Raw genomic sequence first — 115,343 nt, forward strand, 5'->3', positions numbered from 1 at the left:
ATGTCCCGACTCAATCCCCGGCAGCAAGAAGCCGTGAACTACGTCGGCGGCCCTCTATTGGTGCTCGCCGGTGCTGGCTCCGGCAAGACCAGCGTGATCACCCGCAAGATCGCGCACCTGATCCAGAACTGCGGCATCCGCGCCCAGTACATCGTCGCCATGACCTTTACCAATAAGGCGGCGCGGGAAATGAAAGAGCGGGTCGGCACCCTGCTCAAGGGTGGCGAAGGCCGCGGCCTCACGGTGTGTACGTTCCACAACCTGGGGCTGAACATCATCCGCAAGGAGCATGCGCGGCTGGGCTACAAGCCGGGTTTCTCGATCTTCGACGAGACCGACGTCAAAGCCCTGATGACCGACATCATGCAGAAGGAATACGCGGGCGACGACGGCGTCGACGAGATCAAGAACATGATCGGCGCCTGGAAAAACGACCTGGTCCTGCCGCCCGAAGCCCTGGAAAACGCGCGCAACCCCAAGGAACAGACCGCCGCCATCGTCTACACCCACTACCAGCGCACGCTCAAGGCGTTCAACGCGGTGGACTTCGACGACCTGATCCTGCTGCCGGTGAAGCTGTTCCAGGAACACGCCGACATCCTCGAGAAGTGGCAGAACAAGGTACGTTACCTGCTGGTGGACGAATACCAGGACACCAACGCCAGCCAGTACCTGCTGGTGAAGTTGCTGATCGGCAAGCGCAACCAGTTCACCGTGGTGGGCGACGACGACCAGTCGATCTACGCCTGGCGCGGCGCCCGCCCGGAAAACCTGATGCTGCTCAAGGACGACTATCCGTCCCTGAAAGTGGTGATGCTGGAACAGAACTACCGCTCCACCAGCCGCATCCTGCGCTGCGCCAACGTGCTGATCTCGAACAACCCCCACGAGTTTGAAAAACAACTGTGGAGCGAGATGGGCCATGGCGACGAGATCCGCGTGATCCGCTGCCGCAACGAAGACGCCGAAGCCGAGCGCGTGGCCGTGGAAATCCTCAGCCTGCACCTGCGTACCGACCGGCCCTACAGCGACTTCGCGATCCTCTATCGCGGCAACTACCAGGCCAAGCTGATCGAGCTGAAACTGCAGCACCATCAGGTGCCGTATCGTCTGTCCGGCGGCAACAGCTTTTTCGGACGCCAGGAAGTCAAAGACCTGATGGCCTACTTCCGCCTGATCGTCAACCCGGACGACGACAACGCCTTCCTGCGCGTGATCAACGTACCGCGTCGGGAAATCGGCTCGACCACCCTGGAAAAACTCGGCAACTACGCCACCGAACGCAAGATCTCGATGTACGCCGCCACCGACGAAATCGGCCTGGGCGAACACCTGGACACGCGCTTCACCGATCGCCTGTCGCGCTTCAAGCGCTTCATGGACAAAGTGCGCGAGCAATGCGCCGGTGAAGACCCGATCAGCGCCCTGCGCAGCATGGTCATGGACATCGACTATGAAAACTGGCTGCGCACCAACAGTTCCAGCGACAAGGCCGCGGATTACCGCATGGGCAACGTCTGGTTCCTGATCGAAGCGTTGAAGAACACCCTGGAAAAAGACGAAGACGGCGAAATGACCGTCGAAGACGCCATCGGCAAGCTGGTGCTGCGCGACATGCTCGAGCGCCAGCAAGAAGAGGAAGACGGCGCCGAAGGTGTACAGATGATGACCTTGCATGCGTCCAAGGGCCTGGAATTTCCCTACGTGTTCATCATGGGCATGGAAGAGGAAATCCTCCCGCACCGCTCCAGCATCGAAGCCGACACCATCGAGGAAGAACGGCGCCTGGCCTACGTGGGCATTACCCGCGCACGCCAGACATTGGCCTTCACCTTTGCCGCCAAGCGCAAGCAATACGGCGAAATCATCGATTGCGCCCCCAGCCGGTTCCTCGACGAACTGCCGCCGGACGACCTGGCCTGGGAAGGCAACGACGACACCCCGACCGAGGTCAAGGCCGTTCGCGGCAACACCGCCCTGGCGGATATTCGCGCGATGTTAAAGCGCTAGAATCGACTATTTTTTAATCTACTTTCGGCGCACCGTGCGCCATTAGAGGAAGCGTTCCGTGGAAGCACTGCACAAGAAAATTCGCGAAGAAGGCGTCGTGCTTTCCGATCAGGTACTCAAAGTCGACGCCTTTCTGAACCATCAGATCGACCCGGCGCTGATGAAACTGATCGGCGACGAATTCGCCGCGCTGTTCAAGGATTCGGGGATCACCAAGATCGTCACCATCGAAGCCTCGGGGATCGCCCCGGCAATCATGACCGGGCTGAACCTCGGCGTGCCGGTGATCTTCGCCCGTAAGCAACAGTCCCTGACCCTGACCGAAAACCTGCTGTCGGCAACGGTGTATTCCTTCACCAAGAAAGTCGAAAGCACCGTAGCGATCTCGCCGCGCCACCTGACCAGCAGCGACCGCGTGCTGATCATCGATGACTTCCTGGCCAACGGGAAGGCGTCCCAGGCGCTGATCTCGATCATCAAGCAGGCCGGTGCCACCGTTGCCGGCCTGGGGATCGTGATCGAGAAGTCGTTCCAGGGCGGGCGTGCCGAGCTGGATGCGCAGGGTTATCGGGTTGAGTCGCTGGCGCGCGTGAAGTCGCTGAGCGGTGGTGTCGTCACCTTCATCGAGTAATCGCTGACGGAACCCGGTTAAAACTGTGGGAGGGGCGGTGCGACGATTCGACTTGCCCCCGATAGCAGTGGCTCAGCCAACACATTTGTGTGACTGATACACCGCTATCGGGGGCAAGCCCCCTCCTACATTTAGTGCGCGGTGGCCTGGAGGCCGGCGAGCAATAGCCGCTGATACACGTCCTCTTTGAGCCCTTCCGGCTGGTCCAATCCCATCCGCTTCAGATGCTCGGGAAACGCCTCCGGCTCCGGTGCATCCAGCGCCGCCTTGCCCAGGTCGAAAATCTCGCTCAGCTTGAATTTGCTCTTGAGCCAGTTCAACCCGCGCAACAAGTCCCGTTCGACATCCGTGAAGTCGGTGCCCAGCGGATACTCCGGAAACAACCGGCGATGCCGGGCCTGAAGGCTCTGGAGCCGCTGCGGAGTGTTGTCGGTAAAGCGCGGGTCCAGCTGGAAATCCCGGGGTAGCTTGCCGGCCTCTTGCGCCTGCTCGATCAAGTCGCCCTGGAACCTGGAGTCGGTGATGTTGAGCAACGCCTCAATTACCTTGGCATCGGTCTGACCGCGCAAGTCGGCAATTCCGTATTCGGTGATGACAATGTCCCGCAGGTGCCGTGGGATCGTGCAATGGCCGTACTCCCACACGATATTGGAACTGACCTCCCCCGCCGCTTCGCGCCAGCTGCGCAACATCAGGATCGCGCGCGCACCTTCCAGCGCGTGGGCCTGGGCAACAAAGTTGTACTGCCCGCCCACGCCACTGAGCACGCGGCCACCTTCCAGTTGGTCGGCAACCCCGGCGCCGAGCAAGGTCACCACGATCGCGCTGTTGATGAACCGCGCATCCAGACGCTGCAAACGCTTGAGTTCTTCCTGCCCGTACAGCTCGTTGATGTAGCTGATGCGCGTCATGTTGAACGCCTGACGCTTGGCGAGGGTCATGTCCTGCAAGCGTTGGTAAAAACTTCGCGGGCCAACGAAAAAACCGCCATGGATCGAAATGCCGTCGGGCTGGGCCGCATCATCGAGCAGGCCGGCGTTTGCCTGTTCCTGCGTCGCCACATCCGGGTAGACCTTGCGCCGCACAATCCCCGCATCCGCCAGCACCAGCAGGCCGTTGACGAACATTTCGCTGCAACCATAAAGGCCTTTGGCAAACGGCTCGACGCCCCCTTCACGGCTGATCAGCGCCGCCCAGCGGTACACATCGAGGTCGGTCAGCAGCAGCCGATAGGCTTCGTTATCGGCCTGGCGCGCAAGCAAGGCGGCGGTCAGCGCATCGCCCATCGAACCGATACCGATCTGCAAGGTGCCGCCATCGCGTACCAGGGTACTGGCATGCAGGCCGATAAAGTGGTCCTGGAAACCCACCGGCATATTCGGTGTGGAGAACAGCGTGCTGCTGTCCTTTTCATCGAGCAGGTAATCGAACGCATCCATGCCCAACTCCGAATCCCCAGGCATGTAGGGCAAATCGGTGTGGACCTGGCCGACCATCAGCACGGTTTCCCCGGCGGCGCGACGCTTGGCGATCATCGGCAGCAGGTCGAGGGTGACATCGGGGTTGCAGCTCAGGCTCAGCCGGTCGGGGTGCTCGGCGCTGCTGGCCACCAACTGCGCCACCAGGTTCAGGCCGGCGGCGTAGATATCGCGCGCGGCATGGCTGTAGTTGCTGCTGACGTAGTCCTGTTGCGCGGATTGGCTGTGAAGCAGGCTGCCGGGCTGCATGAAAAATTGCTGGACGTGGATATTCGCCGGCAGGCTGTCCTTGTGCAGATCGGCGAGATAATCCAGCTCGGGATAATCGCCAAACACCCGCTCGGTAAACGGTTCCAGGAAGCGCTTCTGCAAGCCATCGCCCAGCGCCGGGCGACCCAGGCTCAAGGCGGTGTAGATCGTCAGCGCCCGCTCCGGCAGCTTGGCGATACGTCGGTACAACGCGTTGACGAACAGATTGGGCTTGCCCAGGCCCAGGGGCAGGCCCATGTGGATATGCGCTGGCAAGCGCGCGAGTACGTCGTCAACGGCTTGCTCGATTGAACATAACTGCACCATCCGACCCTCCTGAACATTTCATGACTAGGGGTTGGATAGAGAGTGGCCCGTCTTGGTTGCAAAGAACAGCCTCAACCCTCGATCGCAGGCACAAAAAAGCCGCTCGTAAGCGGCATTTTTGACGAAGATCGCTGGATTACAACCCGGACATCTTCTTGATCGCGCCTTTCAGATCAGCATCCGTGCAATCAGCACAGGTGCCTTTTGGCGGCATGGCATTGATACCCGTGATCGCCTTGGCCAGGATGCCGTCGAGGCCGCCCTGGTGGTCGGCGCGGTCTTTCCAGGCGGCGGTGTCGCCGATTTTCGGAGCACCCAACAGGCCGGTTCCGTGGCATGCATTGCAGTGCTTGGCAATGATCTCATCCGGTGTTTTCGCACCGCCGCCGCCGCCCGCTGTTGCGGCGACTTCCATCCCCTTGCACTCCTGCCCCTGCACACACACTTGGCCAACAGGCTCCAAGCGCTTGGCAATGTCATCATTGGTCGCAGCTTGAGCGCTGACAGCCCATAGGGCCAGTACGGTTGCTGGTGCAGCCAGCATTTTCATAATTAGGTTCACGCGTTCACCCTCAATGGTGGCTATTCACGCCTGCGGCCACGGTTTCGCAGGCGGCGAAAGTATAACGGTTAGCCCGCCTGGCTGAAACAACCCTATTAAGCAAAGGGAGATTCAGTCTCACGGAATACGCTGCGGGAGTCTCTGCAATGCTGGCAGGACGCCTCTTCTGTCAAAAGTTCGCGGGCGTGGCTGCGCTGATTAGTCGCGCCGGCACCTCGAACGGATTACGAAAACGATGGGGCTTGGTGCTTTCAAAGTAGTAGCTATCGCCAGCTTCGAGCACAAAAGTTTCAAGACCGACGACCAATTCCAGGCGACCTTCCACCAGAATCCCGGTTTCTTCGCCTTCGTGGGTGAGCATTTCTTCGCCAGTATCGGCGCCAGGCGGGTAAATTTCGTTGAGAAACGTGATCGCCCGGCTCGGATGTGCGCGACCCACCAGTTTCATGGTGACGGCGCCGTCGGAGATATCAATCAGCTCGTTGGCTTTATAGACAACCTGGGTCGGTATTTCCTGGAGGATTTCCTCGGAAAAGAACTCGACCATCGACATGGGAATGCCGCCCAGCACCTTGCGCAAGGAACTGATGGAAGGGCTGACACTGTTTTTTTCGATCATCGAAATGGTGCTGTTGGTGACACCCGCACGCTTGGCGAGCTCGCGCTGGGAAAGACCCTTCAGTTTACGGATGGATTGCAGTCGTTCGCCGACGTCCAATGCGGGAGCCTCCTAGGATTCAGGCTTTGTTGTAATTGAGCGTTATCATGGCGACAGCGTTCAGTATTTACAACACTTGGGCCTAAATCCTCCCCAGCACCGTTCGTAGAGGCCGATCAAGCCCCGGAATAGAGCCTTGGCACGCGGCGCAGGTTGCAGAAGATCTGGTAGGGGATGGTCTCGGCGGCGGCCGCGACGTCACTGGCGAGGATGTTCTTGCCCCACAGCTCCACGGTGGAACCGAGGCCGGCCTGGGGCACGTCGGTGAGGTCGACGCACAGCATGTCCATGGACACGCGGCCGAGCAACTGGCTGCGCTGCCCCGCCACCAGCACCGGCGTGCCGGTGGGGGCGTGACGTGGATAACCGTCGGCATAGCCCATGGCAACCACGCCGACCCGCATCGGTTTCGGCGTGATGAATTTGGCACCGTAGCCCACCGGCTCGCCGGCCGGCAGTTCGCGCACGCAGATGACTTTCGATTCCAGGGTCATTACCGGCTGCAAGCGCGCGGCGATGGCCTGGTCTTCACCAAACGGCGTCGTGCCGTACAACATGATGCCGGGGCGTACCCAGTCGCTGGGCACCTTCGGCCAGCCCATCACCGCCGGCGAATTGCGCAGGCTGACCTCGGCCGACAGCCCCTGGCGCGCCGCTTCGAACACCGCCACTTGTTCATTGCTGCGCACGCAATCGAGCTCATCGGCGCGGGCGAAGTGGCTCATCAATACGATCTTCGCCACCTTACCGCTGGCGAGCAGGCGCTGGTACGCCTCGTGGTAGTCCTTGGGATGCAGGCCGACACGGTGCATGCCCGAGTCCAGTTTGAGCCACACGGTGAGGGGCTTGCGCAAGGCCGCCTGCTCGATGGCCTCCAGTTGCCACAGCGAATGCACCACGCACCAGAAATCATGCTCGACGATCAGCGGCAGCTCGTCGGCTTCGAAAAACCCTTCCAGCAGCAATACCGGCGCGCGGATACCGGCAGCCCGCAGCTCCAGTGCTTCCTCGATACAGGCCACGGCAAAACCATCGGCCTCGGCTTCCAGCGCCTGGGCCACGCGCACTGCGCCATGGCCGTAGGCATCGGCCTTGATCACAGCGAGGGCCTTGGCCCCCGTGACTTCACGGGCCAATTGGTAATTGTGGCGCAGGGCTTGGAGGTCGATCAGGGCACGGGCAGGACGCATGGCGGCAGGCTTCTAGGCGGCAGAGTGAAAAAAACCGGCACCGACCAACCACATCGGTACCGGGAGAGGGATCGTTGCTTCTTAAGGCAGGGCGGCCACGACGGACAGCTCCACCAGGATTTGTGGCTCGCACAGTTTCGCTTCAACCGTGGCGCGGGCCGGGGCGACGCCTTTGGGCAGCCATGCGTCCCACACCGCGTTCATGCCGGCGAAGTCGGCGTCGATGTCTTTGAGGTAGATCGTCACCGACAGCAGCTTGCTTTTGTCGGTGCCGGCCAAGTCCAGCAAGCGCTCGATATTGGCCAGGGTTTCACGGGTCTGCTGTTCAATCCCGGCACTCAGGTCGTCGCCGACTTGCCCTGCCAGGTACACGGTGCCGCCGTGGGCAACGATCTGGCTCATGCGCTCATTGGTGAGCTGGCGCTGGATTGACATGTTTTGCAGACTCCTGGTGGTTGCCATAACGGGAAATATCGAGGCCTTCGGCACTGATCTGCGGCGTTTTCTTGGCCATCAGGTCAGCCAGCAAACGACCGGAGCCGCACGCCATGGTCCAACCGAGGGTGCCGTGGCCGGTGTTCAGGAACAGGTTCTTGAACGGGGTGGCGCCGACAATCGGCGTACCGTCCGGTGTGGTCGGACGCAGGCCGGTCCAAAAGATCGCTTCGGTCAGATTGCCGCCCTGAGGATAAAGGTCGTTGACGATCATCTCCAGGGTTTCGCGCCGACGTGGGTTCAACGACAGGTCAAAACCGGCGATTTCAGCCATGCCGCCGACACGGATGCGGTTGTCGAAACGGGTGATCGCGACCTTGTAGGTCTCGTCGAGAATGGTCGACGTCGGCGCCATCGCCGGGTTGGTGATCGGCACGGTCAGCGAGTAGCCCTTGAGCGGGTACACCGGCGCCTTGATCCCCAGCGGCTTGAGCAACTGCGGCGAATAACTGCCGAGGGCCAGGACGTAGCGGTCGGCGGTTTCCAGCTTGCCGTCGATCCACACACCGTTGATGCGATCACCGGCGTGGTCGAGGCGCTGGATGTCCTGTTCGAAACGGAATTCCACGCCCAACTGCTTGCACATGTCGGCCAGGCGCGTGGTGAACATCTGGCAGTCGCCGGTCTGGTCGTTCGGCAGGCGCAGGGCACCGGCGAGGATGTCGGTGACGCTGGCCAGGGCCGGTTCGACGCGGGCGATGCCGGCACGGTCGAGCAATTCGAACGGCACGCCGGACTCTTTCAACACGGCGATATCTTTGGCAGCGCCATCGAGCTGGGCCTGGGTGCGGAACAGTTGAGTCGTACCGAGGCTGCGGCCTTCGTAGGCAATGCCGGTTTCAGCGCGCAGTTCGTCGAGGCAATCGCGGCTGTACTCGGACAGGCGGACCATGCGCTCCTTGTTCACCGCATACCGGCTGGCGGTGCAGTTGCGCAGCATCTGCGCCATCCACAGGTATTGGTTGATATCGGCGGTGGCCTTGATCGCCAGCGGCGCGTGGCGTTGCAGCAGCCACTTGATGGCCTTGAGCGGCACACCCGGCGCGGCCCATGGCGAGGCGTAGCCTGGAGAGACCTGGCCGGCGTTGGCGAAACTGGTTTCCATGGCCGCGGCTGGCTGGCGGTCGACCACGACCACCTCAAAACCGGCTCGCGCCAAATAGTAGGCACTGGTCACACCAATGACGCCGCTACCCAAGACCAGAACGCGCATTTTTATATCCTCATCGCGGCTTGACCGCCGACGTGTGTTGTTCGAGCAATGATGTGAGCAGTATAAAAAGCAATCACCAGTGCATTTCACTATATAAATGCCTATATTTGGCGACAATTCTTGGCAACAACCCTTTTCACAGAGGCGTATCCCCTATGCGTACCAACACCCAGACCAAACGGGAGCTGGACAAGATCGACCGGAACATCTTGCGCATCCTACAAGCCGACGGGCGCATTTCGTTCACGGAGCTGGGGGAAAAGGTCGGACTGTCGACCACCCCCTGCACCGAGCGCGTGCGCCGCCTTGAGCGTGAAGGGATCATCATGGGCTACAACGCACGCCTCAACCCCCAGCATTTGAAGGCGAGTTTGCTGGTATTTGTCGAGATCAGCCTCGACTACAAATCCGGCGACACCTTTGAAGAATTCCGCCGCGCCGTGCTGAAATTGCCCCATGTGCTGGAGTGCCACTTGGTCTCGGGGGACTTCGACTACCTGGTGAAAGCGCGGATCTCCGAGATGGCCTCGTACCGCAAACTGCTCGGCGACATCCTGCTCAAACTGCCCCATGTGCGGGAGTCCAAGAGCTATATCGTGATGGAAGAGGTGAAAGAGAGCCTCAATCTGCCCATCCCCGACTGACTGACACAACCGGGTCAATGTGGGCGGGGGCTTGCTTACTCCCACATTTAGACCAGCACCTGCCGGGTACTCGCCATGTATTCGTGGATCTGCTTCTCCACCCGCGGGTGAATCAGCTCCACCGGCCGCCGTCCATTGGGGCACGGCAAGGTCTTTGTGGTGCCGAAAAGCCTACAGATCAGCGGGCGCTCGTCATACACCGTGCAGCCATTGGGCCCCAGGTGTACGCAGTTCAACTCGTCCATGGCAGCTTCCTGTTCGGCAGCGGTCTTACGCGGCAGGCGCGACATTTCCTCGGGGGAAGTCGTCACCGGCCCACAGCAATCGTGGCAACCGGGGACGCACTCGAACGAGGGAATCTGTCGGCGCAATGCGCTGATTTTCTGACTGTTGCAACTCATCGAAACACGTACCGAACGGCGAATAGGCGTGGATTCTGCCGCAAAACCCCGCGGTGAGACAGCTTCGTCCGACCGCTGTATCCTGCGTCAAATTTTCCAAACGGGGATGTTCCCATGACTGCCAGCGCCCGGCACACCGCTTCCTACTACGCCGCCAGCAGCCTGCCGCAACCCGACTATCCGGCGTTGGCCGGCGAAACAGTGGCCGACGTGTGCGTGATCGGCGGCGGTTTTTCCGGGCTCAACACCGCGCTGGAACTGGCCGAACGCGGGTTCAGCGTGGTGCTGCTGGAAGCGCGCAAGATCGCCTGGGGCGCCAGCGGGCGCAATGGCGGCCAGTTGATCCGCGGCGTCGGCCATGGCCTGGAGCAATTCACCAACGTGATCGGCACCGACGGCGTGCGCCAGATGAAACTGATGGGCCTGGAGGCGGTAGAAATCGTGCGCGAGCGCGTCGAGCGTTTCCAGATCGCCTGCGACCTGACCTGGGGCTACTGCGACCTGGCCAACAAACCCCGCGACCTGCTCGGCCTCGCCGAAGACGCCGAAGAATTGCGCAGCCTAGGCTATCGCCACGAAGTACGCCTGCTGCAAGCCAGCGAAATGGGCAGCGTGATCGGTTCCGAGCGCTACGTGGGCGGCATGATCGACATGGGCTCGGGCCATCTGCACCCGCTGAACCTGGCCCTCGGCGAGGCAGCTGCCGCCCAAAAACTCGGCGTGCAACTGTTCGAACACTCCGAAGTGACGCGCATCGACTACGGCCCCGAGGTCAACGTACACACCGCCCGCGGCAATGTGCGCGCCAAGACCCTGGTACTGGCCTGCAACGCCTATCTGAAGGGGCTCAACCCACTGCTGAGCGGCAAAGTGCTGCCGGCCGGCAGCTATATCATCGCCACCGAGCCGTTAAGCGCCGCCCAGGCGGCCCAATTGCTACCGCAAAACATGGCGGTGTGTGATCAGCGGGTGACAGTGGACTACTTCCGACTGTCTGCCGACCGTCGTCTGCTGTTCGGCGGCGCCTGCCACTATTCCGGACGCGACCCCAAGGACATCGGCGCCTACATGCGGCCGAAGATGGTGCAGGTGTTCCCCCAACTGGCCGACGTGAAGATCGACTATCAATGGGGCGGCATGATCGGCATCGGTGCCAACCGCTTGCCGCAGATCGGCCGATTGGCGGATCAACCCAACGTGTATTACGCCCAGGCCTACGCCGGTCATGGCCTCAACGCGACACACCTGGCGGGCAAGCTGCTGGGCGAAGCCATCAGCGGCCAGCAGCAGGGACGTTTCGATCTGTTCGCCCAGGTGCCGCACATCACCTTCCCCGGCGGCAAGCACTTGCGCTCGCCGCTGTTGGCGCTGGGGATGCTCTGGCACCGGTTGAAAGAACTGGTGTGACTCAACTGCGCCAGAACGGCTTCAAGCCTTCCTGGCGCGCCTGCTCGGCGGTCAACCCGATATCCCGCAGTTGCTCGGCAGTCAGCTCCAGCAGCACCTTGCGCGTGTGGCGACGGTGCCAGAACAGGCTCCAGCGGTTGCGGGTCGGGGCCGACATCGCCCGCGCCTGCCCCGCTTCCAGTTCCTGGCCGTGTAACGTCAGCCGCACATCGCTCATGCCGTTCATTTTGTCGTCCTCATTTGCTGGTTGCCATGAGTGACTAGAATGAGCGGGCGGACAAAACCATTACAGATTCAACCAAATTTTATTAAATCCATACAGATACTGCCCTCGAGTGGCTGAATCCTGTATTTTCCCTGGATCTGTACTGGTCCCCTGGGAGTGATCACCGTGACCCTTTACGTCAACCTCGCCGAGTTGCTGGGCACCCGCATCGAACAGGGCTTCTACCGCCCCGGCGATCGGCTGCCTTCCGTAAGGGCCTTGAGTGTCGAGCACGGGGTCAGTTTGAGCACTGTGCAGCAAGCGTATCGCATGCTGGAAGACAACGGCCTGGCGATGCCGAAGCCCAAGTCCGGTTACTTCGTGCCCGTCGGCCGTGAGCTGCCGGCCTTGCCCGAAGTCGGCCGCCCGGCCCAGCGCCCGGTGGAAATTTCCCAGTGGGACCAAGTGCTCGAGTTGATCCGCGCGGTGCCGCGCAAAGATGTCGTACAGCTGGGCCGCGGCATGCCGGATGTGTTGTCGCCCACCCTCAAGCCGCTGCTGCGCAGCCTGGCCCGCGTCAGCCGGCGCCAGGACCTGCCGGGGCTGTATTACGACAATATCCTCGGCTGTATGGAGTTGCGCGAACAAATCGCCCGACTGTCATTGGATTCCGGCTGCCAGTTGACCGCCGAAGACATCGTGATCACCACCGGCTGCCATGAAGCGCTGTCTGCCAGCATCCGCTCCATCTGCGAGCCGGGGGATATCGTTGCGGTGGACTCGCCGAGCTTCCACGGCGCCATGCAGACCCTCAAGGGCCTGGGCATGAAAGCCCTGGAAATTCCCACGGACCCGCTCACCGGCATCAGCCTCGAAGCCCTGGAACTGGCGCTGGAACAGTGGCCGATCAAAGTCATTCAACTGACCCCCAACTGCAACAATCCCTTGGGCTACATCATGCCGGAGGCACGCAAGCGGGCGCTGTTGACCCTGGCCCAGCGCTTTGACGTGGCGATCATCGAAGACGATGTGTATGGCGAACTGGCCTACAGCTACCCGCGCCCGCGCACCATCAAATCCTTCGACGAAGATGGCCGCGTATTGCTCTGCAGCTCGTTCTCGAAAACCCTGGCGCCAGGCCTGCGGATTGGCTGGGTCGCGCCGGGCCGCTACCTGGAGCGGGTGTTGCACATGAAATACATCAGCACCGGCTCCACTGCGACCCAGCCGCAGATCGCCATCGCCGAATTTCTCAAGAGCGGCCATTTCGAACCGCATTTGCGGCGGATGCGTACTCAATACCAACGTAATCGCGACATGATGCTCGACTGGGTCAGCCGTTATTTCCCCGCCGGCACCCGCGCCAGCCGACCTCAAGGCAGCTTCATGCTGTGGATCGAACTGCCGGAAGGTTTCGACACCCTCAAGCTCAACCGGGTGTTGGTGGAACAAGGCGTACAAATCGCCGTGGGCAGTATCTTTTCCGCGTCCGGCAAGTACAGGAATTGCCTGCGCATGAACTACGCTGCCAAACCTACGCCGCAGATTGAAGAGGCGGTGCGCAAAGTCGGCGCCGTCGCGAGCAAGATGCTGGCCGAGGCCGCCGACTGACCTTTCCGGGAAAATAGCCGTCCTATGTCGACAACCGCCCTGATCTGGAAACGGTGCCCTTGATGACTCGACGGCTTTTAGCGTTTTTCCTGTTGGGCGCCCTGGCCCTGGGCGGCTGCGCCACGGTGAATGTGCCGCGCATCCCCAGCGATGCTCTGCCGGCGACGCAGTCGTCGTTCGGCCGTTCGATCCAGGCCCAGGCCGCGCCGCATCAGGGCCGCTCCGGCTTTCGCCTGCTGCCCAACAGCAGCGAGGCGTTCATGGCCCGCGCCGAACTGATCCGCAACGCCCAGACCAGCCTCGACCTGCAGTACTACATCGTCCACGACGGCATCAGCACCCGCCTGCTCGTGGATGAACTGCTCAAGGCCGCCGACCGTGGCGTGCGTGTGCGTATCCTGCTGGACGACACCACCAGCGACGGCCTCGATCAGGTCATCGCCACCCTCGCCGCCCACCCCAACATCCAGATTCGCCTGTTCAACCCGCTGCACCTGGGGCGCAGCACCGGCGTGACGCGCGCCATGGGGCGCCTGCTCAACCTGTCGCTGCAACATCGACGCATGCACAACAAACTGTGGCTGGCGGACAACAGCGCGGCCATCGTCGGCGGGCGCAACCTGGGCGACGAATATTTCGACGCCGAACCCAACCTTAATTTCACCGACATCGACATGCTCAGCGTGGGCCCGGTGGCCGAGCAACTCGGCCACAGTTTCGACCAGTATTGGAACAGCGCCCTGAGCAAGCCCATCAATGAATTCATCTCCAACCTGCCGTCCAAAGGCGACCTGGCCAGCGCACGCCTGCGCCTGGAAGAATCCCTGGCCCAGTCGCGCCAACAGAACCACGCCTTGTACAACCGCCTGCGCACCTACAAGACCGAACCGCGCCTGGACATCTGGCGGCGCGAGCTGATCTGGGCCTGGAACCAGGCGTTGTGGGACGCCCCGAGCAAGGTACTCGCCAAGAATGATCCGGACCCGCGCCTGCTGCTGACCACCCAATTGGAACCGGAACTCGAAGGCGTCAACCATGAGTTGATGATGATTTCGGCGTATTTCGTGCCGGGGCAGCCGGGCCTGGTGTACCTGACCGGTCGCGCGGATGCGGGCGTCTCGGTGAGCCTGCTGACCAACTCCCTCGAAGCCACCGACGTGCCGGCCGTACACGGCGGCTACGCGCCCTATCGCAAGGCGCTGCTGGAGCACGGCGTGAAACTCTATGAGTTGCGCCGCCAACCCGGCGCACCCCGCACAGGCAGCGGCCCCCACCTGTTTCGTCGCGGCCTGTTCCTCGGCTCGGACTCCAGCCTGCACAGCAAGGCGATGATTTTTGATCGACAAAAGTCGTTTATCGGCTCGTTCAACTTCGACCCGCGTTCGGTGCTGTGGAATACCGAAGTCGGCGTGCTGGTGGACAGCCCTGAGCTGGCCGAGCACCTGCGCAATCTGGCGCTGCAAGGCATGGCGCCAGCATTGAGCTACGAGGCGAAATTACAGGATGGCCAGGTGGTGTGGACCACCGAAGATAACGGGCAACCGCACACCCTGACCCGCGAGCCGGGCAGCTGGTGGCGCCACTTCAATGCCTGGTTCGCCACCTCCGTCGGCCTGGAGCGCATGCTGTAGGAGCGAGCTTGCTCGCGAAGAACGCAAGAACACCGCACTTAACCAGACCGTACCCGTCATCGCTAACGCCTTCATCCCCTCGCGCCTAAACAGGCTGCGCGGCGCCAAACGCCCCCTGACGCAACAACAGCACCACCAACCCCAGAGCCCCGGCCGCCATCAGCCACGGCAATGCATGCCCGCTGATCCACTGGCTGCCCGCACCGGCCACCAGCGGCCCGATCAGGCAACCGATGCCCCAGAGCTGCGCCACGTGGGCATTGGCGCGCACCAGCGCATCGTCGCGGTAACGCTCGCCGATCAGGATCAACGACAAGGTGAACAAACCGCCCGCACTCGCGCCGAACAGCACCCACACTGGCCAGATCAGCAGCGTGTGCATCAACAACGGGACCGCCAGGCTCGCCCCCAGCAACAGCAGCGCGCAGCTCAAGAACAGCGTGCGCCGCGGCAGGTAGTCGGCCAGCGCACCGATGGGCAGCTGCAACAACGCATCGCCCACCACCACCGTGCTGACCATCGCCAGGGCGATCTCGGCCGTGAAGCCTTGCTGCAGGCAATACACCGGCAGCAGCGTCAGGATCATCGCCTCGAACGCCGCGAATAACGCCACCGCCCAGGCAATCGCCGGCAGGCTCCGACAGAAGCGCCACAGCTCGGCAAACGTCACGCTGAAGGACTCGGCGGTCGGCGCCCCGGAACGCCCCAGCAACAGCAACGGCGCCAGCGTCAACAGGCCCACGCCCACCCAGAACCCATAGTCATGATCGGTGCCCAGCACGCCCAACAGCAGCGGCCCCGACAGCTGGCTCAGCGCATAGGTGCAGCCATACAGCGCCACCAGCCGGCCGCGCCATTGCTCCACCACCAACTGGTTGATCCAGCTTTCGCCAAGAATGAACACGATGGTCAGGATCACCCCGATCATCAGCCGCAGCACCAGCCACACCGGGTAGCTCGGCAGGATCGCCAACAGGCCGATGGACACCGCCCCCGCCCACAGGCACAGGCGCATCAGACGCGCAGTGCCCAGCCAGGACGCCAGCCGACTGGAAACCTTCGCCCCCAACAGCACGCCGAAGGCCGGCATCGCAGCCATCACTCCAATGGCGAAGCTGCCGTAGCCCCAGCCTTCCAGGCGCAGGGACACCAGCGGCATGCTGACACCCAACGCCAGACCAACGCTGAGCACCGAGGCCAGCACGGCGAAATAAGTCGCCCAACGCATTTCCACGCTCCTGTGGATAGTTTTTTCAGGGCTGTAAACGAACTGTAGGAGCGCGCTTGCTCGCGAAGAACGCCAACGATAACGCGTGCTGTCTGGTTGAACGCGGCGTCTTTGAGTTCTTCGCGAGCAAGCTCGCTCCTACAGGGGACCTGCGGTGTTGCTTAGAGCTTGATCCAGGTCGCCTTCAGCTCGGTGTACTTGTCGAACGCATGCAGCGACTTGTCGCGACCGTTGCCCGACTGCTTGAAGCCACCAAACGGCGCGGTCATGTCACCGCCGTCGTACTGGTTGACCCACACGCTACCGGCGCGCAGTGCCTTGGCGGTGAGGTGCGCCTTGGAGATATCCGCCGTCCACACCGCCGCGGCCAGGCCGTATTGGGTGTCGTTGGCGATGGCGACGGCTTCTTCGGCGCTGTCGAAAGTGAGCACCGAGAGGACCGGGCCGAAGATTTCTTCGCGGGCGATCTTCATGGCGTTGGTCACACCGTCGAAAATCGTCGGCTCGACGTAAGTGCCGCCGGTCTCTTCCAGCGTGCGCTTGCCGCCCGCCACCAGTTTGGCACCGTCGGCATGACCGGCTTCGATGTAGGACAGCACGGTGTTCATCTGTTGAGTGTCTACCAGCGCGCCGACGTTCGTGGCCGGGTCCAGCGGGTTGCCTGGCTTCCAGCCCTTCAGCGCGGCGATCACCAGCGGTAGGAATTTATCCTTGATGGAACGCTCCACCAGCAGGCGCGAACCGGCGGTGCAGACCTCGCCCTGGTTGAAGGCAATCGCGCCGGCGGCGGATTCGGCGGCGGCTTGCAGGTCCGGGGCATCGGCGAACACGATGTTCGGGCTCTTGCCGCCCGCTTCCAGCCATACACGTTTCATGTTCGATTCGCCGGAGCGGATCAACAGCTGTTTGGCGATTTTGGTGGAGCCGGTGAACACCAGGGTGTCGACATCCATGTGCAGCGCGAGCGCGTTACCCACGGTGTGGCCGTAGCCCGGCAGCACGTTGAACACGCCTTTTGGAATACCGGCCTCAACGGCCAGCGCCGCGATGCGGATGGCGGTCAGCGGGGATTTTTCGGACGGTTTGAGGATCACGGAGTTACCGGTCGACAGCGCCGGCCCGAGTTTCCAGCAAGCCATCATCAGCGGGAAATTCCACGGCACGATGGCGGCAACCACACCGACCGGCTCACGGGTCACCAGACCCAGCTGATCGTGAGGGGTGGAAGCGACTTCATCGTAAATCTTGTCGATGGCCTCGCCGCTCCAGCTCAGGGCATTCGCCGCGCCGGGTACGTCGATGTTCAGGGCGTCGCTGATCGGCTTGCCCATGTCCAGGGTTTCCAGCAGCGCCAGCTCTTCGGCATTGGCCTTGAGCAACGCGGCGAAACGGATCATGGTGGCCTTGCGCTTGGCCGGCGCCAGGCGCGACCAGACACCGGAATTGAACGTGGCGCGGGCATTTTCCACGGCGCGCTGGGCGTCGGCGACGTCACAGCTGGCAACGCTGGTCAGCAGGCGGCCATCGACGGGGCTGATGCATTCGAACGTGTCGCCGGAAACGGCGGCGGTGTACTCGCCATTGATATAGGCGCGGCCTTCGATCTTCAGATCCTTGGCGCGTTGCTCCCAGTCGGCACGGGTCAGGGTGGTCATGCGAGTGTCCTCCTCTTATTGAATACAAGGGCCAGGCGATGTGCCCCGGCAGCCTCAAAGAATGCTTGCCCCGCCAGCCAGTTGTTCGGCTCAAGGCAACTGCCACCCTAAACCAGCGGCTGGGGATGTATCAATATATTTGACATAACGCCGGTAAACGCCCTTGCGATGTTCATTTTAATAAACATAGACTTTGGGCTCTCCAACCGCAGGCCAGACGGGACACGCACATGAGCATCCAGGACATCGTCGACTTCAGCCAAGCCAACACCGCCCCCGATCGCTACCTCCCTGCCCCGGAAAAAATCCTCAAGGGCAATCCCGAGCAAACGATCTACAACCACTACAACAGCCCGTGCGGCCAGATGAGCGCCGGCGTCTGGGAAGGCGACGTCGGGCAGTGGAAGGTCAACTACACCGAACATGAGTACTGCGAGATTGTGCAGGGGGTTTCCGTACTGCGCGATGCCGAGGGCAACGCCAAGACCTTGCGCGCCGGCGACCGCTTCGTTATCCCGGCCGGCTTCAGCGGCACCTGGGAAGTGCTCGAGCCCTGCCGCAAGATCTATGTGGTGTTCGAACAGAAGGCCTGATCAGCAAATCCTGCGCAAAAAAAAGCCCGAATCGTGAGAAACGGGCTTTTTTTCACAAGGAAGAAAATCAATTACTTGATTTTGCCTTCTTTGTAGATCACGTGCTTGCGAACGCGCGGGTCGAACATTTTCTTTTCGAGCTTGTCCGGGGTAGTACGCTTGTTCTTGTCGGTAGTGTAGAAGTGACCAGTACCGGCGCTAGAGATCATTCGAATCAATTCACGCATGATAGAGCTCCTTAGATCTTGCCAGCGGCGCGGATTTCGGCCAGCACGACAGTGATGCCACGCTTGTCGATAATGCGCATGCCTTTGGCAGATACGCGCAGACGCACAAAACGTTTCTCTTCTTCAACCCAGAAGCGGTGATGCTGCAGGTTCGGCAGGAAACGACGACGGGTTTTGTTATTTGCGTGGGAAATGTTATTCCCAGTCACCGGACCCTTACCGGTAACTTGACAGACTCTCGACATGCCTCAGCCCTCTAAAACCACATGCCCAACCCGGCATGGGTTGGCCGCTTAATCTCTCAGTCATTTGGCGCCAGGCGCCGCGTTTCTTTAGGGTCTTACCGGCTACACCTACAAGCGAAGGAACCGGGCCCCTAGAAAAGAGCGCTGCTTTATACCAGAAAGACCCAAGTGCAACAACAGCCCGTGTGTTTTTACCGGCGTAAATCTCGGCGACAGATGGCCGAACCGTTGCCAGGAGGGGCCGCTGCAATAGCCGACCGCTCGTCGCACAGAATGATTTACAACGCCCGCAAGTACCAAAAAGTACAAGGCGAAACGCGCTGAGGCGCCATCAAAACAGCATTTGAGCCAAAAGCACAGGCAAAAATGGACTAGTCATTTATCAATCAGACCACTACGGTAGGACTTTTCCAGACTGCACTCGCAGATGGGCCTTCGATCTGCACAGGAAACCGAACATGCGCCTCGCTGCCCTACCGCTTTTGCTAGCCCCTCTGTTTATCGCGCCGCAGGCCTTGGCGGCCACCAATCTGAGCGTGTGTACCGAAGCCAGTCCCGAAGGGTTTGACGTAGTGCAGTACAACTCGCTGACTACCACCAACGCCTCGGCCGACGTGCTGATGAACAGCCTGGTGAACTATGACGCAGCCAGCGGCAAGCTGGTGCCAAGCCTGGCGGACAGCTGGGAAGTGTCGCCGGACGGCCTGACCTACACCTTCCAGTTGCACCCCAACGTAAAATTCCACCGCACCGACTATTTCACCCCGAGCCGCACCCTGACCGCCGAGGATGTCCGCTTCAGCTTCGAACGCATGCTCGATCCGGCCAACCCATGGCACAAGATCGCCCAGAGCGGCTTCCCCCATGCCCAGTCGCTGCAATTGCCGGCACTGATCAAGAAGATCGACGCCCTTGACCCGCTGACCGTGCGCTTCACCCTCGATCACCCCGACTCGACCTTCCTCGCCGCGCTGAGCATGGGTTTTGCCTCGATCTACCCGGCCGAGTACGCCGACAAGCTGCTCAAGGCCGGCACCCCGGAGAAGCTCAACAGCCAGCCCATCGGCACCGGCCCGTTCATCTTCACGCGGTTCCAGAAAGATGCCGTGGTGCGCTACAAAGCCAACCCGGACTATTTCGCCGGCAAACCGGCTGTGGATAACTTGATCTTCGCCATCACCCCGGATGCGAACGTGCGCCTGCAGAAACTGCACCGCGACGAATGCCAGATCGCACTGTCGCCCAAACCCCTGGATGTGGGCGAAGCCGAGAAAGATCCCGCACTCAAAATAGAAAAAACCGCAGCATTCATGACTGCATTCGTCGCGATCAACAGCCAGCACCCACCGCTGGACAAGCCCGAAGTGCGCCAGGCGATCAACCTGGCCTTCGACAAGGACAGCTACCTCAAAGCCGTGTTCGAAGGCACCGCCGAAGCCGCCAACGGCCCCTACCCGCCCAACACCTGGAGCTATGCCAAGGAGTTGCCGGGTTATCCACAGGACATCGCCAAGGCCAAGCTGCTGCTGGAGCGCGCCGGGCTCAAGGACGGCTTCAAGACCACGATCTGGACACGCCCCACCGGCAGCCTGCTGAACCCCAACCCCAACCTCGGTGCGCAACTGTTGCAGGCGGACCTGGCCGAGGTCGGCATCCAGGCCGAGATCCGCGTGATCGAATGGGGCGAGCTGATCCGCCGCGCCAAGGCCGGCGAACACGACCTGCTGTTCATGGGCTGGGCCGGCGACAACGGCGACCCGGATAACTTCCTGACTCCGCAGTTCTCCTGCGCGGCAGTGAAATCCGGCACCAACTTCGCCCGCTATTGCGACCCGGCCCTGGACAAACTCATCAGCGCCGGCAAGACCACCAGCGAGCAAGGGGTGCGCAGCAAGCTGTATCAACAGGCCCAGGCGCAGATCCAACAGCAGGCACTGTGGCTGCCGCTGGCGCACCCGATGGCGTTCGCCCTGATCCGCAAGAATGTCGAGGGGTACCAGGTGAGCCCGTTTGGGCGGCAGGACTTTTCGAAAGTCAGCGTCAAGCCCTGAGCTGCAAGCTGCAAGCCCCCTTGAGGCTTGCAGCTGCAACCTTGCAACTGCTGCCCCTCCTACATCCACCCGTATTCCGCCATCGACAACGGATCACCATCGCCCACGATGATGTGATCCAGCACCCGCACATCCACCACTTCCAAGGCTTTTTGCAGGATTTTGGTCAATTTCCGATCAGCCGCACTCGGCTCCACACTCCCCGAGGGATGGTTGTGGCACAGGATCAACGCCGCCGCGTTATACGCCAGGGCGCGCTTGACCACTTGCCGCGGGTAAACCACGGTGGCGTCGATGGTGCCCTGGAACAACGCCTCGAACCCCAGCACCCGATGCTTTGAATCGAGAAACAGGCAGCCGAAGATCTCGTGAGGCTCATGGCGCAACAGCGCCTTGAGGTAGTCCCGCACAGCGACCGGGCTTTCCAGCACCGAGTCACTGCGCAGCTGTTCGGCCAAGTGGCGCCGGGACATTTCCAGTACCGCCTGCAGTTGCGCAAACTTCGCCGGCCCCAGCCCCAACTGCTGGCTGAACAGCACCTGGCTGGCCTCCAGCAGCGGGCGCAAGCCACCGAACTGCGCCAACAGATGCCGCGCCAGGTCCACCGCACTCCGCCCGGCCACGCCGGTGCGCAGGAAGATAGCCAACAGTTCGGCGTCGGACAGCGTTGCGGCCCCCCATTCCAAAAGCTTCTCCCGCGGCCGCTCGGCCACCGGCCAATCACGAATACTCATCCCGCCTCCCTGTGCATGTGCGCCGCTGTTGCCTGGCGGACGCTGTGTTATCGTAGGCCCTCTTTTTTGCATGCGATTTCACCTGGGGAGGGGGCATCGCAGGCGTCACTGAACTGGCTTCACTGAACTGGAAAGGCAAACCAATGCAGCGTCTGTATCGGAAACGCATCGTTCTCGGCGTCGGCGGCGGCATTGCCGCCTACAAGAGCGCAGAGCTGGTTCGCAGGCTTCTCGACCAGGGCGCCGAAGTGCGCGTGGTCATGACCCGCGGCGGCAGTGAGTTCATCACCCCGCTGACCATGCAGGCCTTGTCCGGCCACCCAGTTCACCTGGACCTGCTGGACCCGGCCGCCGAAGCCGCCATGGGCCATATCGAACTGGCCAAATGGGCCGACCTGGTGCTGATCGCCCCGGCCACCGCCGACCTGATCGCCCGCCTGGCGCAAGGCATCGCCGATGACTTGCTGACCACGCTGGTCCTGGCCACCGACGCCACTGTCGCCATCGCCCCGGCCATGAACCAGGCCATGTGGCGCGACCCGGCCACCCAAGCCAACACGCAGCTCCTGCAAAGCCGTGGCCTCAAGGTGTTCGGCCCGGCCTCCGGCAGCCAGGCCTGCGGCGACGTCGGCATGGGCCGCATGCTCGAAGCCACCGACCTGGCAGTGTGCGCCGCCGAGTGCTTCCAGCACCTGGCCCTGACTGGCAAGCACGTGTTGATCACCGCCGGCCCGACCCAGGAAAACATCGACCCGGTGCGCTACATCACCAACCATAGCTCAGGAAAAATGGGCTTTGCCCTGGCTGAAGCGGCGGTCGAGGCAGGCGCGCGCGTGACCCTCATCACCGGCCCGGTGCATTTGCCGACGCCCGATCGCGTCACCCGGATCGACGTGGTCAGCGCCCGGGACATGTTGGCGGCCTGTGAGGCGGCCATTCCCTGCGACCTGTTTATCGCCTCGGCAGCGGTTGCGGATTACCGCCCGGAAGTCGTCGCCCCGCAAAAGCTCAAGAAAGACCCTACCAGCGGCGACGGCCTGCTCCTGCAAATGGTGCGTAACCCGGACATCCTGGCCACCATCGCCAGCCGCCCGGACCGTCCGTTCAGCGTCGGTTTCGCCGCCGAGACCGAGCACCTGCTGGACTACGCCGCACGTAAATTGAAAGACAAAAACCTCGACCTGATCGTTGCCAATGATGTCGCCAACCCAAGCATCGGCTTCAACAGTGAGGAAAACGCCTGCAGCGTGATCGATCGCGACCTGCACGCCACCCTTTTCGCCCAGACCAGCAAGGGCAAGATTGCCCGCCAACTGATCTCTTTTATCGCCCAACGGCTGAACCAGGTTTAATTTACATGCACGCTTTGCAAGCCAAGATCCTCGACCCCCGCATCGGCACCGACTTCCCCCTGCCGGCCTATGCCACACCGGGCTCCGCCGGCCTGGACCTGCGCGCCATGCTCAAGGAAGACACCCTCCTCGAGCCGGGCCAGACCCTGCTGATTCCGACCGGCCTGTCGATCTACGTCGGCGACCCGGGCCTGGCGGCGCTGATTCTGCCGCGCTCGGGCCTCGGCCATAAGCACGGCATCGTGCTGGGCAACCTGGTCGGCCTGATCGACTCGGACTACCAGGGCGAGCTGATGGTGTCATGCTGGAACCGCGGCCAGACCGCCTTCAACATCGTCGTCGGCGAGCGCATCGCGCAGCTGGTGCTGGTGCCGGTGGTGCAGGCGCACTTCGAACTGGTACAGGAATTCGACGCAACCCAACGCGGCGCAGGCGGTTTTGGGCATTCCGGCAGTCACTGACCACACCAAACCGGGGCGGACGCTACCGTCCGGCCCGGTTAGATGCCACCGCATGGCCTTTCAGGATGAAGAATGCGCGGACCTGACGAGCGACACTTTCCAAGTAAAATCAATGTATTACGTAAACATAAGCGCGGAGCGGTTGCTCCGATGGCCTTTTTGCACCACGAACTCTGCACCGAAAACGCCGTCATACCCTTCAGTTTAAGCCTGCCGGTCAGCCACATTAAGGCCAGCCTTGTCTCTTTCAGATGGAGTTTCCCCCCGCGATGAGTACCGCCGCCCGAGTAGCCCCGACCTTCCCCGACAGCATCTTCCGCGCCTATGACATCCGTGGCGTGGTGCCCAAGACCCTGACCGCCGAAACCGCCTACTGGATTGGCCGCGCCATCGGCGCCCAAAGCCTGGCCCAGGACGAACCGAACGTTTCGGTCGGCCGTGACGGTCGCCTGTCCGGTCCCGAACTGGTGGAGCAATTGATCCAGGGCCTGGCCGACAGCGGTTGCCATGTCAGCGACGTCGGCCTGGTGCCGACCCCGGCGCTGTACTACGCCGCCAACGTGCTGGCCGGCAAATCCGGGGTGATGCTCACCGGCAGCCACAACCCGTCGGACTACAACGGCTTCAAGATCGTCATCGCCGGCGACACCCTGGCCAACGAACAGATCCAGGCTCTGCACACGCGCCTGAAAACCAACGACCTGACCAGCGGCAAAGGCAGCATCACCAAGGTCGACATTCTTCAGCGCTACTCCGACGAAATCACCGGCGACGTCAAACTCGCGCGCCGCCTGAAAGTGGTGGTGGACTGCGGCAACGGCGCGGCCGGCGTGATCGCCCCGCAACTGCTCGAAGCCCTGAACTGCGAAGTGGTGCCGTTGTTCTGCGACGTCGACGGCAACTTCCCCAACCACCATCCAGACCCGGGCAAGCCTGAAAACCTGGTGGACCTGATCGCCAAGGTCAAGGAAACCGGGGCCGACGTCGGCCTGGCCTTTGACGGCGACGGTGACCGCGTGGGCGTGGTGACCAACACCGGCGAAAACGTGTTCGCCGACCGCCTGCTGATGCTGTTTGCCCGTGATGTGGTGGCGCGCAACCCGAATGCCGAAATCATCTTCGACGTAAAATGCACCCGTCGCCTGACGCCGCTGATCAAGGAATATGGCGGTCGCCCGCTGATGTGGAAGACCGGTCACTCGTTGATCAAAAAGAAAATGAAGGAAACCGGCGCACTGCTGGCCGGCGAAATGAGCGGCCACGTGTTCTTCAAGGAGCGCTGGTTCGGGTTTGACGACGGCATTTACAGCGCCGCTCGTCTGCTGGAGATCCTCAGCAAGGAAAAATCCACGGCGCAGGAGCTGTTTCAGACCTTCCCGAATGATATTTCTACGCCAGAGATCAATATCCATGTGACCGAAGAGAGCAAATTCAGCATCATTGACGCATTGCACGATGCGCAATGGGGCGAAGGCGCCAACCTGACCTCCATTGATGGTGTGCGAGTCGATTACGCCAAAGGCTGGGGCCTGGTTCGCGCGTCCAACACCACACCGGTGCTGGTGCTGCGTTTCGAGGCGGATACCGAGGCTGAGTTGCAGCGCATCAAGGACGTGTTCCACGTCCAGTTGAAACGTGTTGCCCCTGATCTCCAATTACCGTTCTGATTTTTTTGCACCGGAGCCCTGAATGACCCTCGAACGCGAAGCCGCTGCCAACACCGCCAAGGTCCTGTCCGAAGCGTTGCCCTACATTCGACGCTACGTCGGCAAGACGCTGGTGATCAAATACGGCGGCAATGCCATGGAAAGCGACGAGCTGAAAACCGGCTTTGCCCGCGATATCGTGTTGATGAAAGCCGTGGGGATCAACCCGGTGGTGGTCCACGGCGGCGGCCCGCAGATCGGCGACCTGCTCAAGCGCCTGTCGATCGAAAGCCACTTCATCGATGGCATGCGTGTCACTGACGCGCAGACCATGGACGTGGTGGAGATGGTCCTCGGCGGCCAGGTGAACAAAGACATCGTCAACCTGATCAACCGCCACGGCGGCAGCGCGATTGGCCTGACCGGCAAGGACGCGGAGCTGATCCGCGCGAAAAAACTGACCGTGACCCGTCAGACGCCGGAAATGACCCAGCCAGAAATCATCGACATCGGCCAGGTGGGCGAAGTGATCGGTATCAACACCGACTTGCTGAACCTGCTGGTCAAAGGTGATTTCATCCCGGTCATCGCGCCGATCGGCGTGGGCGCCAACGGCGAGTCCTACAACATCAACGCCGACCTGGTTGCCGGCAAAGTGGCCGAAGCGCTGAAGGCTGAAAAGCTGATGCTGCTGACCAACATCGCCGGCCTGATGGACAAGCAAGGCAAGGTGCTGACCGGCCTGACCACCCAACAAGTGGACGAGCTGATCGCCGACGGCACCATCTATGGCGGCATGCTGCCGAAGATCCGTTGTGCGCTGGAAGCGGTACAGGGCGGCGTCGGCAGCTCGCTGATCCTTGATGGCCGCGTGCCGAATGCGATCCTGCTGGAAATCTTCACCGACACCGGTGTGGGTACGCTGATCAGCAACCGCAAGCGTCCTTAACCACAAAAAGCCCCACCCTCTGTAGGAGCGAGCTTGCTCGCGAAAAACGTAAAGACGCCGCGTTCATCCAGAATAAACGCGTCATCGTTGGCGTTCTTCGCGAGCAAGCTCGCTCCTACAGGGGGTGGGGCTTTTTGTTGTGCGGCGTTTACTGGACGCCGAACTGCTCGCGGTACGCCCGTACTGCCGGCAAGTGTTGCTTGAGCTGCGGATCATCTTCCAGGAACTGCAACACCTGGTTCAACGACACGATGCTCACCACCGGGATGCCGAAATCGCGCTCCACTTCCTGGATCGCCGACAACTCACCATTGCCACGCTCCTGGCGGTTCAAGGCGATCAACACGCCTGCGGCCTTGGCACCCTCCTGGGAGGCGATGATCTGCATCACTTCACGGATGGCGGTGCCAGCGGTGATCACGTCGTCGATGATCAGCACGTTGCCGGTGAGCGGCGCGCCCACCAGGCTACCGCCTTCGCCATGGGCCTTGGCTTCCTTGCGGTTGAAGCACCACGGCAGATCGCGCCCATGGTGCTCGGCCAACGCCACGGCCGTCGCGGCGGCCAGGGGGATGCCCTTGTAGGCCGGACCGAACAGAACGTCGAAGGAAATACCGCTTTCAACGATGGCAGCCGCGTAGAAACGCCCCAACTGAGCCAGGGCCGAACCCGAGTTGAACAAGCCAGCATTGAAGAAATACGGGCTGGTGCGCCCGGACTTGAGGGTGAACTCACCGAAGCGCAAAACCCCGCGATCGATGGCAAAACGAATGAAATCGCGTTGATACGCCTGCATGAAAAAAGCCTCAGATACCACGGATTTAGCTAATTAGGTAGACGGCGTGTATCATACACGCACGCGATTTTTGGGGCCATTTATGCGGATCATCAGTGTGAACGTTAATGGTATTCAGGCTGCAGTCGAGCGTGGTTTGCTCAGTTGGCTGCAAGCCCAGAATGCCGACGTCATCTGCCTGCAGGACACCCGCGCCTCCGCCTTTGAACTGGACGATCCAGCCTTCCAACTGGATGGCTACTTCCTTTATGCCTGCGATGCCGAAGTGCCCACCCAAGGTGGCGTGGCTTTGTACTCGCGGTTGCAACCCAAGGCGGTCATCAGCGGCCTCGGCTTCGAGACAGCCGACCGCTACGGGCGCTACCTGCAAGCCGATTTCGACAAGGTCAGCATCGCGACCTTGCTGCTTCCTTCGGGGCAGAACGGCGATGAAGACTTGAACCAGAAGTTCAAGCTAATGGACGACTTCGCCCGTTATCTGGATAAACAGCGACGCAAACGTCGCGAGTACATTTATTGTGGCTCGTTGTACGTGGCGCAACAGAAGCTGGATATCAAGAACTGGCGCGACAGCCAGCAATCCCCGGGGTTCCTGGCGCCGGAACGGGCCTGGATGGACGAGATTGTCGGCAACATGGGCTATGTCGATGCCCTGCGCGAAGTCAGCCGCGAAGGCGACCAGTACAGCTGGTGGCCAGACAACGAACAGGCTGAGATGCTCAACCTGGGCTGGCGTTTCGACTACCAGCTGCTGACCCCGGGCCTGCGTCGCTTTGTGCGCAGCGCACGCCTGCCACGCCAGCCGCGCTTCTCGCAGCACGCGCCGCTGATCGTGGACTACGACTGGACACTGACCATCTGAGGTCTTTGCCCAGGCACAAAAAAAAACCGACATCGCTGTCGGTTTTTTTGTGCGCGCCTGGTTACTTGATCAGCCGCCAGGTCCACGGGTAGCGGTAGGCCGTGCCGTTGTTGGCCTTGATCCCGCCAATGATCGTCAGCACCAGCGCCGCGACCACCAGGATCAACATCAACAGGAAGCCGATCACCACGAACCCCAGCACCATGCAGACCAGCCAGGCAATGGCCACGGTGATCTGGAAATTCAGGGCTTCCTTGCCCTGATCATCGATCAGCGGGTCCATGTCCTTCTTGATCTGCCACAGGATCAGCGGCCCCAACAGGCTGCCGAAAGGGAACACCAGGCCCAGAAACGCCGCGAAGTGACACAACATCGCCCATTGGCGGACTTCCTTGGACGGTGCCGGAACCGGCAGTTGACTGTCACTCATGGCGTTTCTCCTTGAAGCCGGTTCAGTCGGCCAGCGCGGCGTTCTGCAGCTCGAAAATCTCGGTCATGCCTTTCTGCGCCAGCGCCAGCATGGCATTCAGCTCAGCCGGCTGGAATGGCGCACCTTCGGCGGTGCCCTGCACTTCGATGAAACCACCGGTGCTGGTCATCACCACGTTCAGGTCGGTCTCGGCGGCCGAGTCTTCCAGGTAATCCAGGTCCAGCACTGGCTCGCCCTGGTACATACCCACCGACACAGCGGCGATCATCTGCTTGAGCGGGTCGCCGGCTTTCAGGCCGCCACGCTTCTTGATCACTTTCAACGCGTCGACCAGCGCAACCATGGCACCGGTGATGGAGGCAGTGCGCGTGCCGCCGTCGGCCTGGATCACGTCGCAGTCGACGTACAGGGTCACGTCGCCCAGCTTGGACATGTCCAGGGCGGCACGCAGCGAACGGCCGATCAGGCGCTGGATTTCCAGGGTACGGCCGCCTTGCTTGCCACGGCTGGCTTCACGCTGGTTACGCTCGCCAGTGGCGCGCGGCAGCATGCCGTATTCGGCGGTCAACCAACCCTGGCCCTGGCCCTTGAGGAAACGCGGCACGCCGTTTTCGACGCTGACGGTGCAGATCACCTTGGTATCGCCAAACTCGACCAGTACAGATCCCTCGGCGTGTTTGGTGTAGTTGCGGGTGATGCGGATCGAGCGGAGCTGATCGGCAGCGCGACCACTTGGACGTTTCATAGGGGATACCTGTACGGAGGACGAAAAACTGCCGAGCATTATAGAGCCGCGAGCCGATTCGGGGCACGTCTAAAAAATTCGGTTACGAATCGTCGACTGGCGGTGCTTTGTCAGTGCCAGGGTTTGGGGCCAATCGCCCCACTGCGCTACACTCCTGCGCCTTCGCAGCCTGTCGGCTTCAATTTACCCATCAGCCCGCCATCGCGGGACTGCAACGCGAGGTACCTCCATGGTGCACAGCATGACCGCCTTCGCCCGCGTCGAAAAAGCCGGCGCGCAAGGCACCCTGAGCTGGGAACTGCGCTCGGTCAACAGCCGCTACCTGGAGCCGCACCTGCGCCTGCCGGAATCGTTCCGCGACCTCGAAGGCGCGGTACGTGAAGCACTGCGCCAGGGCATTTCCCGCGGCAAGCTGGAATGCACCCTGCGCTTTACCGAGGAAACCACCGGCAAACCGCTGCAGGTCGACCGCGAACGCGCCGCGCAACTGGTCGCCGCCGCCGAAACCATCGCCGGCCTGATCAAGCAGCCGGCCGCGCTGAACCCGCTGGAAGTGCTGGCCTGGCCCGGCGTGCTGGTGGCCGACGCCAGCGACCCGCAAGCCCTCAACGCCGAAGCCCTCGCCTTGTTCACCCAGGGATTGAAGGAACTCAAGGCCGGCCGCGAGCGCGAAGGCGCCGAGCTGGCCCGCCTGATCAACGAGCGCCTGAGCGCGATCGAAGCCGACGTGGTCACCTTGCGCGAACTGGTGCCGCAGATGCTCGCGACCCAGCGCCAGAAGGTCCTCGACCGCTTCGCCGACATGAAGGCCGACCTCGATCCGGTACGCCTGGAGCAGGAAATGGTCCTGTTGGCGCAGAAGAGCGACGTCGCCGAAGAACTCGATCGCCTGAGCACCCACATCCTTGAAGTACGCCGCGTGCTCAAGTCCGGCGGCGCCGCCGGTCGGCGCCTGGATTTCCTGATGCAGGAACTCAACCGCGAAGCCAATACACTGGGCTCCAAGGCGTTCGATCCGCGCAGCACCACGGCGGCGGTCAACCTCAAAGTGTTGATCGAGCAAATGCGCGAACAAGTACAGAATATTGAGTAAGGCAACTTCCATGACCCACAGCACCGGCACCCTTTACATCATTTCCGCCCCCTCGGGCGCGGGCAAGAGCAGCCTGGTCAAGGCCCTGACCGACGCTGACGAACAGATCCGCATCTCGGTGTCCCACACCACCCGCGCCATGCGCCCGGGCGAGGTGAACGGCGTTCACTATCACTTCGTCGAGCGCACCGAGTTCGTCAAGATGATCGAGCACGGCGCCTTCCTTGAGCGCGCCGAAGTGTTCGGCAACCTCTACGGCACCTCGCAAAGCCACCTGCAACAGACCCTGGACGAAGGCCACGACCTGATCCTGGAAATCGACTGGCAGGGCGCCGAGCAAGTGCGCCAGCTGATGCCCAAGGCGCGGTCGATCTTCATCCTGCCGCCGTCCCTGGAAGCCTTGCACCAGCGCCTGACCAACCGCGGCCAGGACAGCGACGCGATCATCGAAGGCCGCATGCGTGAAGCCGTCAGCGAAATGAGCCACTACGTCGACTACGATTACCTGATCATCAATGACGATTTTGCCCACGCTCTGGACGATTTGAAGGCGATTTTCCGCGCCAATCAGCTCCAGCAAAAACGCCAACAACAGCGTTTCGGCAAGTTATTGGCCGAACTGCTCGGTTGATCAGCTCTTCCCAAAACCGCTGCGAGGGCCTTACATTGGCACTTGCAGCGGTTTTGCGAGAGCCTGGGAAAAATCAGCGCTTCCCTAAACGCTGGTGATTTTTTAAACTGTTTAGTCCGCTCGCCCAACCGGGCAGCGCGCATCTTGCATTCGCTCCGAGGAATACCATGGCCCGCGTAACCGTTGAAGACTGCCTAGAACACGTGGATAACCGCTTTGAGCTGGTCATGCTCTCTACCAAGCGTGCCCGTCAACTGGCCACTGGCGGCAAAGAGCCCCTGGTCCAGTGGGAAAACGACAAGCCTACCGTTGTCGCTCTGCGCGAAATCGCTGAAGGCCTGATGAGCTACGAGTTCATCGCCAACGCCGAGATCGTTGAAGACGAACCGCTGTTTGCAGCGTTCGAGGACGAGTCCAACGAGGCCGTCTAAGCCTATGCCTGGTCGACGTAGCACGGCGCGGTGTCAACGCACGCGGCAGGAGTCCATCCTTTGCCGAGCATAGACGCCCTCGCCGATCGCTTATCGACCTACCTCGGCCCAGACCAGGTCAACCTGGTCCGCCGAGCGTATTTCTACGCCGAACAAGCCCACGACGGCCAACGCCGCCGCAGCGGCGAGGCGTATGTCACCCATCCTCTTGCGGTGGCCAATATTCTCGCCGACATGCACATGGACCATCAGAGCCTGATGGCCGCGATGCTGCATGACGTGATCGAAGACACCGGCATCGCCAAGGAAGCGCTCAGCGCGCAATTTGGCGAAACCGTGGCCGAACTGGTCGATGGGGTCAGCAAACTGACCCAGATGAACTTCGAGACCAAGGCCGAAGCCCAGGCGGAAAACTTCCAGAAGATGGCGATGGCCATGGCCCGGGATATCCGTGTGATCCTGGTCAAGCTGGCCGACCGGCTGCACAACATGCGGACACTGGAAGTGCTGTCCGGCGAAAAACGCCGGCGCATCGCCAAGGAAACCCTGGAAATCTACGCGCCCATCGCCAACCGGCTGGGCATGCACGCCATTCGTATCGAATTCGAAGACCTCGGCTTCAAGGCCATGCACCCGATGCGTTCGGCGCGCATCTACCAGGCAGTCAAGCGCGCCCGGGGCAACCGCAAGGAAATCGTCAACAAGATCGAAGAGTCGCTGAGCCATTGCCTGGCGATCGACGAGATCGAGGGCGAGGTCAGCGGGCGGCAGAAGCACATCTACGGCATCTACAAGAAGATGCGCGGCAAGCGCCGGGCCTTCAACGAGATCATGGACGTGTATGCGTTCCGGATCATCGTCGACAAGGTCGACACCTGCTACCGCGTATTGGGCGCTGTACATAATTTGTACAAACCCCTGCCGGGCCGCTTCAAGGACTACATCGCCATTCCCAAGGCCAACGGCTATCAGTCGCTGCATACCACGCTGTTCGGTATGCATGGGGTGCCGATCGAGATCCAGATCCGCACCCGGGAAATGGAAGAGATGGCCAACAACGGCATCGCCGCCCATTGGCTGTACAAATCCAGCGGCGACGAGCAGCCCAAAGGCACCCACGCCCGCGCGCGCCAGTGGGTCAAAGGCGTGCTGGAAATGCAGCAACGTGCAGGCAACTCCCTGGAATTCATCGAGAGCGTGAAGATCGACCTGTTCCCGGACGAGGTCTACGTGTTCACGCCCAAGGGCCGGATCATGGAGCTGCCCAAAGGCTCCACGGCCGTCGACTTTGCCTACGCCGTACACACCGATGTCGGCAACAGCTGCATCGCTTGCCGCATCAACCGGCGCCTGGCCCCGCTGTCGGAACCGCTGCAAAGCGGCTCCACCGTGGAAATCGTCAGCGCACCAGGCGCCCGGCCGAACCCGGCGTGGCTCAACTTCGTGGTCACCGGCAAGGCGCGTACCCATATTCGCCACGCCCTGAAACTGCAGCGCCGCTCCGAGTCCATCAGCCTGGGCGAACGCTTGCTGAACAAGGTGCTCAACGGCTTCGACAGCGCCCTCGAGAAAATCCCCGGCGAGCGCGTGCAAGCGATGCTCAGCGAGTATCGCCAGGAAACCATCGAAGACCTGCTGGAAGACATCGGCCTGGGCAACCGCATGGCCTATGTGGTCGCCCGTCGCCTGCTCGGCGAAGGCGAGCAATTGCCAAGCCCGGAAGGTCCGCTGGCGATTCGCGGCACCGAGGGCCTGGTGCTCAGCTACGCCAAGTGCTGCACGCCGATCCCGGGCGACCCGATTGTCGGGCACCTGTCGGCGGGCAAAGGCATGGTGGTCCACCTGGACAACTGCCGCAATATCAGCGAAATCCGCCACAACCCGGAAAAATGCATCCAGCTCTCGTGGGCCAAGGATGTCACCGGCGAATTCAACGTCGAGCTGCGGGTCGAGCTGGAGCACCAGCGCGGCCTAATCGCCCTGCTGGCCAGCAGCGTCAACGCGGCCGACGGCAATATCGAGAAAATCAGCATGGACGAGCGCGATGGTCGCATCAGCGTGGTCCAACTGGTGGTCAGCGTACACGACCGCGTACACCTGGCCCGCGTGATCAAGAAACTGCGCGCCTTGACCGGTGTGATCCGCATCACCCGCATGCGTGCATAGCCCACCTCTTACAAGGAGTCATTCATGACCAAGACTGTTATTACCAGCGACAAAGCCCCAGCCGCCATCGGCACCTACTCCCAGGCGATCAAGGCGGGCAACACCGTCTACATGTCCGGCCAGATCCCACTGGACCCAAAGACCATGGAACTGGTTGAAGGCTTCGAAGCACAAACCGTACAGGTCTTCGAAAACCTCAAGTCGGTCGCCGAAGCTGCCGGTGGTTCGTTCAAGGACATCGTCAAGCTGAACATCTTCCTCACCGACCTGAGCCACTTCGCCAAGGTCAACGAGATCATGGGCAAGTACTTCGAACAGCCTTACCCAGCCCGCGCCGCTATCGGCGTTGCTGCCCTGCCAAAGGGCGCACAGGTTGAGATGGACGCGATTCTGGTCATCGAGTAAAACACCCGGCGCAGCCTCCATAGGCTGCGCCGACTTCGTTTTAAAAGGATTTCATGATGCGCAAAGCGCTTGTAGCCTCTTCGTTGCTCGCCCTGTTGCTCGGCGGCTGTGCCAGCAACCCCGCCGACCTGGATGTGAGCGGCACCTGGATCAACCAGGTTGCCATCGACGCGGCAGCCAAGGGCGGCCCTTTGCGTGAAGCACTGCAGAGCTTTGGCCCGAACCTCGAGTGGGACGTCAACACCAAGGCCCTGCAGGCCCGCTACTACAACGGTTTTGAAGTAGCGGAAGGCAAGTTGCTCGGTGAGAAGCCCGGTGCCTGGAGCGTCGACTTCTACGGCAGCGCCGCCACCGATCTCAAGCGCAAAGGTCGGCAACTGCTGCAAGTGGCCAACGACAACGAGCCCGAACAGCTGTTTGCCCGCGCCAAGGAACCTGCACCGGAAGGCGCGCCATTGGGCGCCAACTTCGAGCGCGCGCTGTACGCCGCTTATATGGGCGGCGACTGGAAAATCGCCAACGGCAATGGCGAAGGTGCCACCGTGCAGTTCCAGGCCAACGGCCAAGTGGCCGGCCTGCCGGGCGCCGATCGATATTCGTTATGCCTGGCGGGTGATTGCGCCTCCATGAGCGGCGGCTACGACAGCATGTGGTTGCAACGCAACGGCGTGGGCAATGCGTGGATCTTTGCACGCAAGGGCAAGCAGCTGGAAATCTTCCAGGCGATCAATACCTCGCAGGCCGACGAAGTGCCCTCGTTTACACCGGGGCCACGCCAGTGGCTGCTTGAAAAACAATAACCGTCATCCCACAGACCTGAATGTGGGAGGGGCGGTGCGACGATTCGACTTGCTCCCGATCGCGGTGCATCAGCCACTACAACCGTGGCTGACAAAGCAAACCCCCTCCCACCTTTTCTGACCGCGGCTCAGCCCTTCAGGATGGCCGCGTAGCCTTCGCGATAACTCGGATACGTCGGCACCCAGCCCAACGCCTTGGCCCGGGCGTTGCTGCATTGCTTGCTCCCGGCGCGGCGCACACTGGCGTCATCGGACCATTGCGTCACACCCAGGTACTCACGCAACCAGGCCACCACCTCGGCCAACGGCGCCGGTGCGTCATCGACACCGATATAGATGCGATCCAGCGAACCGCCCTGCTCCACATGCCGCAACAAAAACGCCAGCAGGCCGGCCGCATCATCGACGTGGATCCGGTTGCCATACAAAGGTGGATCGATCGCCACGCGATAACCCTGGCGCACCTGCGTCAGCAGCCACTCGCGGCCCGGCCCGTAAATCCCGGTCAAGCGCACGATGCTCGCCGCAATGCCGCTGTTCAGCGCGACTTGCTCGGCTTCCAGCATCACCTGCCCGGAATAGCCTTTTGCCTGGGTCTCGGACGTTTCGTCGACCCATTCGCCCTGCTGCTGCCCATACACACTGCTGCTGGACACAAACAGCAGATGCTTGGGCCCCTGGCCGTAATCCTTCAACCACTCCAACACATGCTGCAACCCTTGCACATAAGCGGCGCGATAACCGGCTTCGTCGTGATCCGTCGCCGCCGCGCAATACACCAGGTAATCCACCCCGCCGATCGGCCAGGTGTCAGGGCAATCCTTATTGAACAGGTCACCGGCAATGCCGATCACGCCATCGGGCAGGCGCGAAATATCACGCCGCAGGCCATGAACCTCCCATTCCGAGGCGAGCAATTGGCTGGCCAGCCGACTCCCCACATCGCCACAACCGGCAATCACAACAGAAGGCGCAGACATCACAAAACTCCGTACTGAAAGGTCTAGATTAGCCGCCGCAGGAGACCAGCGGCCAGAAAAAGGACAAATAAAGTTACTGTATTACTTCTGTTAACAAGAATTACTTGCAATAATAACGACCCATTTGTCCTCGACCTCGCAGGGTCTGGAAGGACGATCACTCATTTTTTTCTCTCAGGTCCGGCCAGCATGACACGTAATACACACCCCGCTTCGCCAACCAAACTTCACAGTCCATCCCGCGCCTGGCGTGCGATTGCGGCGCTGCTGTTCAGCGTACTGCTGGCACCGACCGCCGCATTCGCTGATGCCACCGCGCCGGCGGCTCCTGCTGCTGCCGAACAGAATGCCACCGTCGCCCCTGCGGTGCCGGCCGCCACAGACCCAGCCCAGGCTGCAGTGCCGGCCACCGCCGACGAGCCCGGCGTGGTGCTGGAAGAAAACAACACCCTTGGCATGGCCCACGACCTGTCGCCATGGGGCATGTACCAAAACGCTGACGTGGTAGTGAAAGCCGTGATGATCGGCCTGGCCATCGCCTCGATCATCACCTGGACCATCTGGATCGCCAAAGGCTTCGAACTGCTGGGTGCCAAGCGCCGCCTGCGCAACGAGATCGTCCACCTGAAAAAGGCCACCACCCTCAAGGAAGCCAGCGAAACGGCGACCAAGAAGGGCACCCTGGCCAATACGCTGGTACACGACGCGCTGGAAGAAATGCGCCTGTCGGCCAACACCCGCGAAAAAGAGGGCATCAAGGAGCGCGTGGCGTTCCGTCTTGAGCGCCTGGTGGCAGCCTGCGGTCGTAACATGAGCAACGGCACCGGCGTGCTGGCGACCATCGGTTCCACCGCGCCGTTCGTCGGTCTGTTCGGCACCGTGTGGGGCATCATGAACAGCTTCATCGGCATCGCCAAAACCCAGACCACCAACCTCGCCGTCGTCGCTCCCGGCATCGCCGAAGCCTTGCTGGCGACCGCCCTGGGCCTGGTTGCCGCGATTCCCGCAGTGGTGATCTACAACGTCTTCGCCCGTTCGATTGCCGGCTACAAGGCTCAGGTATCGGACGCGTCGGCAGAAGTCCTGCTGCTGGTCAGCCGCGACCTCGATCACCTGCCTTCCGAGCACAGCTCGCAACCGCACATGGTGAAAGTGGGGTAATCGGCCATGGGCCTGCATTTGAATCAAGGCGACGACGAACTCGTCGAGAACCACGAAATCAACGTCACGCCGTTTATCGACGTAATGCTGGTGCTGCTGATCATCTTCATGGTGGCGGCCCCCTTGGCCACCGTGGATATCAAGGTCGACCTGCCCGCCTCCAGCGCCAAACCCGCGCCGCGGCCGGAGAAACCGATTTTCCTCAGCGTCAAGGCGGACCAGCGCCTGTTCCTGGGCGAAGAAGAAGTCAAAGCCGAAACCCTGGGGCCGGCGCTCGACGCCAAGACCCAAGGCAAGAAAGACACGACGATCTTCTTCCAGGCCGACAAAGGCGTGGACTACGGCGACCTGATGAGCGTAATGGATGCCCTGCGGGCAGCCGGCTACCTCAAGGTCGGCCTGGTCGGACTTGAGACGGCAGCCAAAAAATGATCACGACGCGCCACAAACTGACGCGTTATGGCACCAGCCTCGCCGTCGTGCTGGGCGTGCATGCCATCGCGATTGCCATCGCGCTCCACTGGTCGGCGCCGCGCACGGTCCAGCTGCCACCGGCGGCCATGGTCATCGACCTGGCGCCGATGCCCGCACCGCCGCCGCCGGCACCGCCCAAGGTGGTCACGCCGCCGCAGCCGCCCGCCCCGGTGGAAGAGTTGCCGCTGCCGAAACTGGCCGAAGCGCCCAAGCCGACGATCCAGGTGCCCAAGCCGGTCAAGCCCAAGCCGAAACCCCAGCCGCCCAAACCGGAGGAGAAAAAACCCGAGCCGCCCAAGGAGAAACCTTCCGAGACGCCGCCAAGCGACACGCCGCCGACCAATACACCGGCGGAGAAATCGGCCCAGCCCGCACCGGGCCCGTCGCCGCAACAGGTCGCCGCCAAAGCCTCCTGGGAAGGCGCCCTGCTGGCGCACTTGCAGAAGTACAAAAAGTACCCGCAAAGCGCGCAGAACAGTGGCAAGGAAGGCATGAATCGCTTGCGCTTCGTCGTCGATGCCGAAGGCAATGTGCTGTCCTACGAGTTGGTGGGCCGCTCCGGCAACGCCGACCTGGACCGCGCCACCCTGGACATGATCCGTCGCGCCCAGCCATTGCCCAAGCCACCGGCCGACATGGTGAAAAGCGGCAGCATCGAGATCGTCGCGCCGTTCGTTTACAACATCGAGAAGCGTCGCCGCTAAAGGCACGCGCAGGGCTATGTGAGAGGGGGCTTGCTCCCGATGACGGTACATCAGTCGACACATCCTCGACTGACCCATCGCCATCGGGAGCAAGCCCCTTCCCACATCGGGTTTTATCGCTTCAGCAAAATCTCGCACATTCCCCGCTCAATCCTTATCAAAGTTCTGATAACGTGTGTCTATCGATTGCAGCCGGTATGCTTGGCTCGCAACCTCATGGACGCCCGCTATGACTCTTACAGAATTACGCTACATCGTGACCCTCGCCCAAGAACAACACTTCGGCCACGCGGCCGAGCGTTGCCACGTCAGCCAGCCGACGCTGTCGGTGGGCGTGAAAAAGCTTGAAGACGAACTCGGTGTGCTGATTTTCGAGCGCAGCAAAAGCGCCGTGCGCCTGACCCCGGTCGGTGAAGGCATCGTTGCCCAGGCCCAAAAGGTCCTGGAGCAAGCCCAAAGCATTCGCGAACTGGCCCAGGCCGGCAAAAACCAGCTGACCGCGCCGCTGAAAGTCGGCGCCATCTACACCGTCGGCCCGTACCTGTTCCCGCACCTGATTCCGCAACTGCACCGCGTCGCGCCGCAGATGCCGCTGTATATCGAAGAAAACTTCACCCACGTGCTGCGCGACAAACTGCGCAACGGCGAGTTGGACGCGATCATCATCGCCCTGCCGTTCAACGAGGCTGACGTGCTGACCCTGCCGCTCTACGACGAGCCGTTCTACGTGCTGATGCCGGCCTCGCACCCGTGGACGCAGAAAGACAGCATCGACGCCAGCCTGCTCAACGACAAGAGCCTGCTGCTGCTCGGTGAAGGCCACTGCTTCCGCGACCAGGTGCTGGAAGCCTGCCCGACCCTGACCAAGGGCCACGACGGCGCCAAACACACCACCGTGGAATCCAGCTCCCTGGAAACCATTCGCCACATGGTCGCCTCCGGCCTGGGCATTTCGATCCTGCCGCTGTCGGCGGTGGACAGCCATCACTACGCCCCGGGCGTGATCGCCGTGCGCCCGCTCACGCCGCCGGTGCCGTTCCGCACCGTGGCGATCGCCTGGCGCGCCAGCTTCCCGCGGCCCAAAGCCATTGAGATCCTGGCCGACTCGATCCGCCTGTGTTCGGTGGCCAAACCGCCTGCTGCGAGCTGAGCCACTGTATGACTGAGCTGTCGCAGGTGTCGGTGACGGCACTCAAGGGTGTCGGCGAAGCCATGGCCGAGAAGTTGGCCAAGGTCGGCCTGGAGAACCTTCAGGACGTGCTGTTCCACCTGCCTCTGCGCTATCAGGACCGCACCCGCGTGGTGCCCATCGGTCATTTGCGCCCTGGGCAGGACGCAGTGATCGAAGGCACCGTCAGCGGCGCCGACGTGGTGATGGGCAAGCGCCGCAGCCTGGTGGTGCGCCTGCAGGATGGCACCGGCGGCCTGAGCCTGCGCTTCTACCATTTCAGCAACGCGCAGAAGGAAGGCCTCAAGCGCGGCACCCGCGTGCGCTGTTACGGCGAAGCACGCCCCGGCGCCTCGGGCCTGGAGATCTACCATCCGGAATACCGCGCCATTACGGGCGACGAGCCGCCGCCGGTCGACACCACCCTGACGCCGATCTACCCGCTGACCGAAGGCCTCACCCAACAACGCCTGCGCCAACTGTGCCAGCAGACCCTGACGATGCTCGGCCCGAAAAGCCTGCCCGATTGGCTGCCCGTGGAGCTGGCCCGCGACTATCAACTGGCGCCGCTGGACGATGCGATCCGCTACCTGCATCACCCACCGGCCGACGCGGACGTGGACGAACTGGCCCTCGGTCATCACTGGGCGCAGCATCGCCTGGCCTTCGAAGAACTGCTGACCCACCAACTGTCCCAGCAACGCCTGCGCGAGAGCATGCGCTCCCTGCGCGCCCCGGCGATGCCCAAGGCCACGCGCCTGCCCGCGCAGTACCTGGCGAACCTCGGCTTTGCGCCGACCGGTGCCCAACAGCGCGTGGGCAATGAAATCGCCTACGACCTCAGCCAGCCCGAACCCATGCTGCGCCTGATCCAGGGCGACGTCGGCGCGGGCAAGACCGTGGTCGCCGCCCTCGCCGCCCTGCAGGCACTCGAAGCCGGTTACCAGGTGGCGCTAATGGCACCCACTGAGATTCTCGCCGAGCAGCACTTCATCACCTTCAAGCGCTGGCTCGAACCGCTGGGCCTGGAAGTGGCGTGGCTGGCGGGCAAACTCAAAGGCAAAAACCGCACAACCGCGCTGGAGCAGATCGCCAGCGGCGCACCGATGGTGGTGGGCACCCATGCGCTGTTCCAGGACGAAGTGCAGTTCAAGAACCTCGCGCTGGTGATCATCGACGAACAGCATCGCTTCGGCGTGCAACAGCGCCTGGCCCTACGCCAGAAAGGCGCGGGCGGGCGCATGAGTCCGCACCAATTGATCATGACCGCCACGCCGATCCCGCGCACCCTGGCCATGAGCGCCTACGCCGACCTCGACACCTCGATCCTCGACGAACTGCCGCCCGGCCGCACCCCGGTCAATACCGTGCTGGTCACCGACTCCCGGCGCGTGGAAGTCATCGAGCGCGTGCGCGGCGCCTGTGCCGAAGGCCGCCAGGCGTATTGGGTATGCACGCTGATCGAAGAGTCCGAAGAGCTGACCTGCCAGGCCGCCGAAACCACTTACGAAGACCTCACCAGCGCCTTGGGCGAACTCAAGGTCGGGCTGATCCACGGGCGCATGAAACCGGCGGAAAAAGCCGCGGTGATGGCGCAATTCAAGGCCGGCGACCTGCAACTGCTGGTGGCCACCACGGTGATCGAGGTCGGGGTGGACGTGCCCAACGCCAGCCTGATGATCATCGAAAACCCCGAGCGTCTGGGCCTGGCGCAACTGCACCAGCTACGCGGCCGCGTCGGCCGGGGCAGCGCGGCCAGCCACTGCGTGCTGCTGTATCATCCGCCGCTGTCGCAGATCGGCCGTCAACGCCTGGGCATCATGCGTGAAACCAACGACGGTTTTGTCATCGCCGAAAAAGACCTCGAACTGCGCGGCCCCGGCGAGATGCTCGGCACCCGCCAGACCGGCCTGCTGCAATTCAAGGTCGCCGACCTGATGCGCGACGCCGACCTGCTGCCGGCAGTGCGCGATGCGGCCCAGGCCCTGCTCGAGCGTTGGCCGGATCACGTCAGCCCGCTGCTGGATCGCTGGCTCAGGCATGGGCAGCAATACGGCCAAGTGTGACGCCTGTTTCACTTATCCGACCAACATTTGTATCAAGCTGGTTATACTCCAAAGACTGTACGAATTTGGATCAGGCCATGTCAGAAGTTGCCCACGCCGCCGCACCACTGACCGCCCCGCCGGTTATTCGGGCGCTGCTCGCGAAACTCTCCATCAGCTATACGGAAGTCGCCGAACATCCGGGCCTGAACCCTGCGCGAAAGATCCAGGCGGTGCTGCTGGAAGATGCGGTGGGCGCGCTCATGGTGCTGTTCCCGCAGAACCAGTTGCTCGACCTCAACCGCCTGACCGAACTCACCGGCCGCCGCCTGACATCGGTGTCGCCGGAACGTATCGAACGCATGCTGGGCAAGCATGACCTCAGCCTGCTGCCCGGCCTGCCGGCGCTGACCAGCTCACCTTGCCTGTATGAAGGCAGCCTGCTCGATGAGTCGAGCCTGCTGGTTCACTCGGGCGAAGCCGGTTTGCTGCTGGAGATCGCCAGCGCCGACTTCAAGACCATGCTGACCAAGGCCAGCGCCGCTCAATTCGGCGAGCCGCTGAGCAACATCCGGCCCAACCTCGACCGGCCCCATGATGACCGCGAGGAAATCACCCAGGCCATGCAGGCGTTCACGGCCCGGCGCATCCAGCAACGCCTGGAAGCGACCATCGAGATTCCGCCGCTGGCCGACACTGCGCAGAAAATCATCAAACTGCGCGTCGACCCCAACGCCACCATCGACGACATCACCGGCGTGGTCGAAACCGACCCGGCGCTGGCCGCCCAGGTGGTCAGTTGGGCCGCCTCGCCCTATTACGCCTCGCCGGGCAAGATCCGCTCGGTGGAAGACGCCATCGTGCGGGTGCTGGGCTTCGACCTGGTGATCAACCTGGCGCTGGGCCTGGCCCTGGGCAAAACCCTGAGCCTGCCCAAGGACCACCCGCACCAGGCCACGCCGTACTGGCACCAGTCGATCTACACCGCCGCCGTCATCGAAGGCCTGACCCGCGCCATGCCGCGCGCGCAACGCCCAGAAGCCGGCCTGACCTACCTGGCCGGTCTGCTGCACAACTTCGGTTACCTGCTGCTGGCCCACGTGTTTCCGCCGCACTTCTCGCTGATCTGCCGACACCTGGAGGTCAACCCGCACCTGTGCCACAGCTATGTGGAGCAGCATTTGCTGGGTATCAGCCGCGAACAGATCGGCGCCTGGCTGATGCGCTACTGGGACATGCCGGACGAACTGTCCACCGCCCTGCGCTTCCAGCACGACCCGTCCTACGACGGCCAATACGCCGAGTACCCCAACCTGGTGTGCCTGGCCGTGCGCCTGCTGCGCAGCCGGGGCATCGGCTCCGGGCCGCACGAAACCATCCCCGACGAGTTGCTTGAACGTTTGGGCTTGAGCCGTGACAAGGCTGAAGAAGTCGTGGCCAAGGTGCTGGATGCCGAGGTGCTGTTGCGCGAATTGGCCTCGCAGTTCAGCCAGGGCTGAATCGGTAGCTTGTTAGATCGCTATCGGGGGCAAGCCCCCTCCCACATTTTGATCTGCGAACACGGTCAAGTGTGGGAGGGGGCTTGCCCCCGATGAATCCACCTCGGTCTACTGCTTTTTCTTCGGCTTCAAATACTTGGTCAAGCCCTGGAACCAGATCACCAGCGCCGGGTTGCCCTTGATCTGGATCGACTTGTCCTGAATCCCCGTCATGAACGCCAGTTGCTTGTTCTTCGCCTGCATCGTGGCGAAGCCATAGGCGGCGTCTTTAAAGGCAATGGCGAAGGCCGGCGCAGGGTGGACACCCGAGCGGCTGGTGATGCGCTGGTCTTTGACGATGAAGTGACGGGCAACCTTGCCGTCGAGAGTCTGCAACTGGAACGCCAGGTCTTTGTCACCCAACTGCTGCTGGAACGCAGGGTTGGTGCGGCTGGCTTTGCCCATCATCAGGCCCAGTACCCAGAGGAGAAGACGAAATTTCATGCACACGGCCTCGGTGTAATTATTGAGTGGCCGCAGCAGTGTAACGAATTGCCGAAAGAACGCCACCGATCTCGCGCTTTAGCCGGAGATCGGTTGGCGTTTACCGCTTATAGCAACAACTTGCTTATACGTTAGGGCACGGTACCGGCGCCCAGTCGGCCAGGTTCGGATCGCGGCAAGTGCCTTCGATCTGTGCTTTACCGGCGCTGGCGACCTTCTTGCTCTCATCTTGCTTGGTCTGGGCAGTCTGGAAGGTTCTTTCGGTGGCGACCGCTTCTTTCGGCACCACAGGCAGCGGCGGACGCTTGGTCACGACTTTGCTGGTCGACTTACCTTTCTTGGCCGGTACGACCGCCGGAGTGGCATCCGCTGTCGCCACGGTGACCACGTCGTTGCGCTGCACGCCCACCTGTTGCAGGTCTTTCTCGTAAGCCTGGGTGTAGTTGTTCAGGTCTTCGCTGGCCTTGCCGTTGACCGCGACGATCAGGTCATTGGATTCCTTCAGGCCGGAGACGATTTCCGCCAGGCGCTTGCGGCCTTCGGTGTCGTTGACGGTCTTGGCCTTACGGTCGGCCACCAGCTTGGTGAACGCGCTCTGGTAGCACTGCTGGGAGGCCTTGGCGTAGGCGGTGCTGCGGTCGATGTCGGAGGCGCTTTTATTGACGTCGGCTGCGTAGGAGCCAATACGCTGGTTGTCATCGGCGATCTGCTTCTGACGCTCGGTGTAGTAACCCGCCGCGCCGCCAGCCAGGGCGCCGCCCGCGGCACCGATTGCGGCGTTACGGCCGCGCTTCTCGGAGTCGCCGGTCAGGGCGCCGAGCAATGCACCGCCGGCAGCGCCGATGGCCGCGCCGGTGACGACCGACTTGGTCATGTCCGAATCGGTCGCGCGCAGGTGCTGCACCGGCTCGTAGCAGTTCGGGTAGTACTCGACCTTGGTGCTCGACGCGACTTTGGACGTCGGCGACGTGGCGCAACCAGTCAACACGGTGCTGAAACCGGCTGCGATCAGCAGCAAGTGACGCTTGGAAACCGCCTTACGGGAAAAAAGCATAGGTGTGTTCTCTTTTAAGTTTGACTTGCCCAGCACGGCCCACCGCCGCCTGAGTCCCTTCCAAGCTCGCTCTATAGCCAGCGATCAAGACCGCTGACCACTGGCTGCGAGCAATTCCTTCAAGATCGTTGCCGGGTCGGCCCGCTGTTGCTTGCGGTAGTTGCCGACATGGCGAACGAACAGTGTCGCGCGCGTCACCAGGCTTTTGCCGAGCACTGGCTTGCGATCCAACTCTTCCTTGATCCGTTGAAACTGCGCCTGGATCACTGCATCGGTGTAACGCGTGCCGGTGGCCAGGTTGTCGATATAGATCGCCACTGCGCCGTCGAGGGCACTGCGCCCGTTGGCGATGGCTGCGGCAAACAGCTGCGCGCTGGCCTCGTCCTTGGCGTCCACGGCCTGCTGGCGGCTCTTCTGCAGATTGGTCAGGCGGATGTTGTAGTTATTGATGGTCTCGGCCACCAACGCCGCCGACTGAATCAGGTTGCCCGCCGCTTCTTCGCGTTGCTGGGCGATCAGCGAGACGTTGCGCTTGAGCTCTTCGTTGACCAGCCCCAGCTCGGCTTGCAGGCGTGGGTCGACGCTGGCAGCGATGATGCTGTCCAGGCGCTTGGTCGGGTCCTGGGCGTCATCGATGGCATCGGTCAGCGAGGCCAGGCGGCCTTCTTTCTGCCACTGCGCGAACAGCTCCTTGTAGCGCGAACGCGGTGCCGACAGCGCACCGATCGCCACGCGAAAACCGGTGGTCTCGTTGCTTTGCTCGGTGCCGTCGGCGGCGAACAACGGGTACTCGCGGCGCATGCCGGTGAACAGCGTGCCCTCGCCCTCCAGGTAATTGCCGCCCTTGACCACAAAGCCGCCATAGGCGCCCTGGCGACGCCCGGCGTGTACCAGTTGGAAGGATTCCTGAACCATTTCCGCCGCGTTGCCGATCACATCGAACAGGCCGATCGGGTTGGGTAATTTGGTGCCGATGGGCAGCAGCCGCGCGGCCTGGCCGGTGCCGCCGGCGACTTGGTTGAACACCGCCCAATCGGCTAGCGGGCCGTCGCTTTCGCTGCCCTCAATGCGCCGCGGGAACAGGCGCCCTTCCAAGTCCTGGCGGCTCACGGCCTGGGCCCCGCGTGCGGCAAACTCCCATTCCACTTCGGTGGGCAGGCGCACAAAACCCAGGCCGCCGTCGTCCGCCGAAGCGCCACGCCCGCTCACCGGCAGCAACTCGCGGTGGTATTTCATCAGCCAGGCGCTGTACACCGCCGAGAAGCGTTCGGCTTCAAAGCGCGACAGCTTGACCTTGGGCAAACGCCCGGCCATGCCGCTGGGCGCATCGCACGCGGGCGCCGGTTCGCCACTGGCCAGCGATTGCGCCTGGGACATCACCAGGGCGTATTGGCGCGCGGTCACTTCGTACTTGCCGATGAAGTAGAGCATCGGCTTGAGCGGGGTCTTGGCGTCGGTCTTCGGCATCAAGGGCGTGATGACGTTGTTCCAGTCTTTCGGCAGGTCCTTGAGGCTGAACTGGCCGTTGATGAAGTCGCGGCGATAGCCGGAAATGAACGACTGCTGATAGCCCGCCTCGCCTTCGGCAAAGGGGTAGCCGAGGCTGATCTCGCGGTCGTCCAACGTGCCTTGGGCCAGTACATAGACGTAGCGGAACACCATGTTGCCTTCGCACGGCAGCGGCAGGCTGACGTCGTCCGGCAACGGCTTGGGGTTGTCGAGCTTATCGCTTGCCTCATCGGCCCACGCCAGCGAGGCCAGGCTCAGCGCCAAGGCGGCGCCCAGTAACTTATACATCTCGGATTCCTTCAGAAGCCTGGATACGCGCCACGCGCCAACCGCCACACGCTGCCGCCACGGCGCTGACGCCGAGCACAGCCACCAGGGCCAGGCCGTAATGACGCGCCAGCAGGTGGCTGGCGTGTTCGCCCGGCACCTGCACGAATAATTGATTCAAGCCCGCCTCGGCCAGGCGATACAGACCCGCACTGAACACGGCGGCCAAGCCGGCGCTGTAGAGCGCCTGCAGCACCACAAACAGCAACAGCGCGGCGGTGGAAAAGCCCAACAGGCGCAACACCGATAACTCCCTGCGCTTGCGCGCCACGGCGGCCAGCGCCCCGGCGAAGATCGCCGCGAACGCCCCCGCCAAGGCCAACCCGGCGATGATCCAGAACACGATCGACAGGTTGCGGCTCAACGACTGCACCTGGGCGATGCTCAATGCCTGGGTCGCCACCAACAGATTCTGCCCGGCGAAAAACACCCGCAGCGGCTCCACATCGGTGAGGTTGCGCGCATACAGGCGAAACGCCGGATACACCCGCTGCTCGCCCGCGCCGACCGCGTCGCCGTCCCAACCCAGCGCTGGCACGGCACGGCCGTCGCGGTAGTCTTCCACCGCTTCCAGCAGGCTCAATTCAGCAAACAGGCCGTCACGGGCGAAGGCTTCCAGCGGCAGTACCGCGAGCACCTGCAAACGCGTGCGCCGGGTTTCGACGCGCCCCGCGACCTGGCGCGCAAAGCCGCTTTCCAGCCAATCCCCGGGCCGCGCCGCGAGCTTCTCGGCGGCGGTGTGGCTCAGCACGATCTGCGCCAGGCCCTGGGGCATCGGCAAACCGTTGAGCAGTGGATCGCCCGGCGCAGTCGGCAGCATTTCCAGGGTCAATGTGCCCACCTGCGCGGTCGCCGCGATCTGCCGCGTGCGCGGGATGGCGAACGCTACATCACCGCGCTGGCCCAACTGCTCGACAAAGGCGCGGCTGAATCGACCACCGCCCAACGGAATAATTTCACGGGTGGCCGGGTCGTTCTCCAGGCGTTCGGTCAGACTGCTGACCAGCCCGAACTTCAGGCCGAACAACACCAGCAACGGCGCGACGACGGCGACCAGCGCCAGCACCGCGCAGGCCGACAGCCACGCATCGTTGCGGTAATCCTGCCAAGCCAGGGAAGCCACCAGACCGAGGCGCATCAGCACACCTCCCCGAGGGTGGCGGTGATGCCGCCATCAGTGTCGCGACGGCAAGCGATACGGCGCACCTGCAAGCCGCTGGCGCGAGCCAGGGGTTCGTCATGGGTGGCGATCACGCAAGCGGCGCGGTGTTCGCGAGCGCGGGCCAACAGCGCTTGCATCACCCGTTCGGCGTTAAGCGGGTCGAGGGACGCGGTCGGCTCATCGGCCAAGACCAATTGCGGCGCATGGGCCAGGGCGCGGGCGCAGCTCACGCGCTGGCGTTGGCCGACCGACAGCGCCGCCGGCTTCTTGGCCAGTTGATCGCTGATTTCCAATTGCTCGGCCAGGCGCGCCACGCTGCCATCGTCCTTCAACCCCAGCAGTTGCCGGGACAAGGCGATATTGCTGCGCACATCGAGAAAGCCCAGCAAGCCGCCGGTTTGCAGGACATAACCGAGGTGCCGGCTGCGCAGCTCGGCCAGGGCGGTCTGCCGATCAGCGCACCACAACCCGCCGATATCGGTCTGATTGAATTCGAAGCGGTCCACCTGATCCGGCGCGAGCACCAGGGCCAGCAGGTCGAGCAAGGTGCTTTTGCCGCACCCGCTCGGCCCGACAATCGCCACTTGCTCCCCCGCGCGCAGGTGCAACGCCGGAATCACCAGGCTATAGCGCTGGGCACCGACGCCCCGGCTCTTGTGTACCGCGTTCAGGTTCAGCATTACGGCAGCGTCGACAAAGGGACGCGGTACAACGCATCGCCCGGCTCGGCAGCGCCGAAACGGACCCAGTTGGCCAGGTCATTGTGGAAGGTTTCATAGAGGCGGATCTTCGAATCCAGCTCGTCGATAAAGTCTTCCTGCTCGGCCACGCTCAACGACAGCCATAGATCCTGGGTCATGTTCAGCGACTTGCTGCGGTACGGCAGGCCTTCCAGGTATTCGCCGAGAATGCCGCCATCGGCCAGGTTGCCGCCCTTGCGCAGGGCCTGCGGGTCGCGGCTCATATAGGCCGAGGCGCTGGCGATTTCCTGGAAGAAGTCTTTGGGCGAGGTCTGGGTTTTGCGGGCGGCGTCGACGATCAGTTTCAGCGACTGCTGCAGGTCGTTGAGCTGCAATTTGGTCAACATCACGCACACCTGGAACGCCGGCAGCGCCGGGTTGGTCAGGTCGCGGTCGGCGGTCCAGGCACTGACCAGTTGCGGCGCCTGGCTCGCGGCTTTGCGCCCGAGGAAGTCCATGTGCATGGCGTAGCCGATGGCGGCGGATTTATCCGCCAGGCTTGGCGCGGCGCTCAGCAAGGGCAGCGGCTGTGGCGTGTCATTACGTACCTGATGCACCAGGTTGGCGAACACCGTACCGATCTCATCGACGCGCTCGCCCAGCTTGCGTACATCGCCACCCGGCACCTTCGTATACAGGTCGCCAATCTGCGGGTTGGCGTCGGCGGTGAGGATGCGGTACTGGCTTTCGGCGCCGGCGTGGGTTTTCTTGCCGGCGTCGGTGCGCAGGTGCAGGGCGTAGATCTTGATCTGCTTGCCCAGCGCCGCCTGGCGCACTTCGGCTTCGTTCATCTGGGTGGCGGCAAACGGGTCGTTCTTGCGCAGCGCGCCAGCGTCGGTGACCAGCAGGATGATACGACCGCCGTAGCCGGACCAGTCCATGCCTTCGACAGCCTGCATCACTCCGGCAAACGCGTCCTCGTTGAAGGAGTGACTGGACACGGTCGACGCCTTGACCCCGCGCGCCAGGTCGAGGAAGCGCTGCGGGTCGCGGCCCTGGTCGAGGGTGATCAGGGTCTTGGCCACGTATTCCAGGCCCGGGGTTTTCTTGATGCTGTTGCGAAAACCCACCAGGCCGAAGCTGACGCTGTCCAACTCGCCGCGTTCGGCGATGCGGGTTTGCAGCTCGTGGACCACATCGCGGATCTGGTCGATATACGGCTGCATCGACACGGTGGTGTCGACCACCAGCACCACCGCCGTGCGGAAGGCATCGGCATTGGCGTTGATCAGCGCGGTCGCGGGCTTGGCGACCGCGCTGCTGCCAGGGTCGATGGACGCGACGTTGAGCAACTGCACCGGCTGGCCGTTGTCGTCGAAGCTCTCTTTGGAATCGAAGATCGGCAGCAGGTAGAACTGGTTCTGCGGCACCGCGCTGGCGGCCGGCTCCAGAGCCAGCACCTGGCCGTTGTCGTCGCGGTTGTTCTGCGCCTTGGCCAGCACGCCTTTGGCAGCGGCGGGGTCGGCCAGCAGCTTTTCCACTTCGCCGGATTGGCGCAGGAACATCACCGGCGCCCGGCCGGAGCGTTCGGTGAACTTGAGCACCAGGCTTTGCTTCCAGTCGCTGACCTGGGCGGCCGGCAACCAACCGTCGCTGCGCCCATCGGTGGCGGCACCGACGCGCAGCCATCGGCTGCCGTCGACGTCCTTGCGCTGATACACATAGAGCACGGAAAACGCCGGCAGGGCTTTGCCTGGCGCGCTGCCGGCAGCGCTGGCGAGTTTCGCGCCGGGCTTGCTGAGCACGCGCTGGAACAGGGTTTTCTTGCCCGCCATCAGCAAGGGCCGTTGACCGCCGTCCACTTCGGCGACCGCCACCGGTGGCGTCACCGGTGGTGTCACCTTGGGCACTGTCGCAGCCGGTGGCTTGGCGGGCTGATCACTGCCGCTCAACCACCAGTAACCCGCGCCACCTATGGCCAAGGCAACCGCCACCGCCACGGCGGCCAACGCCAGCACCGGCCCACGGCGCTGCTCGGACACCGTGTGCCGTGGGGTTGGCGGCACCACCGGCTGGCGCGCCGGTTGCGGCTTGTCGGTCGGGATCTCGATGGATTGCGGAGTGATGCCGGCCAGATCGAAACTCAGCGGAATCGGCAACGGCCGCACCTGCGTGGCGTCCGGCGACTCGGTCGGCAGTTGATCCAGCGCCAGCAGCAACGCCGCCGCATCCGGGAAGCGCTCATTCGGGTCCTTGGCCAACAGTTTGCGCAGCACGTCCTGATAACGCCCGTGATGCAGCGGCAGTTCCGGCAGCGGCTCGGTCAGGTGGGCCAAGGCCGTGGAGAGCGCGTCGGTGCCGTTATAAGGCAGCTTGCCGACGAGGATTTCATAGAGCACCACGCCCAGCGCATACAGGTCTGCGCGGCCATCGATTTCCTGGCCACGCGCCTGTTCCGGGCTCATGTAGCTCGGCGTGCCCACGGCAAAACCGGCCTGAGTGAACTGGGTGCGGTCGTCCAGGGATTTGGCGATGCCGAAGTCCGACAGCACGGCGGTGCCGTCGGCGCGGAACAGAATGTTCGCCGGCTTGACGTCGCGGTGGACCAACCCCTGCGCATGGGCATAACCCAGCGCCGAAGCGATCTGGCGGATCAGCGTGAGGCCCTGCTCCGGGGTGAGGCCGGCGGCGATGCGCTCCTTGAGCGTGCCGTTGGGCAGGTACTCCATGGCCATGTAATACAGCTCGCCGACATTGCCGATGTCATGGATGGTCACCGTGTGCGGGTGCGACAGCCGCGCCAGGGTCTTGCCTTCGCGCAGGAAGCGCTCGCAGAAACTCGGGTCCGCCGCCAGCGCCGCCGCCATCACCTTGAGCGCGACCTTGCGCTCCAGCGAGCGCTGGGTCGCCAGGTACACGCTGGCCATGGCGCCTTCGCCGATCTCGCCTTCGATGTCGTAGCCCGGGATCACGATGTTCATGCCGATACCTTCACGACGATGGCGGTGATGTTGTCCGGTGCGCCGCGGTTCAGCCCCAGGTGGACCAGGCTGCGCACGATTTCATCCGGGGCGTCATGGTTGAGCACTTCACGGATCTCGTGGTCCTCGACGGTCTTGTTCAGGCCATCGCTGCACAGCAGGTAACTGTCGCCGGGGGCGATCAGCAGGTCGACCACCGCCAGTTCCAGTTGGGCTTCCACACCGATGGCGCGGGTGACGATGTTGGCGCGCGGATGCACACGGGCATCGGCCTCGCTGAGCAGGCCGCTGTCTTGCAGGTCTTGCACGTAGCTGTGGTCGCGCGAAATGCCGTCGAGCACGCCGTCGCGCAGGCGATACAGGCGACTGTCGCCGGCCCACAGGCACACGCCGCGCAAGCCGCGTGCGGCGAACACCACCACGGTGCTGCCCATCATGGTCACGCCACGGTTGGCGGTTTCTTCACGCACGGCCGCGTTGATGCGGATCAGGTCGTTGCGCAAGGCCGCCGAGTATTCCTCGAGGGAACGCCCCAGCGGCACACTGCGCAGGCTGTCGACGATCAGGCTGCTGACGTAATCCCCCGCGGCGTGCCCGCCCATGCCGTCGGCCACCACCCACAGGCGATTCTCGGGCAGGTCCAGGCACGCGTCTTCATTGACCTGGCGAACCATGCCCACATGGCTTTTGCTCGCGGATTTGTACGTCGACCCCATCTACATCACACCTTCTTGTCCGAGCAAAAACTGCGCAAAATCGCTGGTGGCGGGCAGGCCCTGACACCGCAATAAACCAGGGGAAATCGTCTGCGAACCACGCCCCCACCACAGGCTGGCGCCTTCGCAGGCCTGTTCGGCGAGTGCGGTCATGCGCGCATGGGGAACGGTGGCGGCGACCCGCTGCAGCCCGGCGAAACGGCTGTCCACCGCGCGCGGTTCCGTCGCCGGCAAGCCCAGGCAGTCGAGGCCGGCGTTGAAATTCTCGAAGGTGGCACCGGCATCCAGGGTGCCGAGCAACAGCTCTTCGGCCTCTTCAAACCAGCGGTCCGGGCCGCCCACCAGGGACGCCGGGTTGGTGTCGTGATCGAGCAACGCAACCACGGCCAGCGGGAAATACCGCCCGACCCGGTCGATGCTCGGCATCACCACGCCCGCCGCCGCGTTCGGCCCGCACACGCCGGGCGCCAGCACAAAGCGCCACAGCGGGCTGACCAGATACACGTTGAGCCAACCGGCGCCGAGGCTGTGTTGACTGGCGAGCAGGCCCGCCGCCAGCCAGCTGTCCCACGGGCCGATAAAACTCTGCGGCAAGGCGCGGCTGACAAAATCGCCGCGACTGGCCAACTTGCCGTAGAAGCCCAACGTCGTCATAACCGCTCCGGCAGGCTGAAGCCACTGAGCACGCGGCTCTTGAACGGGTTGAAGGCGCTGTTGGCACGCAATTCGTAGGCGATGCTCGCACCGTCGACCCGCAGGCGCAGGCTGAAGCGGTCCGGCGCATTGCCGGGCGTGAGGTCCGATTGTTCCAGCAGGCGGAACCAGGCCCACGGGCCGTCCAGGGTCACGCCGGAGCGACCGCTGGCCGACGGCGGCATGATCGAAATACGCACCACGCCAATGCTGCCGGGGTTCGGCCATTGCATCGCCACCGGACGGCTCGGGCCGTGGTCGTAGCTCAATTGCTGGCCGTCGAGGTCGAGCAGGAACTGGGTGATGCTGGCGTCCATCGCCACCGGCTTGAGCTCGAAACGCACGATCGGCTGAGTACCGCCTGAGCGAAAGAACGCATCGCGGATCGTCGCCGCGCGCTGGAAGGTTTGCAGCACACCCGGCGCAATCCCGAGTTTCTGCGCCGCGCCCGGCTGCCAGCGCCAGGTCTGTGCGGAGGTATCGACGTAGGGCTGCAGATATTTGCGGAAGTAGTTATCCATCACCCCGCCCACGCCGAAGAACTGGCCGAAATCATCCAGGGTGGCGTCACGCGCGCTGCCCGGCGACATCGGATAACGCCCGGCCAGGGACTGGCGATACACGTTCACCACTTCGCTGACCCAGGCCGCGTTCAGCTGGTTGCGCACCCCGCCCATCATGCTGTTGGTGGTCGAGTTGACCACCGACTTGACCATGCCCTGCACCAGCGGCGGCTGGCGCTCGGCGTTCAGGCTGACCCGCGTGGCCGCCGCTGCCGCCTGGTTCTTGGCCTCACCGAGCAAGGCATCGCCGCTGGCGCCGACCATGGCGCTGACTTGCACGTACAGCGCGTTCATATCCGCCAGCAGGCCGTCGATGGCCGCCGGCTCGCCTTCGTTCTTGCTGACGATGCTGTTGAGCTCGGCGAAGTGCGCGGTCACCGGGTCGTCCGCAGCGGCCGGCGCATCCGCGTTCGGTTGCGCCTGGCCGAGCAGGTTGCCCAGGCGTTCCTTGAGCTTGTCCACGCCGCCTTCGACCGGCACGCCCTTGGCCGCCAACTGGCGTTCCTCTGCCTGCAAGTCGGTTTCCCTGGCCACCGCCACCAGCAGTTTTTTCAGCGGCGAGGTCGGCCCGGAAATCACCCGCAGCACGTCCGCCGCCTGGGCCACGCTGGTGATCGGCACAAAGTCGATGTCGGCGAGCAACGCATCCCACTGGCGCTGGTAGTCCTGGAAGTACAGGCGGCGCACGTCGGCGGCCAGGCTGACCACGTTCTGCTGGTCGGCCTGCTCATGGCCGAGCACCCATTGCTCTTCGGCCAGGGTGCCGGTCTGGTTCAGGCTGCTCAGCAGGAACGCCTGGCGATAGCCCTTGGCGGTGAAGAAACCACTCAGCGGCTCGCCCAACGGCTTGCCGCTTTTGCGGCTGAACACCAATGCGGCGTCGCGGCCGGCGGCTTCGTTGAGGCGGAAGTCTGGAATGCCGTCGGGCAGTTTCTGGCGTTTGACCCGGTCATACACACGCTGGGCCACCGGCAGTTGTTGCAACTGCCGACGCAGGTCGTCGATCAAGCGCGCATCGAGGCGTGCGCTCGGCGGGTGACGTTCGAACAACGCCTGCAAGTGTTCGGCCAGCGCCTGGCGCTGATCGGCAGGCAGGTCGCGCGGCAGGTTGCGGTCCCAGTCGAGGGCGATCCAGGCCTTGATGAAGTCCGCGTCGTAATGCTCGGTGTCGGCGAGCATCAGGTAGGCCTTGAGGCCTTCGTAGAGGAAGTCGGAGTTACCGCCGCCGTGCAGTTGCTCCTCGATACGCGTCACCAGGCGCGGCGCGAAGACGGCGATCAACAGCTTGCGATAGACGCTGGCGGATTCGGCTTCGAGCATATCGCCCTGATACAGGCCCAGGCCCTCGGACCAACTTGGCGAATCCCCGGCGAGGTGTTTCACCGCGTTGAGCAACGGCAACACGGCGAGCACTTCGCGCTGTGCCGGGCTGAGGTTCTGTACGGTCTGGCCCAGGGGCGCGACCTTCTGGTCGACCTGGGCGATATACGCCTGGTTGGCGCGATAACTGACCCACCACAGGCTGCTGACCACGATCACCAGCGCCACGGTGGCCGCGAGCACGCCGCGTGCGATCCATTTGCGCCGCCGCTCGACCTGCGGGTTGACGCCCACCAGCCCGCGCTCGGCAAAGGCGACCGCGCTGAACAGTTTCTCGATGAAGTAACTGCGCCCGCTGCCGCTCTGGCGTGCCAAGTGCTGGCGGTCCAGGTTCATGCTCTGGGCCATGGTGCCGATCAAGCGATCGATCGGGCTGCCTTCCTGGGTGCCGCTGGTGAAATACACGCCGCGCAGCAAGACGCGCTCTTCAAAGGCGTTGGGTTTGAACACGCCTTCGAGGAAGCTTTGCAGGCAATCTTTCAATGCGCCGAACTGCTGCGGGAAGCCGTAGATCAAGTCGCGCCGCGCCGGGTCGCGTTCCTGTTGCAGGCGTTCGACCAGGCGTTCGTTGAGGCGCTGTTCGAGGCCGGCGAATTCGCTTTGCAGGTGCGCCAGGGGGCTGTCGCTGTGCTTGCCGTCGTCCAGGGCAAAGGTCATGCCCCACACCTGGGCGCGTTCTTCCTTGCTCAGGTTGTCGAAGAACTCCATGAAACCCGGCACCAGGTCGAGCTTGGTCAGCATCAGGTAGATCGGGAAACGCACGCCCAGCTGGGTGTACAGCTCCTGGATACGCAGGCGAATCGCCGCCGCGTGGGCAGCGCGTTCGGCTTCGCTGCCCAGCAGCAGGTCCGACAGGCTGATGGCGATAAAGGCGCCATCGATCGGGCGGCGCGAGCGCTGCTTTTTCAACAGGTCGAGGAAGCCCAGCCAGGCGGCTTTGTCCACCGGGGAGTTGCTGTCCTGGGTGGTGTAGCGGCCGGCGGTATCGAGCAATACGGCCTGGTCGGTAAACCACCAGTCGCAGTTGCGCGTGCCGCCGACGCCCCGCACCGCCCCGGCGCCCAATTGGGCAGCCAGCGGGAAATGCAGCCCGGAATTGACCAGCGCGGTGGTCTTGCCCGAACCCGGCGGGCCGATGATCACGTACCACGGCAGCTCGTAGAGGTTGCGCCGCTCATCCCCGCCGAGCTTGGCTTTTTTCAGCAGGGCCAGGGCTTCGTCCATGCGCTGGCGCAGGCTGGTGAGTTCTTCGGCGGTGGCGACGCTGTTGGGGTCGGCCGGGGTTTGCGCGGCCAGGCTGCGCATCACTTCGGCGGCCTGGCGACGGGCCTGGAGGATGCGGAACACACGGTAGGCGAGCCAGGCAGCAAACAGCAGGACGATCAGCGCCCAGCGCCGCCCTTCGGGCACCAGCACGTCGAGCAGGGGCCCGACAAACCAGATGATCAGGCTCAGGGCGATCAGGCCCAGCAACGGGATCACCCAGCGAATCATGAAACTGAAAAACGCCTTCACTCGACGCCCTCCGCGAGTACGGTGATTTCAACCCGACGATTGCGGGCACGGCCTTCGGCGGTGGCGTTGGTCGCCACCGGCTCGGTGTCGCTTCTGCCCTCGGCACTGAAGCGATCGCCCTGGCCGGTCTTGGCCGCGAGGATCTCCAGCACCGACTTGGCCCGCGCTTCGGACAAGGCCCAGTTGGACGGGAAGCGCAGCGTGGCAATCGGGCGGTTGTCGCTGTGCCCGGTGACGCGCACCTGGCCCTTGACCTTGCGGATTGCGTCGGCGATGCGCAGCATCAGCGGCTGGTAGTCGTCGACGATGCTGGAGCTGGCCGACGCAAAGAGCTCATCACCGCGGATCGTCACGACGGAACGGTCGACCTTGTCTTCCACCGCGACGCGACCGGCCTTGATGTCTTCCACCAGAAAACCGGCCAGGCGCGGGCGCTCGATCACTTTCGGCTGCGCCACGGGGCGGTCGATGGCCTGCACCGGGATCTCGCCCAGGGCATGGATATTCTTGAACACCGGCTCGGCGTCTGCGGCCAGCTTCAGGCGCAGGCCGAACAGCAACGCCAGCAGCAGCGCCAGGCCGATGGCCACGGCGATCCACGGCGGCATGAACTGCGCCAGGCGATCGCGCGCCACGGTCACGCCGCGCCAGTGCGGCGACAGCTCGCGTTCGTGGTCGCCCCGGGCGCTGCGAATCGCCGCGGCGGTACGTTCACGCAGAGCTTCCAACTGGCTGCGACCATCGTTCATCACGCGGTAGCGGCCTTCGAAACCCAGGCACATGCACAGGTACAACAGTTCCAGCAGGTACAAGCGCTCGCGTGGGCTTTGCAGGCAATGGTCGAGTAGCTGGAAGACCTTTTCGCCGCCCCAGGCTTCGTTGTGAACGGTGATCAGCAGGCTCTGCTTGCCCCAATCGCTGGTGCTGCCCCACGGCGTGCTCAACACTGCCTCATCCAGTGCGGTACACAGGGCGTAACGCGCCAGCAGCACTTCGTTGCGCGCCACGCCAGCAGCTTCGGCGCGCTCTTCGAACTGGCGCAGATAGGCCAGCAACTGCGCACGCAAACTGGCCGGCGCCGGGTGGGCGATGGTGTTGCGCAGGCGTGTCAGCAAGGCCAGCAGCGGGCCGGCGGCGCTTTCCAGCGGGTTCAGGCCGTGGCTTTTGCCGGTCAGGATCGGCGCGGCCGGCATCGACAGCGGCGCCGGTTCGGCACGCGCGGGTTCGGGCGCACGGCCACCCGGGCGCGGCATGAACTGGGTGCGGTCATCATCATTGGGGTGCATCGCGGATTATCCTCGGATCGCCCAGAAGGCCAGGTTCAAGCCCGGGAACTGCCCGGCGATATGGAAGGCGAAGCCGCCGGAATTGCTCAACTGCTGCCAGTGCTCGCTGCCCCGGTCCAGCTCGTAATAGGTCGAGCCTGCGTGGTACGGCAGTTGGCGCGGCGCCACCGGCAACGGCAGCAGGCCAATGCCGGGCAGTTGCAGGTTGACCAGGTCGCGAATGTGCTCCACCGAGCCGACCTTGCTCTGCTGGCCGAAGCGCGCGCGCAGGGTCTCGCCGGGCACATCGGCGCGTACCACGAGGATGAAACTGGCGCTGTCGATCAGGGTTTTGTCGGCGAGCATGGCCACGTGGATGCCGTAGGCTTTCTCGACGATCGGGATCGGCGTGGCCTTGCTGTCGATCAACATCGACAGCGCTTCACGCAGGGCCTGCATCACCGGGGCAAAACTCAAGGCCAGGTCGTCGTGCTGGTACTGCGGGTATTCCTGGGGGCGCCGGCCGGTGGTGGAGAAGGTAGCGAACTCACCGGCCAGGCTGACCAGTTCGCTGAACAACCGCTCCGGGTGCAGCGGGCTCAGTTGGCTGAGGTGCTGGATCAGCGGCTGGGCACGGTTGACCAGTTGCAACAGCATGAAGTCGGCAATCTCCGACGCGCCGCCCGCGCCCGAGGCGACCACACGCCCGGCCAGGGCTTCGCCGCGCTGGTGCAGCAGGCCGAGCAGTTCGCTGCGAAACGCGGTCAGCGGTTTGCTCGCGGCCACATCGAGGACTGGCGGGATGTAGCTGTCGTCGAGGACCAGCGCACGGTCGGCGCGTTTTTCCTTGATACGCACCAGGCCGATGGCCGCGTAATCGATGATGCCGTCCTGCGCGGTCAACAGGCGCAGCGCACGGGAGCCGACGGCCACCGGGGCGCGGTTCTCGAACGGTGCGTTGTCGTCACGCACTTCGCGCACCTGGCTCACGTAGCGGGCGGCGCCAAGCGCTTCGCCGTCGTCGACGGTGTCGCGGGCCCCTGCGCGCTTGAGCGGCAAGGCCAGGTAGACGAGACCGTCGCGCAGGCTGTCGTCGATATTCAGCGGGCTGGGCGCCAAGTCATCCTGGGGGATATTGAACGGCGTGCCGTCGGGCAGCAGGCCGCGTGCCGACACAATCGCCAGCTTGCCCTGGGCCAGCAGGCCCTGATCGATCAGCAGCTCGGAAACCCCCCAGGCCCCGGCCGACAACGGGCGACTGCGGGCGTCGATCAGGTTTTCCAGGTAACGGTCATGCTGCTGGAAGTGCTGCGTTCCGATGAACATGCCTTCCGACCAGACCACGCGATTGTTCCAGGACATGGGGGCTCCGATTGCTTGTTATTGGGCTGGGCTGGATGGGGAAACCACGACGTCCGCACGCACGGCGCGCACATCGAGGCTGATCTGGTATTCGGTGTATTGGCGCGGCGGCACGTTGAGCACCGTGCGCCATTGCGCGCGGTCCAGCTCGCGGTAGCCCACCAACAGGCCGATCTGGCGGGTGGACGGGTCGAGGTCGCGCTGGATGCTCAACTGCTGGCCGGGCTGCACCATCACTTCGTCCTGGTCCAGCAGGTCGAGGCCGAGGGTGGATTGCGCGTGGTCAGCCAGGGCGAAGTAATCCGAACGGCCGAAGGTGGCGGCGTTTTTCAGTTCGAAAATCCGCACCCGCACCGGGGCGGCCTGGCCGTTGGCGCCGGGGTTGAGCCCGGCAATCGCGTGAAAGTGCAACTCGACGGCAGCGCTGTTCGCTTCAACCTCGGCGGCGCTGGCCTGGGGTTCGGCGACATCCTTGGTACATGCCGCCAGCATCAGCAGGCTGGCCACTGCGAGTAAAAACCTGGGAATCATCCTTCGTCCTCAATGACGTACTTAGCTTTCCGTTTTATCCATGTGTTGCGGCTCAGCGACGCTGGCGTGCGCTGTGCTCTTCGTAGGCTCGGCTGAATTCGCGGCCGAACAGGTCCTGGAAATCTTCCTGGGCCTCGCGGGAAATATTGCTGTAAAGCTCGGTGAACTGCTGCCAGTACTGGGCCTGGCGCGAGCCGCTGAACAGGCTCGACAGCCCGCCGGGCTTGCCCATGCGTTCCTCCAGCTGCGCCGGTTCGAAGCGGCTGAGCAGGTGTTTGATGGCCGCTTCCACACCGGCCATCACCGCCAATTGGTGAGCGCGCAGGTCGTCGAAACTGTCGCGCACCGCGATGTCCGGTGCCATAAACGCTTGGTTGCCATGACGCAGCAGCAGCTGTAGCGCTTCGTCGGCATTCGGGGCGAATTTCAACGGATTGTTTTCCGCGGGCTGGATCATCGTCTGCTGCATGCGGAATTCGCCCTTGAGGCTGGCGCGGGCACGCAACACGTCGATCAGGCCTTCGACCATCAGCCGGTAGCTGCGGCCGATGCTTTCCATCTGGGCTTCGGCCTGGGCCTTGTCCAGGCGCAATGGGTCCAGGCCGGCGCCGCGCAGGAAGGCGTGCAAAAGATCGGGTTGCTGGGCGGCGGCCACCGGGAGCACAGGCTCAACCACAGGTGGCGGCGCGATCACCGGCGCAGGCGGTGGCGGTGCGCTGACCACCGGCGCCGGTGTGTCGCCAAACAGGTCCCAATCCTCGGGAATGACCGAACCCGACGCGGCAGGCGGCACGGCCACCGGGGTCGGCGGGCGGAAGTCGTGTTGCTCGGACGGCACATGATCGGCCACGGTCGGCGGCGGCACGGCGGTCGGGCTGAGAAAATCGAAGAGGTCCGGCAAGGTGTCCATCGACGACGCGCCCTGGAACTGCGGCGCGATCACCGGCGTGGCTACCGGCTTGCTGGCGACGGCGCCCATCAGCGCTTCAAAACTGTTCGGGGAATCCCCGGCAAACGCCTGGCTATCCACAGCCTGGACGTTGAAATCGATGCGCGCCTGGATTTCGTAATCACCGATGCGGATCAGCTCGCCATCCTGCAACGGCTCGCTATTACCCCGGCGCAGACGGATGCCGGCGTTAACCAACTCCACACCGTTTGTACTGTTATCGGTTAAATAATAACGACCATCTTTGTATTGAATTACGCAATGTTTCGAGGACACCAGACGCTCGGGATCAGGCAATACCCAGTCATTATCCGAGCTGCGGCCGATAGCTATCGAGCCCTGGTTCAAGGACTTTTCGGCACACTGCCCAGGGGTAATCTTGTGATAACTAGTGATAGTCAAACACAGCGACATCTTGCCTCCTTGCTGATACTTCGCGCGCAATCGATTCCCGGCGAGCGCCTTTCCCGAGAGATCGCGCCAGGCGACGCGAACCACGGTCATAATCTGCTTTTTACCAGCATGATCGCAGATCTTAACTGGCCTCAATGACAAAAACCCTGTCGTGGAACACCACTCGACTCACCAGTCGCGCAGGTTGTTAAGTACCGCACATCTGTCACAGAGGGCGAATAGCTTACCTTGACAAGCCACAACTACTACACCAAAAATGCACAACTTCTTGAATACCAGTGATGGCACATTAGTGGCGCCACATGTATATGACCAAGAAAACATGCAAAGTTCATCACGCAACTAATGCATGAATTGCCCGTCATCTAACGGGCCGATAGGGAGATCGATTTCAGTGGATGTGCCGTTGCTGCTCGCCGCCGTTTCCGCGACTTCGCCATGTGGCGAAGACATGGAATATGACGCGCAATTTCTACAACTGGAGCGTGATGCCAAGGGGCAGCCCGAGCGCAGCATGGGCGACGCCATCCTGCCTGCCGAACCGCCGGACTGGCGCAGCATCCAGCAGCAAAGCCTCGACCTGTTGCAACGCAGCAAAGACCTGCGCATCACCCATTTCCTGCTGCAAAGCGCCCTCGCCCTCCAGGGTGTGGCCGGGTTGGCCGACGCGCTCACGCTGATCAACGCGCTGCTGCGCGAATACTGGGCCGACCTGCACCCGCGCCTGGATGCCGACGACGATAACGACCCCACCGTGCGTATCAACGCCCTGTCCGGCTTGACCGGCGACGCGACGATCCGCCTGCTGCGCGAAAGCATCCTCACGCGCTCGCGCACCTTCGGCGCCGTGAGCCTGCGCGCCGCGCTGAACGCCAGCGGCCTGATGAGTTTTCCCGATGAACAACTCGGCGCCCAGCAGCTCAACGCCGCGTTCCTCGACAGCGACCCCGAGCAACTGCAAGCCACCCGCGACGCCTTGAGCACCGCGCGTGCCGCCTGCGAAGCCATCGAACAACAGGTCAGCGACCAGGTCGGCTCGGCCCAGGGCGTCGACCTCAGCCTGTTGAAGCAACCGCTCAAGCAGGCGCTGCAGATCCTCAGCCAATTTGTACCGAACGGTGAGACCAGCAGCCGCGAACCCGAGGCCGTCAGTGACGACAATGCCCCCTCGGCCGACTTCGCCGCCGCCCCCACCGCACCGCGCCCCAGCGGCGACATCGCCAACCGCGATGACGTGCTGCGCAGCCTCGACAAGATCCTTGCGTACTACACCCGTCACGAGCCTTCGAGCCCGCTGCCGGTGTTGTTGAACCGCGCAAAGCATCTGGTGCATGCCGACTTCGCGGCCATCGTGCGCAATCTGATTCCCGACGGCATGTCCCAATTTGAAAACCTGCGTGGCCCGGACGGCGAGTAAGCCGCCCGACTGCGCAGTAACAACACCGTCGCTCAAGCGACCAGGAGCAGCAACGTGGCGAAGCAAAGTTCTCAGAAATTCATCGCGCGCAACCGCGCGCCTCGAGTGCAGATCGAGTACGACGTCGAGCTCTACGGCGCCGAGAAAAAGGTCCAGCTGCCCTTCGTGATGGGTGTGATGGCCGACCTCGCCGGCAAACCCGCCGAGCCCCTCGCGCCCGTGGCCGACCGCAAGTTCCTTGAAGTGGACGTCGACAACTTCGACTCGCGCCTCAAGGCCATGCAACCGCGCGTAGCGTTCCACGTACCCAACGAGCTGACCGGCGAAGGCAACCTGAGCCTGGACATCACTTTCGAAAGCATGGACGACTTCAGCCCGGCCGCCGTGGCCCGCAAGGTCGATGCGCTGAACAAGCTGCTCGAAGCCCGTACCCAGTTGGCCAACCTGCTGACCTACATGGACGGCAAGACCGGCGCTGAAGAAATCATCATGAAAGCGATCAAGGACCCGGCATTGCTGCAGGCCCTTGCGAGCGCGCCGAAGCCGGCAGGGGAGCAGTAATCATGACCGAGAATACCGTGCGCGAAAGCGCTCAGAACCTGGGCGCCACCGAAGAAACCAGCGAGTTCGCCTCGCTGTTGCTGCAAGAGTTCAAACCGAAGACCGAGCGTGCCCGCGAAGCCGTGGAAACCGCCGTGCGGACACTCGCCGAGCAGGCGCTGGCACAGACTGACCTGGTGTCCAACGACGCGATCAAGTCGATCGAATCGATCATCGCCGCCATCGACGCCAAGCTCACCGCCCAGGTCAACCAGGTCATCCACCACCCGGATTTCCAGCAGCTGGAAAGCGCCTGGCGCGGCCTGCACTACCTGGTCAACAACACCGAGAGCGATGAGCAGCTGAAGATCCGCGTGCTCAACATCTCCAAGCCGGACCTGCACAAGACCCTGAAGAAATTCAAGGGCACCGCCTGGGACCAGAGCCCGATCTTCAAGAAGATGTACGAAGAAGAATACGGCCAGTTCGGCGGCGAACCTTACGGTTGCCTGGTCGGCGACTACTACTTCGACCAGTCGCCACCGGATGTCGAGCTGTTGGGCGAATTGTCCAAAGTCTGCGCCGCCATGCACGCCCCGTTCATCGCGGCCGCTTCGCCGACCGTGATGGGCATGGGTTCGTGGCAGGAACTGTCGAACCCGCGCGACCTGACCAAGATCTTCACCACCCCGGAATACGCCGGCTGGCGCTCGCTGCGTGAATCGGAAGACTCGCGCTACATCGGCCTGACCATGCCGCGCTTCCTCGCACGCCTGCCGTATGGCGCCAAGACCGACCCGGTGGAAGCCTTCGCCTTCGAAGAAAACACCGACGGCGCCGACAGCTCCAAGTACACCTGGGCCAACGCCGCTTACGCGATGGCGGTGAACATCAACCGTTCGTTCAAACACTACGGCTGGTGCTCGCGCATCCGTGGCGTGGAGTCCGGCGGTGAAGTGGAAAACCTGCCGGCCCACACGTTCCCTACCGATGACGGTGGCGTGGACATGAAGTGCCCGACCGAAATCGCCATCAGCGACCGCCGTGAAGCGGAGCTGGCGAAGAACGGTTTCATGCCGCTGCTGCACAAGAAGAACACCGACTTCGCCGCGTTCATCGGCGCGCAGTCGCTGCAGAAGCCGGCCGAATACGACGATCCGGACGCCACCGCCAACGCCAACCTGGCCGCACGCCTGCCGTACCTGTTCGCCACCTGCCGTTTCGCGCACTACTTGAAGTGCATCGTGCGCGACAAGATCGGTTCCTTCAAAGAGAAGGACGAAATGCAGCGCTGGTTGCAGGACTGGATCCTCAACTACGTCGACGGCGACCCAGCGCACTCCACCGAAACCACCAAGGCCCAGCACCCACTGGCGGCAGCCGAAGTGATCGTGGAAGACGTCGAGGGCAACCCGGGTTACTACAACTCCAAGTTCTACCTGCGCCCGCACTACCAGCTCGAAGGGCTGACCGTGTCGCTGCGCCTGGTATCGAAACTGCCTTCGGCGAAAAGCGCATAAAAAATCGGGACTGGCTCGCTCCCTGTAGGAGCGAGCCTGCTCGCGAAAAACTTGAAGGCGCTGCGTTCATCCAGGATGCCCGCGTCACCGTTGACGACCTTCGCGAGCAAGCTCGCTCCTACAGGGGTCGGCGGCGTTAACAAATACAGTGGCTGAGTCCACACAGGGAGAAAACATGGCTGTTGATATTTTCATCAAGATCGGCGACATCAAGGGCGAGTCCATGGACAAAGCCCACAAGGACGAAATCGACGTGCTGAACTGGAGCTGGGGCATGTCCCAGTCCGGCAACATGCACGTAGGCGGTGGCGGCGGCGCGGGCAAGGTGAACATCCAGGACCTGTCGCTGACCAAGTACGTCGACAAGGCCTCGCCGAACCTGATGATGCACTGCGCCAGCGGCAAGCACATCGACAAGGTCAAGCTGACCGTGCGCAAGGCCGGTGGTGAAAGCCAGGTTGAGTACATGGTGATCAACCTGGAAGAAGTGCTGGTCACGTCCCTGAGCACTGGCGGTTCGGGCTCCGATGATCGCCTGACCGAAAACGTCACCCTGAACTTCGCCCAGGTGATGGTCGACTACCAACCGCAGAAAGCCGACGGCACCAAAGACGGCGGCGCGATCAAGTTTGGCTGGAACATCCGTTCCAACACCAAGCGCTGATAGCCCTGGCGGCCGTGGACCAGCGCCACGGCCCCAGGCACTTTGTCCCTCTCGCAACCCGTCCGTGGAGCTGCTTTGGTGGTAACTGAAATCGCTTCCCGCGACCGTCTGCAACCGTCCCTGTTGGACCGGTTGACCGACGACGACCCAACCAACCCGAAGGAAAGCGCCGACAAGCGCGTGCTGTCCCTCACCCAATTGAAGGCCTCGGTGCTGCGTGACCTGGCGTGGCTGCTCAACACCACGTCGTTGCTCGACGCCGATGCCACCCTGCACACCCCGGCCGGCACCTCGGTGGTCAATTACGGCCTGCCGGCGCTGGCGGGCAACAGTGTTTCCAGCGTCGACATCAAGGCCCTGGAAGCCCTGATCTACCAGGCGATCGCCACCTTTGAGCCACGTATTCTGCGCCACACCCTGCGGGTCAAAGCCCGTGTCGGCCATGGCGAGATGAACCACAACGCCCTGAGCTTCGAGATCGAAGGCGACCTGTGGGCGCAGCCGGTGCCGTTGCGCCTGCTGCTGCAAACCGACTTGGACCTGGAGTCGGGCCATGTACGCGTGGTCAACGCCGACCAGCGGAGACGCCCATGAACCCGCGCCTGCTGGAGCTGTACAACCAGGAACTGCACCACGTGCGCGAAAGCGCCGCCGAGTTCGCCAAGGAATACCCGAAGATCGCCAGTCGGCTGAGCCTGTCCGGCATGGACTGCGCCGACCCCTACGTCGAACGTCTGCTCGAAGGCTTTGCCTACCTCACCGCCCGCGTGCAGCTCAAGCTCGACGCCGAGTACCCGACCTTCACCCATAACCTGCTGGAAATCGCCTACCCACACTACCTGGCGCCGACCCCGTCGATGACCGTGGTGCAACTGCAGACCGACCCGGATGAAGGCTCCCTGGCCAGCGGTTTCCCGTTGCCGCGCGACAGCGTATTGCGCGCCGCGTTGGGCCGCGAAACCCAGACCTGCTGCGAGTACCGCACCGCTCACCCGGTGACGCTGTGGCCGTTGCAGGTCAGCCACGCCGAGTACTTTGGCAACCCCGCCGCCGTGCTCGGGCGCCTGGCGGCCAGCGAACCGAAAGCCAAGGCCGGTTTGCGCCTGACCCTGCGCACCGGCGCCGAGTTGCCGTTCAACAGCCTCGCGCTGGACAACCTGCCGCTGTACCTCAGCGGTGCCGATGAGCAACCGTTCCGCCTCTACGAACAATTACTGGGCAATGCCTGCGCGGTGTTTGCGCGCAAGCCGGGGGGCGATTGGGTCGAGCGCCTGCCACCAGACGCGCTGCGCTCGCGCGGTTTCGACGACGCCGACGCGGCCATGCCCGTGGTGGCGCGGGCGTTCCAGGGCTATCGGTTGCTGCAGGAATACTTCGCCCTGCCCCACCGCTTCCTGTTCGTCGAGTTCGCCGAGCTGAGCCGTGCGGTCAAGCGTTGCGACGGCCAGGAACTGGAACTGATCGTGCTGTTCGACCGCCACGAACCGAGCCTGGAAGGCAGCGTCGGCGCCGCGCAGTTCCTGCCGTTCTGCACCCCGGCGATCAACCTGTTCCCGAAACGCGTGGACCGTATCCACTTGTCCGACCGGGTCAACGAACACCATGTGATCGCCGACCGCACGCGGCCGATGGATTTCGAGATTCACTCCCTCGACGGCATCACCGGCCACGGCACCGGGCCGGAGCAGCCGTTCCTGCCGTTCTATGCGGTGCGCGACCCCTCGCGTTATGGCCGCGACCAGGCGTACTACACCGTGCGCCGTGAGCCGCGGGTGCTGTCCAGCGACCAGCGGCGCAACGGCCCGCGCTCCACCTACGTGGGCAGCGAAACCTTCGTCAGCCTGGTGGACAGCCAGCAAGCGCCCTATCGCCACGACCTGCGCCAACTCGGCGTGAGCGCGCTGTGTACCAACCGCGACTTGCCGCTGTTCATGAGCGTGGGCAATGGCAAGACCGACTTCACCCTCGCCGACAGCGCCCCGGTGCTGGCCGTGCGCTGCGTCGCCGGGCCGAGCCGCCCGCGCGCCAGTCATGCCCATGACGCCAAGGCCTGGCGCCTGATCAGCCAGCTGTCGCTCAACTACTTGTCCCTGAGCGAACAGGGCCAGGGCGCGGGCGCCTTGCGCGAACTGCTGCGCCTGTATGGCGACAGCAACGACGCCGCCCTGCAATTGCAGATCGAAGGCCTGCGCGAAGTCAGCAGCAAAGCGGTGACCCGGCGCCTGCCGATGCCCGGCCCGATCGTGTTTGGGCGCGGCCTGGAAATCACCTTGGAATTCGATGAAAACGCGTTTCGCGGCACCGGCGTGTTCCTGCTCGGTGCGGTACTGGAACGTTTCCTGGCACGCTACGTGTCGATCAACAGTTTTACCGAGACGGTGATCCGTACCACCGAACGCGGCGAGATCATGCGATGGAAAGCCAAGCCCGGACGTCGTCCGACCCTGTGAGTACCCTGGATGCGATGCACCAGGAGCCCTGGGAATACGATTTCTTCCAGGCGCTGCGGCGTATCGAGTGCGAATCGCCGGACCTGCCGCGCCTGGGCCAGTCCCTGCGCCTGGCGGACGACCCGCTGCGCCTCGGGCAACAGGCCGACTGCACCTTCGCCCCGGCCACCCTGGCCTCGGTCGACCCCGCTGGCGAGGGCAAGCCAGCGCGGCTGCAGCAGTACTTTTTCGGCCTCGGCGGCCCCAACGGCCCGCTGCCGCTGCACATCACCGAGTACGTGCGCGAACGCCAGCGCAACAATGCCGACAGCACCAGCAAACAGTTCCTGGATATCTTCCACCATCGCCTGTTGAGCCTGTTCTATCGGGCCTGGGCCGAGGCGCGGCCGACCGTCAGCCACGACCGCCCGGACGATGATTACTGGTCGGCGCGCCTCGCCGCCTTGAGCGGTCGGGGCATGCCGAGTCTGCTCAACCAGGGGCTGATCCCCGACACGGCAAAGCTGCATTACAGCGGCCACCTGTCGGCGCAGACCCGCTACCCGGATGGCTTGAAGGCGATCCTTGGCGAGTACTTCGGCCTGCCGGTAGAGATCGAAGAATACATCGGCCAATGGCTCGAACTGCCCGAGCGCAGTCGCGTCGGGGTCAGCGCCAACCGGCTCGGCGTGGACTTCTGCCTGGGCAGCCATGTGTGGGACCGCCAGCACAAATTCCGCATCCGCCTGGGCCCGCTTGCGCTGGACGACTACATGGGCATGCTGCCCGGCAGCCAGCCGTTCAACGAGCTGGTGGCCTGGGTGGCCGAGTACCTGGGCCATGAATTGGACTGGGACTTGAACCTGGTTCTGCAACAACCCGAAGTCCCGGCGCTGCAACTCAACGGCCGGTTCCGCCTGGGCTTCAATACCTGGCTCGGCCGCCCTGCGGTTGATGCCAACGACCTAATCCTGGCCCGGCATTACGCCGATCACGCCACCACCTCAAGGAATCCAGAGCATGGGTGAAATCAGTCGCGCCGCACTGTTCGGCAAACTCAACAGCGTGGCCTACAAAGCCATCGAAGCCGCCACGGTGTTCTGCAAGCTGCGGGGCAATCCGTATGTGGAACTGGCCCACTGGTTTCACCAGTTGCTGCAACTGCAGGACTCGGACCTGCACCGCATCATCCGTCAGTTCAACGTGGAACCGGCGCGCCTGGCCCGCGACCTGACCGAAGCCCTCGACCGCCTGCCGCGGGGCTCGACTTCGATCACCGACCTGTCCTCCCATGTGGAAGAAGCCGTGGAGCGCGGCTGGGTCTATGGCAGCCTGATGTTCGGCGAAAGCCAGGTGCGTACCGGTTATCTGCTGCTGGGCATTCTGAAGACGCCGAGCCTGCGCCATGCGCTGTTGGGTTTGTCGGCGGAGTTCGACAAGGTCAAGGCCGAAGCCCTGAGCGAACGCTTTGACGAGTACGTCGGCGACTCGCCGGAGAATGCGTTGACGGCCAGCGACGGTTTCAACGCCGGCGCCGTTCCGGGCGAAGCCAGCGGTGCGATGGCGCCGAGTGCGATGGGCAAGCAGGAAGCGCTCAAGCGTTTCACGGTCGACCTGACCGAACAGGCACGCAGCGGCAAGCTCGACCCGATCGTCGGCCGCGACGAAGAGATTCGCCAGTTGGTGGATATCCTCATGCGTCGACGCCAGAACAACCCGATCCTCACCGGTGAAGCCGGCGTGGGCAAGACTGCCGTGGTCGAAGGCTTCGCCCTGCGCATCGTCGCCGGCGACGTGCCGCCCGCGCTGAAAGACGTGGAACTGCGCAGCCTCGACGTCGGCCTGCTGCAAGCCGGCGCCAGCATGAAAGGCGAATTCGAACAGCGCCTGCGCCAGGTCATCGAAGACGTCCAGGCCTCGCCGAAGCCGATCATCCTGTTCATCGACGAAGCCCACACCCTGGTGGGTGCCGGTGGTGCCGCCGGCACCGGTGACGCAGCCAACCTGCTCAAACCGGCCCTGGCCCGCGGCACCTTGCGTACCGTGGCCGCGACCACCTGGGCCGAGTACAAGAAACACATCGAAAAAGACCCGGCCCTGACCCGCCGTTTCCAGGTAGTGCAGGTGGCCGAACCGTCGGAAGACAAGGCGCTGCTGATGATGCGCGGCGTGGCCTCGACCATGGAGAAACACCATCAGGTGCAGATCCTCGACGAAGCACTGGAAGCCTCGGTGAAGCTGTCCCACCGCTACATCCCGGCGCGCCAGTTGCCGGATAAATCCGTCAGCCTGCTGGACACCGCCTGCGCCCGCGTCGCCATCAGCCTGCATGCGGTGCCGGCCGAAGTCGACGACAGCCGTCGCCGCATCGAAGCCCTGGAAACCGAGCTGCAGATCATCGCCCGCGAGCATGCGATCGGCATCGCCATCGGGGGGCGCCAGAGCAACAGCGAAGCCTTGCTGAGTGCCGAGCGCGAGCGCCTGGCCAGCCTGGAAAGCCGCTGGGCCGAAGAGAAAACCCTGGTCGATGAGTTGCTCGCCACCCGCGCCACGTTGCGTGAAAAAGTCGGCGTGGTCGACAGCGGCAACGATGAGTTGCGTGCGCAATTGGTCGACCTGCAGCAGCGCCTCACCGCGCTGCAAGGCGAAACCCCGCTGATCCTGCCGACCGTGGATTACCAGGCGGTGGCCTCGGTGGTCGCCGACTGGACCGGCATCCCGGTCGGCCGCATGGCGCGCAACGAACTGGAAACCGTGCTCAACCTCGACCAGCACCTGAAGAAACGCATCATCGGCCAGGACCACGCCTTGCAGATGATCGCCAAGCGCATCCAGACCTCCCGCGCCGGCCTCGACAACCCGAGCAAGCCGATCGGCGTGTTCATGCTGGCCGGCACCTCCGGCGTGGGCAAGACCGAAACCGCCCTGGCCCTGGCCGAAGCCATGTACGGCGGCGAGCAGAACGTCATCACCATCAACATGAGCGAGTTCCAGGAAGCCCACACCGTGTCGACCCTCAAGGGCGCGCCACCGGGCTACATCGGCTACGGCGAAGGCGGCGTGCTGACCGAAGCGGTACGGCGCAAACCCTACAGCGTGGTGCTGCTGGACGAGGTGGAAAAAGCCCACCCGGACGTACACGAGATCTTCTTCCAGGTGTTCGACAAGGGCGTGATGGAAGACGGCGAAGGCCGGGTCATCGACTTCAAGAACACGCTGATCCTGCTGACCACCAACGCCGGCACCGAGTTGATTTCCCAGGTCTGCAAAGACCCGGCGAACATCCCCGCGCCGGAAGACATTGCCAAAGCCCTGCGCCAGCCGCTGCTGGAAATTTTCCCGCCCGCACTGCTCGGCCGACTGGTGACCATCCCGTATTACCCGCTGAGCGACGAGATGCTCAAGGCGATTACCCGCCTGCAACTCGAGCGCATCAAGAAGCGTGTGCAGAACACCCACAAAGTCGCCTTCGATTACGACGACGCGGTGGTCGATTTGATCGTCTCGCGCTGCACCGAGACCGAAAGCGGCGGGCGCATGATCGACACGATCCTCACCAACAGCCTGCTGCCGGACATGAGCCGTGAATTCCTCACGCGCATGCTCGAAGGCAAGGCGCTGGCGGGTGTGCGGATTAGTAGCCGGGATAACGAATTGCACTATCAGTTCAACGATTGACCTGAAGAAACACGATCAAAAATGTGGGAGGGGCGGTGCGACGATTCGACTTGCCCCCGATGGCGGTGAATCAGTCACCAGATGCATCAACTGACACACTGCTATCGGGGGCAAGCCCCCTCCCACATTTGCAGCCGGTTTCTTCAGCTATTACGCAATTTACGGGTTAACCGATGCTATTCAACCAAACCTCACGCCTAGCCAAAATCACCAGCCCCCTCGGGCCGGACGTGCTGTTGCTCAATCAAATGGGCGGCGGCGAAGAGTTGGGTCGGCTGTTCGCCTATGAGCTGCAACTGACCTCCCTGGACGCCAACATCGACCTCAACCAGTTGCTGGGCAAGCCGATGAGCGTCGGCGTGCAATTGGCGGACGGCGGCGAGCGGCACTTTCACGGCATCGTCGCGCAGTGCAGCCAGAGCATCGACCAGGGCCAGTTCGCCAGCTACCAAGTGACGCTGCGCCCGTGGCTGTGGCTGCTGAGCCGCACGTCGGACTGCCGGATTTTTCAGAACCTGAGCATCCCGCAGATCATCAAACAAGTGTTCCGCGACCTCGGCTTTTCCGACTTCGAAGACGCCCTGAGCCGGCCGTACCGCGAGTGGGAATACTGCGTGCAGTACCGCGAGACCAGCTTCGATTTCGTCAGCCGCTTGATGGAACAGGAAGGCATCTACTACTTCTTCCGCCATGAACAGGACCGCCACGTGCTGGTGCTGGCCGATGCCTACGGCGCCCACGCCACGGTGCCGGGCTACGCGTCGATTCCGTACTACCCCAAGGACGAGCAGCAACGCGAACGCGACCACCTGTACAACTGGCACCTGGCCCAGCAAGTGCAGCCGGGCTCGCTGGAGCTCAACGACTACGACTTCCAGCGCCCCAGCGCGAGCATCGACGTGCGCTCGGCGATGCCGCGCCCGCACGCCGCCGGCGACTACCCGCTGTACGACTACCCCGGCACCTACGTGCAAAGCGCGGACGGCGAACACTACGCGCGCACCCGCATCGAAGCCCTGCAAACCCTGCATGAACAAATCGAATTCAACGGCAACGCCCGCGGCCTCGGTTCCGGCCACCTGTTCAGCCTCACCGGCTTCAGCCGCCAGGACCAGAACCGCGAATACCTGATCGTCGGCTGCCGCTATTACATCGTTCAGGAAAGCCTGGAAAGCGGCGGCGGTTCAAGCTCGGCGCAGTTCGACAGCAGCCTTACCTGCATCGACGCCCAACAAAGCTTCCGCCCGCTGGCCAACACCTATCGCCCCATCGTCAAAGGCCCGCAGACCGCGCTGGTGGTCGGCCCCAAAGGCGAGGAAATCTGGACCGACCAGTACGGCCGCGTGAAGGTGCATTTCTACTGGGACCGCCACGACCAGTCCAACGAAAACAGCTCGTGCTGGATACGCGTATCGCAATCCTGGGCCGGCAAGAACTGGGGCTCGATGCAGATCCCACGGATCGGCCAGGAGGTGATTGTGAGCTTTCTGGAAGGCGACCCCGACCGGCCGATTATTACTGGGCGGGTGTACAACGCGGAGCAGACGGTGCCGTACAAACTGCCCGAGAATGCCACACAAAGTGGTATGAAAAGCCGCTCCAGCAAGGGTGGCTCACCCGCCAATTTCAACGAAATCCGCATGGAGGACAAAAAAGGCGCCGAGCAACTCTATATCCACGCGGAGCGTAATCAGGATATTGCCGTAGAAAATGACGAAGGCCATTGGGTGGGGCATGACCGCCACAGCACTGTGGATCACAACGAGACGGTCAGAATCGGTAATGACCGCCTGCGCGCGGTGTTGGCTAACGATGCTTTGCATGTCGGCGGGGCCAAGAGCGACAGTATCAACACCCAATACCTGATCGAGGCAGGATCGCAAATTCGACTGGTCTGTGGAAAGAGCGTGCTGGAGTTCAATGCCAGTGGCGAGATCAACATCTCGGGTACCGCGTTCAATATTTACGCCAGTGGTAACGGCAATATCGATACAGGCGGCCGGCTGGACCTCAATGCGGGCAATGCTTGTGCCGTGGATAACAAGGGTAAAGGCATCAAAAGCGTTATTGATGCAGCGGTGAAAGCCTTCTTTCCCAAGCGCTGACAAGGCAGACAGAGCGCCTGCCCAGTCGATCAGGTCGACAGCAAAAGATAGCGCAGCGCTTTGTGATATTTGGCGATCCGTTCCAGGTCCTTGGCCTCTAAGGTGGGCAATCGCGTGAGGTTGAGGTTGTCCCGGATATCTTCGATTTTCACCTTGCGCGCCAACTCGTCAGGCCGAATCCGCGCGATAAAGTCTTCGTAGACTTCGCCAGGACGCTTTGAGAGACAGTCGATGGCACGTATCACGTGCTCGCTGAGGCCTAATTGTCTTAATTCATCCAGGGTGACATCACTGTCTTCGACAACATCGTGCAGAACGCTGACAACCTGCTCATCCAATGTCTCGAATTTCAACATCAAGCGCAGCGGATGCAGAATGTAAGGCTTGCCAGACTTATCCAGCTGCCCAGCATGAACACGACAGGCCAGCGCAATGACGGTGTCGAGAATACTCATTGACGTGTAAATCCTTTTTCATATTGCTCACGAGTGATTTCCCGGCCCGAGCACAACGCTTCCCGATACAGACGATGGTCAGGAGCAACCGGCTCAGTACGCTCTTGTGCGCCATAGAACTTGACGTATATTTTTTCTCTCGATGATCCCAGCGATACATGACTTCTTCGAAGTTGTAGTCGATGAACACATCCCGGGTCAAAAGCGCTTCAAAATCAATTGCCACTGCTCCCCCTTATCGCGTCGTAATAGGCTTTGCTCTTATTGGCAATGGCTTTTGCTTCGGCACTGTTTGGGTCCAGCACTCGCCACGCCTCATAGTACTTGTGGCCCAGCCCATCTTCGACGTTGGCTTTCGCCGCTACCGCATTGTAGGTGCCATCACCCAACAACCTACCGAGCGCGTCAGCACTCCTTTCCATAGATCCTTTCAGAAGTGTGGGTAGACGATGTTGAAACGTCAGATCGCCGTGCCTCGGTTCGTTCCCGGCTGAATCAGCAACAGCTCGTCCAACTCGCGCTTGCGACAACGCATGACGAACGGTAGAGCAGCGTTCGGGTCACGCTTGAACAGTTCAAAAGTTGCCCGATCAATTTCATAATATTCCTCGTAATCGACCATACCGTTGCTGACCGGTATGGATACGTAAAAACGACCCGACTCCTTTTCGATTCCAACGGAAAACATGTGCTCCCGACTTACAAAAACATCCTGAAATTTCATGATCACCTCTAAAATCCTAATGGCGTCCAACTGAAGTCAGTGGGCGCAATACTGCCTGCGTCAATGACTGCCTCACTGCTGCCCGTAGGCAGTTTACCGCCAGGAATCCATAACTCATTCGCCCCGGCCTCATTCCCGGAGGGAATCCGTAGATTCAAGTCTTTCGGGGCGGGGATATCGATGCGAACCAGAGTGCTGTTATCCAGCGTGTTTTTCGGTAATCCAAGCGCCTGCTCCAACGCTCTCGGGTCACCCTTGGCGTTGGCCAGCAATTGATCCGCCTCGTGCTTGGGCATAATGAAGGAGGTGCCATCACGCTGAGCAATTCCGTACTTGTCGAGGTTGGACTTTGTCATGAAGCGCGAGGCGCCTTTATCGAACTGGGCTAGATGTTCGCTTACGTACTTAGGTGAGAGGTAGGTATCGGCATTTGGTCGGCTTCCCTTCGGCATTGCCAGGATATCAGCCTCAGTCACGCCAAGTTTGTACTTAGGCGTCGCCAACCTTGCCATCTTCGGACTCAGCCCTAGCATCGCCATACCTGCCACGCCTTGGAGCAGATCTCGATAGCCCGGCCCAAGCCGGTCACCCAATTCACCCAGTAGGGTCATGCCGCCTAAAACCAGGCCGCCGATCACGACAAACTCGACAAGTACCGCAAGACCCACCATGGCGGCCATTACCAGTGCAGCGCCGGCTGCCAGCAGCCCCATAAGCTCCAGCCCGGAATGCATCCAACCTTCGATATCAAGAACAAACGCAACCGAAACTGTCGGCCCACCGATAAACGTATTGGGGCTGCCACTCTTGATATGTGCACCGCAGACCATTTTGCTATGCAAGCGGGCCGCCGGCTTGCCGTTGATAAAGACCGTGGCACTGCCTTCGGCGATCAATACCGGAAACGGCCACATTGGGTGACTCATCGGAAAACCGGTACAGGACGAGGCGATGTCCTCTCCCGCTCGCATCGCATTGAGGCCATTGATATAGACATTGAAACTGCCCTTCAACAACTTCCCCGTGGTAGGTTCGGGTAGGTTGAAAAGCGTATTTAGACCTTTGACGATTTGGAACATCGACAAACCGCCCGCAGCGACCGAGCCTGCCATGATCGCCACCGCCACTCCACCTGTGGCAACGGTGGCAGCGATGACTGCAGCTCCAATCAATGCGCCCGCCACAGCGCCGGCGATCATCGACATGACCCCAAAACCGTGGGCTATTTCATCACCCAAGCGTGCTGCTGCTTGCGCATCCATTGCGTCTATCTGCCGTATTGGTTAAACCGCTGCCGTGTATGAATCAGGTGCTGACACAAGGGGTTTGAGGCTGCTCATGGCAATTTTCCAGGCAGTCTCGTGATGAGCCAGATCACTCGGCGTGGTCGTCAATGTGGTGATCAGCACGGCCGGTTTTCGTTCGATAAACATCTGGCGCAACATCAGTTCGCGCCCTTCACGCTTCCAGGTGTAATCCAGCAATGTGGCGGCATGTTCATGCAGCACCGTGTCCCATCGTTGGACCAACTTGAACTCAGGCAATTGCTGCTCTGCGCTCTTCACTTGCTTGTCGATGTAATCCGCGAAGATCGCGTCGCCTTGGGAGGCATCACGACTGATGACAAAACTGGCTTCCTTGGCGCCGCCAACGGCCGGCAGCTTGAAGATATTGATACTCTGGTCCTGCCAGGTATCAGGGATGTCGAGGTCCGCTTCTTGAATTCTGTAGAGGGTCACAGTGATCGCTTTCCATGGATGTGAGTGACTCGGGAAAGCGCAAATACTCGGGTAATGCGCCACAACAATCAAGCCGAGGGAGATTCCCTGGTCCCGTCCCACCCAAAATGGGCACCCAACCCAGTCGGCATGCCCTTTTTTCCTACCGTCCCGCAGCCCTTCGAGACCGCACCGCTATTAAAATTTTACGGACAGGGCGGACTTGCCTAAACAAATCCGCCACTCTCCACTCTTGAATCAAGAGTTTATCAAGACTACGTTACATCCGATTCTACAAGCGTTATCAATCTTTTAATCATTCTGTTCATGTGCTTGTGGCGCAGTTCAATCGCATCCATACGAGACTTGTCAGTCGGTGCATCCGACGACTTCGGCGCTTCATACGGCTTATAAACAAGGTCGTATCGTGTACCCAGGTCTTGCAACTGGGCTTCTATGCCATCCATAGTTTTTTCTTGATTGGTCAAGCGCCCGGCTGTGTCTTTTGGTGCCTCCGATTTTTTACTAACCGCATTAGCCTCAGATCCTTCGTTAATGGAAAGGATCTGGTTGGCCATCAACTCTGTTTTTATTTCACTGTCTTCGAGGCGCGCGTCTATTTTTTGCTTTTCTGTTGCAGCCGGGTCTACGGTCGTGGTCGTGCCGTCCGCGTTCTTTTTTGCCGCGCCTGGCATTGCAGCTTGCGCTTCGATTCTATCGATGATGGCTTTGGAAGCCATATGTTCCCCCACACTCAACGGGATATTCACCAGTGAATTTACCCCCCCACTGATAAGTGAGTTGCGCGCGCTGGACGCCAGTTCAGAAGAGAGCGGCGGGAACCCATTTTTATCGTGTAGATCGTTAATATTTTGCGTGGTCTTGAAAGAATCCTTAATGCCAGGTGATCCTTCTTTCAGCGGTGGCATTGGCGGCCTTGGCGTTGGCTTTGGCTTTGGCTTTGGCTTTGGCGTTGGCTTTGGCGGTGGCGGTGGCGGTGGCGGTGGCGGCGGCGTTGGCTTTGGCTTTGGCGTCCTTGGCGGCGGTTTCCGTTGGGAAGATTTAAGGGCAGTAGCACCACTCATACCCGAAGCACCCACTTTCTCATTACTCGCCGTGGGATATTCAATACCCCCTCCGTTACCCGCATTCGAACCATATACAATCTTCGAGGAGTCAGCCGTTTGCTGCCCATTACCCGACGTCAACGGAACTGAGTTTCCTGGCACAGTTGGCTGAGGTGATGGAGTAATTGGAGGAATATAAGTTAGATCAGTGAGTTTCATTGAGACACCTCTTTAAAATAGTCTTGAGCGCGTCCCTGCAATCTCGACTAATAGGTGGCGCCTCGTACCCATTAAGTTCCAATGCGTAAGTAATCGTCCTTTACAAACAATAAAAAACTCTGCCCCGCTAATACTAATAACTGTATAAGCCGTGAGCCCCCTCCTTGCGCCTCGATTGCTTTTCCACGCGCACAAAAAATGGGCACCCGACCCAGTCGGCGTGCCCACTTTTTCTACCTCCCCGCCCCCTTCGAGACGATACCGCTATTACGGGTTGACGCTGTCTTTGAGCGACTTGCCCGGCTTGAACGCAACGGTATTGCTGGCCTTGATTTTCACAGGCTCACCGGTTTGCGGGTTTTTGCCGGTGCGGGCGCCGCGGTGGCGTTGCAGGAAGGTGCCGAAGCCAACCAGGGTGACGCTGTCCTTGCGGTGCAGGGCGCCGGTGATTTCTTCGAGAACGGCGTTGAGGACGCGATTCGCCTGTTCTTTGGTGAGGTCCGCTTTTTCAGCGATGGCGGCTGCGAGTTCTGGTTTACGCATAAGTGAAGCCTCTTTGACGGTTTTTTGTTGTTATGTCCGTGCTGCTCTCTAATGGAGCAGCGCCCAAGGCGCCGCAGGCTCTACTCTGCGGCAGACGGGAGTGAGGATGGCATGCCCTCGGACGCCGCGCCAGTCTCGTGGCGACCTTTCTAGGGTGAAAAATAGGGTTATTCCGACAGAACGACCGGTATTTACGCCAGCAGCGGCGGAAGTTCTTTGTTCAACGCCAGTTTTTCCATCACGGCGCTGCCGGTCAGCGCGTAGCCCAGCAGGCGGCCGCTGGCATCGCGGCACAGGGCCTTGATGTCGGCGCCCTGCCCTTCGACGCTCCACACGCCTTCGGTGCCCCGTGGCGGTGGCGAAACCACCAGCGGGCAGACCGGGGTTTTCACGGTGACCGGCATCGGCCCGTAGCTGACGGCCGTGGCGTTGCCCGCCAGCGTCTGGGCCAAGGCGCGGGCGCAGCTCATCAGCGGCATGACGTACAGCAGGTTCAGGCCATCGACCTCGGCGCAGTCGCCCAGGGCATAGATGTTGGCGTGGGAGGTCTTGAGGTGGCGGTCGACCACGATCCCACGGTTGACCTGCAAGCCGGCAGCCGCGGCCAGGTCGACACGCGGGCGCAGGCCGATGGCCGAGACCACCAGGTCGCACTGGATCACTTCACCGTCCGACAGGTGCGCTTCCAGACCTTCGGCGCTGCGTTGCAGGCGGTTGAGCACCGGGCCCAGGTGGAAGCGCGCCCCAAGGCCTTCCAGCCCGGCTTGTACCGCTGCGGCCGCCGCTGGGTGCAGCAGGGTCGGCATGACTTGCTCGCACGGTGCCACCAGGTCGATTTCGTAGCCGCCGAGGATCAGGTCGTTGGCGAATTCGCAGCCGATCAGGCCGGCGCCAAGCAGCAGCACGCGGCGTTTACCGACGGCTGCCGCGCGAAAGCGGGCGTAGTCTTCAAGATCGTTGATCGGGAAAATCAGCTCCGCGGCGTCGCCTTCGACCGGCACGCGCACGGTTTCCGCGCCCCAGGCCAGGACCAGGTCGCGGTAAGTCACCGCTTCTTCGCCGATCCACAAGCGCTTGTGGCCCGGGTCAATACCGGTGATACGGGTATGAGTGCGTACCTCGGCCTTGAGTTGCTCGGCCATGGCGCCGGGTTCAGCCATGCTCAGGCCATCGGCTTCCTTGTTCTTGGCAAAGCCGGTGGAGAGCATGGGCTTGGAGTAGGAGCGCCCATCATCCGCGGTGATCAGCAACAACGGGGTATCGCTGTCGAGCTTGCGAAACTCGCGGGCCACGTTGTAACCGGCGAGCCCTGTGCCGATGATCACGACAGGTGCGTTCATTCCTTTCTCCTTGTAGTACGTTTCTTAAATTCGCGATTACGCGATTTCAATCATTTCGAAATCCACTTTGCCCACGCCGCAGTCCGGGCACAGCCAGTCTTCCGGAACGTCCTGCCACAGGGTACCCGGAGCGATTCCGTCGTCCGGCCAGCCTTCTTTCTCGTCATAGATCAGGCCGCAGACTATGCATTGCCACTTCTTCATTTACTTGCTTCCTCAGGGTCCAGGCAGGTTGGCCGACGGTCGATAGATCCCGCGTTGCCGTGCGGCTCAGCGCGTTTTGTACTGATCGGGGCCTGCAGATGCAAGTACGATCGACACAAGGCACCGGTTCAGCCCGGCAAAAGAGCCGGACGCCATGGTAAGCTCGCGGCCTCTTTTGCTGCCAATATTGACGCACCGTGCCGCACTCAATCGCCCTTCCCGATGCTTGCCAATGGCTGACCCAGAGCCTTCTGAGCCCCCTGCCCGCGCCGTTGACCCTTGACTGGCTGTTCGACGAGGGCTCGCTGACGCGTCGCCTGACGGGGCTGTCCAGCGACAGTTTCAGCGTGACGCCGCTGTGCGAAGGCTGGCAGCCGTTGCGCGACGATGAGTGCGCGGCACTGGACCTGCCCCAGGCCAGCATCGGTTGGGTGCGCGAGGTGTATTTGCGCGGGCATGGCCAGCCGTGGGTGTTTGCCCGCAGCGTGGCGTCGCGCAGTGCGTTGCAAGGCGACGGGTTGCATATGGACGAGCTGGGGAGCCGCTCCCTGGGCGAGCTGCTGTTCTGCGACCGCGCCTTCACGCGCCGGGCGATCGAGGTCTGCCATTACCCACGCCCATGGCTGCCCACAGCCGATCAGCTCGACGGGCTGTGGGCGCGCCGCTCGCGGTTCGATCGCGGGGCGCTGAGCGTGCTGGTCGCCGAAATTTTCCTGCCGAGCCTGTGGCACGCGGTGCATGACCACCCGGAGAACCGCTGATGTATCAACGCCTGCTCAAATCCTTGAACCGTCTGAACCCCAGGGCCTGGGATTTCATTCAGTTGACGCGCATGGACAAACCCATCGGCATCTATCTGCTGCTGTGGCCGACGCTGTGGGCGCTGTGGATCGCCGGCAAGGGCTCGCCGTCCTTGATCAATATCCTGATTTTCGTGCTCGGCGTGGTGCTCACTCGCGCCGGCGGCTGCGTGATCAACGACTGGGCCGACCGCAAGGTCGACGGCCACGTGAAGCGCACCGAGCAACGCCCACTGGTCAGCGGCAAGATCAGCTCGAAAGAGGCGCTGGTGTTTTTCGCGCTGCTGATGGGCGTCAGTTTCCTGCTGGTGCTGCTGACCAACGCGACGACCATCCTGCTGTCCCTCGGCGGCCTGGCGCTGGCGGCGAGCTATCCGTTCATGAAGCGCTACACCTATTACCCGCAAGTGGTGCTGGGCGCGGCGTTTTCCTGGGGCATGCCGATGGCGTTCACCGCCGAAACCGGCAACCTGCCTGCCGCCGCGTGGCTGCTGTACATCGCCAATGTGCTGTGGACGGTGGGCTACGACACCTATTACGCCATGACCGACCGCGACGACGATTTGAAGATCGGCGTGAAGTCCACCGCCATCCTGTTTGGCGACGCCGACCGGGCGATCATTCTGACCCTGCAAGGCCTGGCGCTGGCGTGCCTGTTGCTGGCCGGCGCGCGGTTCGAGCTGGGCGGCTGGTTCCACCTGGGGTTACTGGCGGCGGCGGGCTGTTTTGCCTGGGAATTCTGGTACACCCGGGACAGGGATCGGATGAAGTGCTTCAAGGCGTTTTTGCACAACCACTGGGCCGGGTTGGCGATCTTTGTCGGGATTGTCGCGGATTACGGCTTTCGATGAGGGGCCAGGCCCCTCATCGCGAGGGCCCAACTAAGGCTTGGCGACTTTCCAGGCCCCGTCCATCTTGCCGTCACCGGTCATGTCGCCGGCCTTCTTGTCCATGACGAAGGTGTAGAGCGGCTTGCCGCTGTAGGCCCACTGACTCTTCTGGTCGTCACGGGTGATCACGGTCCACTTGCCCATAGGCTTGTCGGTGGACGCCGCCATCAATGGCGGCCAGTTGGCGGCGCACTTATCGTTGCACAGGGATTTGCCATCGGCGTCCTTGGCAAAGGTGTAGAGCGTCATGCCGTTGTGATCGACCAGTATCCCGTCTTTGGTCGTCGCGGGGTCCGCCGCGAATGCCAGGGTCGGCAGCGTCAACGCCGCCGTGACCAGCAAGGCCTTCCAAGAAAAAGTACTGTAAGTCATCGGAACCTTCCTTTTGTGGTTGTCAGGATTCGGACCCAAAGCGTAGTCCACGCAGGCGGGAATTGCGCGAGCAGCTAAATTACTGTCACACGACTGCAATAATTCCGTTATCTAATGCGGCGCAAGACAGTTAAATGACAAGAGGACTTTAGGCATGGTTGGCAGGAGCATTCTGATCGTCGACGACGAAGCGCCCATTCGCGAGATGATCGCCGTCGCGTTGGAAATGGCCGGCTATGACTGCCTGGAGGCGGAGAACTCGCAGCAGGCCCATGCCATTATCGTCGACCGCAAACCGGACCTGATTCTGCTCGACTGGATGCTGCCCGGCACCTCCGGCATCGAACTGGCGCGGCGCCTCAAGCGTGACGAGCTGACCGGCGATATCCCGATCATCATGCTCACGGCCAAGGGCGAAGAAGACAACAAGATCCAGGGCCTGGAAGTCGGCGCCGATGACTACATCACCAAGCCGTTTTCCCCACGGGAACTGGTCGCACGCCTGAAAGCCGTACTGCGCCGCGCCGGCCCGACCGATGGCGAAGCACCGATCGAAGTCGGCGGCCTGTTGCTGGACCCGATCAGCCACCGCGTGACCATCGACGGCAAGCCCGCCGAGATGGGCCCGACCGAATACCGTCTGCTGCAGTTCTTCATGACCCACCAGGAACGCGCCTACACCCGCGGCCAGTTGCTGGACCAAGTGTGGGGCGGCAATGTGTACGTGGAAGAGCGCACCGTGGATGTGCATATCCGTCGCCTGCGCAAAGCCCTGGGCGATGCCTACGAGAATCTGGTACAAACCGTGCGCGGCACCGGCTATCGGTTTTCCACCAAGGGCTGAGCCAGCCGGTTTCTGAACGCAAGAGCCTGACTTAACAGCTGACAAGGACGCATGTTCAAGTGAACCAAAACTGGCATGGCACGCTGATCCGCCACCTGCTGCTGTTGATCACCGGCTGCTTGCTGGTAGGCCTGATCAGCGGCCAATACGGCTGGAGCCTGGCCGTCGGCATTGGTCTGTACCTGGGCTGGACCCTCAAGCAATTGCTGCGCCTGCATGAATGGCTGCGCCAACACAAACCCGATGAAGCACCACCCGACGGCTACGGCCTGTGGGGCGAGGTGTTCGACAGCATCTACCACCTGCAACGCCGCGACCAACGGGTACGCGGGCGCCTGCAAGCGGTGATCGACCGGGTGCAGGAGTCCACCGCCGCGCTGAAAGACGCAGTGATCATGCTCGACAGCGACGGCAACCTCGAATGGTGGAACCGCGCCGCCGAGACCCTGCTGGGCCTCAAGACGCCCCAGGACAGCGGCCAACCGGTGACCAACCTGGTCCGCCACCCGCGCTTCAAGGAATACTTCGAGCAGGAAAACTACGAAGAAGCCCTGGAAATTCCCTCGCCCACCAACGACCGCGTACGCATCCAGCTGTACCTGACGCGCTACGGCAACAACGAACACTTGATGCTGGTGCGCGACGTAACCCGCATCCACCAACTGGAACAGATGCGCAAGGACTTCGTTGCCAACGTCTCCCACGAGCTGCGCACCCCCTTGACGGTGATCTGTGGCTACCTGGAGACGCTGCTGGACAACGTCGACGAGATCAACCCGCGCTGGAGCCGCGCCCTGCAGCAGATGCAGCAGCAAGGCTCGCGCATGCAAACCCTGCTCAATGACCTGCTGTTGCTGGCCAAGCTGGAGGCGACCGATTACCCGTCGGATAACCACCCGGTGGCGGTGCAAAGCCTGTTGCAGACCATCAAGAACGACGCCCAGGCCCTCTCCGGCCAACGCGGGCAACAGATCACCCTGGAAGCCGACCCGTCGGTACTGCTCAAAGGCAGCGAAGGCGAATTGCGCAGCGCGTTTTCCAACCTGGTGTTCAACGCCGTGAAGTACACCCCGGACAAGGGCAATATCCGCATCCGCTGGTGGGCCGACGCCCAGGGCGCGCACCTGAGTGTGCAAGACTCCGGCATCGGCATCGACGCCAAGCACCTGCCGCGCCTGACCGAGCGCTTCTACCGCGTCGACTCCAGCCGCAACTCCAACACCGGCGGCACCGGGCTGGGCCTGGCGATCGTCAAGCATGTGCTGCTGCGCCACCGCGCACGCCTGGAAATCAGCAGTGTGCTCGGCCACGGCAGCACCTTTACCTGCCATTTTCCGCCGCCCCAGGTAACCCGTTCGCGGATGGTCGTGAATGATGAATAACCCGGACACAATACAACACTAAATGTGCGAGCAAGCCCCCTCCCACATTTGGAATTGCATTGTTGCGAAGCAGGTATTCCTGGCTCCATCAGGCAGCAACCACTAGGCAAGCGCTGCGCCAGCCGCTACATTGGCCGACTTGTGTCCGCCTTTCAGGCGCTCCTGTCACCCCTATTGAACATACGGAACCCGCAAAACCCCATCATGGACCCTTCCCCAAGTATCACCCTCGCCACACTCTTCGCCGATTTCGGCATGATTCTTTTTGCACTGATCCTGGTACTGCTCAACGCGTTCTTCGTTGCGGCGGAGTTTGCCATGGTCAAACTGCGCTCCACGCGGGTCGAGGCCATCGCCCACACCAATGGTTGGCGCGGGCAGATCCTGCGCACCGTCCACCGCCAGCTCGACGCCTACCTGTCGGCCTGCCAGTTGGGTATCACCCTCGCCTCCCTGGGCCTGGGCTGGGTCGGCGAGCCGGCGTTTGCGCATATCCTCGAGCCGCTGCTGGGCGCCGCTGGCGTCGAGTCGCCGGAAGTGATCAAAGGCGTGTCGTTCTTTTCCGCCTTCTTCCTGATTTCCTACCTGCACATCGTGGTCGGTGAACTGGCGCCCAAGTCCTGGGCCATTCGCAAGCCGGAACTGCTGTCGCTGTGGACGGCGGTGCCGCTGTACCTGTTCTACTGGGCCATGTACCCGGCAATCTACCTGCTCAACGCCAGCGCCAATGCCATCCTGCGGATCGCCGGGCAAGGCGAACCCGGCCCGCACCATGAGCACCAGTACAGCCGCGAAGAACTCAAGCTGATCCTGCACTCCAGCCGTGGCCAGGACCCCAGCGACCAAGGCATGCGCGTCTTGGCCTCGGCCGTGGAAATGGGCGAACTGGAAGTGGTCGACTGGGCCAACTCGCGGGAAGACCTGGTGACCCTGGACTTCAACGCTCCGCTCAAGGAAATCCTCGCGCTGTTCCGTCGCCACAAATTCAGCCGTTACCCGGTGTATGACGCCCAGCGCAACGAGTTTGTCGGCCTGCTGCACATCAAGGACCTGCTGCTGGAACTGGCGAACCTGGACCATCTCCCCGAGTCGTTCAACCTGGCCGAACTGACCCGCCCGCTGGAGCGCGTGTCGCGGCACATGCCGCTGTCGCAGTTGCTGGAGCAGTTCCGCAAAGGCGGCGCGCACTTCGCCCTGGTGGAAGAAGCCGACGGCAAGGTCATCGGCTACCTGACCATGGAAGACGTGCTCGAAGTGCTGGTGGGCGATATCCAGGACGAACACCGCAAGGCCGAGCGCGGCATCCTCGCCTACCAGCCGGGCAAACTGCTGGTACGCGGCGATACGCCGCTGTTCAAGGTGGAACGCCTGCTCGGCGTCGACCTCGACCACATCGAAGCGGAAACCCTGGCCGGGCTGGTCTATGACACCCTCAAGCGGGTGCCGGAAGAGGAAGAAGTCCTCGAGGTTGAAGGCCTGCGGATCATCATCAAGAAGATGAAAGGGCCGAAAATCGTGCTGGCCAAGGTCCTGCTGCTGGACTGACCGTCAATTGCCCAAGGCAAAATTGGGCAATACCCCCACGGGCTGGTTGAACTCATACGGGATCGATACCAGCCCCGCCTCGGTCCGCTGCTGCACCACAAAGTGCAGGTGCGGCCCGCTGCTGTTGCCGGTGTTGCCCGACAACCCCAGCGCACTGCCCACCGCCACCCGCTGCCCCGGCCTGACGCTGACCGAACCTTGCTTGAGGTGCAGGTACACGCCCTGGGTGCCGTCATCGTGCAGCACCCGCACGAAATTCCCTGAAGCATCGTTGCCGCGCCCGGCCTGGTCATTCTCGATCTTCACCACCCTGCCGCTGCGCGCCGCAATGATCGGCGTGCCTTCGGGCATGGCAATGTCCATGGCGTAGCGGCTTTTGGCGTCGGTATGACTGAAGCTGCCGTTGGGGCCTTGGCTCAGGCGAAACGGCCCGCCGCGCCAGGGCAAGGGGTAGCGGTAGGCCTGCTGGGGATAACCGGGCCTTGGCCGGTCGAGCACCGGCCGTTGCACGCGCACGGCCTCCCGCTCCCGGATCACAAACGCCTGGGCGCCGGGGGTTTGCCGGTCGCTGAAAAACACCTCGCCATTGGCGTCGGTGGATTTGTAGAGGGTCATGGCCGGGGTCGACGTGGCAACCGTGGCCAATACGCAGAGCAGCAGTAGGCGAATGAGCATGACGCGAACCTGCCGGGGGGACTGAATGGCAGGCTAGCAAGGCTTGATGACAAGACCGTGTGAGATTTACCCGATACTGAAAACAACGAACTTCACATGTAGGAGCGGGCTTGCTCGCGATTGCGGTAGTTCAGCCAACGAAGATGTTGAATGAAAGACCATCGGGAGCACGCCCCCTTCCACAGAGGACAGGTGGCGTTCTGTGAATCAGGCACCCGGCACAAAATGCTTCTGCGCCGTACCCCGCGCGATCAGCCGCGAGATGTAGTCCAGTTTCTGCGCATCCTGGTCGATAAAGCGGAAGGTCAGTTGCAGCCAGTCGCTGTCGGGCTTGGGCTCGAAGGCGACGACGGCGTGCAGGTAGCCGTTGAGACGCGCGACTTCGGCGTTGTCGCCTTGCTCAAGGTCGAGCACCGCGCTTTCCAGTACCTGGGGCAGGACCTCACTGCGACGGACCACCAGCAGCGCTTCCTTGATGCTCAGGCCCTTGATCACGCATTGCTGGGTGCCGCTGGACAGCCGCAACTGACCCTGCCCGCGACCACTGGCGGGCGCAGCGGCGGCAGCCGCCTTCACGGGCGGGCTGTTGAGCAGGCCTTTGCTCGGTGCAGCCGCCGCGATAGGAGCGACCTTGACCGCTTCGGGCTTGCCACCGGTCAGGGCGCTCAGGGAGTCGTTGCCGAACGCTGAGTTCATCTTGGTCGGTGCGCTGGCGACCAGGGCGTCGAGGCGCCCGACCTTGTGCAGGGCGTGCTTGACCTTGGTCAACAGCTGTTCGTTGGTGAACGGTTTGCTGACGTAGCCGGAAACCCCGGCCTGGATCGCCTGCACCACGTTCTCCTTGTCGCCGCGGCTGGTCACCATCACGAACGGCATGGCTTTGAGCTGCGGTTGCTCACGGCACCAGGTCAACAACTCCAGGCCGGACATCTCGGGCATTTCCCAGTCGCACAACACCAGATCGAAGGTTTCGCGCATCAGGATGGCCTGGGCCTTTTTGCCGTTCACCGCATCTTCAATCTTGATCCCGGGGAAGTAATTGCGCAGGCACTTCTTCACCAGGTCGCGAATAAACGAGGCGTCATCCACCACCAATACACTGACTTTACTCATCGACCCTTTATCCTATAAAAACGCGGCACGCAGAACGCCTGACTGGTGGCATTTTGCCAAAACTCTGTAGTCGTGTTGGGACTTTCTTTCACCCCACGCACAAAAAAATCAGCGCCCACAAACGAAAACGCCCGACCAAAGGCCGGGCGTTAATATCTCGGGCAACCTTACTTATCGTCAGATTCGCCCGGAACATTAGGGATTTGATCGGTAGATCCTTCAACTTCGGCTTTCATGCGCTTGAGGCCCATGTGCCGCACGTCGGTGCCACGCACCAGATAGATCACCAACTCCGAGATATTGCGCGCGTGGTCGCCGATCCGCTCCAGCGAACGCAGCACCCAGATAATGCTCAAGACCCGTGTGATAGAGCGCGGGTCTTCCATCATGTAGGTGGCCAGCTCGCGCAGGGCGGTCTTGTACTCACGGTCGATGATCTTGTCGTACTGGGCCACCGACAACGCCAGTTCGGCGTCGAAACGGGCAAACGCGTCCAGGGCATCGCGCACCATGTTGCGCACCTGGTCACCGATATGCCGCACTTCCACATAACCGCGCGGCGCTTCGCCTTCTTCGCACAGTTGGATGGCGCGGCGGGCGATCTTGGTGGATTCATCGCCGATACGCTCAAGGTCGATCACCGACTTGGAAATACTGATGATCAAGCGCAGGTCGGAAGCCGCCGGCTGGCGACGGGCGAGAATGCGCAGGCATTCTTCGTCGATATTGCGTTCCATCTGGTTGATCTGGTCATCGATCTCGCGCACTTGCTGGGCCAGGCCCGAGTCGGCCTCGATCAGCGCGGTGACCGCATCGTTGACTTGCTTCTCCACCAGCCCGCCCATCGCCAGGAGGTGGCTGCGCACTTCCTCAAGCTCGGCATTGAACTGCGCGGAGATGTGGTGGGTAAGGCCTTCTTTGCTAATCATGTTGGCGTCCTTGGAGCGTCCGGAAAGGTGCGGAGAACCGCAGCGTCAATGCAATCTGAACCACAGCTTCCTAGCCGTAGCGACCGGTGATGTAGTCTTCGGTCTGTTTCTTCGCCGGATTGGTGAACAGGGTATCGGTATCGCCGAACTCCACCAGCTTGCCCATGTACATGAACGCGGTGTAGTCGGAAACCCGCGCCGCCTGTTGCATGTTGTGAGTCACGATGACGATGGTGAACTTGGACTTGAGCTCGTAGATCAGTTCTTCGACTTTCAACGTCGAGATCGGATCGAGTGCCGAGCAAGGTTCGTCGAGCAGCAGCACTTCCGGTTCCACGGCGATGGTACGCGCGATCACCAGGCGTTGTTGCTGGCCGCCGGACAGGCCGAGTGCGGAGTCGTGCAGGCGGTCCTTGACCTCGTCCCACAGCGCCGCGCCTTTAAGCGCCCATTCGACCGCTTCATCGAGGATGCGCTTCTTGTTGATGCCCTGGATGCGCAGGCCGTAAACCACGTTTTCGTAGATGGTCTTGGGGAACGGGTTGGGCTTCTGGAACACCATGCCCACCCGGCGACGCAGCTCGGCCACGTCTTCACCCTTGCGGTAGATGTTGCTGCCGTAGAGGTTGATCGCACCGTCCACGCGGCAACCGTCGACCAGGTCGTTCATGCGGTTGAAGGTGCGCAGCAGCGTGGACTTGCCGCAGCCCGACGGGCCGATGAAGGCGGTCACGCGCTGCTTGGGGATGTTCATGCTGACGTCGAACAGCGCCTGTTTGTCGCCGTAGTACAGGCTCAGGCCCGGCACTTCGATGGCCACGGTTTCCTGGGCCAGGCTCAGGCTCTGCTTGTCACGACCCAGGGCAGACATGTTGATGCCATGGGAATGGGTTTCTTGTTGCATGGGATGCTCCCTGTGCTACCAATTCGTGTTGTTGAACCGCCGGGGACGGTTTACTCAAATTCTGCGTATATCGTGGTCTAGTGTGGGAGGGGGCTTGCCCCCGATAGCAGTGTGTCAGCCAGCATATGTGTTTCTGATACGCCGCTATCGGGGGCAAGCCCCCTCCCACATTTAGTCCGCGTTTACTTCAATTAACTGTCCAGCGCCTTGTACTTCTCGCGCAGGTGGTTACGGATCCACACCGCCGACAAGTTGAGCGTGGCGATCACCAGCACCAGCAACAGCGCGGTGGCATATACCAGCGGCCTTGCGGCCTCGACGTTGGGGCTCTGGAAGCCGACGTCATAAATATGGAAGCCCAGGTGCATGATCTTCTGGTCAAGGTGCAAGTAAGGGTAGTTGCCGTCCAGCGGCAGCGACGGGGCCAGCTTGACCACGCCCACCAGCATCAGCGGCGCTACTTCACCGGCGGCACGGGCCACGGCGAGGATCATGCCGGTCATCATCGCCGGGCTGGCCATCGGCAGCACGATCTTCCACAGCGTTTCCGCCTTGGTCGCGCCGAGTGCCAGCGAGCCTTCGCGCACAGTGCGAGGAATCCGCGCCAGGCCTTCTTCGGTAGCCACGATCACCACCGGCACCGCCAGCAGCGCCAGGGTCAGCGACGCCCACAACAGGCCCGGCGTACCGAAGGTCGGGGCCGGCAGGGCTTCGGCGAAGAACAGGCGGTCAACCGAGCCACCCAATACATACACGAAGAAGCCCAGGCCGAACACGCCGTAAACGATGGCCGGTACGCCCGCCAGGTTGTTCACGGCGATGCGGATGATCCGCGTCAGGGCGTTCTGCTTGGCGTATTCACGCAGGTACACCGCCGCCAGCACGCCGAATGGGGTCACGATCATCGCCATGATCAGAGTCATCATCACGGTGCCGAAGATCGCCGGGAAGATCCCGCCTTCGGTGTTGGCTTCCCGTGGGTCGTCGCTGAGGAACTCCCAGACCTTACTGAAGTAGAAGCCGATCTTGGTCATCGTGCCCATGGCGTTCGGCTGATAGGCGTGGACCACTTTGCCGATGCCGATTTCGACTTCCTTGCCGTTCGCATCGCGGGCAGTCAAGGCGTCGCGGTTGAATTGGGCGTGCAGGTCGGCCAGGCGCGCTTCGATGTCCTGGTAACGGGCATTCAGTTCGGCGCGGCCCGAGTCCATGTCGGCCTGGGCGGCGGCGTCGAGCTTGCCTTCCAGTTCCAGCTTGCGACCGTGCAGACGGATACGTTCAAGACCGGCGTTGATCGCGCCGATGTCGGACTTCTCAAGGGTCTTGAGCTGGGCCGCCAGCTTGTTCACGCGGTCGACCCGAGCCTGCAGCTCCGGCCACGCAGCCTGGCCTTCGGCGATGACCTTGCCATCCTGCTTGACGTTGACCAGGGTGCCGTAGAAGTTGCCCCACTCACGGCGCTCGATGGTCATCAATTCCAGCGGTTTGGTCTGGTTCTTCAGCCATTCGCCGACGATCCATGTGAAGTCGTTGCCATTCAGATCGCGGTTACCGACTTTGATCAGCTCGCGGGTCATGAATTCCGGGCCCACGTCGGGCACGGGCAGGCCAGCGCTTTTCAGGCGCTCGCGCGGCACTTCTTCTTTCTGTACCACTTCGCCAATGACGATATGGTTGGCCTGGCCCGGGACATCGTAGTTGGCCTGGATCAGGTCAGCCGGCCAGAAGTGGCCCAAACCACGCACCGCAATCACAGCCAGCAAACCAAGGGTCATGATGACCGCGATGGACACCGCGCCACCGCTGATCCAGACGCCGGGGGCGCCGCTCTTGAACCATCCATTCAGGGAGTTCTGTTTCACAGACTTCTACCTTTCTTAAAGCGACGAGTATTTCTTGCGCAGACGCTGACGAATCAGCTCGGCGAGGGTGTTCATGATGAAGGTGAACAACAGCAGCACCAGCGCCGAGAGGAACAGCACGCGGTAGTGACTGCCGCCCACTTCCGACTCGGGCATTTCCACCGCGACGTTGGCCGCCAGGGTGCGCAGGCCTTCGAACAGGTTCATCTCCATCACCGGAGTGTTACCGGTGGCCATCAGCACGATCATGGTCTCGCCCACGGCGCGGCCCATGCCGATCATCAGCGCCGAGAAAATCCCCGGGCTGGCGGTCAGGATGACCACGCGGGTCATGGTCTGCCACGGCGTGGCGCCCAGGGCCAAAGAGCCCAGGGTCAGGCCGCGCGGCACGCTGAACACGGCGTCTTCGGCGATGGAGTAGATGTTCGGGATCACCGCGAACCCCATCGCCAGGCCGACGACCAGGGCGTTGCGCTGGTCATAGGTGATGCCCAGGTCATGGGAGATCCACATCCGCATGTCGCCGCCGAAGAACCAGGTTTCCAGGTACGGGCTCATGTACAGCGAGAGCCAGCCCACAAACAGGATCACCGGGATCAGGATCGCGCTTTCCCAGCCATCGGGAACCCGCAGGCGAATGGACTCAGGCAGGCGGCTGAAGATAAAACCGGCCACCAGGATGCCAATCGGCACCAGCATCAGCAGGCTGAAAATCCCCGGTAGATGCCCTTCGACATACGGCGCGAGGAACAGGCCGGCGAAGAAGCCGAGGATCACCGTCGGCATCGCTTCCATCAGCTCGATCACCGGCTTGACCTTGCGGCGCAGGCCCGGCGCCATGAAGTACGCGGTGTAGATCGCTGCGGCAACGGCCAGCGGCGCGGCCAGCAACATGGCGTAGAACGCGGCCTTCAGCGTACCGAAGGTCAGCGGCGCGAGGCTCATCTTGGGTTCGAAATCGGTGTTGGCGGCGGTCGATTGCCAGACGTATTTAGGCTCGTCGTAGTTTTCGTACCAGACCTTGCTCCACAGCGCGCTCCACGACACTTCCGGGTGCGGGTTGTCCAGCAGCAACGGTTGCAGCTTGCCGTCGGCTTCGACGATCACACGGTTGGCCCGTGGCGACAGGCCGAACACGCCCGGGCCATCGACCACCGGGTCCACCAGCAGGGTGCGGTGGGCGGTGCTGTGGAACACGCCGAACTTGCCGGAAGCGTCGAGGGCGGTGAAGCCTTTGCGACGTTCTTCGGCGGTGATTTCAACGATGGGCGCAGTGCCCATCTCGAAGGTGCGGATCTGCTTCAGGCGCTGTTCGCCATCCGGGTCACGGGCCATGAACCACTGGGCCAGGCCGCCCTTGGAGTTACCGACGATCAGCGAGATACCGCCCACCAGTTGGGTGCTGGCGGTGATTTCGGCGTCGCCGTCTTCCAGCAGTTTATAGCGACCGTTGAGGCTCTTGTCGCGCAGGCTGAACACATCCGCCAAGGCACGGCCGTTGATCACGTACAGCCATTGCTGGCGTGGGTCGATGAAGATCGCCTTCACCGGCTCGGTCATCTGCGGCAGCTCGATACGCTTCTGCTCGCTGGTGACTTCGCCGGTCATCATGTTTTCTTCACGGCTCAGGGACAGCACGTTCAAGTGCGAACCGGCCGAACCGGCCACCACCAGCGAGGTGTCGGTGACGTTCAGCGCGACGTGTTCCAGCGGGCGACCGGCGTCATCCAGCACGATCGGCGTTTCGCCGTAAGGGTATTCGATGGCCGGGCTGATGGTCTTCTTGCCGTCCGGGTAGGACACCTTGTAGGTGTGGCGGAACACCAGGGACTGGCCATTGGACAAACCGAGGATCACCAGCGGGCTGCCCGGCTGGTCTTTACCAATCGACACGACGCTGACGCCGGCCGCCAGCGGCAGGTCGATGCGCTTGAGTTCGGCGCCGGTGCTCACGTCGAAGAACAGCGCCTGGCCTTTGTCGGAAACCCGCATGGCGACTTGGTTCTGTTCTTCCAGCGAGATCATCAACGGCTTGCCCGCGTCTTGTATCCACGCCGGTGTCAGCGCGGCTTCCTTGGTCAGCGAGGCGCCCTGGAACAAGGGCGCGACCACGTAGGCCAGGAAGAAGAAGATCAGAGTGATAGCGCCGAGGACGGCGAGGCCGCCGATCAGCACGTACCAACGGGTCAGGCGATCCTTGAGCGCGCGAATGCGGCGCTTGCGTTGCAACTCAGGCGTATTGAAGTCAATACGCTTGGGGGGAGAAGTCGTCGTCATAGTGGAATTGGCCAGATCATTCATGCGCACACCCTAGCGGTCCTGTATGACAGAAAGATGACAATGCAGTGACGTAAGAAATCCGCCGCATGGCAGAGCCGGCAGCGGACTAAAAATTAGGAGTTTCTGTAGGAGCGAGCTTGCTCGCGAAGAGCGTTAACGATAACGCGCCGCTTCTGAATAAACGCGGTGCTCTATCATCTTTCGCGAGCAAGCCCGCTCCTACAGAACGGCCGGTTTTACCCGGCCCAGCAACTTAGTTGCCTTCTTTCAGACCCAGGTCAGCCAGTGCCTTGGCGGCAACTTTGGCTGGCAGTGGGATGTAGCCGTCCTTGACCACAACTTCCTGGCCCTGCTTGGACAGAACCAGCTTCACGAACTCGGCTTCCAGCGGTGCCAGCGGCTTGTTCGGGGCTTTGTTGACGTAAACGTAGAGGAAACGCGACAGCGGGTATTTGCCGTTCAGGGCGTTTTCTTCGCTGTCTTCGATGAAGTCAGTGCTGCCTTTCTTGGCCAGGGCCACGGTCTTCACGCTGGCGGTCTTGTAGCCGATGCCCGAGTAACCGATGCCGTTCAGCGAGGAGCTGATCGACTGCACGACCGAAGCCGAGCCTGGTTGTTCGTTCACGTTAGGCTTGTAGTCGCCTTTGCACAGGGCTTCTTCTTTGAAGTAGCCGTAGGTGCCGGATACCGAGTTACGACCGAACAGTTGCACTGGCTTGTTGGCCAGGTCGCCGGTCACACCCAGGTCGCCCCAGGTTTTGACGTCGGCTTTGGCACCGCACAGGCGAGTCGAGGAGAAGATCGCGTCGACTTGTTCCATGGTCAGGTGCTTGATCGGGTTGTCCTTGTGTACGAACACGGCCAGGGCATCCACGGCAACCGGGATAGCAGTTGGCTTGTAGCCGTACTTCTGCTCGAAGGCCGCCAGTTCGGTGTCCTTCATCTTGCGGCTCATCGGGCCCAGGTTGGAGGTGCCTTCAGTCAGCGCAGGTGGCGCAGTGGCAGAACCAGCAGCTTGAATCTGGATGTTGACGTTCGGGTATTCCTTTTTGTAACCCTCGGCCCACAGGGTCATCAGGTTAGCCAGGGTATCGGAACCGACGCTGGACAAGTTGCCCGACACACCAGTGGTCTTCGTGTAAGCCGGAATAGCCGGGTCAACACCAGCGGCCACCGCGTGGGCAGTCGCAACGCCAGCAGCGACAAAAGTCATTGCCGCCATCAAACGCTTCAGTTTCATGCCTTACTCCTAGCAGATAGGGATAGTTGGATCGGGGCCAAGTATTGATAGGCCGTGTGAACACTCTATGTCTGGAATATGACAATTAGATGAAAGGCCAGTATTGGAAAGGAACCAGGCTAAGCGCGAGAAATATGCGGAACAACTGGAGTGTGCGGGGCGGCAACGCTCATGTTGCTTGAATTTAGAAACACTTTGTAATCGTTGCTTCATCAACGCTGCCTGCAGCCTGACCAGCGAACGGCGAGTCCCAGGTTGACAAAACAAAACCAAAGCATAGTCTTGTCAACCTAAGGAGATCGCACATGATCAATGACCGGATTCGCCGCGCAAGGCTATTGCGTGGCATGTCGCTGGAAGCACTGGCGCTCAGTCTCGGCGATATAACCAAGCAAGGCCTGAGCAAATATGAAAAAGGGTTGAGTACCCCGAACTCGCGGCGCCTTCTACAATTGGCAAAGGCGCTGGAGGTGAGCCCTGAGTATTTTTTCCGCCCCCAAGCACTGCCACTCGCGCCGCTGGAGTTCCGCAAACTGGCGAAAATGCCCAAATACCGCCAAGTACAGGTTGAGGAACAGATCCGCGAGCATCTAGAGCGGTACATCGCCCTTGAAGAGTGCTTCGATCCGTTGGATATCCAGACTGCCAAAACTCCCGCACAAATGCTGTCGGTGTCCTCAATTGACGACGCTGAACGAGCCGCAGATCAGCTCCGCAAATATTGGGGCATCGGTGAAGATCCTATCGCCCATCTGACTGAGCAATTGGAAGAGCATGGCATCAAGGTAGTAATGCTGGCGGGGCCCGATGATTTCGATGGTGCCTGCGCAGCCACTAATGAGGGCGAACATGTACTGATCGCATTGAATGCCCAGCGGCCAGGTGAGCGTATCCGCTTCACCGCAGCCCATGAATTGGGGCACTGGGTAATGAAACTGCCCGACGATATGCCCGAGCGAGATAAAGAAAACTGCTGTCACCGCTTTGCGGGGGCTTTTCTATATCCAGCTAAAAGCGTCACCGGCGATTTTGGGAGCCATCAACGTTCACGCGTCCACCCCCGTGAACTCTTGATAGCCAAACGCCAATATGGGCTCTCAATGCATGCAGCACTCCGTCGATTGAAGGACCTCAATCTACTGGGGGAAGGTGGTTACAAATCCCTAACCATCCAATTCAGTAGCAACGGTTGGCGCAAGGCGGAACCCGAACCGCTACCCTGCAAGCCGCCCCAGCGTTTCGAATCACTGGTGTTCTGGGGATTGGCGGAGGGCCTTATCACCAAATCAAGAGCGGCAGAGTTACTGCGGCGCCCAATAAAGGCTCTAGACCCCAATTTTTTGGGCTCACTGGAGAGTGCATGAGCCTGATCTATATCAGCGACACCAATATCTGGATTGACTTCAGAAATGCGGGATTGCTGGAGCATATGTTCAGGCTGCCATTCACTCTGTGCTGTACCGATTTCGTGATGCACGAACTTGAGGACTTCCCCCACGATGAACTGCTCGCTCGGGGGCTGGTTGTCGAGGCATTTGACGAAGGCGGTGTGCAGAAGCTCTTAACGCTTAAAGTCGAACACAACAACAGTTCCTTGGCTGACGTTTCCTGCTACTTGCTCGCACAAGCAACCGGAAGACCGCTACTCACTGGAGATGGAAAGCTCCGTCGCCAGGCCATTCGGGACGGACTGCAAGTGCATGGTGCGCTTTGGTTACTCGACCTAATGGTCGAATATCAGGTCATCAATAATGCCGTTGCAGCAACGGCACTAGAAAATATGCTGACCGGGGGCGCGCGCTTACCCGTATCAGAATGCCAAACCAGACTCTCGACTTGGCGCGTGATATAGAAAGTCAGCATGGACATTGGATAACCAATGAAACGACACCCCATCATGACTAAAGCTATCTACCGCCCGCGCTTCCACAGATACCCACCCACCCCCATCCCCATCACGCACAGGACGGCAACGTAGTAGGCCGGACCCATCGGGCTTTCTTTCATCAGCAGCGACACCGCCAACGGCGTCAGCCCGCCGAACACGGCGTAGGCCACGTTGTAGGAGAACGACAACCCGCTGAAGCGCACCACCGGTGGGAAGGCTTTCACCATCACGTAGGGCACCACGCCGATGGTGCCGACAAACAGGCCGGTCAGGGCGTACAGCGGGAACAGCCAGTCAGGGTGGTCCAGCAGGCTGTGATACAGCGTCCAGGAGGTCGCCAGCAACAGTGCGCAACCGACCACCAGTATGCGGCCGGCACCGAAGCGGTCGGCCAGGGCGCCGGAGGCAATGCAGCCCAGGCTCAGGGTCACGATGGCCAGGCTGTTGGCTTGCAGCGCAACGGTCGGGCTGAAGTGGTAGAGGGTCTGCAGCACGGTCGGGGTCATCAGGATGACGACTACCACGCCGGCCGACAGCAGCCAGGTCAGTAGCATCGACAGCACGATGGCGCCACGGTGGTCGCGCAGTACCGCGCGCAGCGGCAGTTCGGCGGCCAGAGCCTTGCGTTGCTGCATCTCGGCGAAGATCGGCGTTTCATGCAGCCAGCGGCGCAAGTACACCGACAGCAGGCCGAACACACCGCCGAGCAGGAACGGGATACGCCAGGCGTAATCGGAGACCTGCTCCGGGCTGTAGAGCGTGTTGATGGCGGTGGCCACCAGCGAACCCAACAGGATGCCGGCGGTGAGGCCGCTGGTCAGGGTGCCGCAGGCGTAGCCGATGTGGCGTGGGGGCACATGTTCGGAGACGAACACCCAGGCGCCCGGGACTTCGCCGCCGATCGCCGCGCCCTGGATCACGCGCATCAACAGCAACAGGATCGGCGCCCACAGGCCGATCTGCGCGTAGGTCGGCAGCAGGCCCATGATCAGGGTCGGCACGGCCATCATGAAGATGCTCAGGGTGAACATTTTCTTGCGCCCCAGCAGGTCACCGAAGTGCGCCATGATGATGCCGCCCAGGGGCCGCGCCAGGTAACCGGCGGCGAAGATGCCGAAGGTCTGCATCATGCGCAGCCACTCGGGCATGTCGGCGGGGAAGAACAGTTTTCCGACCACGGTGGCGAAAAACACGAAGATGATGAAGTCGTAGAACTCCAGCGCCCCGCCCAAGGCAGACAGCGACAGGGTTTTGTAGTCGTTGCGGGTCAGCGGGCGCGACGGTTGCGCACTGCTTGCGGGCACGGAGGACATGGCAAGGCTTCTCTTATAGTAATCAGCGTAATAAAGACGGCACGCCCTGGACTTGCGGCGGTCTGGCAAGATAGCAAATCGCCGGAAAAAGCACAGCGTCGAACGGTTGATAGCGCAGCGCGGTGAACTATTCACGGCGTAGGGAGTCGGTCAACCAGGGCAGGAGAACAGTTGCCGGAAAAAGCTCCGTTACAGCGTCTATTTACCGACCAAATGAGCGCCGAGAGGTCGTCGCGACGCCAGCGTCTCGATATACTCGGCCCTTGCAAGCGCCAGACCCGCAGTCTTGAGGGGCTGCTGTGCCAAAACGCCGTTGGGTGCCATCCAGCCGGTTTGGCAGAGTTTCCCTTTAGTACGCCTTACGAGAAACACAGCTCGCGTCGTGCGTTGGTGCTGAAATGTTTTTCTACAAGACGGCTATCCATTTGAAACACCCATGAAGCGTCACGGCTCAGAGGCACCCTCGGCATGATCGAACTCGAACAAGAAGATCCCATCCCACAAGGCGATCTCGCCCTGCAAATCACCGCACTTCCGCGTGAAACCAACGGTTTCGGCGATATCTTCGGCGGCTGGCTGGTCTCGCAGATGGACCTGGCCGGTACGGCCATGGCCAGCAAGGTCGCAGGCGGGCGTGTCGCCACCGTGGCCATTGATCGCATGGCGTTCCTGGTGCCGGTGGCCGTGGGCGCGCAATTGTCCTTCTATACCCAGGCCCTGGAAATCGGCCGCAGCTCGATCCAGATGATGGTCGAAGTGTGGAGCGACGACCCGCTGTCCAGCGAATGGCGCAAGGTCACCGAGGCGGTGTTCGTGTTCGTCGCCATCGATGGCAGCGGCCGCACCCGTTCGGTACCGTCGCGAGCGCGTTAAACCTCGCCGGGTTTTGACGGTCAATTGCCCCATTGCCTGCTATTAAGAGTGCTTTGTTATGCCGACGCCCCACGTTGAATCCGTGAAAATCGACGAGCTGGACTGCTGGCGCATCCGCCACAACGGCGCCGAGCTGATGGTGGCCCAACAGGGCGCGCACCTCTTCAGTTACCAACGCGCAGGCGAACAGCCGCTGATCTGGCCGAACAAGGCAGCCGTCTTCAAGGCCGGCAAAGGCATCCGCACCGGCGTACCGGTGTGCTGGCCGTGGTTCGGCGTGTTCGATCGCAACCCGCACAGCGTGCAGGCCATGCGCCAGAGCGACCAGCCCGCGGGCGCCCACGGTTTCGTGCGTACTGCACTCTGGGAATTGGCTACCACCGAACTCGAAGGCGACACCCTGCGCGTCGACCTGGTGCTCCCCGTACCCGCGGGCGGCTTCCCCGGCTGGCCGCATCAGGTCGACCTGAAGCTGAGCCTGCGCCTGGACGATCACCTGCACATCGGCCTGACCAGTCATAACCGTGGCACCGACACCGTGCCCCTCAGCCAGGCATTGCACACCTACTTCGCCGTGAGCGATGTGCGCAACGTGCAGGTCGAGGGCCTGGACGGGCTTGCGTATATCGATACCGCTGACGGCTGGGCCACCCGGCAACAGGCTGGGCCGCTGCACTTCGGCGCCGAGACCGACCGCATCTACCTCGACACCCCCGCGCAGTTGCATATCGTCGATAACGACTGGCAGCGGCGCGTCCGGCTCAGCAGCGAAGGCTCCCACTCGACCGTGATCTGGAACCCCTGGACCGAACGTGCCAAAGCCTTCGACGACATGGCCGACGACGGCTGGCAGGGCATGCTGTGCATCGAGACGGCGAATGTGCTGGATGACGTGGTGGCGCTGGCGCCGGGCGAAAGCCACACCTTGGGCGTGAGCATCACCAGTAGCGCTTTGTAAACCCAATCAAAATGTGGGAGGGGGTGTTGCTCCCGATAGCAGGGGGTCAGTCAGCACATTTGTGACTGATAAACCGCTATCGGGAGCAAGCTCCCTCCCACATTGGTCGGTGTTGTGGTTTAGAGATCCGACTCCTTCACCACCCGCACCTTGCCCGCATCCAGCGCATACGCCGCGTTGGCCAGGTCGTTATTGACCGTCTCCACCTTCAACGTGCCCGTAACCCACAGCGGCGTGTAGATATCATCCAGCTTCAACCCCTTGGGGTAACGCACCAGCACCAATTGGTTCGGCGGCGGTGGCGGCACGTGGATGCACGCGCCTGGGTACGGCACCAGGAAAAACAGGGTGCTGCGGCCCTTGGCGTCGGTTTCCAAAGGCACCGGGTAACCGCCGATGCGGATGTTCTTGCCGTTCATGGCGGCCACGGTCTTGGTGGAATACATCACCGCCGGCAACCCTTTGCTCTGCTTCAAGCCACCTTTGTCGGTGAAGGTGCCCTGGGCTTCGGGGGAGTTGTGGTCGATTTCCGGCATTTGTTCGAGGGCTTTCTGGTCCGACAGCGGCATCAGGTCGAGCCAGTCGGTTTCCGGCAGTTCGCCAGCATGAGCCAGGCCTGGGCCCAGCAGGAGAAACATCAAGAGGAGACGGCGCATGGAGGAGCTCGACAAGGTAAACAGTGCCGGCATTCTAGCCCTCTGCGCCTGCGCAGCGCAGAGGACTTTGTCGCTCGATTAGTTCTTTTTGATCAGGCCGTAGATCACCAGCAGCACAATGGCGCCCAACAATGCGCCGATGAAGCCAGCGCCCTGGCCTGCCTGGTAGATACCCAGTGCCTGACCGCCGTAGGTGGCGGCAAGGGAGCCAGCGATACCCAGCAGGATGGTCATGATCCAGCCCATGCTGTCGTCGCCGGGCTTGAGGAAACGCGCCAGCAGGCCGACGATCAGGCCGATAAAGATGGTTCCGATGATACCCATGGCATTTCCCTCTGATTGAATGTGAGTCATGAAAAAGCCTAGCCAGGCTTTATCATCCTGCAATCAGAGAGACGGCGGCCGCCAATGGTTCCCGCCGCTCCCGGGATTATTGCTCGGCGATCAACGCTTCGACCTTGAGGATCTGCGCTTGCAGCGTCGCGCGGTCCTGGCAACGCAGGTTGGCGTGGCCGACCTTGCGCCCGGTCTTGAAAGCCTTGCCGTAGTGATGCAAGTGGCAGTCGTCGATGGCGATGACTTTTTCAACCGGCGGGACCACGCCGATGAAGTTGAGCATGGCGCTCTCGCCCACCTTGGCTGTGGAGCCCAGCGGCAAGCCCGCCACCGCGCGCAGGTGGTTCTCGAACTGGCTGCACTCGGCGCCTTCGGTGGTCCAGTGCCCGGAGTTGTGGACGCGCGGGGCGATTTCGTTGGCCTTCAGGCCACCGTCGACTTCAAAGAACTCGAACGCCATCACGCCGACATATTCCAGCTGCTTGAGCACACGGCTGGAATAGTCTTCGGCCAGGGCCTGCAACGGATGGTCGGTGCTGGCCACGGACAGTTTGAGAATGCCGTTGTCGTGGGTGTTGTGGACCAACGGGTAGAAGCGGGTCTCGCCATCGCGGGCACGCACGGCGATCAGCGAAACTTCGCCGGTGAACGGCACGAAGCCTTCCAACAGGCAGGCCACGCTGCCCAGTTCGGCGAAGGTGCCGACCACATCGGCGGCGGTGCGCAGGACTTTCTGGCCCTTGCCGTCGTAACCCAGGGTACGGGTTTTCAGCACGGCCGGCAGGCCGATGCTGGCGACGGCCGCGTCCAGGTCCGCCTGGGACTGGATATCGGCGAAGGCCGGGGTCGGAATGCCCAGGTCCTTGAACATGCTCTTCTCGAACCAGCGGTCACGGGCGATGCGCAAGGCTTCGGCGCTCGGGTAGACCGGCACGAACTGCGAGAGGAAGGCCACGGTTTCGGCCGGGACGCTTTCGAACTCGAAGGTCACCAGGTCGACTTCTTCGGCCAGTTGGCGCAGGTGGTCCGGGTCGCTGTAGTCAGCGCGCAGGTGTTCACCCAACGCGGCCGCACAGGCATCCGGCGCCGGGTCCAGGAAAGCGAAGTTCATCCCCAGCGGCGTTCCCGCCAGGGCCAGCATGCGACCCAGTTGGCCGCCACCGATTACACCGATTTTCATCGTCAACAACCTCAGGCGATACGTGGGTCTGGATTGTCCAGCACGCTGTCTGTCTGCTCAGCACGGAATTTTTTCAGCATCGCGTGGAACTGCGGGTGCTTGGCGCCCAGGATGCTGGCGGACAGCAAGGCGGCGTTGATCGCGCCGGCCTTGCCGATCGCCAGGGTCGCCACCGGGATACCGGCCGGCATCTGCACGATGGACAACAGCGAATCCACGCCCGAGAGCATCGACGACTGCACCGGCACGCCGAGTACCGGCAGGTGGGTCTTGGCCGCACACATGCCTGGCAGGTGCGCTGCACCGCCGGCACCGGCGATGATCACCTCGATGCCACGGGATTCTGCTTCATCGGCATACTGGAACAGCAAATCCGGGGTGCGGTGGGCAGAGACCACTTTCACTTCATACGGAATGCCGAGTTTTTCCAGCATATCGGCGGTGTGGCTAAGGGTGGACCAATCGGACTTGGAGCCCATGATCACGCCAACCAATGCACTCATCGTCGTGCCTCTTCTCTCTGGGCGCCCGCAGGCGCGTCAAAAAACAACAAGCCACGCGGGAAATCCGGCGTGGCTTGGTGTACGAAATTTGGCCGGTTGGACCGGCCGAAGGCCGCGCAGTATACCGTAATAACGCAGATAAACAGCCCCTGGAATGACCATCTGTCTAGCGGCGCAAACCGGCGGTTTTATTGACTTAAGAGTCAGCGAAACCCCACAAAACCCCTCCCACAGTTAAGCGGTGCTGGACTCACGTATTCTGCGCGGCTCCACCTTCCAGCTTGCGCCACAACAACCGCACGTTTGCCTTACGCACCAAGGCACAGCGGTACAAACGAATCTCCAACGGCACATGCCACTGCGGACCGCCGCAGACCACCAGCTCACCTCGGGCCAACTCGGCACGCACGCTCAGTTGCGGCACCCAGGCGATGCCCAGGCCTTCCAGGGCCATGCTTTTGAGGCTGTCGGCCATCGCGGTTTCGTAAACCGTGGTGAAGCGCAGGGCACGTTGGCGCAACAGCAGGTTCACCGAACGCCCCAGAAATGCCCCGGCGCTGTAGGCCAGCAGCGGCACACTGCCTTCACCTTCCAGGTCGAACAGTGGCTTGCCCTCGGCATCGGCGGCGCACACCGGGAGCATTTCGGTATTGCCCAGGTGCAGTGACGGGAAGATCTCCGGGTCCATCTGCATCGCCGCGTCGGGGTCGTAGAACGCCAGCATCAAATCGCAGCCGCCTTCGCGCAGGGCATGCACGGCATCACCGACGTTGGTGGCGACCAGCCGGGTGGCAATGTTCAGGCCTTCGTTGCGCAGTTGCGCGATCCAGCGCGGGAAGAAGCCCAGCGCCAGGGAGTGGGCCGCCGCCACTTGCATGACTTCGCCCTGCCCGCCTTCCAGATGGTGCAAATGGCGCAGTACTTCACCGAGCTGCTCGACCACCGTGCGCGCGGTCACCAGGAACAACTGCCCCGCGGCCGTCAATTCCACCGGCGTGCGCGAGCGGTTGACCAGGGTCAGGCCCAGCGCGGCTTCGAGGCTGCGGATACGTCGACTGAACGCCGGCTGGGTGACAAAGCGCCGCTCAGCAGCCTGGGAAAAGCTGCGCGTCGCCGCCAGGGCGCTGAAGTCTTCCAGCCATTTGCTCTCAAGGTTCATCAGTTCCTCCCACGGGTATGCACCATTTTGGCACACACGCCCGCCATGATAGCCGGGTCACACGCCTATTATGCCGTTTGTGCATAGGCCAGTGTTTAACAGCATTGGCCCAAAAACTTCCACAAGCCTAGCATTCACAGCGTTCCGGCCAGTTCCGGGTCCATATCGAGATGATTTCCGTCATGTCCTCCGCTGCATCATTCCGCACAGAAAAAGACCTGCTTGGCGTACTCGAAGTACCTGCCCAAGCGTATTACGGCATCCAGACCCTGCGAGCGGTGAATAACTTCCGCCTCTCGGGCGTTCCGATTTCGCATTACCCGAAATTGGTGGTCGGCCTGGCAATGGTCAAGCAAGCCGCCGCTGACGCCAACCGCGAGTTGGGCCAGCTCAGCGAAGCCAAGCACGCTGCGATCAGCGAAGCCTGTGCCCGCCTGATCCGCGGCGACTTTCACGAAGAATTCGTGGTGGACATGATTCAAGGCGGCGCCGGCACTTCAACCAACATGAATGCCAACGAAGTCATCGCCAACATCGCGTTGGAGGCCATGGGCCACAACAAGGGCGAGTACCAGTACCTGCACCCGAACAACGACGTGAACATGGCGCAGTCGACCAACGACGCCTACCCGACCGCAATCCGCCTGGGTCTGCTGTTGGGCCATGACGCGCTGCTGGCCAGCCTCGACAGCCTGATCCAGGCGTTCGCCGCCAAGGGTGTCGAGTTCAACCATGTACTGAAAATGGGCCGCACCCAGTTGCAAGACGCCGTGCCGATGACCCTCGGCCAGGAATTCCGCGCCTTTGCCACCACCCTCAACGAAGACCTGGCCCGCCTGAAAACCCTGGCGCCGGAGCTGTTGACCGAAGTGAACCTGGGCGGCACCGCCATCGGCACCGGCATCAACGCCGACCCGCGCTACCAGGCCCTGGCCGTACAACGCCTGGCCACCATCAGCGGCCAGCCGCTGGTGCCGGCGGCGGACTTGATCGAAGCCACCTCCGACATGGGCGCCTTCGTATTGTTCTCCGGCATGCTCAAGCGTACCGCGGTGAAGCTGTCGAAGATCTGCAACGACCTGCGCCTGCTGTCCAGCGGCCCACGTACCGGCATCAACGAGATCAACCTGCCGGCCCGCCAGCCTGGCAGCTCGATCATGCCCGGCAAGGTCAACCCGGTGATCCCGGAAGCCGTCAACCAAGTGGCCTTCCAAGTGATCGGCAACGACCTGGCCCTGACCATGGCAGCCGAAGGCGGCCAACTGCAGTTGAACGTGATGGAACCGTTGATCGCCTTCAAGATCTTCGACTCGATCCGCCTGCTGCAACGGGCCATGGACATGCTGCGCGAGCACTGCATCGTCGGCATCACCGCCAACGAAGCCCGCTGCCGTGAGCTGGTGGAGCACTCCATCGGCCTGGTCACCGCACTGAACCCGTACATCGGCTATGAAAACGCCACCCGCATCGCGCGTATCGCCCTCGAAAGCGGCCGCGGCGTGCTGGAACTGGTGCGCGAAGAAGGCTTGCTCGACGACGCTATGCTCGACGACATCCTGCGCCCCGAAAACATGATTGCTCCACGTTTGGTCCCGCTGAAGGCCTAAGCGTTTGTTGCACCGCTCACCAGGTTGAGGGACTAGACACCTCTCACCTTTTGAGGGCCTGAAGGCTCGTTCTTCAGGCCCTTTTTTTGTCTCAAGGTTGTGAAATGACGCCCATAAAAATTCCAATATCGCCCCTGCCCGCCACACCCTGGCTGAAACCTTTAATCAGCCCAGGCAGACGGATCACGTTCGCCTAGGTATAGTGCCGCCCCTCTTCGCGCCAGCGGCCATCGGTAACGAGGCCCGGACACACGCGAAAACGCATGAATAACAACACCCGCAAAAGGATCCGGTCGAACCGTCGCGCACTGCCTGGTGCCAAGTGACAGCGTCGAACCGTCCTGCGTTTGCCATTAGAAAAATCAGCGAGGAACACTCCATGCTCGAAGTCATCAACGACTTCCTCTCAGGGAAAGTACTGATCGTGCTCATTGTCGGGCTCGGCGGTTATTTCACGATCCGCTCGCGTTTCGTTCAGTTGCGTCACTTTTTCCACATGTTTTCGGTGTTTCGCGACAGCCTGAAAAACAGCTCCGACCAGCTCAGTTCGTTCCAGGCGCTGATGCTCAGCCTGGCCGGCCGCGTCGGTGCCGGTAACATCGCCGGTGTCGGCATTGCCGTGACCCTGGGCGGCCCCGGTGCCGTGTTCTGGATGTGGGTCACCGCGTTGGTGGGCATGTCCTCGAGCTTTATCGAGTGCTCCCTGGGCCAGTTGTACAAGCGCACCGACGCCGAAGGCACCTTCCGCGGCGGCCCGGCTTATTACATCCAGCACGGCCTGCACAAGCGCTGGCTGGGCATGGTGATGGCGTTCCTGCTGCTGGTGACTTTCGGTTTTGCCTTCAACGGCCTGCAAGCCCATGCCGTGACGCATTCGCTGAACAACGCCTTCGGCCTCGACACCACCTACACCGGCCTGGCCCTGGCGGCATTGCTGGGCCTGGTGTTCATCGGCGGGATCAAGCGGATCGCCTCGATCGCCGACCTGCTGGTGCCGGTCAAGACCCTGGTCTACATCGCCGTGACCCTCTACGTGATCGTGCTGCAATTCGACCATGTGCCGGCCATGCTCGCGACCATCGTCAAGAGCGCGTTCGGCCTCGACCAGGCCTTCGGCGGCCTGGTGGGCAGTGCGATCATCATGGGTGTGAAGCGCGGCGTATTCGCCAACGAAGCCGGTTTGGGCAGTGCGCCTAACGTGGCGGCGGTCGCGTCGGTGGAACATCCGATCGCCCAAGGCGTGGTGCAAGCGTTCAGCGTGTTCCTCGATACTTTCGTGATCTGCACCTGCACCGCCTTGCTGATCCTGCTCTCCGGTTTCTACACCCCGGGCTTTGAAGGCGACGGCATTGCCCTGACCCAGAACTCCCTGGCGGCCGTGGTCGGCGACTGGGGCCGGATGTTCATCGCGGTGGCCCTGGCGTTGTTCGTGTTCACCTCGATCATGTACAACTACTACCTCGGCGAGAGCAACCTGCGCTTCCTGGTCGGCAACAACCGCAAGGTGCTGATGGGCTACCGCGCGTTGGTGCTGGTGCTGATTTTCTGGGGTTCGATCGAGAACCTGAGCACCGTGTTCGCCTTCGCCGACATCACCATGACGATGCTCGCGTTCGTCAACCTGTTCGCCCTGGCGTTCCTGTTCAAGATCGCCATGCGTATCCTGAATGACTACGACAACCAGCGCGCGGCGGGGATCAAGACCCCGGTGTTCGACTCCAGCCAGTTCCCCGACCTGGACCTGGACCGCAAGGCCTGGCCGGCCAACCCGGTGAAACCGGAGCCTGCCGCTAAAGCGCCTGCTGAATCGATCGCACTGTCGCAACGCTAAGCGCAGATGACACGCCGCCTGGCCTTGGGCATGCTCTGGGCTTGGCGGCGTTTTTCGTTCAGGAGATTTTCGATGCAAGCAGCTAACAACGTCATGGTGCTCTACACCGGCGGCACCATCGGCATGCAAGCCAGTGCCAACGGCCTGACCCCCGCATCCGGTTTCGAAGCCCGCATGCGCGAACAACTCGCCAGCCAGCCGGTGCCTACATGGCGCTTCCGGGAAATGTCGCCGCTGATCGACAGCGCCAACATGACCCCGGCCTACTGGCAGCGCCTGCGCACTGCCGTGGTCGAAGCCGTGGACGACGGTTGCGACGCGGTGCTGATCCTGCACGGCACCGACACCTTGGCTTACAGCGCGGCCGCCATGAGCTTCCAACTGTTGGGCCTGCCGGCGCCGGTGCTGTTCACCGGCTCCATGCTCCCGGCCGGCGTACCCGACAGCGATGCCTGGGAAAACGTCAGCGGTGCGCTGCTGGCCCTGGGCCAAGGCCTGGCGCCGGGTGTGCAGTTGTACTTCCACGGCACGCTGATGGCACCGACACGCTGCGCGAAAGTCCGCAGCTTCGGGCGTCACCCGTTCGCCGCGTTGCAACGCCAGGGCGGCGTGGCCCGCGCCGCGTCGATTCCTGCAGCGCTGGACTACCGTCAGCCCAAGGCCCTGGCCAATGTCGGCGTGCTGCCGTTGGTGCCGGGTATCGGCGCGCCCCAACTGGACGGTTTGATCGGCAGCGGCCTGCAGGCGTTGATCCTGGAATGCTTCGGCAGCGGTACCGGGCCCAGCGACGACCCCGAGTTCCTCGCCAGCCTCCAGCGCGCGCAGGCGCAAGGCGTGGTCGTGGTCGCGATCACCCAATGCCATGAGGGCGGCGTGGAACTGGACGTGTACGAAGCCGGCAGCCGTTTGCGTGCAGTGGGCGTGCTGTCCGGTGGTGGCATGACCCGTGAAGCGGCGTTCGGTAAGTTGCAGGCCCTGCTCGGTGCCGGCCTCGCGACCAGCGAAGTGCGCCGCCTGGTGGAACTGGACCTGTGCGGTGAACTGGCCTGAATCGCACAGCCAAACCCGCATAAAAACCCCCAGCCAACTAAATAGTTAGTCTCCTCCCTGCCTTGCCGCTTTCTAGCATGCCGAAGCTGTTCTTCCGGCAGCGTCCATGAAATGGCAAGGCAGGAACCCATGAGCCAACAAACCTCCACCCTTCGTTACAACCCCTCCGATACGCTGGTCACCCAACTCTGCGTCGGCCCCGCCTTCCGGGAAGCCGCCAGCACGCTGTTACGCCGCTCGTTGCAAGAACTCTACCCGGACCTGGGCATCGACCCGGACATCGCCATGGTCGGCACGCCGACATGGGGCATTGTCGACGATGAAATCGTCGCCCGCCCCACCGCGCACCAAACCCTCACTGACATCCTCACCAATCAGGCCATCTCCGGTGAACCCGCGCTCTACATCGAAGGCGCGCACTACCTTATCCAGCCAAAAAACCAGCAACCCACCGCCCACCTACCGGTACGCATCACGCAGATCGCCACCCTGATCAACCTGCTGGCACCGGTGATGCTCACCGCCTACCAGGAACAGCAAGTGGCGTTCTGGAACTCCAGCAACGGCACCTCCGGCCCCCACTGGCAAGCCTTGTCCAGCACGCTGCGCTCGGTGTGGAACGTGACCCGCGTCGACGGCTGGGACGAGCAGGACTGCGCCATGGCCCGCACGCTGTACGCTGCGCCTGAACTGACACGCCGCCAGAGCGACGATGCATTCGCCTGCCGCGCCTACCTGGTGGACGTCGATCAGATCGACGGCGCGACCGTCACCCACCTGGGCCTGCTGTCGATTGCCGTACTGATCGGCAACCACGACGGCGAGACGCTTATCCTCACGTACTCCCTGTTCAACGGCTACGAGAAATTCGCCACGCTGGAGCAACTGGGCCAGAGCTTGCCCGGCTACGTAGGTCGCCATGCACCCACTGACATCCAATGGCGACTGTTCGAACCCACCGGGCATTTTTTCGATCACCAGGCTTGCACGCTGATTGCCCAACAGCTTGCGTTCATCAGGCAGCTCGACACTCAGCAACTGCGGCGCACCGCCCCCAGCGAATCCTCACTCAACCTGCCACCGGCCACCCAAGAGCTGGTCGGCGAAAAGCAACCCGACCTCAAACCCTACCTCGACGCACTCCCGTCCTGGCTGACGTCCGCCTCCACCACCGACCTGAGTCTCTACGCACGCTACCTGAAAGACCTCGCCGCGCTGCACAGCCTCAACGCGGGCAAGTCCTACGACGATGACATCCCGCACATCCAGACCTACGCGCTCGACAGACTGCGCGCCGAAATGCTCAAGGACCACACCGACGCGGCGAACCTGCGCCTGGAGAACATCGAGATTCAGGTACGCAGCCCGATTGTGTGGGGCAGTTTCACCCTGCCGGGCAAGGTCGACACCACCACCTTCAGCCTGGCCGACCTGGCCCTGCAAAACCTGATCGGCCTGCCTCTCGGCGACAAAAGCGTGCGCTTGCGCAACAGCAGCACCGTGCCGGCGTGGCTGACCGTGGCATACATCGAAACGCTGATCCGCAAGGTGGATGTCGGCCAACACTACCCGGCCCTGGCCAAAAGCAAGTTGCTCGACAACCCGCTCGAATCCAGCCGCCGACGCGCCCTGTACAGCAGCCATTTGCGCATCCAACTGCCGCTGCAAGCCTTGCAATACAAGATGAGCCGACACGCCGGGATCGACGAACTGGGGTATCGCTACGTCGCTGCCGTGCTGGCGCCAGAGGAAGCGGACCGTCAGGTCGACGGGCAAGCCATCGTTCTTCGTCCCCTGGCCTTCCTGCCGAAAAACCGCAGCGCCGACACGCAAGACGTGGTGAGCAACATGTTTGTGATTGGCCCCCAGGACGCGAACGCCGGGCCCTGCCTGTTGTATCGCCCGATGGCGGAATTACCACTGCTGCAATATCCGTCACCGGCCGACCTGCTGTATGCGATCCGCCAATCACGCCACCTGCGCGACTCGGTCCTGGCCTGGTTGCCGGACAATGTGCGCGACGACTACGCACGCTACGCATTCCCTGGCGAACTGCCGTCGCCCTGGGCAGTCGTGACGTTGCTGGTGGACCCGGTCAAACTCGTGATGATGAGCGGGCCCATGGACCTGGGCATGCAAGCGCTCAGCGGCGAGCTGCCCGAAGAACTGTTCAAGGCCAACGCCAACGCGCTGATCACGCTGGCCGACCGTCAGTCGGCGTCGAATGCCGAAAGTCGCTGGGCTTCGTTCAAGCAGGCGGGCTGGCTGATATTCAACGCAGCCCTGCCGTTCCTGGGCCGCACCGTGAACACCGCCGCCTGGATCTGGCAGATACTGGATCAGGTGCAAGCGGTCGTCGACGCGCAACAGCAAAAGGACAAACCGGCCGAATGGTCCGCCCTGGCCGGGCTGTTGCTCAACCTGGGCATGGTGTTGACCCTGCACATCGCCAGCCGCGAAGCGCCGTCAGCCCCCGCCTTGAGCAAGGACGAGCCGGCGCCGAAACCTGCCACCCAGCCCGAGGTGATCGCCAAGCCCGTGACAGTCAAACAATTGGCCAACCTTTCGGCAGTTGAGCTGCCAGGCAATCACCCGCATGCACTGCACACCCTGGCCGCGATCAACCGCAGCCCCAGCGACCTGGGCAGCCTGCTGGACAGTTTCAAGGTCGAAAAGCCGAAGGTGCGCAACAAAGCCTCATCGCGCATCGGCCCTCATCGCCACCTCTATCCGCTGCTCGATAAATGGTACGCACAGGTCGGCGAACGCTGGTTCGAAGTGACGGTGGATGAGAATGACGAAGTGCAGATCACCGATCCCCAACAACCCGCGCGCAACGGTCCCTTTCTGATCGACAATCTCAAGGGCGAGTGGTTCATCGACACCCGTCTGCGCCTGCGTGGCGGCGGTTCAAGAAGCCGGGAGCGCAAAGCCCGGGCGCAAGCCGAACGCCAGGCCAGCCAACTGCGCAGGCAGATCACCGCCTTCGAGCAACAGAAAAAGACCGCCCAGGACACCCTGGAAAAGACTTATCAGGCACTGGTCGACGCGCCGCCCACCTCGGCCCAGGCCGCGCAAAGGGCTTACCTCGATCAACTGGAGGCCCAACGCACAGACTACGAGACCGCCCTGAAAAACCTGAAAGAATTGAATGTACTTGCCCCAACGCCGGACTACCTGCACAGCGCCGTGGGGTATCTCAAGGCTCAGTTGAGCCTGAGCTGGGCCGGGCTCAACGAAGTGCTCAAGGCCTTTACGCCCAAACTCCGTACAATCCTCGACCACATCGCGAAGCAGGCCGCCGACGCACGCGTGCGCAACATCCCCGACGCACTGCAAATGAACGCAATACTGCACGGCATGATCGAGCGCCTGGACTACTTCGAAACGCGGTTCAACGAACTGCGTGACCTGCCCGGCGAAGGCCTGCGCCTGATCAAGAACACCAAAAGCCTGCTGCCTGCCTACAGCAGCGGCGACCTCAAGGCGTTGCAAGTCACCTTGGCCCGCAACCTGTGCCTGCGCGAAACCACCACCCTCAGCGCACCACTGGCATGGGCCGCCATCGACCATATTGTCGACGCCTGCGACATCGCCATCCAGGCCCTGCGCGACACCCTGCGCGAGCGCAGTGACAAGCGCATCGACGAACAGATCGAGACCCTGAGCAGCCTGATCGAACAGTTCACGGTGCTGGGCGAGCGCCTGCAGGACTTTCCCACGGAATTCCCCAGCGTCTCCCTGACGGAACCGTTGACCCGCCTGCGCGAGCAACTCGGCGAGTACACCAAACGCGCCAGCACCCATCTTGCGCAAATGGCCGACCGACGCACCGCGCTGAGAGCCACCCCCAGCCCGCCGCCCGTCCCGCCACACCCGCAGAAAAAATTCATCCGCACCCGTTACCACGGCATGGTCGTCGGTGAGCCGCAGGTGTCCGCCACAGGCCTGGACACCGGGCTGGTGGATGTTCGCTCGCCCCTGTCCAACACCGTGGTGGCCACGTTTCACGAGAAACCGGACGGTTTTTGGGTGCAACGGGCCAGGAGCGAACAAACGGTGAACACGCCCATCGACCTGCAAACCAGCGTGGACGCCGGCCAGAACCTGCTCGACGGCCTACCGGACTTCAAACAACGGATCACCGGCCTGGCCAGCCAAGCCCAACGCACGCCCATCGGCATCGAATACTTGTACCATCAACACGCCCAGCGTCTGGAGCAAGCCACGCGCAGTATCGAGCAAGCCCTGAGCCAGAAGAACCTCGCGCAAGGCGACGTGGCCCTGGCCAGCACCGTCAAAAAGACCCTCAGCGACGCCACCACAGCCCTCTATCAACAATCCGTAGACAAAGTGCTGAGGATGACCCAACAGCACCCGCCGACACCCTCCGGCGTGCAATGGTTGAAGGCCCGCAACGCGATAAGCATCAAAAAAACCATCAGCCGCCGACGCATCAAGTCCGCCCGGCCGGATTACCTGGACGAATACACCATCACCGACCGCAGCACTCATAAGGTGCTGTGGTATGCACACTTCCACTACTCGACCGACTGGACCACGCCCAGGGCGTTTATCAACGCGCGCCTCAAGACACCGCAGGAACACAGCCTGGGCGCGGCAGCCGACACCACCAAAGACCTGAGCAGCGCACAACGCGTGGCATTCCACCGCAGCGAGATCAACGAGAGTCAGGCCAGTACGCTGTTTTTCAACCTGGCCTGACACACGGCCGACGGCACACAACTTGCTCTTTCACCGTACCTGACACGTTGGAGCCGTCGATGCTGCACGCTCATCTCACCACCCTCAACGCGGTGTCGCTGGTGCTCGACACCTTCAAGGCCCAAGGGCTGCCCAGCGAGGCCTTGCTCGCGGGCAGCGGCATCTGTGCGGCGGACTTGAGCCGCGCCGACACGCGCATTACCACCAATCAGGAAATGCGCGTATGCGCCAATGCCGTGGCCCTGCGCCGGGATGTCGGCCTGGCGCTGGGCCGCCAGATGCATGTATCGGCCTACGGCATGCTCGGTTACGCGCTGCTGACGAGTGCCACCTTCGGTGACGCTTTGCGCCTGGCGCTGCGTTATCCGGCGCTGCTGGGAACACTTTTCAAGCTGAGCCTGGAGGCGGACGGCGAGCGCATCTGGTTTACCGCCGCCGACTATCGCGAAACCCCGGCCATGCAGATGTTCAACGTCGAACTGTGCCTGGCCTCGCTGAAGGTGATCTGCGACGACCTGCTCGGCCAGCCGCTGGCGCTGCTTGGCGCACGTTTTGAATACAGCGCGCCGGATTATCGCGCGCGCTACAGCGAGTGTTTCGCCTGCCCGCTGCAGTTCGACGCCGGCACCAACGCCTTCGCCTTCGACAAGCGCTGGCTGGACCAGCCCCTGCCCCTGGCCGACGCTGTCACGCACCAGGCCATGGCCGAGCGGTGCCGCAAACAGAACCTGGAGTTCACCGGCCGCCAGGCGTGGCTGGGCAGAATCCGCCAGTTGCTCACCAGCCAACTCGGCGCCGCGCCGGGGATCGAAGGCCTGGCCGCACAGATGAACTGCTCGCCGCGCACCCTGCGCCGCCACTTGCACGACCTGGGGTGCAGTTATCAGGAACTGCTCGACGAACTGCGCTTCGAGCGCGCCAAGCAATGGCTGGCGGCGGATGAACTGCCGATCTACCGCATCGCCGAGCAACTGGGTTTCAGCGAAACCGCCAGCTTCCGGCATGCCTTTGTGCGCTGGAGCGGCGTGGCGCCGAGCCAATTTCGTGCATGACGCCCCATTGATGGGCGAATTGCGGACACATAATTTGGCCCGATTTATCCCCTTTTGGCCGCTCCTGCCGTTCTCATAAAGCGCCCCGCCCGCAAGACTGCAGGCACCGATACCGCCTGCGGAGAACAACAAAATGCTGACGATCTACTCGGACGATCACCACCTGCACCACGGCCGTTGTGAACTGATGGACGGGCAACTGATGCCCTGCTTCGAAATGCCCTCGCGCGCCGACCACGTACTGCAACGGGTCAAAGCCCGTGGGCTGGGCCCGGTCCTTGCCCCGCAGGACTTTGGCCTGGCGCCGCTGCAACGTGTCCACAGCCGCGACTACCTGGACTTCTTCAAAGGTGCCTGGCAACGCTGGACCGCATTCGGCGAGGACGGCGACCTGTTGCCCTACACCTGGCCCGCCCGCACCTTGCGCCGCGTGCTGCCCACCAGCCTGCACGGCCAGCTCGGTTACTACAGCTTCGACGGCGGCGCGCCGATTACCGCCGGCACCTGGCAAGCGGCCTACAGCGCCGCCCAGGTCGCGTTGACCGCACAGCAAGCGATCCAGCGCGGCGCCCACTGTGCGTTCGCGCTGTGTCGCCCGCCGGGGCACCACGCCGCCAGCGACTTGATGGGCGGTTATTGCTACCTCAACAACGCCGCCATCGCCGCCCAGGCGTTTCTTGACCAGGGCCACCGCAAGGTGGCGATCCTCGACGTGGACTACCACCACGGCAATGGCACTCAATCGATCTTCTACGCACGCAACGACGTGCTCTTTACCTCGATCCATGGACATCCGGAGGCGGAGTTCCCGTTTTTCCTGGGCTACGCCGATGAGCAGGGAGAAGGCGCCGGGGAAGGCTTCAACTTCAACTACCCGTTGCCGGCCGGTTCCGGGTGGGCGCGCTGGAGCGCGGCGCTTGACGAGGCGTGCAGGGAGATCGAGCGCTATGACGCCGACATCATCGTCGTGTCGCTGGGTGTGGACACGTTCAAGGACGACCCGATCTCGCAGTTCAAGCTCGACAGCCCGGACTACCTGGCCATGGGCGCACGCATCGCGCGCCTGGGCAAACCCACGCTGTTTGTGATGGAAGGCGGCTACGCCGTGGCAGAAATCGGCATCAACGCCGTCAACGTTCTAGAAGGTTTTGAGGGGTCCATCCAATGAACATGCTCAAGTCGCTCGTCCTCTGCGCCGCCGTTCTCGGTGGCGCGGCCCATGCCGAAGAGAAAACCCTGCGGGTCTACAACTGGTTCGACTACATCACGCCCAAGGCGCTGGAAGACTTCAAGGCGCAGAACCCCGACGTCAAACTGGTGTACGACATCTTCGACACCAACGAAGCCCTGGAAGCCAAGCTGCTCACCGGCAACTCCGGGTATGACGTGGTGGTGCCGTCCAACGTGTTCCTCGCCAAGCAGATCGAAGCCGGAGTATTCCAGCCCCTGGACCGCAGCCGACTGCCGAACTGGAACCACCTCGATCCCAAGCTGATGAAGCTGCTCGAGGCCAACGACCCCGGCAACAAGTTCGCCGTGCCCTACATGTACGGCACCATCCTGATCGGCTTCAACCCCGACAAGGTCAAGGCCGCGCTGGGTGCCGATGCGCCGGTGGACAGTTGGGACCTGATCTTCAAGGAAGAAAACATCAGCAAACTCAAGCAGTGTGGCGTCGCGCTGCTCGATTCGCCGTCCGAGATCCTGCCGCTGGCCCTGCAGCACCTGGGCCTGGACCCCAACAGCAGCAACCCCAAGGACTATGAAAAAGCCGAAGCGCTGCTGATGAAAGTCCGCCCGTACATCACCTACTTCCACTCCTCCAAGTACATGGCCGATATCGCCAACGGTGACATCTGCGTGGCCGTCGGTTATTCCGGCAGCTTCTCCCAGGCCGCCAACCGCGCCAAGGAAGCCAAGAACGGCGTGATCGTGGACATGCGCCTGCCCAAGGAAGGCGCGCCGATCTGGTTCGACATGCTCGCCCTGCCCAAAGGCGCGAAAAACCCGCAGGACGCCTACACCTTCATCAACTACCTGCTGCAACCGCAGGTGATCGCGCCGATCAGCGACTTCGTCGGTTACCCCAACCCGAACAAAGACGCGACGGAACTGGTTGACCCAGCGATCCGCCACAACCCCAACCTGTACCCCACCGAGGCGGCGATGGCCACGCTGTATACCCTCAAACCCCTGGGCCGCGACGCCGAGCGCGCCCGGACGCGGGCGTGGACCAAGATCAAGTCGGGGACATAGGGGCCGTCCGCTATCTAACTACCACCTCCGGACGGGCACGCGCCCTAACGTGGTCGAGGTCCTGGGTTGCCGTCGGCAACCCGCCTCACCTCGCCCGTCAGGAGCCCGCCCTTGCCCTCATCGCCTCCCAGTGCCAACGACCTGTTGACTCAACTGACCACCGGCCCCTCCTTGCGCGAAGTCGCGGCCGCCACCCTGCGCTCGAGCTTGCGCGAGCTGTACCCGGATCTCGACATCGACCCCGATCTGACCCTTCTGGTGACGCCGCACTGGCAGATCACCGCCGAGGCGATCCTGCCCGGAGCCCCGCGATTTCAAACACTGACCGGCGCGTTGTGCCGCAGTGCAACATCCGGCGCACCTGTCACCTGGCTCGACAGCGAGCACTACCTGATCTATCAATCCGCCACCGGGCCGAACGTGCATCTGCCGGTCAAGGTGGACTCCGTCGGCCGCCTGATCAATGAGCTGGCACCGTTGCTGTGCGTCGCGTACCAAGAACAGCAACTCGCGTTCTGGAATGCCAGCAACCACCCGAACGGCCCACGCTGGCGCACCTTTGCCAACGCCTTGCGCGCGATCTGGAATGTCGACAGCGTGGAGGGTTGGG

Annotated in this window: 102 protein-coding genes and 2 pseudogenes (1 of these 104 running past the window's edge); 51 read left to right on the top strand and 53 right to left on the bottom strand. The window is 62.3% G+C overall.

Annotated elements, in window-relative coordinates; translation table 11 throughout:
• On the top strand, window positions 1-2,010 hold the full coding sequence (gene rep, locus MOQ67_RS00005) for a DNA helicase Rep (RefSeq protein ID WP_017846031.1): 2,010 nt from the start codon (window positions 1-3) through the stop codon (window positions 2,008-2,010).
• 58 nt (window positions 2,011-2,068) lie between these two features.
• The gene (locus MOQ67_RS00010; protein ID WP_017846032.1) at window positions 2,069-2,641 is read left to right on the top strand and encodes a xanthine phosphoribosyltransferase; all 573 of its coding nucleotides are present in this window, start codon (window positions 2,069-2,071) and stop codon (window positions 2,639-2,641) included.
• Window positions 2,642-2,772: 131 nt separating this feature from the next.
• Here MOQ67_RS00010 and MOQ67_RS00015 read toward each other — a convergent pair whose 3' ends face one another.
• From MOQ67_RS00015 to dadA, 6 genes are all read right to left on the bottom strand, one after another.
• Complete coding sequence (locus MOQ67_RS00015; RefSeq protein ID WP_104904249.1) at window positions 2,773-4,695, bottom strand: acetyl-CoA hydrolase/transferase C-terminal domain-containing protein; 1,923 nt, start codon at window positions 4,693-4,695, stop codon at window positions 2,773-2,775.
• Between the two features lie 136 nt (window positions 4,696-4,831).
• Window positions 4,832-5,245 carry a c-type cytochrome gene (locus tag MOQ67_RS00020; protein WP_026139909.1) on the bottom strand — a complete coding sequence of 138 codons (414 nt, stop codon included), beginning with the start codon at window positions 5,243-5,245 and terminating at the stop codon, window positions 4,832-4,834.
• A gap of 181 nt (window positions 5,246-5,426) precedes the next feature.
• Window positions 5,427-5,975: a cupin domain-containing protein gene (locus MOQ67_RS00025; RefSeq protein ID WP_017846035.1), complete on the bottom strand. Its 549-nt coding sequence runs from the start codon at window positions 5,973-5,975 to the stop codon at window positions 5,427-5,429.
• Window positions 5,976-6,091: 116 nt separating this feature from the next.
• Complete coding sequence (gene alr, locus MOQ67_RS00030; RefSeq protein ID WP_126589413.1) at window positions 6,092-7,165, bottom strand: alanine racemase; 1,074 nt, start codon at window positions 7,163-7,165, stop codon at window positions 6,092-6,094.
• Between the two features lie 81 nt (window positions 7,166-7,246).
• Window positions 7,247-7,600, bottom strand: coding sequence for a RidA family protein (locus MOQ67_RS00035; protein ID WP_017846037.1), 354 nt, complete (start codon window positions 7,598-7,600; stop codon window positions 7,247-7,249).
• A complete protein-coding gene (gene dadA, locus MOQ67_RS00040; protein WP_017846038.1) occupies window positions 7,572-8,873 on the bottom strand; it encodes a D-amino acid dehydrogenase in 1,302 nt (433 codons plus the stop codon). Before dadA ends, MOQ67_RS00035 begins: the two co-directional genes overlap by 29 nt.
• Before the next feature lie 155 nt (window positions 8,874-9,028).
• On the opposite strand from dadA, the gene MOQ67_RS00045 reads away from it, so the two are divergent.
• Window positions 9,029-9,517 carry an Lrp/AsnC ligand binding domain-containing protein gene (locus tag MOQ67_RS00045; protein ID WP_017846039.1) on the top strand — a complete coding sequence of 163 codons (489 nt, stop codon included), beginning with the start codon at window positions 9,029-9,031 and terminating at the stop codon, window positions 9,515-9,517.
• A gap of 47 nt (window positions 9,518-9,564) precedes the next feature.
• On the opposite strand, the gene MOQ67_RS00050 is transcribed toward MOQ67_RS00045, so the two are convergent.
• Entirely contained in the window at window positions 9,565-9,918 is a 354-nt protein-coding gene (locus MOQ67_RS00050; RefSeq protein ID WP_017135860.1) for a YkgJ family cysteine cluster protein, read from the bottom strand.
• A 114-nt stretch (window positions 9,919-10,032) separates the two neighbouring features.
• Between MOQ67_RS00050 and MOQ67_RS00055 the strand changes: the two genes are divergently transcribed.
• The gene (locus MOQ67_RS00055) at window positions 10,033-11,325 is read left to right on the top strand and encodes an NAD(P)/FAD-dependent oxidoreductase (protein WP_046381651.1); all 1,293 of its coding nucleotides are present in this window, start codon (window positions 10,033-10,035) and stop codon (window positions 11,323-11,325) included.
• 1 nt (window position 11,326) lies between these two features.
• Here MOQ67_RS00055 and MOQ67_RS00060 read toward each other — a convergent pair whose 3' ends face one another.
• Window positions 11,327-11,551, bottom strand: a complete 225-nt coding sequence (locus MOQ67_RS00060; protein WP_017846042.1) for a DUF1127 domain-containing protein — start codon at window positions 11,549-11,551, stop codon at window positions 11,327-11,329.
• A 165-nt stretch (window positions 11,552-11,716) separates the two neighbouring features.
• On the opposite strand from MOQ67_RS00060, the gene MOQ67_RS00065 reads away from it, so the two are divergent.
• Both MOQ67_RS00065 and MOQ67_RS00070 read left to right on the top strand, forming a co-directional pair.
• Complete coding sequence (locus MOQ67_RS00065) at window positions 11,717-13,141, top strand: aminotransferase-like domain-containing protein (protein WP_126589412.1); 1,425 nt, start codon at window positions 11,717-11,719, stop codon at window positions 13,139-13,141.
• A gap of 62 nt (window positions 13,142-13,203) precedes the next feature.
• Complete coding sequence (locus tag MOQ67_RS00070) at window positions 13,204-14,772, top strand: phospholipase D family protein (protein ID WP_032804275.1); 1,569 nt, start codon at window positions 13,204-13,206, stop codon at window positions 14,770-14,772.
• Window positions 14,773-14,857: 85 nt separating this feature from the next.
• Here the strand turns inward: MOQ67_RS00070 and MOQ67_RS00075 are convergent, their stop codons facing one another.
• Together MOQ67_RS00075 and MOQ67_RS00080 are read right to left on the bottom strand one after the other, a co-directional pair.
• Entirely contained in the window at window positions 14,858-16,000 is a 1,143-nt protein-coding gene (locus MOQ67_RS00075; protein WP_046381650.1) for an MFS transporter, read from the bottom strand.
• A gap of 161 nt (window positions 16,001-16,161) precedes the next feature.
• Window positions 16,162-17,655 carry an aldehyde dehydrogenase gene (locus MOQ67_RS00080; RefSeq protein WP_046381649.1) on the bottom strand — a complete coding sequence of 498 codons (1,494 nt, stop codon included), beginning with the start codon at window positions 17,653-17,655 and terminating at the stop codon, window positions 16,162-16,164.
• 230 nt (window positions 17,656-17,885) lie between these two features.
• Here MOQ67_RS00080 and MOQ67_RS00085 point away from each other — a divergent pair, with 230 nt between their 5' ends.
• On the top strand, window positions 17,886-18,248 hold the full coding sequence (locus tag MOQ67_RS00085; RefSeq protein ID WP_046381648.1) for a cupin domain-containing protein: 363 nt from the start codon (window positions 17,886-17,888) through the stop codon (window positions 18,246-18,248).
• 71 nt (window positions 18,249-18,319) lie between these two features.
• Here the strand turns inward: MOQ67_RS00085 and rpmG are convergent, their stop codons facing one another.
• Window positions 18,320-18,475 (bottom strand): 50S ribosomal protein L33, encoded by a 156-nt coding sequence (rpmG, locus tag MOQ67_RS00090; protein WP_003176906.1) that lies wholly within the window; start codon window positions 18,473-18,475, stop codon window positions 18,320-18,322.
• A gap of 11 nt (window positions 18,476-18,486) precedes the next feature.
• On the bottom strand, window positions 18,487-18,720 hold the full coding sequence (rpmB, locus tag MOQ67_RS00095; protein WP_003176907.1) for a 50S ribosomal protein L28: 234 nt from the start codon (window positions 18,718-18,720) through the stop codon (window positions 18,487-18,489).
• Window positions 18,721-19,178: 458 nt separating this feature from the next.
• Between rpmB and MOQ67_RS00100 the strand changes: the two genes are divergently transcribed.
• Entirely contained in the window at window positions 19,179-20,771 is a 1,593-nt protein-coding gene (locus MOQ67_RS00100) for an ABC transporter substrate-binding protein (RefSeq protein ID WP_126585187.1), read from the top strand.
• 59 nt (window positions 20,772-20,830) lie between these two features.
• On the opposite strand, the gene radC is transcribed toward MOQ67_RS00100, so the two are convergent.
• Window positions 20,831-21,505, bottom strand: coding sequence for a RadC family protein (radC, locus tag MOQ67_RS00105; RefSeq protein WP_017846051.1), 675 nt, complete (start codon window positions 21,503-21,505; stop codon window positions 20,831-20,833).
• Between the two features lie 143 nt (window positions 21,506-21,648).
• Here radC and coaBC point away from each other — a divergent pair, with 143 nt between their 5' ends.
• The 4 genes and pseudogenes from coaBC to argB all read left to right on the top strand — a co-directional run bounded on the left by coaBC (window position 21,649) and on the right by argB (window position 25,913).
• On the top strand, window positions 21,649-22,857 hold the full coding sequence (gene coaBC, locus MOQ67_RS00110) for a bifunctional phosphopantothenoylcysteine decarboxylase/phosphopantothenate--cysteine ligase CoaBC (RefSeq protein ID WP_104904245.1): 1,209 nt from the start codon (window positions 21,649-21,651) through the stop codon (window positions 22,855-22,857).
• Between the two features lie 5 nt (window positions 22,858-22,862).
• Window positions 22,863-23,318: a dUTP diphosphatase gene (dut, locus tag MOQ67_RS00115; protein WP_126589727.1), complete on the top strand. Its 456-nt coding sequence runs from the start codon at window positions 22,863-22,865 to the stop codon at window positions 23,316-23,318.
• Between the two features lie 242 nt (window positions 23,319-23,560).
• Window positions 23,561-24,985, top strand: a pseudogene (locus MOQ67_RS00120) (phosphomannomutase/phosphoglucomutase); the annotation flags it as partial.
• A gap of 22 nt (window positions 24,986-25,007) precedes the next feature.
• Window positions 25,008-25,913, top strand: coding sequence for an acetylglutamate kinase (gene argB / locus MOQ67_RS00125; RefSeq protein ID WP_017846055.1), 906 nt, complete (start codon window positions 25,008-25,010; stop codon window positions 25,911-25,913).
• 148 nt (window positions 25,914-26,061) lie between these two features.
• Here the strand turns inward: argB and pyrE are convergent, their stop codons facing one another.
• Window positions 26,062-26,709: an orotate phosphoribosyltransferase gene (gene pyrE / locus MOQ67_RS00130; protein WP_017846056.1), complete on the bottom strand. Its 648-nt coding sequence runs from the start codon at window positions 26,707-26,709 to the stop codon at window positions 26,062-26,064.
• 82 nt (window positions 26,710-26,791) lie between these two features.
• Between pyrE and MOQ67_RS00135 the strand changes: the two genes are divergently transcribed.
• Window positions 26,792-27,571, top strand: a complete 780-nt coding sequence (locus MOQ67_RS00135; RefSeq protein WP_003195493.1) for an exodeoxyribonuclease III — start codon at window positions 26,792-26,794, stop codon at window positions 27,569-27,571.
• A gap of 61 nt (window positions 27,572-27,632) precedes the next feature.
• Here the strand turns inward: MOQ67_RS00135 and MOQ67_RS00140 are convergent, their stop codons facing one another.
• A complete protein-coding gene (locus tag MOQ67_RS00140) occupies window positions 27,633-28,001 on the bottom strand; it encodes a DUF4870 domain-containing protein (RefSeq protein ID WP_017846057.1) in 369 nt (122 codons plus the stop codon).
• A gap of 22 nt (window positions 28,002-28,023) precedes the next feature.
• A complete protein-coding gene (gene rph, locus MOQ67_RS00145) occupies window positions 28,024-28,746 on the bottom strand; it encodes a ribonuclease PH (RefSeq protein ID WP_003195497.1) in 723 nt (240 codons plus the stop codon).
• Between the two features lie 229 nt (window positions 28,747-28,975).
• Between rph and MOQ67_RS00150 the strand changes: the two genes are divergently transcribed.
• From MOQ67_RS00150 to MOQ67_RS00175, 6 genes are all read left to right on the top strand, one after another.
• Window positions 28,976-29,839: a YicC/YloC family endoribonuclease gene (locus MOQ67_RS00150; protein ID WP_126589728.1), complete on the top strand. Its 864-nt coding sequence runs from the start codon at window positions 28,976-28,978 to the stop codon at window positions 29,837-29,839.
• Between the two features lie 10 nt (window positions 29,840-29,849).
• Window positions 29,850-30,470: a guanylate kinase gene (gene gmk, locus MOQ67_RS00155; RefSeq protein WP_017846059.1), complete on the top strand. Its 621-nt coding sequence runs from the start codon at window positions 29,850-29,852 to the stop codon at window positions 30,468-30,470.
• 167 nt (window positions 30,471-30,637) lie between these two features.
• Window positions 30,638-30,901: a DNA-directed RNA polymerase subunit omega gene (gene rpoZ / locus MOQ67_RS00160; protein WP_003176920.1), complete on the top strand. Its 264-nt coding sequence runs from the start codon at window positions 30,638-30,640 to the stop codon at window positions 30,899-30,901.
• Window positions 30,902-30,961: 60 nt separating this feature from the next.
• Entirely contained in the window at window positions 30,962-33,067 is a 2,106-nt protein-coding gene (gene spoT, locus MOQ67_RS00165) for a bifunctional GTP diphosphokinase/guanosine-3',5'-bis pyrophosphate 3'-pyrophosphohydrolase (protein ID WP_017846060.1), read from the top strand.
• Window positions 33,068-33,091: 24 nt separating this feature from the next.
• Window positions 33,092-33,472, top strand: a complete 381-nt coding sequence (locus tag MOQ67_RS00170; protein ID WP_003176922.1) for a RidA family protein — start codon at window positions 33,092-33,094, stop codon at window positions 33,470-33,472.
• Window positions 33,473-33,528: 56 nt separating this feature from the next.
• The gene (locus MOQ67_RS00175) at window positions 33,529-34,272 is read left to right on the top strand and encodes a hypothetical protein (protein ID WP_017846061.1); all 744 of its coding nucleotides are present in this window, start codon (window positions 33,529-33,531) and stop codon (window positions 34,270-34,272) included.
• 128 nt (window positions 34,273-34,400) lie between these two features.
• On the opposite strand, the gene MOQ67_RS00180 is transcribed toward MOQ67_RS00175, so the two are convergent.
• A complete protein-coding gene (locus tag MOQ67_RS00180; RefSeq protein WP_126589560.1) occupies window positions 34,401-35,252 on the bottom strand; it encodes an SDR family oxidoreductase in 852 nt (283 codons plus the stop codon).
• Window positions 35,253-35,441: 189 nt separating this feature from the next.
• On the opposite strand from MOQ67_RS00180, the gene exbB reads away from it, so the two are divergent.
• The 6 genes from exbB (at window position 35,442) to MOQ67_RS00210 (ending at window position 42,303) form a co-directional block, all read left to right on the top strand.
• Complete coding sequence (gene exbB, locus MOQ67_RS00185; protein WP_448675774.1) at window positions 35,442-36,413, top strand: tonB-system energizer ExbB; 972 nt, start codon at window positions 35,442-35,444, stop codon at window positions 36,411-36,413.
• Window positions 36,414-36,419: 6 nt separating this feature from the next.
• Window positions 36,420-36,845: a TonB system transport protein ExbD gene (gene exbD / locus MOQ67_RS00190; protein ID WP_017846064.1), complete on the top strand. Its 426-nt coding sequence runs from the start codon at window positions 36,420-36,422 to the stop codon at window positions 36,843-36,845.
• Window positions 36,842-37,591, top strand: coding sequence for a TonB family protein (locus MOQ67_RS00195; protein ID WP_017846065.1), 750 nt, complete (start codon window positions 36,842-36,844; stop codon window positions 37,589-37,591). The genes exbD and MOQ67_RS00195 overlap by 4 nt, the downstream gene beginning before the upstream one ends.
• A gap of 229 nt (window positions 37,592-37,820) precedes the next feature.
• Complete coding sequence (locus MOQ67_RS00200) at window positions 37,821-38,741, top strand: hydrogen peroxide-inducible genes activator (RefSeq protein ID WP_046488968.1); 921 nt, start codon at window positions 37,821-37,823, stop codon at window positions 38,739-38,741.
• Between the two features lie 8 nt (window positions 38,742-38,749).
• Window positions 38,750-40,825, top strand: coding sequence for an ATP-dependent DNA helicase RecG (recG, locus tag MOQ67_RS00205; RefSeq protein WP_017846067.1), 2,076 nt, complete (start codon window positions 38,750-38,752; stop codon window positions 40,823-40,825).
• Window positions 40,826-40,902: 77 nt separating this feature from the next.
• Entirely contained in the window at window positions 40,903-42,303 is a 1,401-nt protein-coding gene (locus tag MOQ67_RS00210) for an aminoacyl-tRNA deacylase and HDOD domain-containing protein (protein WP_017846068.1), read from the top strand.
• A gap of 108 nt (window positions 42,304-42,411) precedes the next feature.
• Here the strand turns inward: MOQ67_RS00210 and MOQ67_RS00215 are convergent, their stop codons facing one another.
• From MOQ67_RS00215 to tagH, 13 genes are all read right to left on the bottom strand, one after another.
• Complete coding sequence (locus tag MOQ67_RS00215; protein ID WP_046385148.1) at window positions 42,412-42,786, bottom strand: hypothetical protein; 375 nt, start codon at window positions 42,784-42,786, stop codon at window positions 42,412-42,414.
• A gap of 124 nt (window positions 42,787-42,910) precedes the next feature.
• The gene (tagQ, locus tag MOQ67_RS00220) at window positions 42,911-43,840 is read right to left on the bottom strand and encodes a type VI secretion system-associated lipoprotein TagQ (RefSeq protein ID WP_102618740.1); all 930 of its coding nucleotides are present in this window, start codon (window positions 43,838-43,840) and stop codon (window positions 42,911-42,913) included.
• An 84-nt stretch (window positions 43,841-43,924) separates the two neighbouring features.
• Window positions 43,925-45,637, bottom strand: a complete 1,713-nt coding sequence (locus MOQ67_RS00225; RefSeq protein WP_017849966.1) for a formylglycine-generating enzyme family protein — start codon at window positions 45,635-45,637, stop codon at window positions 43,925-43,927.
• A complete protein-coding gene (locus tag MOQ67_RS00230; RefSeq protein ID WP_126589561.1) occupies window positions 45,630-46,814 on the bottom strand; it encodes an ABC transporter permease in 1,185 nt (394 codons plus the stop codon). The genes MOQ67_RS00225 and MOQ67_RS00230 overlap by 8 nt, the downstream gene beginning before the upstream one ends.
• Entirely contained in the window at window positions 46,814-47,518 is a 705-nt protein-coding gene (locus MOQ67_RS00235; RefSeq protein WP_126589562.1) for an ABC transporter ATP-binding protein, read from the bottom strand. The genes MOQ67_RS00230 and MOQ67_RS00235 overlap by 1 nt, the downstream gene beginning before the upstream one ends.
• Window positions 47,518-50,499, bottom strand: a complete 2,982-nt coding sequence (locus MOQ67_RS00240) for a serine/threonine-protein kinase (RefSeq protein WP_126589563.1) — start codon at window positions 50,497-50,499, stop codon at window positions 47,518-47,520. Before MOQ67_RS00240 ends, MOQ67_RS00235 begins: the two co-directional genes overlap by 1 nt.
• Complete coding sequence (locus MOQ67_RS00245; protein ID WP_017849970.1) at window positions 50,496-51,215, bottom strand: PP2C family protein-serine/threonine phosphatase; 720 nt, start codon at window positions 51,213-51,215, stop codon at window positions 50,496-50,498. The genes MOQ67_RS00240 and MOQ67_RS00245 overlap by 4 nt, the downstream gene beginning before the upstream one ends.
• Complete coding sequence (tagF, locus tag MOQ67_RS00250; protein ID WP_126585195.1) at window positions 51,216-51,869, bottom strand: type VI secretion system-associated protein TagF; 654 nt, start codon at window positions 51,867-51,869, stop codon at window positions 51,216-51,218.
• Window positions 51,866-55,366, bottom strand: coding sequence for a type VI secretion system membrane subunit TssM (gene tssM / locus MOQ67_RS00255; protein ID WP_126589564.1), 3,501 nt, complete (start codon window positions 55,364-55,366; stop codon window positions 51,866-51,868). The genes tagF and tssM overlap by 4 nt, the downstream gene beginning before the upstream one ends.
• On the bottom strand, window positions 55,363-56,652 hold the full coding sequence (locus tag MOQ67_RS00260) for a DotU family type VI secretion system protein (protein WP_017849973.1): 1,290 nt from the start codon (window positions 56,650-56,652) through the stop codon (window positions 55,363-55,365). Before MOQ67_RS00260 ends, tssM begins: the two co-directional genes overlap by 4 nt.
• 6 nt (window positions 56,653-56,658) lie before the next feature.
• The gene (gene tssK, locus MOQ67_RS00265) at window positions 56,659-57,993 is read right to left on the bottom strand and encodes a type VI secretion system baseplate subunit TssK (protein WP_126589565.1); all 1,335 of its coding nucleotides are present in this window, start codon (window positions 57,991-57,993) and stop codon (window positions 56,659-56,661) included.
• Between the two features lie 18 nt (window positions 57,994-58,011).
• On the bottom strand, window positions 58,012-58,524 hold the full coding sequence (gene tssJ, locus MOQ67_RS00270; RefSeq protein ID WP_017849975.1) for a type VI secretion system lipoprotein TssJ: 513 nt from the start codon (window positions 58,522-58,524) through the stop codon (window positions 58,012-58,014).
• 52 nt (window positions 58,525-58,576) lie between these two features.
• Window positions 58,577-59,887, bottom strand: coding sequence for a type VI secretion system-associated FHA domain protein TagH (tagH, locus tag MOQ67_RS00275; RefSeq protein ID WP_104904237.1), 1,311 nt, complete (start codon window positions 59,885-59,887; stop codon window positions 58,577-58,579).
• A 394-nt stretch (window positions 59,888-60,281) separates the two neighbouring features.
• Between tagH and tssA the strand changes: the two genes are divergently transcribed.
• The 9 genes from tssA (at window position 60,282) to MOQ67_RS00320 (ending at window position 72,240) form a co-directional block, all read left to right on the top strand.
• Window positions 60,282-61,304, top strand: a complete 1,023-nt coding sequence (gene tssA, locus MOQ67_RS00280; RefSeq protein ID WP_102618735.1) for a type VI secretion system protein TssA — start codon at window positions 60,282-60,284, stop codon at window positions 61,302-61,304.
• Window positions 61,305-61,358: 54 nt separating this feature from the next.
• Window positions 61,359-61,865, top strand: coding sequence for a type VI secretion system contractile sheath small subunit (gene tssB, locus MOQ67_RS00285; protein ID WP_017849978.1), 507 nt, complete (start codon window positions 61,359-61,361; stop codon window positions 61,863-61,865).
• Window positions 61,866-61,867: 2 nt separating this feature from the next.
• A complete protein-coding gene (gene tssC / locus MOQ67_RS00290; protein WP_046488991.1) occupies window positions 61,868-63,364 on the top strand; it encodes a type VI secretion system contractile sheath large subunit in 1,497 nt (498 codons plus the stop codon).
• A 175-nt stretch (window positions 63,365-63,539) separates the two neighbouring features.
• A complete protein-coding gene (locus MOQ67_RS00295; RefSeq protein WP_003195562.1) occupies window positions 63,540-64,028 on the top strand; it encodes an Hcp family type VI secretion system effector in 489 nt (162 codons plus the stop codon).
• A gap of 78 nt (window positions 64,029-64,106) precedes the next feature.
• The gene (tssE, locus tag MOQ67_RS00300; protein ID WP_005792513.1) at window positions 64,107-64,622 is read left to right on the top strand and encodes a type VI secretion system baseplate subunit TssE; all 516 of its coding nucleotides are present in this window, start codon (window positions 64,107-64,109) and stop codon (window positions 64,620-64,622) included.
• Entirely contained in the window at window positions 64,619-66,478 is a 1,860-nt protein-coding gene (gene tssF / locus MOQ67_RS00305) for a type VI secretion system baseplate subunit TssF (protein ID WP_017849980.1), read from the top strand. The genes tssE and tssF overlap by 4 nt, the downstream gene beginning before the upstream one ends.
• The gene (gene tssG / locus MOQ67_RS00310; protein WP_057004025.1) at window positions 66,442-67,485 is read left to right on the top strand and encodes a type VI secretion system baseplate subunit TssG; all 1,044 of its coding nucleotides are present in this window, start codon (window positions 66,442-66,444) and stop codon (window positions 67,483-67,485) included. Before tssF ends, tssG begins: the two co-directional genes overlap by 37 nt.
• Window positions 67,478-70,135, top strand: a complete 2,658-nt coding sequence (gene tssH, locus MOQ67_RS00315; RefSeq protein ID WP_126589089.1) for a type VI secretion system ATPase TssH — start codon at window positions 67,478-67,480, stop codon at window positions 70,133-70,135. The genes tssG and tssH overlap by 8 nt, the downstream gene beginning before the upstream one ends.
• Window positions 70,136-70,308: 173 nt before the next feature.
• Complete coding sequence (locus MOQ67_RS00320; protein WP_046381627.1) at window positions 70,309-72,240, top strand: type VI secretion system Vgr family protein; 1,932 nt, start codon at window positions 70,309-70,311, stop codon at window positions 72,238-72,240.
• Between the two features lie 29 nt (window positions 72,241-72,269).
• Here MOQ67_RS00320 and MOQ67_RS00325 read toward each other — a convergent pair whose 3' ends face one another.
• From MOQ67_RS00325 to MOQ67_RS00365, 9 genes and pseudogenes are all read right to left on the bottom strand, one after another.
• Complete coding sequence (locus MOQ67_RS00325; protein ID WP_017849984.1) at window positions 72,270-72,695, bottom strand: guanosine-3',5'-bis(diphosphate) 3'-pyrophosphohydrolase; 426 nt, start codon at window positions 72,693-72,695, stop codon at window positions 72,270-72,272.
• Window positions 72,692-72,921, bottom strand: a pseudogene (locus tag MOQ67_RS00330) (hypothetical protein). The gene MOQ67_RS00325 and the pseudogene MOQ67_RS00330 overlap by 4 nt, the downstream one beginning before the upstream one ends.
• 234 nt (window positions 72,922-73,155) lie before the next feature.
• Window positions 73,156-73,419: a hypothetical protein gene (locus MOQ67_RS00335; protein WP_046385147.1), complete on the bottom strand. Its 264-nt coding sequence runs from the start codon at window positions 73,417-73,419 to the stop codon at window positions 73,156-73,158.
• A gap of 8 nt (window positions 73,420-73,427) precedes the next feature.
• The gene (locus MOQ67_RS00340; RefSeq protein ID WP_017849987.1) at window positions 73,428-74,681 is read right to left on the bottom strand and encodes a PAAR domain-containing protein; all 1,254 of its coding nucleotides are present in this window, start codon (window positions 74,679-74,681) and stop codon (window positions 73,428-73,430) included.
• Between the two features lie 21 nt (window positions 74,682-74,702).
• On the bottom strand, window positions 74,703-75,158 hold the full coding sequence (locus MOQ67_RS00345) for a DUF1795 domain-containing protein (protein ID WP_126589105.1): 456 nt from the start codon (window positions 75,156-75,158) through the stop codon (window positions 74,703-74,705).
• 254 nt (window positions 75,159-75,412) lie between these two features.
• Window positions 75,413-76,423 (bottom strand): hypothetical protein, encoded by a 1,011-nt coding sequence (locus MOQ67_RS00350; RefSeq protein ID WP_448675775.1) that lies wholly within the window; start codon window positions 76,421-76,423, stop codon window positions 75,413-75,415.
• Window positions 76,424-76,690: 267 nt separating this feature from the next.
• Entirely contained in the window at window positions 76,691-76,966 is a 276-nt protein-coding gene (locus MOQ67_RS00355) for an HU family DNA-binding protein (protein ID WP_003213368.1), read from the bottom strand.
• A 191-nt stretch (window positions 76,967-77,157) separates the two neighbouring features.
• On the bottom strand, window positions 77,158-78,306 hold the full coding sequence (locus MOQ67_RS00360; protein WP_017849991.1) for an NAD(P)/FAD-dependent oxidoreductase: 1,149 nt from the start codon (window positions 78,304-78,306) through the stop codon (window positions 77,158-77,160).
• A 36-nt stretch (window positions 78,307-78,342) separates the two neighbouring features.
• Window positions 78,343-78,510 carry a rubredoxin gene (locus tag MOQ67_RS00365; RefSeq protein WP_017849992.1) on the bottom strand — a complete coding sequence of 56 codons (168 nt, stop codon included), beginning with the start codon at window positions 78,508-78,510 and terminating at the stop codon, window positions 78,343-78,345.
• Between the two features lie 197 nt (window positions 78,511-78,707).
• Between MOQ67_RS00365 and MOQ67_RS00370 the strand changes: the two genes are divergently transcribed.
• Window positions 78,708-79,271: a chorismate lyase gene (locus tag MOQ67_RS00370; RefSeq protein ID WP_079444949.1), complete on the top strand. Its 564-nt coding sequence runs from the start codon at window positions 78,708-78,710 to the stop codon at window positions 79,269-79,271.
• Entirely contained in the window at window positions 79,271-80,161 is an 891-nt protein-coding gene (gene ubiA, locus MOQ67_RS00375; RefSeq protein ID WP_017849994.1) for a 4-hydroxybenzoate octaprenyltransferase, read from the top strand. Before MOQ67_RS00370 ends, ubiA begins: the two co-directional genes overlap by 1 nt.
• A 30-nt stretch (window positions 80,162-80,191) precedes the next feature.
• Here ubiA and MOQ67_RS00380 read toward each other — a convergent pair whose 3' ends face one another.
• On the bottom strand, window positions 80,192-80,572 hold the full coding sequence (locus tag MOQ67_RS00380; protein ID WP_126589091.1) for a COG4315 family predicted lipoprotein: 381 nt from the start codon (window positions 80,570-80,572) through the stop codon (window positions 80,192-80,194).
• Between the two features lie 154 nt (window positions 80,573-80,726).
• On the opposite strand from MOQ67_RS00380, the gene phoB reads away from it, so the two are divergent.
• The 3 genes from phoB to MOQ67_RS00395 all read left to right on the top strand — a co-directional run bounded on the left by phoB (window position 80,727) and on the right by MOQ67_RS00395 (window position 84,343).
• A complete protein-coding gene (phoB, locus tag MOQ67_RS00385) occupies window positions 80,727-81,416 on the top strand; it encodes a phosphate regulon transcriptional regulator PhoB (RefSeq protein WP_003176964.1) in 690 nt (229 codons plus the stop codon).
• Window positions 81,417-81,475: 59 nt separating this feature from the next.
• Complete coding sequence (phoR, locus tag MOQ67_RS00390; RefSeq protein WP_017849996.1) at window positions 81,476-82,798, top strand: phosphate regulon sensor histidine kinase PhoR; 1,323 nt, start codon at window positions 81,476-81,478, stop codon at window positions 82,796-82,798.
• Between the two features lie 204 nt (window positions 82,799-83,002).
• Entirely contained in the window at window positions 83,003-84,343 is a 1,341-nt protein-coding gene (locus MOQ67_RS00395; RefSeq protein WP_017849997.1) for a hemolysin family protein, read from the top strand.
• A gap of 3 nt (window positions 84,344-84,346) precedes the next feature.
• On the opposite strand, the gene MOQ67_RS00400 is transcribed toward MOQ67_RS00395, so the two are convergent.
• The 7 genes from MOQ67_RS00400 to MOQ67_RS00430 form a co-directional block, all read right to left on the bottom strand.
• On the bottom strand, window positions 84,347-85,018 hold the full coding sequence (locus MOQ67_RS00400; RefSeq protein ID WP_079444950.1) for a M23 family metallopeptidase: 672 nt from the start codon (window positions 85,016-85,018) through the stop codon (window positions 84,347-84,349).
• A 207-nt stretch (window positions 85,019-85,225) separates the two neighbouring features.
• A complete protein-coding gene (locus tag MOQ67_RS00405) occupies window positions 85,226-86,131 on the bottom strand; it encodes a response regulator (protein WP_046485961.1) in 906 nt (301 codons plus the stop codon).
• Window positions 86,132-86,298: 167 nt separating this feature from the next.
• Window positions 86,299-87,060, bottom strand: coding sequence for a phosphate signaling complex protein PhoU (phoU, locus tag MOQ67_RS00410; RefSeq protein WP_017850000.1), 762 nt, complete (start codon window positions 87,058-87,060; stop codon window positions 86,299-86,301).
• Window positions 87,061-87,130: 70 nt separating this feature from the next.
• Window positions 87,131-87,964: a phosphate ABC transporter ATP-binding protein PstB gene (gene pstB / locus MOQ67_RS00415; protein WP_017850001.1), complete on the bottom strand. Its 834-nt coding sequence runs from the start codon at window positions 87,962-87,964 to the stop codon at window positions 87,131-87,133.
• 191 nt (window positions 87,965-88,155) lie between these two features.
• The gene (pstA, locus tag MOQ67_RS00420) at window positions 88,156-89,826 is read right to left on the bottom strand and encodes a phosphate ABC transporter permease PstA (RefSeq protein ID WP_046485946.1); all 1,671 of its coding nucleotides are present in this window, start codon (window positions 89,824-89,826) and stop codon (window positions 88,156-88,158) included.
• A gap of 15 nt (window positions 89,827-89,841) precedes the next feature.
• Window positions 89,842-91,875, bottom strand: coding sequence for an ABC transporter permease subunit (locus MOQ67_RS00425; RefSeq protein WP_169884756.1), 2,034 nt, complete (start codon window positions 91,873-91,875; stop codon window positions 89,842-89,844).
• 484 nt (window positions 91,876-92,359) lie between these two features.
• The gene (locus tag MOQ67_RS00430; protein WP_017850004.1) at window positions 92,360-93,346 is read right to left on the bottom strand and encodes a phosphate ABC transporter substrate-binding protein PstS; all 987 of its coding nucleotides are present in this window, start codon (window positions 93,344-93,346) and stop codon (window positions 92,360-92,362) included.
• Window positions 93,347-93,651: 305 nt separating this feature from the next.
• Between MOQ67_RS00430 and MOQ67_RS00435 the strand changes: the two genes are divergently transcribed.
• On the top strand, window positions 93,652-94,710 hold the full coding sequence (locus MOQ67_RS00435) for a helix-turn-helix domain-containing protein (RefSeq protein ID WP_046485942.1): 1,059 nt from the start codon (window positions 93,652-93,654) through the stop codon (window positions 94,708-94,710).
• Window positions 94,707-95,198 (top strand): hypothetical protein, encoded by a 492-nt coding sequence (locus MOQ67_RS00440; protein WP_057005213.1) that lies wholly within the window; start codon window positions 94,707-94,709, stop codon window positions 95,196-95,198. Before MOQ67_RS00435 ends, MOQ67_RS00440 begins: the two co-directional genes overlap by 4 nt.
• 59 nt (window positions 95,199-95,257) lie before the next feature.
• Here MOQ67_RS00440 and MOQ67_RS00445 read toward each other — a convergent pair whose 3' ends face one another.
• The gene (locus tag MOQ67_RS00445; RefSeq protein WP_017850005.1) at window positions 95,258-96,547 is read right to left on the bottom strand and encodes an MFS transporter; all 1,290 of its coding nucleotides are present in this window, start codon (window positions 96,545-96,547) and stop codon (window positions 95,258-95,260) included.
• A 468-nt stretch (window positions 96,548-97,015) separates the two neighbouring features.
• Here MOQ67_RS00445 and MOQ67_RS00450 point away from each other — a divergent pair, with 468 nt between their 5' ends.
• A complete protein-coding gene (locus tag MOQ67_RS00450) occupies window positions 97,016-97,420 on the top strand; it encodes an acyl-CoA thioesterase (RefSeq protein ID WP_010566936.1) in 405 nt (134 codons plus the stop codon).
• Between the two features lie 58 nt (window positions 97,421-97,478).
• On the top strand, window positions 97,479-98,378 hold the full coding sequence (locus tag MOQ67_RS00455) for a D-hexose-6-phosphate mutarotase (protein ID WP_126589092.1): 900 nt from the start codon (window positions 97,479-97,481) through the stop codon (window positions 98,376-98,378).
• Between the two features lie 119 nt (window positions 98,379-98,497).
• Here the strand turns inward: MOQ67_RS00455 and MOQ67_RS00460 are convergent, their stop codons facing one another.
• The 5 genes from MOQ67_RS00460 to MOQ67_RS00480 form a co-directional block, all read right to left on the bottom strand.
• Complete coding sequence (locus MOQ67_RS00460) at window positions 98,498-99,034, bottom strand: DUF3299 domain-containing protein (protein ID WP_126589093.1); 537 nt, start codon at window positions 99,032-99,034, stop codon at window positions 98,498-98,500.
• A gap of 78 nt (window positions 99,035-99,112) precedes the next feature.
• Entirely contained in the window at window positions 99,113-99,358 is a 246-nt protein-coding gene (locus tag MOQ67_RS00465; protein WP_017850008.1) for a GlsB/YeaQ/YmgE family stress response membrane protein, read from the bottom strand.
• 106 nt (window positions 99,359-99,464) lie between these two features.
• Window positions 99,465-100,550 (bottom strand): 5-(carboxyamino)imidazole ribonucleotide synthase, encoded by a 1,086-nt coding sequence (locus MOQ67_RS00470; protein ID WP_046381615.1) that lies wholly within the window; start codon window positions 100,548-100,550, stop codon window positions 99,465-99,467.
• Between the two features lie 11 nt (window positions 100,551-100,561).
• Complete coding sequence (gene purE / locus MOQ67_RS00475) at window positions 100,562-101,053, bottom strand: 5-(carboxyamino)imidazole ribonucleotide mutase (protein WP_017850010.1); 492 nt, start codon at window positions 101,051-101,053, stop codon at window positions 100,562-100,564.
• A gap of 250 nt (window positions 101,054-101,303) precedes the next feature.
• Entirely contained in the window at window positions 101,304-102,212 is a 909-nt protein-coding gene (locus MOQ67_RS00480; RefSeq protein ID WP_017850011.1) for a LysR substrate-binding domain-containing protein, read from the bottom strand.
• 182 nt (window positions 102,213-102,394) lie between these two features.
• On the opposite strand from MOQ67_RS00480, the gene aspA reads away from it, so the two are divergent.
• The 8 genes from aspA to MOQ67_RS00520 form a co-directional block, all read left to right on the top strand.
• Window positions 102,395-103,819 (top strand): aspartate ammonia-lyase, encoded by a 1,425-nt coding sequence (aspA, locus tag MOQ67_RS00485; protein ID WP_017850012.1) that lies wholly within the window; start codon window positions 102,395-102,397, stop codon window positions 103,817-103,819.
• Window positions 103,820-104,198: 379 nt separating this feature from the next.
• Window positions 104,199-105,650: an alanine/glycine:cation symporter family protein gene (locus MOQ67_RS00490; RefSeq protein WP_448675776.1), complete on the top strand. Its 1,452-nt coding sequence runs from the start codon at window positions 104,199-104,201 to the stop codon at window positions 105,648-105,650.
• A gap of 72 nt (window positions 105,651-105,722) precedes the next feature.
• Window positions 105,723-106,700, top strand: a complete 978-nt coding sequence (locus MOQ67_RS00495) for an asparaginase (protein ID WP_126589094.1) — start codon at window positions 105,723-105,725, stop codon at window positions 106,698-106,700.
• Window positions 106,701-106,829: 129 nt separating this feature from the next.
• The gene (locus tag MOQ67_RS00500) at window positions 106,830-111,425 is read left to right on the top strand and encodes a dermonecrotic toxin domain-containing protein (protein WP_126589095.1); all 4,596 of its coding nucleotides are present in this window, start codon (window positions 106,830-106,832) and stop codon (window positions 111,423-111,425) included.
• 59 nt (window positions 111,426-111,484) lie between these two features.
• The gene (locus MOQ67_RS00505) at window positions 111,485-112,477 is read left to right on the top strand and encodes an AraC family transcriptional regulator (RefSeq protein ID WP_017850016.1); all 993 of its coding nucleotides are present in this window, start codon (window positions 111,485-111,487) and stop codon (window positions 112,475-112,477) included.
• Between the two features lie 133 nt (window positions 112,478-112,610).
• Window positions 112,611-113,645, top strand: a complete 1,035-nt coding sequence (locus tag MOQ67_RS00510; RefSeq protein ID WP_046485934.1) for a histone deacetylase family protein — start codon at window positions 112,611-112,613, stop codon at window positions 113,643-113,645.
• Window positions 113,642-114,733 carry a polyamine ABC transporter substrate-binding protein gene (locus MOQ67_RS00515; RefSeq protein WP_017850018.1) on the top strand — a complete coding sequence of 364 codons (1,092 nt, stop codon included), beginning with the start codon at window positions 113,642-113,644 and terminating at the stop codon, window positions 114,731-114,733. Before MOQ67_RS00510 ends, MOQ67_RS00515 begins: the two co-directional genes overlap by 4 nt.
• 111 nt (window positions 114,734-114,844) lie before the next feature.
• On the top strand, window positions 114,845-115,343 hold the beginning of the coding sequence (locus MOQ67_RS00520; RefSeq protein ID WP_126589096.1) for a dermonecrotic toxin domain-containing protein. It continues 4,070 nt past the right edge of the window; only the first 499 of its 4,569 coding nucleotides appear in the window; it begins with the start codon at window positions 114,845-114,847; its stop codon lies off the right edge, out of view.

It is taken from the genome of Pseudomonas sp. LY-1 (genome assembly GCF_053502595.1).

Bases quoted from the DNA above. Each gene is read 5' to 3' on its own strand.
- MOQ67_RS00325 (WP_017849984.1), bottom strand. From the start codon at position 72,695: ATGAGTATTCTCGACACCGTCATTGCGCTGGCCTGTCGTGTTCATGCT.
- phoU (WP_017850000.1), bottom strand. From the start codon at position 87,060: ATGATTAGCAAAGAAGGCCTTACCCACCACATCTCCGCGCAGTTCAAT.
- MOQ67_RS00050 (WP_017135860.1), bottom strand. From the start codon at position 9,918: ATGAGTTGCAACAGTCAGAAAATCAGCGCATTGCGCCGACAGATTCCC.
- rpoZ (WP_003176920.1), top strand. From the start codon at position 30,638: ATGGCCCGCGTAACCGTTGAAGACTGCCTAGAACACGTGGATAACCGC.
- MOQ67_RS00235 (WP_126589562.1), bottom strand. From the start codon at position 47,518: ATGCTGAACCTGAACGCGGTACACAAGAGCCGGGGCGTCGGTGCCCAG.
- rph (WP_003195497.1), bottom strand. From the start codon at position 28,746: ATGAAACGTCCAAGTGGTCGCGCTGCCGATCAGCTCCGCTCGATCCGC.
- MOQ67_RS00170 (WP_003176922.1), top strand. From the start codon at position 33,092: ATGACCAAGACTGTTATTACCAGCGACAAAGCCCCAGCCGCCATCGGC.
- MOQ67_RS00515 (WP_017850018.1), top strand. From the start codon at position 113,642: ATGAACATGCTCAAGTCGCTCGTCCTCTGCGCCGCCGTTCTCGGTGGC.
- MOQ67_RS00465 (WP_017850008.1), bottom strand. From the start codon at position 99,358: ATGGGTATCATCGGAACCATCTTTATCGGCCTGATCGTCGGCCTGCTG.
- tagF (WP_126585195.1), bottom strand. From the start codon at position 51,869: ATGACGACGTTGGGCTTCTACGGCAAGTTGGCCAGTCGCGGCGATTTT.
- MOQ67_RS00495 (WP_126589094.1), top strand. From the start codon at position 105,723: ATGCAAGCAGCTAACAACGTCATGGTGCTCTACACCGGCGGCACCATC.
- MOQ67_RS00100 (WP_126585187.1), top strand. From the start codon at position 19,179: ATGCGCCTCGCTGCCCTACCGCTTTTGCTAGCCCCTCTGTTTATCGCG.
- MOQ67_RS00245 (WP_017849970.1), bottom strand. From the start codon at position 51,215: ATGGGGTCGACGTACAAATCCGCGAGCAAAAGCCATGTGGGCATGGTT.
- MOQ67_RS00060 (WP_017846042.1), bottom strand. From the start codon at position 11,551: ATGAACGGCATGAGCGATGTGCGGCTGACGTTACACGGCCAGGAACTG.
- pstB (WP_017850001.1), bottom strand. From the start codon at position 87,964: ATGCAACAAGAAACCCATTCCCATGGCATCAACATGTCTGCCCTGGGT.
- tagQ (WP_102618740.1), bottom strand. From the start codon at position 43,840: ATGCTTTTTTCCCGTAAGGCGGTTTCCAAGCGTCACTTGCTGCTGATC.
- MOQ67_RS00455 (WP_126589092.1), top strand. From the start codon at position 97,479: ATGCCGACGCCCCACGTTGAATCCGTGAAAATCGACGAGCTGGACTGC.
- MOQ67_RS00260 (WP_017849973.1), bottom strand. From the start codon at position 56,652: ATGCACCCCAATGATGATGACCGCACCCAGTTCATGCCGCGCCCGGGT.
- tssF (WP_017849980.1), top strand. From the start codon at position 64,619: ATGAACCCGCGCCTGCTGGAGCTGTACAACCAGGAACTGCACCACGTG.
- MOQ67_RS00195 (WP_017846065.1), top strand. From the start codon at position 36,842: ATGATCACGACGCGCCACAAACTGACGCGTTATGGCACCAGCCTCGCC.
- MOQ67_RS00340 (WP_017849987.1), bottom strand. From the start codon at position 74,681: ATGGATGCGCAAGCAGCAGCACGCTTGGGTGATGAAATAGCCCACGGT.
- rep (WP_017846031.1), top strand. From the start codon at position 1: ATGTCCCGACTCAATCCCCGGCAGCAAGAAGCCGTGAACTACGTCGGC.
- ubiA (WP_017849994.1), top strand. From the start codon at position 79,271: ATGTATCAACGCCTGCTCAAATCCTTGAACCGTCTGAACCCCAGGGCC.
- MOQ67_RS00395 (WP_017849997.1), top strand. From the start codon at position 83,003: ATGGACCCTTCCCCAAGTATCACCCTCGCCACACTCTTCGCCGATTTC.
- MOQ67_RS00140 (WP_017846057.1), bottom strand. From the start codon at position 28,001: ATGAGTGACAGTCAACTGCCGGTTCCGGCACCGTCCAAGGAAGTCCGC.
- rpmG (WP_003176906.1), bottom strand. From the start codon at position 18,475: ATGCGTGAATTGATTCGAATGATCTCTAGCGCCGGTACTGGTCACTTC.
- coaBC (WP_104904245.1), top strand. From the start codon at position 21,649: ATGCAGCGTCTGTATCGGAAACGCATCGTTCTCGGCGTCGGCGGCGGC.
- MOQ67_RS00360 (WP_017849991.1), bottom strand. From the start codon at position 78,306: ATGAACGCACCTGTCGTGATCATCGGCACAGGGCTCGCCGGTTACAAC.
- dut (WP_126589727.1), top strand. From the start codon at position 22,863: ATGCACGCTTTGCAAGCCAAGATCCTCGACCCCCGCATCGGCACCGAC.
- tssK (WP_126589565.1), bottom strand. From the start codon at position 57,993: ATGTCCTGGAACAATCGCGTGGTCTGGTCGGAAGGCATGTTCATCGGA.
- rpmB (WP_003176907.1), bottom strand. From the start codon at position 18,720: ATGTCGAGAGTCTGTCAAGTTACCGGTAAGGGTCCGGTGACTGGGAAT.
- MOQ67_RS00215 (WP_046385148.1), bottom strand. From the start codon at position 42,786: ATGAAATTTCGTCTTCTCCTCTGGGTACTGGGCCTGATGATGGGCAAA.
- MOQ67_RS00490 (WP_448675776.1), top strand. From the start codon at position 104,199: ATGCTCGAAGTCATCAACGACTTCCTCTCAGGGAAAGTACTGATCGTG.
- MOQ67_RS00450 (WP_010566936.1), top strand. From the start codon at position 97,016: ATGATCGAACTCGAACAAGAAGATCCCATCCCACAAGGCGATCTCGCC.
- MOQ67_RS00335 (WP_046385147.1), bottom strand. From the start codon at position 73,419: ATGAAATTTCAGGATGTTTTTGTAAGTCGGGAGCACATGTTTTCCGTT.
- MOQ67_RS00035 (WP_017846037.1), bottom strand. From the start codon at position 7,600: ATGTCAATCCAGCGCCAGCTCACCAATGAGCGCATGAGCCAGATCGTT.
- dadA (WP_017846038.1), bottom strand. From the start codon at position 8,873: ATGCGCGTTCTGGTCTTGGGTAGCGGCGTCATTGGTGTGACCAGTGCC.
- argB (WP_017846055.1), top strand. From the start codon at position 25,008: ATGACCCTCGAACGCGAAGCCGCTGCCAACACCGCCAAGGTCCTGTCC.
- tagH (WP_104904237.1), bottom strand. From the start codon at position 59,887: ATGTCGCTGTGTTTGACTATCACTAGTTATCACAAGATTACCCCTGGG.
- MOQ67_RS00500 (WP_126589095.1), top strand. From the start codon at position 106,830: ATGAGCCAACAAACCTCCACCCTTCGTTACAACCCCTCCGATACGCTG.
- MOQ67_RS00380 (WP_126589091.1), bottom strand. From the start codon at position 80,572: ATGACTTACAGTACTTTTTCTTGGAAGGCCTTGCTGGTCACGGCGGCG.
- gmk (WP_017846059.1), top strand. From the start codon at position 29,850: ATGACCCACAGCACCGGCACCCTTTACATCATTTCCGCCCCCTCGGGC.
- MOQ67_RS00365 (WP_017849992.1), bottom strand. From the start codon at position 78,510: ATGAAGAAGTGGCAATGCATAGTCTGCGGCCTGATCTATGACGAGAAA.
- MOQ67_RS00460 (WP_126589093.1), bottom strand. From the start codon at position 99,034: ATGCGCCGTCTCCTCTTGATGTTTCTCCTGCTGGGCCCAGGCCTGGCT.
- MOQ67_RS00225 (WP_017849966.1), bottom strand. From the start codon at position 45,637: ATGTATAAGTTACTGGGCGCCGCCTTGGCGCTGAGCCTGGCCTCGCTG.
- alr (WP_126589413.1), bottom strand. From the start codon at position 7,165: ATGCGTCCTGCCCGTGCCCTGATCGACCTCCAAGCCCTGCGCCACAAT.
- phoB (WP_003176964.1), top strand. From the start codon at position 80,727: ATGGTTGGCAGGAGCATTCTGATCGTCGACGACGAAGCGCCCATTCGC.
- MOQ67_RS00075 (WP_046381650.1), bottom strand. From the start codon at position 16,000: ATGCGTTGGGCGACTTATTTCGCCGTGCTGGCCTCGGTGCTCAGCGTT.
- MOQ67_RS00085 (WP_046381648.1), top strand. From the start codon at position 17,886: ATGAGCATCCAGGACATCGTCGACTTCAGCCAAGCCAACACCGCCCCC.
- MOQ67_RS00470 (WP_046381615.1), bottom strand. From the start codon at position 100,550: ATGAAAATCGGTGTAATCGGTGGCGGCCAACTGGGTCGCATGCTGGCC.
- tssH (WP_126589089.1), top strand. From the start codon at position 67,478: ATGGGTGAAATCAGTCGCGCCGCACTGTTCGGCAAACTCAACAGCGTG.
- MOQ67_RS00180 (WP_126589560.1), bottom strand. From the start codon at position 35,252: ATGTCTGCGCCTTCTGTTGTGATTGCCGGTTGTGGCGATGTGGGGAGT.
- MOQ67_RS00510 (WP_046485934.1), top strand. From the start codon at position 112,611: ATGCTGACGATCTACTCGGACGATCACCACCTGCACCACGGCCGTTGT.
- MOQ67_RS00150 (WP_126589728.1), top strand. From the start codon at position 28,976: ATGGTGCACAGCATGACCGCCTTCGCCCGCGTCGAAAAAGCCGGCGCG.
- pyrE (WP_017846056.1), bottom strand. From the start codon at position 26,709: ATGCAGGCGTATCAACGCGATTTCATTCGTTTTGCCATCGATCGCGGG.
- MOQ67_RS00400 (WP_079444950.1), bottom strand. From the start codon at position 85,018: ATGCTCATTCGCCTACTGCTGCTCTGCGTATTGGCCACGGTTGCCACG.
- MOQ67_RS00015 (WP_104904249.1), bottom strand. From the start codon at position 4,695: ATGGTGCAGTTATGTTCAATCGAGCAAGCCGTTGACGACGTACTCGCG.
- MOQ67_RS00080 (WP_046381649.1), bottom strand. From the start codon at position 17,655: ATGACCACCCTGACCCGTGCCGACTGGGAGCAACGCGCCAAGGATCTG.
- MOQ67_RS00505 (WP_017850016.1), top strand. From the start codon at position 111,485: ATGCTGCACGCTCATCTCACCACCCTCAACGCGGTGTCGCTGGTGCTC.
- exbB (WP_448675774.1), top strand. From the start codon at position 35,442: ATGACACGTAATACACACCCCGCTTCGCCAACCAAACTTCACAGTCCA.
- MOQ67_RS00210 (WP_017846068.1), top strand. From the start codon at position 40,903: ATGTCAGAAGTTGCCCACGCCGCCGCACCACTGACCGCCCCGCCGGTT.
- MOQ67_RS00240 (WP_126589563.1), bottom strand. From the start codon at position 50,499: ATGAACATCGTGATCCCGGGCTACGACATCGAAGGCGAGATCGGCGAA.
- exbD (WP_017846064.1), top strand. From the start codon at position 36,420: ATGGGCCTGCATTTGAATCAAGGCGACGACGAACTCGTCGAGAACCAC.
- purE (WP_017850010.1), bottom strand. From the start codon at position 101,053: ATGAGTGCATTGGTTGGCGTGATCATGGGCTCCAAGTCCGATTGGTCC.
- MOQ67_RS00295 (WP_003195562.1), top strand. From the start codon at position 63,540: ATGGCTGTTGATATTTTCATCAAGATCGGCGACATCAAGGGCGAGTCC.
- radC (WP_017846051.1), bottom strand. From the start codon at position 21,505: ATGAGTATTCGTGATTGGCCGGTGGCCGAGCGGCCGCGGGAGAAGCTT.
- MOQ67_RS00430 (WP_017850004.1), bottom strand. From the start codon at position 93,346: ATGAAACTGAAGCGTTTGATGGCGGCAATGACTTTTGTCGCTGCTGGC.
- MOQ67_RS00435 (WP_046485942.1), top strand. From the start codon at position 93,652: ATGATCAATGACCGGATTCGCCGCGCAAGGCTATTGCGTGGCATGTCG.
- MOQ67_RS00320 (WP_046381627.1), top strand. From the start codon at position 70,309: ATGCTATTCAACCAAACCTCACGCCTAGCCAAAATCACCAGCCCCCTC.
- MOQ67_RS00070 (WP_032804275.1), top strand. From the start codon at position 13,204: ATGACTCGACGGCTTTTAGCGTTTTTCCTGTTGGGCGCCCTGGCCCTG.
- MOQ67_RS00230 (WP_126589561.1), bottom strand. From the start codon at position 46,814: ATGCGCCTCGGTCTGGTGGCTTCCCTGGCTTGGCAGGATTACCGCAAC.
- MOQ67_RS00440 (WP_057005213.1), top strand. From the start codon at position 94,707: ATGAGCCTGATCTATATCAGCGACACCAATATCTGGATTGACTTCAGA.
- recG (WP_017846067.1), top strand. From the start codon at position 38,750: ATGACTGAGCTGTCGCAGGTGTCGGTGACGGCACTCAAGGGTGTCGGC.
- MOQ67_RS00480 (WP_017850011.1), bottom strand. From the start codon at position 102,212: ATGAACCTTGAGAGCAAATGGCTGGAAGACTTCAGCGCCCTGGCGGCG.
- MOQ67_RS00175 (WP_017846061.1), top strand. From the start codon at position 33,529: ATGCGCAAAGCGCTTGTAGCCTCTTCGTTGCTCGCCCTGTTGCTCGGC.
- MOQ67_RS00045 (WP_017846039.1), top strand. From the start codon at position 9,029: ATGCGTACCAACACCCAGACCAAACGGGAGCTGGACAAGATCGACCGG.
- tssJ (WP_017849975.1), bottom strand. From the start codon at position 58,524: ATGATTCCCAGGTTTTTACTCGCAGTGGCCAGCCTGCTGATGCTGGCG.
- MOQ67_RS00355 (WP_003213368.1), bottom strand. From the start codon at position 76,966: ATGCGTAAACCAGAACTCGCAGCCGCCATCGCTGAAAAAGCGGACCTC.
- MOQ67_RS00200 (WP_046488968.1), top strand. From the start codon at position 37,821: ATGACTCTTACAGAATTACGCTACATCGTGACCCTCGCCCAAGAACAA.
- tssG (WP_057004025.1), top strand. From the start codon at position 66,442: ATGGAAAGCCAAGCCCGGACGTCGTCCGACCCTGTGAGTACCCTGGAT.
- MOQ67_RS00020 (WP_026139909.1), bottom strand. From the start codon at position 5,245: ATGAAAATGCTGGCTGCACCAGCAACCGTACTGGCCCTATGGGCTGTC.
- tssC (WP_046488991.1), top strand. From the start codon at position 61,868: ATGACCGAGAATACCGTGCGCGAAAGCGCTCAGAACCTGGGCGCCACC.
- MOQ67_RS00405 (WP_046485961.1), bottom strand. From the start codon at position 86,131: ATGAGTAAAGTCAGTGTATTGGTGGTGGATGACGCCTCGTTTATTCGC.
- MOQ67_RS00350 (WP_448675775.1), bottom strand. From the start codon at position 76,423: ATGAAACTCACTGATCTAACTTATATTCCTCCAATTACTCCATCACCT.
- MOQ67_RS00135 (WP_003195493.1), top strand. From the start codon at position 26,792: ATGCGGATCATCAGTGTGAACGTTAATGGTATTCAGGCTGCAGTCGAG.
- aspA (WP_017850012.1), top strand. From the start codon at position 102,395: ATGTCCTCCGCTGCATCATTCCGCACAGAAAAAGACCTGCTTGGCGTA.
- MOQ67_RS00055 (WP_046381651.1), top strand. From the start codon at position 10,033: ATGACTGCCAGCGCCCGGCACACCGCTTCCTACTACGCCGCCAGCAGC.
- MOQ67_RS00445 (WP_017850005.1), bottom strand. From the start codon at position 96,547: ATGTCCTCCGTGCCCGCAAGCAGTGCGCAACCGTCGCGCCCGCTGACC.